The following is a 115,343-nucleotide window of genomic DNA, read 5'->3' as shown; positions in this document are numbered from 1 at the left end:
CACGCCGTTTTTGGTGGGACCGCCGTTGGTGGGGATGCGGTGGACGTTGGCCTTGCCCTCCAGGAGCTTCCGCACAGGGAGGGTGTAGCCGATGGAGATGGAATCTCCAATGAGCAGGACGCGCGGCATGCCGGCGACGTCCTTGATCGGGTCCATCGCCGGATTCGGGGGACGTTTAGCCTTGGCCTTGGCAGGCTCCTGGGCGGAGGTGCCGAGCAGACCGAAAACGAGAAGGAGTGAGAGGGCAGTGGAGAGGCGGTTCATGGAACTGCCTTCACTGCCCTAAAGTGCTCATTCTTTCAGACGATCTCGACGCGGACTTCGGCGCTGGTGTCCATCTCGCCAATGATTTTGGCGTTCTTGCCGCAGGTGAGGGCTTTGTCGGCGTCTGCCGCGGAGACGATGGCGACCCAGCCGAGGCCCATGTTGAAGGTGTCGATGGCGTCCTTTGGGTCGGCATGGCGGAGGACCTTCTGCACGACGTCGTTCTGCCAGAAAGGAATGCGCAGATTGGCACCGAGACCGCGCTTGAGGAACATGCGGCCGAGGTTTTCCGGCAGACCGCCACCGGTGATGTGGGCCATGGCCTTCGGGCGGATGCCTGCGGCCTTGAGGGCGGCGGGCTGCTCATGATAGAGGAGTGTGGGCAGCAGCAGCGTGCGCATTTCGTCCTCGCTGAACTGGAGATTTTCCTTCTCGATGATGCGGCGGACGAGGCTGAAGCCGTTGGCGTGGAAACCGGCGCTGGGCCAGCCAATGAGCACGTCGCCAGCGGCGATGGTGCCGGGGTCGAGCAGGTCTTCTTTTTCGCAGGCACCGATGGCGAAGCCGCTGAGCTCGACCATGCCTTCGGGCACCATGCCGGGCATCTCGGCCGTCTCACCGCCAGCGAGGATGCAATTGCAGGCCTCGAGGTATTCGGTCATGCCGGCGATGATGCGGGTGATCTGCGTCTTCTGGATCTTCGGGATTCCCACGTAGTCGAGGAACATGATGGGATCCGCGCCCGTGGTGAGCACGTCGTTCACGTTCATGGCGACGAGGTCCTTGCCGGCGGCCTCAAGCTGGTCGTGCTTGAGCAGGAGTTCGATCTTGGTGCCGACGCCGTCGCAGCCGGTAAGGATGATGGGGTGCTTGTAGCCGCTGAGGTCGTAGGCGGCGGCGAAAAGGCCGAAGGGATTGGCCAGCTTCCGCTTCTGCTGGGTGCGCTTCACCAGCACGCCGATGTCATCGACCAGCGATGCTGCTTCGTGAATGTCGACGCCGGCTTGTTTGTAGGTATGTGCGGAGGGGCTGCTCATGGAAAAAGGGTGGCATGCTGACTAGCCCGAAAGCGGGTGAGGCTCAAACGGAAACTTGGCGGGTGGGGGCGGCGCGCTCCCCTGCCCTGCGGGAGCGAATTGGGCGGCTGAAGCAAGGCCGGCCATCTGGCGCCGTAGGTTGTTCAGGCTCCTGTCTTTACGCACATGAAATCCCGCCTTCCCACACCCACGAGCATTTCACAGGCTTTCAGCCCGGCCGGGGGCGATTTGCTGCGCATCGGATCGAGCCGGCGCGGCTTTTTGCAGACGGGACTCTCCGGGCTGGCGGGCATTTCACTGCCGGCGCTCTTCCAGCAAAAGGCCTTTGCAGCGGCAGCGGGACAGGCGACACGAAAGACAAATGTGGTGCTTTTCTGGCTCTCCGGCGGGCCAAGCCACATCGACATGTGGGATCCGAAACCCGAGGCACCGAGCGAAATTCGCGGTCCCTTTGGACACATTCCGACGAAGGTGCCGGGCATTCATGTGTGCGAGCATCTGCCGCTGACGGCCAAAATCATGGACCGACTGACGCTGGTGCGCTCGGTGGACTGCAGCGCGAGCGATCATACGCCGATCACCATGCAGGCCTGCAATCCGCTGGCACGGCGCACGAACGATGGGCGCGACGGAGGCGGCTATCCGTCCATGGGTTCGATCGCCGCCAAGTTTCGCGGGGCGAATGCGCCTGGCATTCCGGGGTATGTGGCGCTGGCGGACTCGCTGCCTGCCGACATCTGGGGCGCTGGCCACATGGGCAATGATTTCAATCCGGTGAGCGGCAAGGATTTGTCCGGCAGGCTCAAGCTGGTGGAAGGCCTCAGCATCGAACGCCTCGGCAGCCGCCGTGCCCTGGCCGAGCAAATGGACGAATGGAAACGCGGAATCGGTGCGAATGAATCCATCGCCTCGGCAGACCACTTCACGCAGCAGGCTTACGAGGTGCTGATGGAGGGAAGCGCCCAGCGCGCGCTGAATCTGGAGGAAGAGCCCGCGGTGATGCGGGACAGATACGGGCGCGACAGTCTCGGGGAGAAAGCGCTCCTGGCCCGCAGGCTCGTGGAGGCGGGGTCAACCTTTGTCACCGTCAGCGGCGCCTGGGGCTATTTTGATCATCATGGCGATGAAGTGAAGTGGGGCGGCATCAAAAAAGGCCTCACGCCGTTGCTGCCCAGCGTGGACCGCACGCTGCACGCCATGGTCACCGATCTCGAAGACCGCGGGCTGCTGGACAGCACCCTGATCCTCATGATGGGTGAATTTGGACGCAGCCCGGTGATCAACAAGAACGCGGGGCGCGATCACTGGCCGCGAGTGATGTCCATGGTGATGGCGGGAGGCGGACTGCGCCATGGACAAGTCATCGGCAGCACAGACAAGCATGGCGGAGAAATCGAAACCCGCCGCGTGGCGCCAGGCGATCTCGCGGCGACTGTGTTTCACCATCTGGGCATCGGGCAGAACACGAACTGGATTGATCCCCAAGGCCGCCCGCGACCGATCGTGGCCGAAGGCGGCAGAGTGATGACCGAACTGCTGTGATGCGCAGCCCGCGGAGGGTCAGGAAGTCGGAGTTTGATTTTCGATCGCGGTCACCATCTGGTGGATGTGAGGCTTGATGCCCTCACGAGGTTTCATGATCGCCAGGCTTTGATCGAATGAGCCCCACTTGATCACTTTGATATTCACATTGCGGGCGCCCCACTCATTCATGGAGGACTTGGAGGGACGGTAGAGGTCGATGGTACGGGTGCCGACGAGAGCGGAGCCGTAGTCGTCCACCTGATAGACATAGGGTTCGCCTTCAATTTTGAACTGGGTGCCGACAGGGTAAACGGACCAGTCGGTGGCAGCGCTGCGCACAGCGCCGAACTTGAGGGTGTTGCCCACGGCGCTCTTGGCACCGTAAACGATGTGGTCGCTTTCACTTTGGGTGTAGGCGGTTGTCTTCACATTGCTGATGGTGCTGCCAGAGCGCACGCTCACCAGCTTTCGCGGAGCAACTCTGGAAACACTTTGACAGGAAGCACAACCCGCGCAGAGCGCGGCAAGCAGGAACAAGCGGAGGTTAGTCATTTGGGGGTTGGGCGGCGTCATTTTTGCACGCCCGGGGGTGAAGAATCAGACAGGCAGTTCCGAGCAGTGTTCGATTTTTTGAAGCCGTTTGAGACGGCAACTCCGCACTTGCCATAACAGCTACAGCCCACCCTTCATTTTAGAGCCGCCCTGATGAAGAAATCCTCTCCGCATGCCGTTTTTCCCTGATGAGATTGTTTTTGCTCTTCGGGGTGTGTTTTCAGATGAGCCTGTGTTTCGCGGAAGAGTACGACCTCGTGATTAACAACGGCCGTGTGATGGACCCGGCGACGCAACTGGATGCAATTCGCCACCTTGGCATTCGTGGCGGCAAGATCGCCGCGATCTCGGACACACCGCTTGAAGGTAAAAGAACTCTGGATGTGAAGGGGCATGTCGTCACGCCAGGCTTCATCGACCTTCATGCGCATGGACAGACCACGAGTGACATGCAGATCAAGGCCTGTGATGGCGTGACCACGGTGCTCGACCTGGAAGCAGGAGTGTATCCGGTGGCGGCGTGGTATCGTTCGATGGAAGGAACGGCACCGCTGAACTATGGAGCGACAGTCGGCCACATCGCCGCGCGCTTTGCGGCCTTTCATCCGGGCATGGAGATCGGGCATTGGGCAGTCAACCGCGCGAAGGTCGCGGGACTCGGCGCGAAGCCCGATGGAGCGAACAAGGCGGCGACGGATGCGGAACTCAAGCTCATGGGAGATGCGATCAACCGTGGACTCGATGAGGGCGCGCTGGGCATTGGTTTTGGCATCAACTACACACCCGCCGCCGCACCGAGCGAGATTGCGGCCATATTCCGCATCGCAGCGCAGCGCAAAGTCCCCGCGTATGTGCATACGCGCGCCTTTGGAATTGCCGCGATCGAAGAGGCGATCACCACCGCGAAAGCAACCGGCGCGGCGCTGCACATTGTGCACGTGGGCAGCAGCGCCATCGGCGACATGAGGGAAGTGTTAAAACTCATCGATGCCAGCAAGGCCGCGGGCATGGACATCAGCACCGAAGTGTATCCCTACACCGCCGCATCCACGGTGCTGGAGTCCGCGATGTTCAATCCCGGCTGGCAGGACAATCTCAAGATCGACTACGGCGATCTCGCCTGGGCCGCGACCGGAGAACGGCTCACAAAAGACAGCTTCGAACGCTACCGCAAGGAGGGCGGCTGGGTGATCATCTACATGATGAAGGATGAAAATGTGGAGATGGCCATCGCGCATCCGGGCGTGATGATCGCGAGCGACGGGGTTCCTTTCATCGATGGCAAAGGGCATCCGCGCGGTGCCGGAACTTTTGCGCGCGTGCTGGGGCACTACTCACGTGAGAAAAAGCTGCTGCCGCTGATGGAAGCGCTCGCCAAGATGACGATCCTGCCCGCGCAGCGACTGGAGGGGTACGTTCCGATGATGAAAGGCAAAGGCCGCATCGCCCTCGGAGCGGATGCGGACGTCACCGTTTTCGATCCGGCGACGGTGATTGATCGCGCCACTTTTGAGTCGCCGACAACACCTTCCGCCGGCATTCCGCATGTCATTGTGAACGGGGTGCCCGTCGTGCTGGATGGCAAACTTGTGAAAGAAGCCCGTCCTGGACGCGCTGTAAGGATCACTCCATGAAATCCATTTTTCTAAGCCTCATCTTTGGCACCGCATTGCTCGCAGAAGACGTACCGCAGTGGCGGGATCTCTTTAACGGCAAGGATCTCACCGGCTGGGTGGATGTGAACACGAGCAAAGAGACCTGGAGCGTGAAGGATGGAATGCTGGTGTGCAAGGGACTGCCGATCGGCGTGATGCGGAGCGAGAAGCAGTATGAAAACTTCATGCTGCACATCGAATGGATGCACATGGAGGCGGGTGGAAATTCCGGCGTGTTTGTGTGGAGCGAAGGTGCGGTGCATGAAGGCCGAAATCTGCCCAAGGGCATGGAGGTGCAGATGCTGGAGCTGGAGTGGCCGAAGCTGCACCCCGGGAAGGACGGACAGCCAAACCACCCGGGCTATGTGTCAGGCGAGCTCTTTGGCGCGAACGGGCTGGAGGGTGTGCCGGACAATCCGCGCGGACGACGCAGCATGTCCTGGGAGATGCGCTGCAAGGGCAAGGGCGAGTGGAACACGTATGATGTGGTGTGCGTGGACGGGACGGTGAAACTATCGATCAACGGAAAGTTTGTGAACGGGATCAGCCAGTCCACGGTGCGCAAAGGGTACCTGTGTCTGGAGTCGGAGGGGGCGGAGATTCATTTCAAGAACATCCGGATTCTGGAACTGCCGGGTGGCAGGGTGACGCCGGAGCAGACGGCTCCGGTGGTAAAGTAGCCATCTCGCTCCGTCGAGATGAGCGGAGCGCTGACGATGGCTCATGAGACTTTTGGACGCGCTGTTTGTCTGCGAGAGCTTTTTGTGCTCATCTCGCGGAGCGAGATGGCTACCGTACTTGCTGCATCAACTCTCCAACCTTCGTCGTGATGAGTTCTTCCACGGTCTCCGTGTAGGGAGCACGGTGGCCGTATTCAAACATGCCGGTGATGCCTTCGTAGCCGCCTTCCTTGAGGACGCGGAGGCTGGGGATGTAGCTGGTGAGATCGTTGTTGTAGCCAAAGACCCAGGTGCTGTTCCAGCCGTAGGAGGCTTTGAATTTGAGGGAGTAGTCCACCACCGTTTCGCCAGTGAGGGCGATGAACTGGAAGCCGGTGCCGAAACGCCACACCTGAACAGGATACTTCACACGATCCGGCGGTGAACCAAGCGTCTCATACTGACAAATGAAGTGCTCGAACTCGCGTTTTGGCATGCCGGTGAGATTGGGGAGGCGCTCTTTAAGTTCTGCGAGAGGGATGCCAGGCTGCAGCAGGAGTTCCGTCTCTCCCATGGCGGCACGGATGGGTCCGTTGAGAGGAGTCATTTTGTTGGCGACGACCTGACGCACGCCTTCGGCGAGAATATTTCCATACATGCGCGCCAAATCGGTGGCTTCAGTGTCCTTGTCTTTACCGCGGATGCGAGGAAGCGGATTGGCATCGCCGCCGCAATTTTGCACAAACATGGCGACGGAGCCGGGGAATGATTTTTCGAGTTCGAGCTGCGCGAATCCGGCGTAGTCGCCATTGATGCTGAGGCCGCCGAGAGCAGTGGTGTGGCAGGAGTAGCCGAAGACGATCGCCTTGAGGTCGCTGCCGGATTTCACGGTGATGACGGGCACATCCTGATCCACCTGACCACCGAGAGAGCGGCTCTCCGGGCCGCGGGAGCGACGGCGATTCACCGCCACGCCGGCGAGGCCCTGCTCGAAGGCGAGATCCGCAGGAGCCAGGCTGGTGAGCGCTGCACCGATGACTTCTTCATACTTTGCATAGACACTGGCAGTGTAGCGGTCCTTCACGGCGGCTTCTTCCGGTGTGAATTCGTAGTAGAGCCAGAGCACGTCCTCTGTGACGGGACAGGAATGATTGTGCGAGGTGTTTAGTATCAGGCGCTCTCGTGGGATGCCGTGTTTTTCCAGAGCGGCCTTGGCAATGACGGCGATCATTTTGTCGCTAAGGCCAACGAGGTCTGCGGTGACGAGAACGGAGGTGGCACCTGTGTCATCTTTGAGGGCGAGCGCCTTCAGCCAGATGGGATGCTCGACACGCTGGGACATGCGCGTTTTGCCGCCGTAGCCGGCGAGGGGGACGGGCTCGGCAGGAGTGATGTCCGCCTTAGCGACGCCCGCCTGCCAGGCGGCAGAAAGCGGGAGAGGCAGCAAGAGGAGAGCAAGGCAGAGCAGTTTCATGCGTTACGGTACGCATTGAAGCTGACAAAGCTAACCACCTTCGAGCAGTGCCGAGTGATCCCCACCTCAGCCCGTACTTTGACATCGCGGCGCCTTCGTCCACTCTCACCGCATGGTCATTCCCTATTACTGGGCTGAAGCACGCCTGCAGCACAAGACCCCTTCGCGCCAGATCACGGTGCAGCGCTGGGGATGGTCCGACATCAGTCAGGAGGATGCGCAGATGCTGGCCGACCAGCGGGCGCAGGAAGCGATCACGCGAATCGAGTCGGGAGAGAAGCTGCGGCGGCGCGAACCCAAAGTCGCCTATGACTGCGTGGACCAGGTGCCCATCCGCGAAGAAGTGGTGTCACAACACGGGAATGCAGTGATCACGCGCAACAGTTATGGGTCGCTCTGCCTGAACACGCCTGATGTTTTCTTTGCCGATGTGGATGCGTCTCCGAAGGGAATGCTGCAGATGAGCCTGAAAGGCTGCCTGCTGCTGATCGTTCTCGGCGTGGTGACCGGCATTCTGACGAAATCGGTCATGGCCGGCCTGGGTCTGGTCATCGGACTGCCCTGGCTGGCCTCGGCGATCATGGGTCAGATCAACAAGCAGCGACTTTCCAGGGCGGAGGCCCAGGCCAAAGAGGAGGCGATGACTGCGATTGAGGCTTTTTCCGCCAGCCGTCCGGCATGGTATCTGCGTGTGTATGAAACTCCCGCCGGATACCGCCTGCTGGCCATGCATGATCTCTTCGACGCGGCGGGCGAGACGACCCAGGAAGCGCTGCAGGCGCTGAACGCCGACAAGAGGTTTGTGCGGATGTGCGCGGTTCAGGGATGCTTCAGAGCCCGCGTGAGCCCAAAATACTGGCGCATGAAATACAAGGTGCCGGTGACCCTGCCCAAATCCAAGTGGCCTTTCCCCGAGGAACATGTGCCTCTGCGGCAGCAGTGGATTGAGGCCTATGACCAGCGCTCACCCAAATACGCCTCGTGCCGTTTCATCAAGGATCTAGGCAGCGGCATTGTGCATCCGGAAGCCGAGGCGGTGCGCGCCGTGCATGATGCATACTGTCGTGCGCAATCGGACCTGCCTCTGGCGTGAACGACAAAGCCGGGCTTCATGGCGGCATGGTTTTGAAGGCTTCGTACATGAAGAAGGCGAGACCGGCATAGCCGGGATGAGACCGGTAAGTTTCATCGACCGATTTCAGAGCGGCCATCATCTGCGTTTCGGTCTGGCCATAAAAGCCTTCCATCTTGGGGCCGATGTCCGCCATTTTGGCACCGACGAAGACTTTGGCCTTGGAAGTGTCCGCGTAGGCGATGGTTTTGGCGACGAGGGCTGTGATGCCGTTTTTTCCTTCGGCGGTGTCGCGGTAGCTCATGATGGCGACGTGATCGACGCAATCGAGCAGGTGCTTGGCGGCGTCTTTGGTGGTGCCTTGAAAAGTCACGGGATAGGCGGGCTTCCCTTCTGGGGTTGTCTTGTCGAGCCAGAAGACGATGTCCACGCCGTAGATGAGGGCAGGGTCCGAAGCATGCGCACGGGCAACGGCTTTGTGATGCACCTCGACAAACTGGGTCAGAAGCTCGCACTTCTGCGGTGTGTCGGCTTTTTTCCACTGAGGGAGGCCGTGGGGTTCGATGTCGAGGTGCACTCCGTCGAAATGAGCGTCTGACGGACCTGCCTGGTTGAAAGCGAGAACGCCGTCCACGCTGGCAATGACGATGGCGTGCTTGGCCGTCAAGGCGTGGGAAGGATCGCCGAAGAGGGCGTGGATGCGGAGGGAGCGGGTGTGAGCGCGCTGGATGAAAGCGCGCGTGGGGGCCACGTTTTTCAGTTCACGACCGCCGGTCTCAAGCTTGGTGAAATGCACCTGCCAGAAGAGATCGGTGATGTGGCGCTTTTCACAAAAGTCGAACAGTTGAGTGCTGGCATCGGTGGAGTCGACGATGGCATCAGTCTTGTAAATCCACATGGCACGCATCTCTTCCGCGGGCAGTTGTGCTGCCGTGAGCATGATGAAAAGAAGCAGTGCGAAAGCGTGTGTCATGAAGGTCCAGGGGGGAGCACTTACGCACCAGGCGGCCGACTTTTCAGGGCAAGTTTGCAGTTGCCGTCTCTTGTATGTGAACTCAGCATAAGAGTATATGAAGCGGGCATTCACACTCATGATGATCCTTGCGGCTTGGATGCTCGCTGGCGGCCGGAGCATCGCCAAAGAGCCAAAGCCGAGCGAGGTGATGAAACTGATCCTGGCTTATCACAAATCCACAACGCAAGATCTGGATGTGAAGGGCCTGCCGCAGGACAAGACCATGACCGAGCTGTTTGCCTCAAAGATGCCTGAGTGTGAAGTGCACGAGATCCCCTTCCCTGCGGGAGTCGAGGACGCCTTTTCTTATAAAATCTACCTGCACAGGCCATCAGGCCGCTACTGGATCTTTCGGGAGGGCGGATTTGGAGGAGTGCGCGAATTTTATGGTCCTGGACTGGTGAAGGATCTGCGAAGGTGAGGCGCACATCTCCTGCGCCGCCTGCATTCGAATTTCACTGACAGTGGCCGGAGTGAGAAGCCTCATGCCAAAATCTCTTTCACCACCCGGCCCTTCACATCGGTAAGACGGAAATCTCGGCCGCCGTGGCGGTAGGTGAGGCGTTCGTGATCGAGGCCGAGGAGGTGCAGCATGGTGGCGTGCAGATCGTGGATGTGGACCCGGCCATCGACAGCGGCGTAGCCGAGTTCATCAGTGGCGCCATGGATGTAGCCGGCTTTTACGCCGCCACCGGCCATCCACATGGAGTAGCCTTTGTTGTTGTGGCCGCGGCCATCGAGCGAGGCGTCATCTGGCGAGCGGCCAAACTCGCCGCCCCAGAGTACGAGGGTGTCTGAGAGCAGGCCGCGCTGGTCGAGATCCTGCAGGAGGCCTGCGATGGGCTTGTCGATCTGCGCGCAGTTTCGCGTCATGCCGCTGAAGAGCGAGCCGTGCAGATCCCACTCGGTGTGGCTGATCTCAATGAAGCGCACGCCGGCTTCCGCGAAGCGGCGTGCGAGGAGGCACTGCCTGCCAAAATTTTCGGTGGCAGGTTTGTCCGCGCCGTAGAGCTGCAGCGTGGCCTTGCTCTCGCCGCTGAGGTCCATGACGCGCGGCAGCTCCCCCTGCATGCGGAAGGCGAGCTCGTAGGATTCGATGAGGCCTTCGACACGCGGATCGGCCGTCTTGGCGAAGAGATCGCGGTTCATGGCCTGCAGGAGATCCAGCTGACCGCGCTGGGCCGCCGCGGTGAGGCGGGGATTGCTGATGTCTCCGAGGGTGAGCGGCGCGCCGGGCTGGCTGATGTTTCCCAGCATGGTGGCGGAGCATGCGGCGGGAAGGAAGGCGCTGGAGTAGTAGCGGATGCCGCCGAGAGCCGTCAGAGGATTGATGGAGATGAAGCCGGGCAGGCTGGCATTTTCCGTGCCGAGGCCATGCACGGCCCAGGAGCCCATGGAGGGCCGCACAAACTGAAAGCTGCCGGTGTGAAGCTGCTCCAGGGCCTGGGGGTGATTCTCATTGTCCGTGGCCATGCCGCGCAGCACGCAGAGCTTGTCCGCATGCCGCGCGATTTCCGGCATGAGTTCCACGACATCGATGCCGCTCTGGCCATGCTTCGAAAATTTCCAGCGTGAGCCGAGAAGCTTGGTCTTTGCGACCCGGCCCGCCTGCCCATGCCGTGCGGTGAGCTCGGGCTTCGGATCAAAGGTTTCCATCTGCGAAGGCCCGCCACGCATGCAGAGGAAGATGACGCGCTTTGCCGTGGCGGGAAAATGCGTGGACTTCACCGCGAGCGGGCCGGCGGCATCCCTCGCGGCACTTTCCGCCGCCATGCTGGCGAAAGCGAGCCAGCCGAAGCCCGCGGAGCTGCGGCGGAGTACATCACGACGGGTTAGAAGCGAGGAGTTCATGGGGTGATGCGAAACTCTGCCGAGGACATCACGGTCTGGCAAAGGGTGGTCCAAGTGTCTTCCTTGCCGTCCGCGACAAAAGACTGGATGCGCTGCTTTTCCGCCGGCGTGGGCTGGCGCGCGAAGGCGAGCTCATACAGTCGGACGATCCGCGCACGGTCATCTTTGGCTGCGGTGAGGAGGCGCTGGGCGGCATGACGCGCCTGCACGATCACCCAGGGATTGTTCATGAGATAGAGAGATTGCGCGGGGAGGATGCTCTCATCTCGCTGCGCCACGGGGCGCTCTGGCGCGGCGAAATTGAACAGAGCAAAGGTCTCTGGCAGACTCCCGCGCACCACGGGCAGATAGACGCTGCGATGAGTGTCCACCATGGCTGCCGGAGTGACGAAGGGCTTGAAGGAGGAAAGCTCGGCATTTTTCTGCGGATGGAAGCGCTCCAGGAACTGCTTCTGCGGCGGATAAGGATCAAGCTGGCCGCTGAGAGCCAGGATGGAGTCGCGCAGCACCTCGGCCTCCACGAGGCGCGGGCTCATGCGCCAGAGGTAGATGTTGTCGGGATCGCTCGCCAGATTGGCGGATGAGGCAGCGCTGCTCATGCGGTAGGTTTTGGAGAGAACGATCTCTTTGATGAGCGCCTTCACCGACCAGCCGCTGTCCATGAACCTGATGGCGAGGTAATCAAGCAGCTCAGGATGCGAGGGTTTGGCGCCATTCACGCCGAAGTCATCCACCGTGGTGACGAGCGCACGACCGAAGAGCTTCTGCCAGACGCGGTTCACATACACGCGGGCGGTGAGCGGATTGTCGCGGTGCGTGAGCCATTGCGCGAGCTCCAGGCGGCCGCTTTGTTTCTGCGCGGGAGGCGCTGCGTCTTTGAGTGTGATGACCTGCAGAAATCCGCGGGGCACGGGAGGGCCGAGGTTGGTTGTTTCACCGCGGATGTGAATGCGGCAGTTTTCGACTTTCTCGCGATCGCGTGCGCCCATGGTCCATGCGGGCTGCGGAGGCGCGGCGTCCTGCAGGGCCTCGACGGATTTTTCCAGCGCCGTGACTTTGACGTTCCATTCGGCCACCTTGGCCTCCATGCCGGCGATTTCCTTGGCGAGCTGATCTTTCTCCGCGCCGCTCAGTGTGCCGAGGCGTCGCTTCATCTCCGGGATGCGCTTGGAGATGCCGTAACGGGAGGATCGTGCTTCGTGCATGGTCAGCGTCTCGGCGTCCAGCCTGCGGAAATAATCCAGCGCTGCAGGGGCGAGAGATTCCGCGGATGCGCCGAGCGCATGCCATTCGGTGTGATGATAGGCGGTGGCCTTGATGCCACGCGGGCCGTAGCCGTAGAGCGGCTGCGTGCTGCGCAGGATGCCCGCCAGAGCGTAGTAGTCCGCCGTGGGGATGGGATCGAACTTGTGGTCATGACAACGCGCGCAGGCCACGGAAAGACCCAGCACGCTGCGGCTGATGGTCTCGATCTGCTCATCGATGACATCCATGCGGAATATCTCCGGCTTGGCCTCCTCGTAGGCTTTTGCGCCCAGTGCGAGGAAGGCGGTGGCGGTGAGCTGCTCATCGCGCTGCGCCTGAGTTTTTGCCGGCATCAGGTCCCCGGCGATCTGTTCGCGCAAGAACAGATCGTAGGGTTTGCCGGCATTGAACGAAGCGATGACGTAGTCGCGATAACGCCAGGCGTGGTAGAAAATGATATTGCGGTCGCGGCCGTTGCTGTCGGCGTAGCGAGCGGCGTCCAGCCAGTGGCGGCCCCAGCGCTCGCCGAAATGGGGGGAGGCGAGGAGTTGATCCACGAGCGCAGGGATATCCGTCTGATCTGTGCGGTCAGGTGGCAGGCCGGTGAGGTCCAGATAAAGGCGGCGAACGAGACTCGCAGCGTCGGCTTCACCATTCGGCGTGAGATTTTGCTCCGCGCGTTTGGCCGCAACAAGGCTGTCGATGGTGACCTGGGCTGATGAAAATTGCGGCGGGATGAGTGACCAGAGCTTTTTTCCCTCCTCGATGCTCATGCCTGCGCCGTGGGCAATGCCCATGGCGAGCAGACAGAGCGGAGCGAGAGAACGCATGGCGTGCTATTGCTTGAGCTCCGCCGCCATCTCCAGCAGAGCGTCCATCATTTTCACTGAGGCCTGAGGTTCGAGATTGTTAGTGCCGGGCCAGGTCTCATACCCGCCGAGCTCGAAATGGCGCGGGGTGGGCATGTAGCCGTAGTAGCCATTGGCGAGCTCGACCATGAAGGATTTGGCAAAGGGGCTGCGCTTGCGGAATTCGACGCCGGTTTCGGCGAAGGTTTCCGTGGGTGTGGTGCCGATGCAGATGTCGCCAATGCGGAGGATCTGGACTGCGGCTTTGGTTTCAGGGCTGGCGACTGCCAGGCGCTGGACGCGACCGGCGTAGGCGAGCGGAAGGTCGGCCTTGCCCTGGATGCGCGGGGTGTTGGCTTCAACGTTCTTGGCCCAGGCGATAAGCTCGGGGTCGATCTTACGCCAGGAGATGGGAAGCTCGCGATAACGGGCGGCGAGGGGCGCGCTGCTCTGCCAGGTGACTTTGGCGAGGGCCTCATTCACCTTGGTGGCGACGTCTTCGGCGACATAGCGCATCTGCTCGTACGGCTTCTTGCGCGGCTGGGGGTTGCGGAAGTTGGTGTTGTTGGCGTCGCCGCTGGTACCATTGGCCATGAGGGCCACGAAGGGCGGATCTTCCGTACCGCCCGCCTGCAGGCGCTTGAGTGCTTCGCAGTACATGCCGTAGTAGTCCGCAGAGATGTCCCCGCCACCGACACCGCCGACGTAGTGAAGGGAGTAGGCGGAATAGACGGAGATCATGCGGCCCCCGGGCTCGCGCAGGGCAATGAAGGAGACGATGGGATCGGGCTCGCCAGCGGGCTCAATGAGGGCGGGATTGCCAGCGCCGGGATTCATTTTCACCTTGTCGATTTTGCCGAAGGGATTGGGCGGCATCTTGTCTGGCTGAAGAAACCAGCGGCGGATATTCACATGTTCCGGAATGCTGACGGTGCCGAAGGCGATCTCCGCGGGACGCAGCAGGGTGATGGCACGACGCACGCCATCGGCGATGCGGCGGACGACGAATTTTTGGTAATCGGTGAGCTCCAGGTCTGAGGTGTAGAAGCGCACAGGACCGCCGATGGCATTGGCCGCTGAATGGGTGTGAGTGCCGGAGATGAGGACATTGGCGGCTGGGATGCCGGTTTCTTTTTCGACAAGTTCGCGCGCCGCGACGCAGAGGCTGCGATGCATGCCGAGGAGATCGCAGATGACGAGGGCGAGCTTGGTTTTGCCATCGTCGAGCACGAGGCAGCGGGCGTGCAGCTCATCGTGAATGTGGGTGCAGGGAAACGGCAGGAAACCGCCGACGACCTCGCTGCCAAGCTCGGGTGTGATGTTGCTGGTGGCGGCGCCGGCCATGAGAGAAACCTTTGGGGTGTCTGCAGCGTGAAGGGACGCGGCGGCGAAGAGAGCGAGGAGGAAAAAACGCATGTGAACAATACAGAGGTTCTGCGGGTATTTTGTCACGGCTTCCAATTCGGAGAAAGCGTGAGAGACCAGACTTCACTGGAGAGCGGACGCGCGTGGCCGCCGAGCACCCAGAGCTTGTCCTGAAAGACGAGCGCGGAGTGCTCGTGCCGGGATTTCCAGCAGGTCTTGGTCTCCAGGCGCTGCCAGGTTTTGCCATCGGCGCTGAGCCAGACGTCGCCGTGATTATCCTTCTCTTTGGACCAGCCGCCGAGGACCCAGATGCGGCCGCGATAGACTGCGGCGCTGAACCACAGGCGCGGGGCCCAGGGGGCGGATGGGGTTTCGCAGGTCCAGTTCACGCCGTCGGCTGAGGACCAGACGTCGTTTTTTGAATGGTAGGTGGGGACGTAGTTGCCGCCGCCGAGGACGTAGATCTTGCCGTTCAATACCACGGCCTGGTGGTAGGCGCGCGGGGACCATGCGGCCTGAGAGGTTTCGAGTTTCCACTCCTTGCCATCGGCGGAAGACCAGACGTCGTTTTTCAGGCTGGTGTCATTGCCAAAGTAGTAGTCCTCAATGCCGCCGAGAAGCCACATCCTGCCGCGATGCTCGACCAGACCGGAGGCGAGGCGTGGAGACCATGCGGCGTGCGGGGTGAGCCGATCCCACTGCACACCGTCTGCAGAGGACCAGACTTGATTGCTGGCGGAATGGCCGGGGAGGCGGCCTTTGTACCAGCCGCCCATGATCCACAGGCGATCGCGAAAGGTGAGGCTCATGGCGAGGTCGCTGTGCAGCCAGGGGGCGCTGGAGGTGGCGAGCTTCCAGTCGCGGCCGTTGGGAGAGGACCAGACATCGCGTGGCGGGTCCTCGAAGGACTGGAACCAGCCGCCGGCGATCCAGAGCTGATCTTTGAAAACCCACTCGGCCTGGGAATCGCGGGACTGCCAGGGAGCGGTGGATTCGAGAATCCAGTCGGGCTCTGCAGCGCGGGCATTCAGGCTGACGATTCCGATGAGCGGCAGAAGGAAGTGCTTCATAACTCAGGACATGATCTGCGCCTCGATATCGAGACCGACACGCTGGCTCCATGCGGCGATCATCTTTTTGAAGCACGGGCCGGGTTTGCCATCGGCGATGGGCGTGCCGTTGATCTTGGTGCATGGAGCCACGCAGTAGGGGGTGGTGGTGAGCCAGGCTTCGTCGGCGGTGACGACGTCGTAGGGCTGAAAATCCTTTTCGATGAACTCCATGCCGATCTGAGGCGCGAGCTCCTTCACCGTTTGCAGGCTGATGCCCCAGAGGATGTTGCGGGTGGTGGGTGAAATGATTGTGCGCCCTTTGACGATGACGAAGTTTGAACCGGCGCATTCGGTCACGTTGCCATCGAGGTCGAGCAGGAGCGTGACGGCGCGGGGATCGACGGCCTGGGACTGCTTGTCTGCGAGCCACCAGTGCAGGCGGCTGCGGTTTTTCATTTTGGGCTCGATGCACTGCGGGGGAATGTGGCGGATCGATGGCGTGACGACGTGGGTGCCTTCGGTAAACAGGTGCCGCCACATGCTGAACCGCAGCGGGAAGGAATGGATGCAGATGGTGGGCGTGAGCGGCCCTGCGGCTCCGGCGCTGCCTGCGTAGAGGGTGTTTTCGCCTGGAGTGATAAAATGAACGATGCCGAGGTCCTCCTGCGGGCCGATGAGGCGGCAGTTTGCCTCCGCGAGCTCGTTGGTAAGGGCGAGCATTTCCTCCGGCGAATGCGGCACGGTGATGCCTGAGTATTTTAAAGAGCGGTACAAGCGCGCAACGTGGTCCGCTGCACGGTAGGGCTGGTGGCGGAAGGTGCGCGTCATCTCGGTGAGCGTGGCGCCGAGGACGATGCCGAGATCGTAGATGTTCAGCTTTGCCTGGGAGGCGGGGACGAAGCCGGAATTGAGATAGACGAGAGGTTCGGTCATGGGAGGAGCGCTGACTTCATACGGAGCGAATGCGGTGTTTCTCGACCAAAGCAGGAGGATGGCGGCGTACTGGAGGCTGATGAAACCGACCTTCATTCTTCTTTTGGGAGCGCTGAGCCTGCCGCTGTGGGCGCAAAAACCGGCACCGGCGGCGCCGACCGGGCTCGATGCTTTGCTTCAACATCCCATCCTGCCCAAGGATCTTTTTCTCACGGAGGTGCAGGGCTACTGTGAGCCAAAGGTGCCGCGCATGCCCAAGGTGACGACGCTGGACGAATGGAAGGCGATTGAGAACCAGACGAGGCGTGATGTGCTCGACAAGATTGTGTTTCGTGGCGCGCTGGCGCAGCAGTGGCGCGATGCGAAGACGAAGGTGGAATGGTTTGACACGCTGGAAGGCGGAGAGGGGTACCACATCAAGAAGCTGCGCTATGAAGCGCTGCCGGGGCTGTGGATTCCGGCGCTGCTGTATCAGCCGGACAAGCCTGCGGCGAAGATGCCCGTCTATCTGGCGGTAAACGGACACGATGGCAACGGCAAGGCCGCACCCTACAAGCAGATCCGCTGCATCAACCTGGCGAAGCGCGGGATCGCGAGCCTGAATGTGGAGTGGCTGGGGATGGGACAGCTGCGCACGGATGGTTTTGTGCACACCCGGATGAACCAACTGGATCTGTGCGGTGTGAGCGGGCTGGCGCCGTTTTACCTCGCGATGTCGCGGGCGCTGGATGTGCTGCTGGCACTGCCGGGAGCGGACTCTTCCCGCGTGGCGGTCAGCGGACTTTCGGGCGGAGGATGGCAGACGATCACCATCAGCTCGCTGGATCCACGGGTGACGCTGTGCAACCCCGTGGCGGGCTATTCCAGCTTCCGCACGCGGGCGCAGTTTCCCACGGATCTCGGAGACTCGGAACAGACGCCGAATGATCTGGCCACGGTGGCGGACTACACACACCTCACCGCGATGCTGGGAGGGCGCGCGGCGCTGCTGACCTTCAATGCGAAGGACAACTGCTGCTTTGCCTCGGATCATGCGCTGCAGCCGCTGCTGGATGCGGCCCAGCCCATTTTCAAGCTGCACGGTCACCCCGAGCGGCTGCGCTCCCATGAGAACTTTGATCCGGGCACGCACAATTACGAGATCGATAACCGGCAGGCTTTTTACCGCATGATCGGCGACATATTCTTTGCCAATGACGCGAGCTTCAACCCAACGGAAATCCCCTGCGAGAAGGAGGTGAAGGAGAAGGCTGAACTCGACGTGCCGCTGCCTGCGGACAACCTGGATGTGCATCAACTGGCGGTGGCAGCGGGGAAAGATCTGCCGCGTGATGCTGCGAAGGCGACTCGGGAGAAGCTGGGCGAGATCGTGAAATACAAAACCTTCACTGCAGCCGCAACGAAGGCCGGGGAGGAGACACGTGATGGCACCCAGGCGGTGTTTTGGAAGCTGCGCCTGAGTGACACCTGGACGGTGCCGGTGGTCGAACTCACACGTGGTGATGCCAAGAGCACCACGATCGTCATTGCCGACCAAGGACGCAAAGACGCTGCCAAGGACATTGAGGGCATGCTTGCCTCCGGCCAGCGTGTGCTGGCGATGGATCCGTTTGCCTTTGGTGAACTCACGGCGGGCGGACGCACCTACCTGCATGCGCTGATGGTGGCCACGGTGGGTGACCGAGCGCTCGGCATAGAGGCAGGACAGATTGCCGCGGTCTCACGCTGGAGCGCAGCGCAATTCGGTGCGAAAGCCGCGGTGCAAACCATCGGGCCACGCAGCGGCCTTGTGGCTCTGGTGGCCCAGGCGATGGAGCCAAAGGAGGTGGGCGAGCTGCGGCCCTCCGAACACCTGGAAAGTCTGCACGGCATCCTGCTCAACAACTGGACCGTCGCCGACAAACCGGAGATGTTTTGCTTCGGACTGCTGGAGTCCTTTGATGTGCCGCAGCTCAAGGCGCTGGCTCAAAAGCAGGACTGAGGTCAGATCTCCGACTCCTTGGGCAGCAGGAAGGGCGCGCGGTATTCACGACCGAGCAGTGCATTCGCTGCGGCGTTGTCGAGGAAGGATTCCTTGCCGCCATCGGTGCGGAGATGCTGGCCGAGCGTGAGCTTGGTCTTGTCGAGATCGACGCCGGCATCGCTAAGGTAGTGGCGGGTTCGCTCCAGCGTCTCCTGGACGTCGTCATGGACTTTGATTTCGGCGAGACTTTTTGAGATGTCATTGACCGAGGTCTGCGCGCCGAGGCGGTAGGAGACGTTTGCGATGTGGCAGAGGGCGCTGCTTTGATGGCCCTCCTCGATCTCGGCCTTGAGATCGCCCTGCTTGCGGCTGCGCACGGCGCTGAGGAAATTGGCGAAATGGTTCTCCGACTTGCCTTCAAAGGCGCGGACGAGATTGCCCTGGGGGTCGTAGAGGTTGGTGTCTGCGATGATGCCTTCGCTGCCGTAGAAGAACCACATGGACTTGATGGTGGGATGGAAGGGAGCGGATTTCAGGTCGCGAGTTTCGGAGATGATCGTTTTGTCGCCGAAATCGAAGATGCCCACCTGGGAGTTTGGCGTTTCCGCAACATCGGTATAACCGAGGCGGCCGCCGTAGCTGAGCACACTGCGGCCCAGGCCGGTGACGCCGAGGCCCCAGCGGCAAATGTCGAGCGAGTGGACGTTGTTGTTGCCGATCTCGCCGCTGCCGGTGTTCCAGAACCAGTGCCAGTCGTAGTGGAACTTCGGCCGCGTCAGCTTGGGCATAGCCGCGGGTCCGGCCCAGAGATTGTAGTCGCAGCGAGGTGGCATCGCACACTCGGCAGGTCCGCCGATCGAGCCGCGACCGCCGTAGATGATGCTTTTGGCGAGCTTCACCTCGCCGAGCCTTCCTTCGTGCATGTATTTCACCGCTTCGGCCAGGGGACCGCGCGAGCGGTTCTGCGTTCCGCCCTGGCAGATGCGGTCCAGTTTCCGTGCCGCCTGCACCATGCGGCGGCCTTCGACGACATTGTGGCTCACCGGCTTTTCCACATACACATCCTTGCCTGCCTGCATGGCCCAGATGGCGGAGAGCGAGTGCCAGTGATTCGGCGATGCGATGAAGACGACGTCTACTGATTTGTCCTCCAGCACCTTCCGCAGATCCTGCTCTTTCTGTGGCATCGGACGCTTGGCCTGAACGAGGATGTCTCCCACTTCATCTGCACGGTCGAGATCAGGATCGCAGACATAGGCCACGTCGCAGTCGGCGATCTTCACCAATTCTTTGGCGTGGGCCTTCCCGCGAATACCACAACCGATGATGGCAGCAGTGATTTTGTCATTGGCACTGACCAGCTTTGCATCTGCGGAAAAAAGAGGTGCCGGCAGGCTCACGGCTGCGGCGGCCATGAGGGAGTCTTCGAAAAATCGGCGGCGGGTGAGATTGTGCATCGTGGGAGAAGCATACGCAAAAACTGCCCCCGGCTTGCTGCTTCCCGAAAATGAACCAGCCCCCACACGAAGATGTGATCTCGCTGCGAGTTCCCGTCACAGCCTCCGTATTCACCGGTCATGAATCGGTTCCTCGTCATTGCCATTTTCGTTTTAGCCCTGAACGCCTCCGCCGAAGACTGGCCGCAGTTCATGTTTAACTCGGCGCACTCCGGCAACGCGACTGATCGCGATATCGATGCAGACAAACTCCACCTGCAGGGCGGGCTTTCGATGACGGACGGCATTTATACCTCGCCGGTGGTCGCTGGCGGCAAGGTCTATGTCGTCGATGGCTCGGGCTGCGCCGCGTGTTTCGACGCCGCCACGCTCAATGAAGTATGGAGATTTCAAAGCAAGGGCGGGAAGCAGAACGTGAACAACGTGAGTTCACCGGCCATCGTGGGCAATTATTTGCACTTTGGCACTACGGCGGGCACTTATTATGTGCTGGATCGCAACACCGGCGCGGTGACGAAGGAGATCGACTGCGGCGAGCCGGTTTTCAGCACTCCGGTCATAGGCAAGGACCGTGTTTATTTTGCCACGCTAGGCGCGCAGGTGTATGCGGTCACGAACGAAGGCGAAGTGAAATGGAAATGGGACTTCGTGAAGGAAGTCGTCGGATTCGACGGCAACCGCTGGAGCGGCGAGGAGTGGGCGAAGTTCTGTGAGAAGCGCATGCTGGAAACGCTGAAACCGGGAACCAAGCCCACCTCCAGCGACGGGCGTGTGACGTGGAAAGATCACTTCGTCTGCTCGCGCGACATCTGCCTGATCAAGGGCAACACGATCATCATACCCGCGGGAGGACGCACTCTCTTCATCGAAGACACCGGCACTGCGCCAAAGCTGAAAGCCACGGGTGAGATCCCCGAGTGGTCAGGCAAGGAATTTCCTGCGACCTTTGGCCAGAGCGCGGATGATGACGGCAACGTGTATGTGCAGTGGCACCGCCGCGACAATGCGGGACGCGTGGACATCATGCGGCTGGAGGGTGACACGCTGAAAACCGGCGAGTTTGTGTCCGGCACCGACACCAACATCCGCATGGACGGCCTGCTGAGCTTTGCGCCCGTGGCTGTGCGAGGGAAGGATGTTTACCGAGTGCGCCCGGAAAGTGGACGCGGACTCATGCGGCACCGGCTGGACAACAAAGAGGACAAGGGCGAGGTGCTGACGATGGGAGGCTTTATCGCGCCGCCGGTGATCACCAAGAATCACGTTATTGTCGGCGATCTCGATGGATGGCTGCGAATTGAGCCCATTGCGGAACACCTTTCGCGTGCCAGTTCCAGTTCTGCCTCCTCCGCACCTATCTCCGCCCCGGTAGCCGTGGCCGACGGACGGATCTATGTGCCCAGCGAGGATGGCCGCGTGTATGTCTATGGGCCCGGAGCCGCCGAGTACGGACGGCATGACCGCGATGACATCGCCAAAATTCGCAGTCCGCTTACCGGCAAGCTGGCGGCCACCACGTATGATTGGTACACAAACTACGGCAACTTCGCGGGGCAGAACTCGAACAACCAAGGCATCGCGCCACCGCTGCGGATGCGCTGGGCGCGCCGCCTCGAAGGCACGGTGAAGCATCTGCCTGTGTGCGGAGGGGGGCGCCTCTACACGCACACGGCGGAGGGGCAGATCATCGCGTGCGAACAGGACACCGGGCGGCTGCTGTGGCGGAAATGGTGGCCGGATGTTTACCTGTCGTTCACCTCACCGCTCTACATCGACGGAAAGCTCCTGGTTCCGCAGGCAGGAATGACCAAATCGTTCGTGCGCTGTCTGAATGCAACGACGGGAGAGATGCTATGGGAGGCGCCCTTTACTGGCTCACCCAGCTGGAGCCGGCAGTTTCCGCCGGTCGTGGCAGGCAATGTCGCAATCTATGCCAGTGGCACCGGCGACTATGCGCCCCAAGGCAGTGAAAAGCCTTGGACCTTCGGCGGGCCGCCCGTGAAACCTGCCGATGGGCGTGACGTGATGAGCTTCATTTATTCCAATGACAATCCGTACTACCCCACAAACCATCACCCGCGTATCTGGGCCTGGGATCTCGACACTGGCAAAGTTGTCTGGGAAAAGGATTTTTCCGATCAAGGCCGCGGCGGCAATGACTGCGGCATCTGCATTCTCGACGGCAAGCTCTATTACTCCGTCTTCTTCGGCTACGACGCCGACCAGCGAGCGCGCCGCGGCCAGCCAGTGGGAAACAACGGCCTGACGGTCTGCATCGATCCGAAGTCCGGCAAAATCCTCTGGCAGACGAATGAGTACTACGTCACCGCCAAATGCACGCTCAGCGCGCGTGATGGCAAGCTTTACCTCGGTGGCTACAACAAGGCGAACGCAGGCACGGAAGACCGCTTTGTCTGGTGCCTCGACGCGAATACCGGCAAGCTCGTCTGGAAATCCGACGCGGTCACCTCGGCGCTGAACGTGGTGAGCGTGGGTGAAAAATTCATCTTCTCCAATGCTCTGCGTGGCAAAGGGAACATCTTTGACCGCAACACCGGCAAGGTGACCTACAGCATCCTCACGAACTACGCCTGCTGCCGATTCACGCTGAGCGAACCGTATGTTCTTGGCGCGAACATGGACATGATCGACCTTTCGCAGGAAGGGAAACTCGTCTCCACCGGCCCCGCCATCGATTCACGTGAGTGCCTTGGTGCCGTGGTGAGCAATGGGCGCATTTTTTACACCTCGCAGGCCAGTGGTTTTGTGGTCTCGCAGACGTATGGGCCGGAGTCCAAAGAGCTTCCGCCTGCGTGGGAGGTGCGGCCGTCTGCCACAAAATGAGGTTACTTCACCCAGCGAATGCAGGAAGGCATTGGCATCTCGTGAGGAGCGCCCGTTGCGGTGATTTTCCCGCTGGAAGTGTCTATCCGAAAGACAACGACACTGTTTCCCGGCATGTTCGCGCAGAGGAGCCATTGGCCGTCTGGCGTGACCAGCAGATTTTGCGGTCCTTTGCCAAGACTGGGATCGATGGAGAGGAGTGAGAGCGTGCCGTCCGCACCGATGCGGTAGGATGCGATGCTGTCATGGCCGCGATTGGTACCGTAGAGGAACTTGCCATCGGGTGTGACTTTCAAGTCCGCGGTGTAGCTCTTGCCGGTGAAATCACCAGGAAGCGTGGAAAGGGTCTGGCGCTCGGTGAGGGTGCCGGAGGCTGCGGCGTAATCAAAACAGGTCACCGTGTTTGCCAGTTCGTTGATCACATAAACATGCTTCCCATTCGGATGGAAGGTGATGTGGCGGGGGCCGGATGCGGGCTGCAACTTCACGAAGGGCTGGGTTTCGTTGGGCGTCAGCTTGGATGTGGCGGCATCGAGTTGATAGATCAGAATCTTGTCGATGCCGAGATCAGCGGCGAGGGCGAAGCGATTGTCCGGACTGAAGACGATGCTGTGCGCATTGGGTCCTTTTTGGCGTGCGGGATCGGCGCCTGAACCGCTGTGCTGCACAAACGACACCGCCTCTCCCAGCGAGCCGTCTTCTTTCACCGGCAGCGACGCCACACTGCCCGACGCATAGTTTGCCACCACCACTGTACTGCCAGTGGCATCGACATCGAGATAGCACGAAGCCGTACCGCGGGCCGACTGCTGGTTCAGACGCTTCAACTGACCCGAGTCGCGATCCAAAGCATAAGCCGCCACGAACTCATCGTCCGCACCGCCAAACTTCTCGGCGTTGATCGCATAGAGGAATCGCTGGTCGGGCGAGACCGCGAGGAAGAACGGATTCTGAATGTCCGTGGTGCGATGCAGCGGCTGCAAAGCGCCTGCCTTTGAATCAAAATGAAATGCATGAATGCCGGCCTTCTCTCCCGAAGCAAAGGCGGAGACCAAAACAAGGGGTTCTGCAGCAGGCAGCCCGCTGGAACAAATGCACAGGAATCCTGTGAGGAATGACATGACAAGACGCATAAAAATAGAAGTGCTCAGGCAAGAATGTCGGTGACCACATCACCATAGACGTCGGTCAGGCGGAAATCGCGACCGGCATAGCGATAGGTGAGCTTTTCATGATCGAGACCGAGCTGATGCAGAATGGTGGCGTGCAGATCATGGACATGGACTTTCTTTTCGACGGCGTTCATGCCGAGTTCATCTGAAGCGCCGTAGGCCAGGCCGCCTTTGATCCCGCCACCGGCGAGGAGAGTGCTAAAAGCGGTGTGGTGATGATCGCGACCGCGCTTCATCGGGTCGATCTGCTTGTTCTTGTCCTTGTTATCCTGCGAGTAGGGGGTGCGGCCAAACTCACCAGTCCAGACCACGAGCGTATCATCAAGCAGGCCGCGCTGTTTCAGATCGCTGATGAGCGCAGCAGACGCGCGGTCGCTGTCGGCGCAGAGTTCGGGATGTCGCTTGTAGTGGTCGCTGTGAGTGTCCCAGGGCTGGTTGTTGCTGCTGGTGTAATAGACACTGATGTAGCGAACGCCGGACTCCGCCAGCCGCCGCGCGAGGAGGCAGGAGCGGCCGAAGGGTGTGTCTCCATACAGTTCGCGCATTTTGGCAGGCTCACGGCTGATGTCGAAGGCCTCACTGGCGGCGCTCTGCATGCGGTAGGCGGTTTCCATGGATTTGATCTGCGCATCAAGCGCGGAGTCGTTGTCGCGGCGCGCGGCATGGAGCTGATTGAAGCGCTGGATGAGATCGATCTGCCGGCGCTGCTGCGGGACGCTGAGCAAGGGGTTGCGCACGTTGGCGATGAGCTTGTCCACGTTCATGTCTGACGTGATGACGCCGGTGGCCTGGAATTCGGCAGGCAGGAAGGAATTGCTCCACAGAGCCGGCCCCACGACGATGTTCGGCGTGGGACGCAGCACGACGAAACCGGGCAGATTTTCATTTTCACTGCCCAGGCCGTACAACACCCACGAACCGAGAGAGGGGCGGATGGGCTGGATGTTGCCGGTGTTCATCATGAGCAGGGCTGGCTCATGATTGGGAACATCCGTGTGCATGGAGCGGATGACACAGCAGTCGTCGATGATGCTGCCAAGGCGGGGCAGGCTTTCGCTCACCTCAATGCCGCTCTGGCCGCAGCGGTGGAACTGCAATGGCGACGACATGAAGCCGCTGGTGGCCGGCGCCTTGTAGAGCTTGCCGGACGGCTGCTGGCCTTCGTATTTTTTCAACGCGGGCTTTGGATCAAAGGTGTCGATGTGCGAAGGCGCACCGTTCATGAACAGAAAGATCACCCGTTTGGCTCTGGGGGTGACCTGCTGCTGTACCGCGGCCTTTGCCTGTGAGCCCAGCATGCCGGCGAGACCGATCGCGCCGAAGCCGGCGGAGAGGCGCTGCAGGGCGTCGCGGCGGTTCATCGGGGATGTAGCATCAGTCCACATAAAGCATTTCGTTGGAGGCGAGCAGAGCCTGGGCCAGCTGCTGCCAGCCGGTGAGCGTGCTGTCCGCGGCTGTCTCCCGCAAGAAGGTCTGCGCAAGAGCTGCCTCCTCCGCAAGAGGTTCACGGGCAAACAGAAGAGCGTAGATGTGACGGATGCGTGAGGTGTCGTCCGCCGCGCTTTGCTGGATGAGGGAGGCAAGCGCCTTTGACTGCTCAATCATGAACGAGCTGTTCATCAGAAAGAGCTTTTGTGTGGGCGTGGTGCTGCTGGAGCGACGCGCGGCGTGCACGTTGGCATCGGGGTAATCAAACAGCATGAGAGTCTTGTTCAACTCACGGCGGCTGACCTTTGAGTACAGGGTGCGTTTGTGATGCTTCGCGGCATCCAGCTCCATCGAGGCACCGCCTTCGAGTTCCAGGTTTCCGGACACCGCAAGAACGGCATCGCGATACTGCTCGATGCTCAAACGGCGGCGTTCCATGCGCCAGAACTGTTCATTCGCCTGATCGAGGCGGGCATTTGCCATGCTGCCCTGGCTGCTCTGACGGTAGGTGGCGGAAAGCACCAGCTCGCGCATGAGCTTCTTTACGGACCAGCCGTTTTGCATGAAGCGCACGGCGAGATCGTCGAGAAGTTCTGGGTGAGTGGGCTTGTCGCCGGTGGCGCCGAAATTGCTGGTGGTGCGTGCGAGCGGCTTGCCGAAGAGCATGTCCCAAACGCGGTTCACAATCACCCGGGCGGTGAGCGGGTTGGATGCATCCGCGATCTGAGCCGCCAGTTCGCCACGACCGCTGCCTTGCTGGAAATTCACCGGCTTATCCCGGCTGAGCACCTGAAGGTAGCCACGCGGCACTTTGACTGCGCCGGGAGACTCCATGTCTCCCCGGTCATAAACGGGAAGGTCACGCGAAGAAGAGTCATCCCGCACGATGTGAAGCGTGCCGGCATCCATTTTGTCCGCGTTTAATTTGCCGTCTTCGTCCTTGCCATCGGGACGCCGGTTGACCATCTGCACGCTGGCGAAGACACCGGCGAGCGCATAGTAGTCGCGCATGGTGATGGGGTCGAACTTGTGGTCATGACAGCGGGCGCAGCCGACGGTGAGGCCGAGGAAAGTCTGAGATACAGCATCCACTTTTTCCGCCCACTCCTCCGCCTGCACGTCCAGCCGTCCTCGAGCGTAGAGCTTGTGGCCGAGTCCCAGGAAGCCGAGGGCGGGGAGATCCGCTTCGTTTTGAGGCTCGATCAAATCCACCGCGAGCTGCTTCTTGATGAACTCATCGTAGGGCAAGCCGGAGTTGAATGCTGAGATGACCCAGTCGCGATAGCGCCAGGCGTTCGGGTAGTTGAGCGAGGAATTGCCGCCCACCTGATGCGCCTGATCCTCGGCATAGCGGGCCAGATTGAGCCACAGGCTTGCCATGCGCTCGCCAAAGGCGCGGCGCCCGAGAAGACCATCCACCAAGCGCGTGTAGGCGTCTGGCCGGGTATCGGTCACAAACGCGGCGACCTCGTCGGGAGTCGGCGGGAGGCCGGTAAGATCGAGGGTGACGCGGCGGATCAGCGTGCGTGCATCTGCCGGAGCGGCCGGCGTGAGGGAACGCTTTTCCATCTGCGCGAGAATGAAGCGATCCACGCGTTCGCGCGGCCAAGTGGCGTCTTTCACCACTGGCAGTGGCTGCACTTTGGGCGGGACGAATGACCAATGCTGGCGTGCCACGTTCCAATCGATCACAGCCGGAGCCGCGGCCTGCGCTGTGACACAGAGCAGGAGTGCGAGAGTGAGGAAGTGAGAGGACGCGTTGGGCACCCGTCTATTACGCGGGTGTCCGGGTGTTTTTTCGGCCTCAAATCAGGCGATGAGGCCTTTCACAACTTTAGCGGGATTCACGCCTGTGAGGCGGAAATCGAGACCCTGGAAGCGGTAGCTGAGCTTGTTGTGATCGAGGCCGAAGAGATTGAGGATGGTGGCGTGGAAGTCGTGGATGGAGACGGGATCCCGGGCCACGTGCCAGGCGAAGTCGTCTGTCTCGCCATAGACCTGGCCGCCTTTGATGCCGCCGCCGGCCATCCAGAGGCTGAAGGCGTAGGGATGGTGATCGCGCCCGGTGACTTTTTTGAAGCCCTTGCGGTTTTCGCCCAGCGCGGTGCGGCCAAATTCACTGCCCCAGACAACGAGGGTGGTATCGAGCAGGCCACGCTGTTTCAGATCCTTGAGCAGAGCGGCGATGGGCTGATCGACCATCTGGCAATTGTGCGCGAGCTGGGGATCGAGAGCGCTATGATGATCCCACGAGGCGTGGATGATGTTTACGAAGCGGACACCGCGCTCCACCATGCGGCGCGCATTGAGGCAATGGCGTGAGAAGGTCTGAAAGTTGCCAATTCCGCCGAGGTTGCTCTTGATGGGAGGCTCGATGCGGTTCACGCCGTAGGCATCGAGCGTGGCATGGGATTCGCCTTTGAGATCGACTAACTCAGGCGCGGCGCTCTGCATGCGGAAGGCGAGCTCGTAGCTGCTGATGCGGGCGGCGATTTCGGGGTCGCCAATGTGCTTGTGCTGGAGGCGGTTGAGATCATTGAGCGCACGGATGCTGGCGGACTGCATCTGCGGCGTGATGCCATCGGGGTTGTCCAGATTTAAAACCGGCGAGGCGCCGTTGCGGAACATCACCCCCGAATACGAAGAAGGCAGGAAGCCGCTGGACCAGGTGGAGCTGCCGCCGGGGAGGCCGCGGCCTTTGCTGACCATGACGACGTAGGAAGGCAGGTCCTGCGAGAGATTGCCAAGGCCATAGGTGACCCACGAGCCCACGCTGGGACGCCCAAGGCGGGACTCGCCGCAGTTCAGCATGAGCTGGCCGGGGAGATGATTGAACTGATTGGTGTGCATGGAGCGCACCAGGGCGATGTCATCCGCACAGGTGGCGATGTGGGGGAGGAGATCGCTGATGTCCATGCCGCACTGGCCGTGCTTTTTGAAGACGCGGCTGGTGCCCATGACAGTGGCGCTTTCCTTTTGCAGGAACGCGAACTTGGCATTTCCCACGATGGAGTCTGGCAGCGGCTGGCCGTCGTATTTGTTGAGGAGAGGCTTGGGATCAAAGAGATCCATCTGCGAGGGGCCTCCCTCCAGGAAGATGAAGATGCAGCGCTCCGCCTTGGGCGCGAAGTGGGACATGCGCGTGGCCAGCGGACTGGCTGGAATACTGGACTCGGCCGCAAGGAGGCCGTCCTGCTTCAGCAGCGAAGCAAGGGCGAGAGTGCCGAGGCCGCAGGAACTGGTGGCAAGGAAATCGCGGCGGGTCTGAGTGATGAGTTCCTGAGGAGACATGGGGTCAGGCCAGCTCTTTGATCGACTGAAACTCGTTATCGACGAGGTAATGAGGACGGCCGGAGAAATCCGACACCGTGCTGGTGTGAGGATTGATGCCGAGATTGTTGTAGAGAGTGGCGAAAATCTCCTGGAAATGCACGGGACGATCCGAGGCCTCCGCCCCGAGCCGGTCTGTGGCGCCGATGACCTGACCATTCTGCATGCCGCCTCCGGCGAGGAGAGCACAAGAAACAGCGGGCCAGTGATCGCGGCCGCCCTTGTCATTGACGCGAGGCGTGCGCCCAAACTCGCCCCAGGCGAGCACGGTCACATCCTTGTCCATGCCACGCTCATGCAAGTCCTCCACAAGAGCTGAGATCGCCTGATCAAAGTCGGGAAGGTTTTCCTGGGCGTTTTTGAAATTCTGACCGTGCCAGTCCCAGAAGCTGTAGCTGAGAGTGACCACGCGCACACCGGCCTCGACGAGACGGCGTGCGAGCAGGAACTGCTCATTGAGACGCGGCGCGGCATCTCCCTGAATTTTGGCGGTGCCTTTGCCGTAACGCTCGCGGATTTTGGGGGACTCTTTGGAGAGATCGAGCGCATCCACAAGCTGGGAGGAGGTGAGGATGCCATAGGCCTGCTGGCGGAAGACATCGATTCCAGTCATGGTGCCCGAGGCATCGGTTTCACGGCGGAAATTGTCGAAGGCGGAGAGCAGTCCGCGACGGTCACCCAGGCGCTCCAGCGTGACGCCATTGAGGGACATGTCTTCTTTTCCGCGCTCCAGCGGCATGAAGGGCGCATGCGCCACGCCGAGGAAACTTGGACGCCCCTGATTGTAGGGCGTGTGCTTCATCTGCTGCGAGAGATTTACATAGCCGGGTACGGTGGGAGCGCCGCCTTTGAGCTTTGACACCACGCTGCCGATCTCCGGCCAGCCGCCGGGAGGTGCATTGTTGCTGAGGCGGCCGGTGACGCACTGAAAGCTTTCATGCCGGTCCTTGGCCCCTACCACACTTCGAATGAAGGTGAGCTTGTCGGCCATCTTTGCCATGCGCGGCAGGTGCTCGCTGATCTGGATGCCGGGAACATTGGTGGCGATGGGCTTGAAGGGGCCGCGCACCTCCGAGGGCGCGTCCATTTTCAGGTCGTACATGTCCTGATGCGGCGGACCGCCGGGCAGATACACCAAGATGAGCGCCTTCTGCGATTTTCCGCGTCCGAGCTCCGACTCTGCGCGCAGGAGCCCGGGCAGGCTCAGCCCGCCCAGACCAAGCCCGCCGACTCGAAGAAAGGAGCGTCGGGACAGGCCATCGCAGCAGCGGCTGGAAGACTGGCGGGAGAAGAGAGTGAGCATGGGGTCTATACGGCGGCCGGGCGAAAGGTGTTGCTGTGGCGATGCGAGGATGCGGGACTATTCGCGGTTGATGAACTCATCGAGATTCAAGAGCACACGCGCGACGGTGATGAGGGTGGCGGCTTCGACTGGATCTGGCGCAGTGAGGCCACCGAAAGTCTGAAGAGCTGCAGCGCCGCCTTTTTTAACGGAGGCTTTCTGCTCTGCGTGGAAGGCGGTGAGGCGCTGCAGCTCCTCAGAACGAGGGGCGCGGTTCAGGGTGAGTGTGAAGAGGTGCTTCAAGCGGGAGGCGGTGTCCGGAGGAGACTCAGACAAGGCGCGGAGGGCCAGCGAACGGGCAGCCTCCACAAAGACGCCGTCATTCATCATGGTGAGGGCCTGAAGCGGAGTATTGCTGCGGTCACGGCGAACGCAGGCGTCCGCTGCATCGGGGGAGTCGAAGGTGGTGAGCGTGGGATAGAGGACGCTGCGGAGGGTGATGATGTAGAGGCTGCGGCGGTAGATCTCGTCTCCCGGGCTGGCTTTCCAATTGGAAGAGCGGCCGACATCGAAGACGTCTTCCGGCAGCGGCGGGCGGAAGCTGGGGCCGCCGACGGTGCGCTTGAGCAAACCGCTGACGGCGAGGGCGGAGTCGCGCAGGATTTCAGCGTCGAGGCGGATGCGGTTCTGGCGGGCGAGGAGGCAATTGAGAGGATCGATCTCGGCGATGTCCTCACGATGAGCTGAGGACTGGCGGTAGGTGTGGCTCATGACGATGAGCTTGATGAGCTGCTTGCGGCTCCAGCCTTGACGCATGAACTCGGAGGCGAGCCAGTCGAGGAGTTCCGGATGCGAGGGGGACTCGCCTGCGGTGCCGAAGTCATCGGGGGTGCGGACGAGGCCGAAGCCGAAGAACTTGCTCCAGATGTGATTCACTGCGACGCGGCTAGTGAGCGGATGCTGTGGCGAGACGAGCCAGCGCGCGAGATCGAGACGGCCAGGCTCGGGTGCCGCAGACCTGGCCATGGAAGGAAGGGCGGAAAGGCTGGCGGGAATGACATCCGGACCGCGGCGGGTGTAGTCGCCCGCCATGTGTACGTAGGTCTGGCGGCGGTCTTTGGTGACCTCCGCCAGGGCCTGGGCCTTGGTCTCCGGGGCATCGCGGTCTTCGGTGTTGTTGAAGAAGGCGTAGAAGCTGTAGTAGTCACGGATGGTGATGGGGTCGTACTTGTGCGTGTGGCATTGGGCACAGCCGACCGTGAGGCCCATCCAGACGCGGCCGGTGGTGTTGACGCGATCGACAAGGTTTTGATAGCGAGCCTCCTCCTTGTCCACGCCGGCCTCAGTATTCAGCGCGGCATTGCGATGAAAGCCGGTGGCGGTGAGCTGCTCTCGTGTGCGATCTGGCAGGAGATCGCCGGCGATTTGCTGGATGGTGAACTGATCAAATGGCAGGTCGGAATTGAAGGCGCGAATGACCCAGTCGCGATAGAGGTAGGCATTGGGACGGAGGCCATCGCCGAGGAAGCCGTTCGAGTCGGCGTAGCGGGCCATGTCGAGCCAGTGGCGGGCCCAGCGCTCTCCGAACGCTGGCGAAGCGAGGAGGCGGTCCACGACCTGCTCGTAGGTTTTGTCAGACCAGTAAGAGAGCACTGCGAGGTCTGAAGGAGTGGGAGGCAGCCCGGTGAGATCGAGATAAATGCGGCGCAGCAATGCGATGGGCGCGGCAGCAGGGGCGGGCTGAAGGCCGTGGGTGCTCAGCCGTGCTTCAATGAAAGCGTCGATGGGATGGGTGCCGTTGGATGCAGGAACTGGCGGGCGCTTGATCGGCTCGAAGGCCCAGTGGTTTTGGTATTCGGCGCCTTCGGCAATCCAGCGGCGGAAGAGACTGCGCTCCACCTTGGTGAGCTGCTTGGGTGACGAAGGTGGCGGCATCACGTCCGCGGGATCGGTGTGGGTGATGCGCTTCCACAGCTCGCTTTCCTCGGGTTTGCCAGGGCGGATGGCGGACTTCACGGCCTCGGCACGGACATCGAGGCGGAGATCGGCCTCTCGCTTGTCTTCGTCAGGGCCGTGGCAGGCGTAGCATTTGGCGGCGAGGATGGGGCGGATGTCGCGATTGAACTCCACCCGAGTCTCCGCGGCGAAGACGCCGCAGGAAGCTGCAAACACGAATGGAATCACTAGGCGCATGCGTCAGCTCACTTTGAGTTCCGTGAACGCCAGGGTCTGTGTGATCTTTAGCTCGCTTTCCAAGCCGTAGATTTTTGCTGTGATGGTAGCGGCTGACCAGTCGATGTGAAACTGGCCGACATTGGGAAGGTGGTAAGTCTTGGGCACGCAGCGGAGCTTGTTTGGCGTGGGGGAGCCGCGCGGGTGCTTCTGCGTCATGGAGCTGGAGGTGAAGTCGAACACGCCGTTGTTCGAAAACTCGCACCAGTGGCGGTCGCCGCTCAGAATGACGGCGTGATGGCCGCGCAGAAGATTGAGGAGGCGCTGCTGCTCGTGAGGCATGTTGGCCCAGCATTCGCCGCCGTGCGCCTCCGGAGCAAACTGGATGCTGGAGACGATGAGCCGGAGGTCTGCGGGCTGCTGGAGCACCTGCGCCAGCCAGGCCCACTGCGCGGCGCCGAGCATGGTGGTGGAGGTATCATCCGTAGGCACGCAGGAGCCGCCGAGCATGGCCTTGTCTTTGGACACTCTTTTGAGAGGGCTGCGGAAGTAGCGGGTGTCCAGCATGACGATCTGCACACGCTTTCCATCGGGGCCGAAAGTCTGTGTGTGATACACGCCCTCCTGTCTGCGACGAGGAGAGGCGGCGGGCTCATCGAGCCAGTTCCAGAACTCTACCTGCGCCTCTTTTTTGTGCGGGTAGCTGCCGCCGCCGTCGTTTTCGCCGAAGTCGTGGTCATCCCAGGTGGCGAGGAAGGGCTTGTTCTGCAGGCCTTTGAAAAAGCGGCTGTTTTTGAGCAGCGCGTACTTTTCCTTCATCATGGGAATGCCGCCTTTGTCGGCATAGACGTTGTCTCCCATGAAGATGAAGAGATCACGCGGCAGGGTGAGCGTGCGATCGAGCATGGGATGCTCGTGCGTATCAAGGCAGGAGCCGAAAACGATGTCCTGCAACATTGGCTCTTCCGCAGCGTGAGCCGCGATCAAACCGATGGCGGGAAGGCCCGCCAGGAAGCGGCGTCGGCTGTTGAGGCCGGAGAGCGGAGCGGGAGAGGAATTCATGGCACGAGTTTCGCCGCTTCTTCCTTTGCCTTTGCCAGCACCTCTGCGAGCGCGACGGGTTTGCCGCCTTGGCGCAGGCTTTCATCCGCCGCCTCCATGAAGGTGAAGATTTCGATCGTTTCGGCTTCGCTCACCGGAGGCTCGCCGGTGCGGAAGAATTTGCCAATCTGACGGCACAGCGCCTCATAACTCACGGTCTTACCGCCCTGCTGAATGCTTTTGCTGCCATAGACCGTGGCGCCGAACTCCGCCTTGCCCTTCACGATGCCGCGGTAGGTGCCGACGCGGCCGTCCTTCCAAGTGCCAGTGGCCTGATCGCCGGCCACGCCCTTCGTGCGGGAGACGGTTTCGCAGCCGGTGCCCATGAGCATGAAGAGAGACTCGATGCCATGGATGGCGTAGAAAAAGAGATCCGGCGTGCCGCTCTGGTAGGAGCATGGCCCCCAAGTGGTGACGCCAAGGATGTCGCCGACTTCGGCGTTGCCTTTCAAAGGCACGAGATCGGGACTGAACCGCGAGGATGAGCTCGACCAGGTTTTGACGTTGTGTTTTTTTGCCAGCTCAAAGAGGGCGATGGCCTCCGGGAGTGTGCCGGCGATGGGTTTGTCGATGTAAACGAGCTTGCCGGATTTGAAGACTTCCCGCGCCTCCTTCAGATGGATGCGGCCATCGACGCTCTCAATGAGCACGACGTCCACTTTTTCGAGCAACTTTGGAATGGAGTCCACGATCTCCACTCCCATGCCGCGCACCTGCTCGGTGAACTTGGCCACGCGGTCCTTGCTGGCGGGCATGTCGGTGCCGCCGGGATAACCTGCCACCACTTTGATGCCCGCGAGCTCGCCATCGGCTTTCGGGTTGTTGAAGAGTTTTGTAAATGCAGGCACATGCGAGGTATCGAGGCCGATGATGCCGGCGCGAAGAGGCTTGAGCGTGTCTTGGGAAAAGACCGAGCCTGCGAGACTGAGAAAGAGCGCCGAGGCGAGAGGGAGAATGTGTTTCATCGTGGCTGACAGTTACGCATTGAAGGCTAGCGGTTGATCAGGTGATCAACCCCTGGATATCGATGAGGTGAAGCTGTCGGCCTTGCCCCTCCTGAGGAGCATCGATGCAGACCCAGCGCTCGTCGCGGCTGGAGCGGGGGTGATTGTCCACCCGCCATTCGCCGCTGTATTCGCGGGGAGAGTGGAACTCACCGAGGTCGATGCGCTTGTTCGTAGCGATCTGATACAGATGCGGAGTCTGAATGCGGCGGACCCCTTTGGGGTAGGTGTCGTTGAGGATCCACTCGTTATTGTGGAGGTAAGTGAGGTGGCCACCGCTGTCGAGCACGCCGTGACCGATCTCCGAGACGATGCCGCTGTCCTTGTCTTCGAAGAGGAAGTCTCCCCACTCTTTGTTGCCGAGCCAGTCTTTGGCCTGGGAGAGGATGTGGGTGGAGTCGCGCCAGATGAAGTGGGAGGCATAGCCATTGGGAATGACGATGCGGAGATCGCTGCCATCCATGTTTGCCGTGATGAGACGCGTCAGGTGGCCGTTCTTGGGCTGCGTCCAGCGGTGCAGCATGATGAAGCGTTTGCCATCAGGACTGACGAGAAGGTGGTAGGCGTGGTGTTTGGAGTCGGGGAGGTTCTGCATGATTTCCCCCGTCTTGGACAGGATCTCGTGAGAGACGATGACCTTTGATGCGCCGGTTTCGAGATTCACGTGGGTAACGCCGCTGCCTGCCGGGGCCATTTCGTCGAAGAAGCGATCTTTGATGCCTGCATAGCCGTAGCCGGGGCGGCAGTCCGCCACACGGGCAAAATCGCAGCTCACGGCTTCTTTGCCATTCGGAGCGAGGGCGTAGACGGGGCTGGGGAGGGTGTGCTTCTCGCCGGTTTTGACATCGAGAATGTGGCTGACGAACTGGTCCTTCTCGCGGTCGTTCCAGATCACTTTCGATTCGGTGCCAGGGATCCACTGCAGCATGCAGCCCTGCTGCCAGCACCAGGCGCGGGTCTTGCCGAGAGGAATCCATTTGTCGTTCTCGTGGAGATCGACCATGCCGACCTCGATCTCGTCATCGGCGGTGGGAGAGCGGTGCTCGAAGCTAACCTTGTTGCTGAGCACGAAGCGGTTGTCTGGCGAGAACTGGAGCTTGTCGTAGTAGCCGAACCAGTGGAAGCCGGGGCCCTTGGTGATGACGCGGACGGGCGGAAACTTTGGAGCCTCCTGCCCGCGCGCGGCGAGAGAGCCGAGGGCAAGGGAGGAAAGGAACTGACGGCGGGTGGGAAGGGATGTCATGACTGAAATGCTGATCCTTTATTTTTTGGCGGCTTTGGCATCCAGCTCCGCCAGCTTGAAGCGGACGCTGACGATGTAGGGCGACTCGCCTTCCGTCCAATGGCCGTAGGTGGTGGTGACGATGGTGTCGTCTGGTAGCAGCTCGATTCCGGGATAGGTGCAGTCGGCGCCTTTGGTGTTGTCCATGATGCGGACGCGATACTGGCCTTCGGTGCCATTGACGATGTCCTCGTATTTGCCCACCCAGCCGACCCAGTCGCCTTTGGTGGAGCTGACGTGAGTGGTGTCGCGGAAGCTGATGAAGAGACGGCCATCGTGAGTGTATTTGGCGACGTGGCGGTCTCCGGTGAGGGCGGCGGGGAGTTCCTTGGGCTCGCTCCAGGTCTGGCCTTCGTCGTTCGAGAAGATGACGAAGGAGTTGTACTTGCGGGAGTTTTCGCGGAGAAGAACGGCGATCTGCTTGCCATCGGGCGAACGCAGCGCGCCGGGCTCGCAGAGGTTGGCGTCTGGCAGCATGGCGATGGGCGTGGGCGCGCTCCATGTGAGGCCGCCGTCCTTGGAGAGTGTGGTGTAAACCCAGAAGCGCCAGGCTTTGGCCGGTGCGCCGCGGATGTAGCGGCCGTCATCATGGAAGAAGGCGAGGTAGTGACCCGGGGTTTTGAGATCGATCACGGTGCCCATGGTGACGATGCCGCCAAAATTGCCGATGGGGGCGAGTTCGCTCCAGTTGGCGCCGTCGTCTTCGGTGACGGCCATTCGGATGGGATAAAGGCCGCTGAACATGATGATGCGCTTCTTGCCATTCGCATCGACGACGCGATGCAGAGTGGGCACTTCAAGCGAGGTCTCCCATGATTTGGGAGTCGGGAGGCGGTCGCTCCAGGTAAGGCCGGTGTCCGTGCTGCGCTTGTAAACAATGGGGCCGCGGCCGTGGCCTTTGGGATAGACGATGAGCATCGTCTTGTTGTCCTCAAGAAGGTAAGTCGTCGGGTGGCCAAGGTATTGGCCTTTCTCCTGATCCACGATGACCTGGCGCTCTTTTTCGCCGCTGATATCCACCACGGGAATGGAGTAGCCGGGAGCGAGCTTGGTTTTGAGATTCTTCGGCGGAGTCAGCGTGACGTCGGCTTTTTGCAGACCATTTTGCGCAAGTGCTGAGGTGAGCAGAAGCGGTACGAGAGCGGCGAGGATACGAAGGTGCATGATGGGAGGCAAACGGACGACTCCGCGCAGGCATTGCAAAGGAAACTCGCTGGTCCATTTATCTCACCAGCGGCGTCCGGCGGCTCAGACGCCGAGCAGCTTGGTCATCGGATGGCCTTCGTTTTGGTCGATGCGTTCGGGGCGGCCCTTGTGATTGTACACGAGCTTCGTGTGGTCGATTCCCATCAGGTAGAGGATGGTCGAGTGCAGATCGTGCACATGGAGGCGGTCTTCAACGGCATAGAGGCCGAGTTCGTCGGTGGCGCCGTAGGTCTGGCCGCCTTTCACGCCGCCGCCGGCCATCCACATGGTGAAGCCGGTGGGGTTATGGTCGCGGCCGTCTCCCTGCTCGCTCATCGGGGTGCGGCCAAATTCGCCGCCCCAGATCACGAGTGTTTCGTCGAGCAGCCCGCGGGCTTTGAGATCTGATAGCAGGCCTGCGATGGGACGGTCCACGGCATTGCAAAGCTTGGAGTGGTTCACCTCGATGCCCTTGTGACTGTCCCACTTGCTGCCAGCGCCGCTGTAGAGCTGGATGAAGCGCACGCCGTTTTCGACCAGACGGCGGGCGAGCAGGCAGTTGCGGCCATAGACAGCAGTGGCCTCATTGTCCATGCCGTAGAGTTTTTTGGTGGCCTCGGTCTCCTTGCTGAGATCCACGGCCTGCGGTGCCTCGGCCTGCATTTTGTAGGCGAGCTCATAACCGCGGATGCGGGCGTCCAGCTCGGTATTGCTGGCGCGGGAGGCGCCGTAGTCGCGGTTCAGTTCGCCGAGGAGGTCGAGCTTGTCGCGCTGGCGTTTGCGGTCCACGCCCTTGGGGTTGTCGAGGTATTTGATGGGGACGCCGTCGGAGTTGAACTCGACGCCTTGATACACGGCGGGCATGAAGCCGTTGCCCCAGTTGCGCACGCCATTGACCACGGTGGCCTCGCTGTCCTTGATGACGACGAAGCCGGGGAGATTTTGGTTTTCGGTACCGAGGCCGTAGGAGGCCCAGGCACCGAGAGAGGGCCGGCCGCCGAAGACGGAGCCGGTGTTCATGGAGCAGACACCACCTGCGTGATTGATGCCGCTGGAAGCGCAGGAATGAATGACAGCAAGGTCATCCGCATGCTGCGCCACATTTTGAAACCAGTCGGAGATCCAGAGACCGCTCTGACCGTGCTGCTTCCAGGTGCGCTTGCACTCCAGCAGCGGGGATTTCGTCTCGCCCATGGCGGTGATGGGCGGCTTGAAGCTGGAGGGAAGCTGCTGGCCGGCGAGCTTGTTGAGGAGGGGTTTGTAATCGAAGGTGTCGAGATGGCTGGGACCGCCCTCCATGAAGAGGAAAATCACGCTCTTCGCCTTGGCGATGCGCTGCGGCAGCGGAGAGGCGGCGGAGCTTTGCGCTCCCATCAAACCGGCGAGCGCCACGGAGCCAAAGCCGCAGCCGGCGGTCTGGAGGAACTCGCGGCGCGTGCTGGGGATGTCAAAACGGTTGCAGCTCATGGTTCTGAAGGTTGATACGGTGGATGAAAACTCTCTTCTTCACCCAAAAGGCCGCTGGGCGACCGTTTTGGACAAAAAAAGTGCGGCTCTCTCAAACGAGCTTCCAGCCCATCGCAGCATTGATCTTGTTCACAATCTGACCTCGGCGAACCGGTGAAACACTGCCGCGTTTGCGGGTGAGCTTGGATTTCTCGACCAGCCACAGGGCATCGCAGCGACAAAGGGTTTCCCAATCGAGCCCATCCGAGCCATTCAATCTGACCTCAGTTTCTTTGGGCGGACGGCTGGCCCGCTGCGTGGAGCAAAGCAACACATTCACCCACTCGGCTTTTGCGACACGGTCCGGATGTGAAACAATCACGGCAGGATGCGAGCCCGCCCCTTCAAAATCATAGGTGTAAATATCCCATGCCTTCATACTTCGTCCGGGCGTGGAATGCGTTGCTTGCGGGCGAGAGTGGACTCGGCCCGGTTGGCCTCAGAAGTGTAAAGATGCTTCAGTGTGCCCGGAGGAAATATTTCCCCTTCTGTTTCCTGAAGCTTGCGAAGGCCTGCCCGAACCACCTCGCTGGCGTTGTTATAGCGGCCGGAGGAGATGAGCTGCTTGATGAAGCTCTCAAAATGAGCGGTAAGCGCGACGTTCATGATGACAACTATTGTCATTAGATGGCCAACGTCAATGGAGATAAAAGAACTCGTTCGTGTTCAAAAGGACCTGGCAGAGGTCGTTCATGGCCTGATGGAAGGGGTCGTCCGCTTCGACGGTTTTGGTATCTGAGCCGAACCAGGCGAACTGGGAAGTAAGCGGATCTGCGGAGCGCCAGGTGACGAGGCCCGCGCTCCATTTTTCCGCGTCGTGGCTGAGGGCTTTTTCATCCAAGATGCCAGTGGCGACGCGGAGGGCCTCGATCTGGCCGTCCCACTGGTGGGTGGGGGCGCGCTTGTTCAGGCCGCCGATGACAAGCTGCGAGGTACCGGCACTGAGCTTGGCGCGGATGTCCATGGGAACCACGACAGAATCTGGCGCGGCGTCAGGAGTGTCCAGATCACGCACCGTGAAAGTGACCGTGTGGCCGACGCAGGACACGCGGGCGACGATGTGATAGCGGCGCCCGAGCTCGATGTGGATGTCCGAGGGAACGACCTGGTAGCCGATGTTGGAGTTTTCATCCTCACCGACGACCTGCATGATGACGTTGCGCGGCTTGAAGCGGGACTTCACGCCGGTGACACCGAGGCTCCAGCCAAAGGACTCAAGACTGTCCTTTCCACCATTCCAGCGGGAGGCGATGGTGCGGACGGAGGCGTTTGCATCAATGCTTTTCAGACTGACTATGGCCTCGACGGTGAACTCGTCCCCTTCTTCCTGGCCGCTTTGGACGAGCAGGCGCTCATGTGGGCTGTTTTCTTTGAAGCCGCTGCTGTTTTCATCCGCAGCAGTGGTGGCGGCCACGGGCGGCTCGGCGCTGCCTGCGCGTTTCTTGAGAAAGGACTCGGCGGTGGCACGCTCCTCCTGGGTGGGAAGACGGCCGAGGACGGCGAGCCAGGCCTCATCGATGTTTGCCACGCGTCCGGCCAGCTTGCGAGCACGGGCGAGGAGCCAGTCCCCATTGAGAAGCTGAAGCGCCTGGGTGGGCGTGGTGGTGCTCTGGCGCTCCGCAGTGCTGGCGAAACCCGCGGGGGCATCGAGGGCACGCAGGAGTTCGTTCTGATTGTTGCGCTTCTTCATCGTGTAGATGGAGCGGCGGGTGCCATTGCCATCTTCAGAAGGGCCACCGGCCTTGGCATCGAGCTCACCACTGGCGGCGAGGAGGGCATCGCGCACCTGCTCGGCATCCAGGCGGCGCGGATTGAAGCGCCAGAGATAGTGATTGGAGGGGTCGATCTTGGCGATGTCAGTGGTGGGCTCGCGTCGGGCGGTCTGCCGGTAGGTGGCTGAGAGCATGATCTCACGATGCAGCGGTTTGAAGTGCCAGCCGTTGGCAACAAACTTGGTGGTGAGGAAGTCGAGGAGTTCGGGGTGGGTGGGTTTCTCACCGAGCTTGCCGAAGTCGCTGGCGGTGGCGACGATGCCGCGGCCGAAGTGATACTGCCAGATGCGGTTGACGATGACGCGGGTGGAGAGGCGGTTGTCCGGACGGGTGATCCAATTGGCAAGGACGGTGCGGCGTCCGGTGGAGTTGCCGATGGGTTTGATCTCCGGCTCCTTGGGCTCAAGAAGAGTGAGGAAGCCGGGCGCGATCTCCTGCTCTCCCTTGCGGGTTTTCAGCGAAACTGAGGGCGCTTTGGGACCGGCATCGGTGGCGACAAAGGCGTCCATGAGGGGCTTGGGCTTGAGGCTGTCGAACTTCTTGAGCTCCTCCTCCAGGGCCTTGTATTCAGCTTTCTTCTCCTCGCTTTTGAGGCTCTTCATGGGGTCGAAGGTTTTGCGTTCGCGCTGCAGCTGGCGCTGGCAGAGACCAGAGAGCTGTCTTTCCAGGGCTCCGCGCTCAGCATCGGGCTTGCGCACCATTTCCTGAAGATCGTCTGTGAAGCGCGTGAGGGCGCGCTCCACCTTGGGCTCGACGAGGGGCTTGACGAAGGCGTCCATTTTGGCGCGGACGTCCGCAGTGGCGGTCTCCCACTTGGCCTGCTGCTCGTCGAAGGCTTTCTTTTCGGCGGAGGTGGCGAGCTTGAGGTCATCACGCCAGTGCACCGGAGCGAGGAAGGCGCGCAGGCGGTAGTAGTCCTTTTGCAGGATGGGGTCGAACTTGTGATTGTGACAATGCGCGCAGCCCATGCTAAGGCCGAGGAAGAGCTCGCCGGTGGTGTCCGTCATGTCCGTGAGGATGATGTCCCACTGGCCCTTCACATCGCGCTGATTCCATTCGTAAACCGGGTTGCGCAAGAAGCAGGTGGCAATGAGGACATTCGGATCGTCCGGCGCGATCTCGTCGCCGGCGAGCTGCTCACGAACAAACTGGTCGTAGGGTTTGTCGGAGTTGAAGGACTTGATGACGTAGTCGCGGTAGGGCCAGACGGCGGGGCGGTACTCGTCAGCATTGTAGCCGTCGCTTTCCGCGTAGCGCGCGAGATCAAGCCAGTGCTGCGCCCAGCGCTCGCCGTAGCGGGGGCTGGCGAGGAGCTCGTCCACGAGCTTTTCATAGGCGCGGGGATCCTTGTCGTTCACGAACTTTTCGATCTCATCGCGGGTGGGAGGCAAGCCGTGAAGATCGAAATAGACGCGGCGCACGAGTTCCGTGCGGTCGGCCTCCGGTGCGGGGTCGAGCTTCATTTCCGACTGCTTCGCCGCAATGAAGCGGTCGATATCGTTGCGCACCCACTTGCTCCTGACCGCAGGCGGGGAGACTTTGGCCACGGGCTTGAAAAACCAGTAATTCCGCTGCTCTTCGGTAAAGCCGCCCTCGGTCACGACGACCTTGGCGGTGGCGTCTTCCGGCCATGGCGCGCCGAGCTTGATCCATTTTTCCAGGGTGGCGATTTCGGCATCGGGCATCTTGCCGCCGTTGTTGCGGGGCGGCATCTGGAACTCCTCATCCTTGTAGTGGATGGCCTCGATCATGGCGGACTTTTCGGGATGTCCGGGAACGATGGCCGGGCCGGTGTCGCCACCGGTCTTGAGGTAGCCGATGTTGTCCACGCGCAGGCCGCCCTTCTGCTTGGTCTTGCTGTGGCAGTCGTAGCAGCGCTTGACCAGGATGGGGCGGACGTCGCTTTCGAAAAATTTCAGAGCTGCGCGGGTGGCATCGTCGTCTGCAGCAAAGGACAGGCCCGCGGCGTGGCAGGAGAGCAGAAGGAGGAGGGCTGGTAGGCGTGACCGTGTCATGTCAGTAGCAGAAAGGCGGGAGGAGTACGCTTTTGGACACGAAAATTGGCAAAAACCCGTTCATTTGAGTGCTGAGAAGCCGACTGAGGTTAAAGATGGTGGATGCCACTCTGCCGCTGCTCCATCGTTTTCAGCCTGCCGCTGCTCCTGATGAGCTGTCTCTCTGGGCGGGTGCACGGGGCCGAACTGGCGGCCGAGGAGCGTTTTAACTCCATTCTGGGAACCCAGGCGATCGGCGGCAAATATCAGTTTACCCAGCAGGACCCGCTGGTGGAGTCCGCGGAGGTGATCCGCACCCTGGGGGCGAACTGCATGAAGTTTGACCTTCGGCCCAAACCGAAGTCATACCCGGGCGTGCATTCGCTGGTGGAGCTGGCGCGGGACGAACCGGCGCACCGCAAGGTGCTGGACATGCCGTTTGCGAATTTTCAGCTCTGGGCAGAGCCTTTTGCGAGCACCTCGTGGAAGAAGGGTTTTTCCAAGGCGGATGCGGAGAAGGAATACCAGGAGCTGCACGCGCTGGTGGTGCATCTGCTAAAAACCTACAACGGGACAGGCAAGACTTTTTACCTCGGGCACTGGGAGGGGGACAATCTGCTGAGGGGCAGCATCAGCAAAGCAGCGGACGCGCAGATGACGCCGGAAAAGGTGCAGGGCATGATCGACTGGCTGACGACCCGCCAGCAGGCCGTGGACGATGCGAAACGCGACACGCCGCACCAGGACGTGCAGGTGTGGCACTACACGGAGCTCAACCACCCGACGATCTCCCTGCGTGAAGGCAGGCCTACTTTGGTGAACCAGGTGCTGCCCAAGGTGCCGGTGGATTTTGTCTCTTACTCCGCCTACGACGTGACGAACGAGCCGAAGGCTGAAGAGATCAAAAAGTTGCTGAGCTACATCGAGTCCCAGCTAGCACCGAAACCAGAGATCCCAGGCAAGCGCGTGTTCATCGGGGAGTATGGCTACTCAGTCATTCACGGCGGCAAGGTGCATCACTCGCCGGAGGAGCAGGACCGGCTTTCACGCGTCACCATCCAGGCGGGACTAGAGTGGGGCTGCCCGTTCATTTTGTACTGGGAGCTTTATAACAATGAGCTGGAAGCCGATGGACGGCAGCGGGGTTTCTGGATGATTGATGACAAGGGGGAAAAGCAGCCCATCTATGAGACGCACCGGAGGTACTATGAGTGGGCGCGGACGTTTATGAAGGAGTGCGTGGCGCGGACGGGGAAGGTGCCGGGGGATGCGGAGTTTCGGAGAGCGGCGGTGGAGTATTTCAAAGGAAGGAACTGAGCTTCTTCAACTTTTGGGGAGCGGCGTTGGCAAAATTACCTTTTGGCAGAACTCGTTGCTCGAAGGCTGGCGCAGAAAAGGAGCGACGTGAACTTTGCGAGTTCGTTGCGTACGCAGCGCCCCAGAACCGCACAGGGACTGTGCGGACCACTTCACTCGCGGCCTCTCGACGCGCTGTGAGGATTTCGAGCTTACGGCACAGCCTTGACTAAGGCGGCGGCGATGGCGGCCATGCCTTTGTCGCCGGGGTGGTTGGCGACGCCGGCGTGTTTGTAGGGGCGCTCTGTGCGGGCGTAGTTGGACTCGTCTTTGCTGAGGGCGCCGATGTTCACATAGATGCCGCCGACGGCGGTACAGGCCTGCTGGAGGGCTTCGTCTTTGGCGGCATTGGCCCAGAAGCAACTGCGGACGAGGATGACAGGCTTCTGGCCGGCTTTCAGTGCCGTGAGCAGAGTGGTCACTGCGGCCTGCAGCTTCTGCTTTTCTTCGGGAAGCTTCAGAGCCGGGACGTTTTCGCCGATGGCGAGGATGATGAGATCGGCGTGAAAGTCGATGGCGTCCTTCATCTTGGCGGCGACGTCGTAATCTGCGTAGGCGCGCTCGAAGTCGGCGATGTTTTTCACCATGCCCTCGGGTGCGGCGCCAGTTTTTTCCGTGAGGCCTTTGGTGACGAGGTGCACGTAGTCATTGGACTCGGCACTGGCGGCCATGCCCCAGTTTCCCTTCCAGTCGATGTCCGCCTTGGGACCGTGCTTGGTGATGCTGTTGCCGAGGAAAAGGACCTTTGTTTGGGCGGAGGCCTGTGTGGCAAAAGCGATGAGAGCGGCTGCGAGGAGGATGAGGCGGAAGGATTTCATGAAGAGGATGCGATGAGAGATCAGGCGAGGCCGACGTGCTGCAGGGCCTCGAGCGGCGGGCCTTCGAAGGAGCCGGAGGGCATGTTTCCAACATAGCCGATGGCCTTCATGCCTTCAGGGGTGGTGTAGTAGCCGCCGGCAGTGAGATCGCGGAAGCGTTTGAAGAAGGCCGCGGGCTGCTTCAGGGCAGGCTGGGGCTTGGGAGCGGCGAGATCGGTGCAAAGAGCGGTCTGCTGATCGAGCGAGAGATCTGCGAAAGCTTTGCTGAAGCGCGTGTTGGCCTCGGCATCGATCCATTTCAGACCTTCAAGGATGACGCGGCGGTCGCCGGCCTGGGCGGGATAGGGTGAGCTGATCCATTCGTCGATGAAGTCGGGAACACCGAGGGACGAGGCGCTGGGGGAGGTGTCGTCTGCGGGGATGATGACATCGCACAAAGCGCGGGTGGTGCGGCGCTGGGGCTCGGTGAGGGTGAGAGGCCAGACATCGCCGGGCTTGTACACCTTGACCATCACAGGATCGGGGCCATAGCCCTGCGCTTTGACGGGAGCAGCATCGGCGGCGAAGAGAGAGGGATCGCGCACGGCCATGGTGGCTGTAGCGGTGAGCATCCACTGCAGGGCCTTGCGACGGTCCATACGGGGGAGGTCATCAAGAGGAGTGCTCATGGTCAGATGTTTCCTTTCTTCATTTCATCCATCATGTGGTCCGCCATGCGCCATGCGAAGGCCATGATGGTGAGGGTGGGATTTTTGTCCGCAGTGCTGGCGAAGGGCGCGCCGTCTGCCATGAAGAGATTTTTCACGTCCCAGGTCTGGCTCCACTGATTCGTGACGGAGGTCTCACGGTCCGCGCCCATGATCGCGCCGCCGACTTCGTGAATGACTTCACCACCCTTTTTTATCAGCTTGGCCGGATCTGAGTCGGCCTTTGTGGCGACTCTGCCGCCCATGGCTTCTAGGAGCTCGCGGATGTGCTGCTGCTGATGGCGCACCTGATTGAGCTCAAAGTCCGTCCATTTCCAATGGAAGCGCAGCACAGGGATGCCCCACTGGTCTTTGAGTGTGGGATCGATCTCACAGAAGGAGCCGTCATTCGGCAGCATGGTGCCCTGCGCGCCGAAACCGAGATGGCAGCCGTAGTAGCGCCGGGCCTTCTGCTTGAGCTTCGCGCCAAACAAGACGCCGTCCAGGCCGAGCTTGGTCTCGATGCCATTGAGTGTGGTGAGCGAGGGCATCTGGCGACCGGAGGTGAACTCCAGGTGATAACCACCGGGGAAGCCGAGCTCGCCTTTGGCATTCTGCGCGTGGCGCGTCCAGGGCACGTAGGCATGGGGCCCGCCGGCGCCGTCTTCATTATGAACGGGCATGCCTTCAAACGCGGGGATGTGCGCACTGAGGCTGCTGGAAACGGAGTCGGTGATGTATTTGCCCACCTTGCCGCTGGAGTTGGCGAGGCCCTGGGGAAAGGCGGCGGATTTTGAATTTAGCAGGAGACGCACGGACTCCTGAGAGCTGGCGGCGAGAACGACTACGCGGCCCTTTGCATGACCTTCGCTGCCGGTGGTCTTGTTGATGAAGGAGACGCCGGTGGCCCTGCCCTGTTTGTCCAGCGTGACCTCGCGTGCCATGGCGTTTGGCAGGATGTCGAGATTTCCGGTGGCGAGCGCGGGGCGCAGGTGGACTGTCTGGGAATCGTAGTTCGCACGAATGGCGCAGCCGCGGTGGCAGTCGGTGGCCCAGAAGCAGGGCGCGCGTGTGCCCATGGACTCCTTCAGGATGCCCTGGGCCTTGGTATTGCCGGGGTGAAGCTTGACCGGAATGGTTGCCGTATCCTGTGGCTTGGTCAGCACGGCACGATGGATCGAGACCACATGCGCGCCGACTTTTTTTCCATGCTTCTGCGCGTAGAGCTCGCCCACCCGGAGCTTTGGCGCAGGCTGGAGGACGCCGGGCGATGAGTCGGGTGAATTTTCCAGGCCTTCATTGGTGCCAAACACGCCAATGAGCATCTCCACCTTGTCGTAATAAGGAGCGATGTCGTCGTAGCTGACGGGCCAGTCGAAGCCGAGACCAAAGCGGGTGCGCGGCTTGAAGTCGTAGGGGCCATTGCGCAGGGTGATTCGGCCCCAGTGGTTGGTGCGGCCGCCCATCATGCGCTGGCGCCACCAGCGGAACTGGTCCACGGGCTCGCTGCTGGCATTGGAGTAGGGCTCACCGGGAATGTCCCAGCCGCTGTTGATGGAGCAGTCGTGGAAGCCGTACTGCTTGTCCGGCGTCTTTTCACCGCGCAGCGGGGCCTGGCTGGGAAGCTGCAACATTGCGACCTCTGACTGAACATCGAAAGCACGGCCTGCCTCAAGGATGAGGACTTTCAGGCCCTCCATGGTGAGTGTGTAGGCGGTCTGGCCGCCCCCGGCCCCGGAACCAACGATGACTGCATCATAAGAGTCCTGGAGCTTGTCGGGTGTGATGATGGGCATGGTGGCGAAGCAAAAAGGGAAAACCAAAACGCTGCAATTTCAAACCTCTTCCAGCCTCATTTTGGCATCGCCGAAGGTTTTCGGGCGCTGGTCCATTTTATCCATCATGGACATGAAGAGGCGGCAGAGCTGGCGCTCGGGCTTCTCTTTATAATCAAGCACGCGCCCGCTCTGGAGTCTGCCGCCAGCACCGCCCAGCACGATGACGGGGAGCTGGTCGTTGTCATGCCTGGCACCGGCCATCATGCTGGAGCAATGCATGAGCATGGTGTTGTCCAGCAGGGTGCGCGGACCCTCCTGAATAGCGTCCAGCTTCCGCGCGAGGTAGGCGAGCTGCTCCATGAAGAACTGGTTCACCTTGAGCCAGTCCGCGCCATCGCTGTGGGAGAGGAGGTGATGAATCATGTAGTCGATGCCGTGGCCTGCCTGCTGCACGCTGGGGAGATTGGGGAAACGGAGAGCGCTGTGGTCGTTGTTCAGCTTCAGGGTGGTGATGCGTGTGGTGTCCGTCTGAAACCCGAGCACGAGGAGGTCCATCATGAGACGCATGTGCTCGCCGATGTCCTGCGGGATGCCATCGGCCGGCCGCTGGATGTTCGGTTTTTCGAGCGTGGGACGCCAGCCCTGCAGTTCGCCGCGTTTGCCGGCGTTTTCGATGCGCTTCTCCACATCGCGCACGGAGTCGAGATACTCGTCGAGCTTGCGCTGGTCGCTCCGGCTGATGTCGCGGCGGAGGTCCTGCGCATCGGCCAGGACGGCATCGAGCACGCTCTTATCCGCAGGCGAGGCTTCATCTTTGAAGAGGCGGTCAAAAGCCAGCGCGGGGTACAGCTCCAGCGGCGTGGGGGTGGTGGGCGAGCTCCATGAGATGTGGGAGCTGTAGAGCATGGAGTAGTTTTTATGCACCGAGGGATTCGACTTCTCACACGCGAGCACAAGGCTGGGGACCTTGGTGCTGCGGCCGTAAGTTTGCGCGAGCACCTGGTCAAAGCTGGTGCCGGAGCGGATCTCCCCGCCCGAGGCAATGGGCGCGCCGGAGAGCATGTTGCCCGTCTGAGACGAATGGATGTTTCCCTTTCGAGCCTCCTCATGATAGAGGCCGCGGACGAAGAGAAGTTTTTCGCGGAAGTCATGCAGAGGCTGGAGGACCTGGCCGAGCTCCATCCCCTTCCCCTCGCCTTTCGCCCACCATTCCTTGGAGTGGAAGCCATTGCCGGAGAAGGTGACGCAGAGACGCACCGGGGCCTCGCTGGCGGGTTTGTCGCGCTTGGGTTCGTCTCCCCAGACGTTGAAGGATTCCATCCAAGGCAGAGCCATGGAGACGCCGGTTCCACGCAAAAATGCGCGACGTGAATAGCGGTGAGTGCTCATAAAAAAATCAGTGCTGGGCGAGGGCGTCTTTTCCGCGCACCTCGCGGAATTGCGAGCTGCGGACAATGAGATCGATCAGGGTGCCGATGCGGCGGTCGCTGCGGACCATCGAATCGATCAGCGGACGGTCGGAGAGCTGCACGCTGCGGCCAAGGGAGTAGCCAACCAGCTTGCGGCAGAACTGACGGAGGAAATCATCGCTGCGCTTGTTGAGCAGGTAGTCTCGCAGGTCGTTCAGTCCATCGACGGGCGTGCCATCAGGCAGGACGGTTTGGGTATCGGCCTTGCGAGCGCGTCCGATCGCATCGAATCCTTCAAGTGCGAAGCCGAAAGGATCGATGCGGCGGTGGCAGCCGGAGCAGTTTTCATCGCGGCTGTGGCGCTCGATGAGCTGGCGCTCGGTGAGATTTGCCGGTGCTTCATCAGGCAAGACAGGCACGCCTTTGGGGGGAATGGGCAGCTTGTCTCCCAGGATGACCTCGCTAAGCCAGGTGCCGCGCAGGATGGCGCTGGTGCGTGAGGCGCCAGATTGTTTTGCCAGCGTGGCCGCGAAGCCGAGGATGCCCCCCCTTCCCTGCGCGTGCAGGCCGTCGATGCGCTGCCAGTCGTCTCCTTTCACATTGAGATCGTAGTGCTTCGCCAGACTGGCGTTGATGAAGGAGTGATCGGCATCCAGCAGCGAGAGCACGCTGCGGTCGTTTTGGAACAGGTCGATGAAGAAACGAACCACCTCCTCCTGCATGTCGGCACGAAGAGAGACGAAGGTGGGAAAGTGGCGCTCGCTCTTTTCATCCAGTGTCCCGACATCGCGTACGTGCAGCCACTGGCAGCCAAACTCGGTGGCGAGACGGCGGATTTTTTCGTCCTTCAGCATCCGGCCAGCTTGGGCAGACAGCACCGCGGGATCGCTCAGCTTTCCAGCAATGGCGAGCTCGGCGAGTTCATCATCCGGGCAGGATGACCAGAGAAAGTAGCTGAGGCGCGTGGCGAGTTCATGGTCATTCACGGGCGCTGCCTTAGGTCCAGGCGCGGGTTTCTCTCCGCGGTATAAAAACGCCGGCGCCACAAGCGCGCGGGCGAGCAGCATGCGCACGGCGACCGCGTGGGGCAGATCCTGTGAGCGCAGTTTTTGATACAGGGCACGCAGCTCTTTTTGTTCAGCGGCGCTCAGAGGGTGGCGCCAGGCCCGTGCGGTGAATTCAAGCGCGGCCTGAAGCTGTTTTGGCTCTGCTTCCACACGCTGCTTCTTGAACGCCTCGGCGGCACGCAGGATCGGCTCGCGCATCGGCTCAAAGGCGCTGGGCTTGGCGTCCTGGGTGGCGAACTGGAACAACTGCTCAAACACATCCACCTGCTTCAGCGGCCATTCGCTGACGAAGCGCAGTTCGTCCCACAGGCGGTCGAGTTCGGCGGCCTGCGCCTCATCGAGCATCAGGCGACGCAGGGCCTCGTCTTCACGATGGAAGAGGGTCAGCGTCACCACCTCGTCCACCGGCACGATCTTGGAGTAGCAGAGGGCGATGGGAAACAGCGCGCGGAATTCATCAAACGCAGCCTCAAACCGCCGCTGTGCTGCGCTGCCTTCGCTCACAATGACCGGCACGCTGAAATGGGTGCGCAGATTGTTGTCTGACCATGCGCCCTTCACCTCCGCTGTCTCAGACCTGCCTGCGGCGATGCCCTGCATAGATTCCGGTTTTGCCGTGAGCACCTGCATCTGCACGCTGCCAGCGGGATTCAGCAGCCTGCCAGCCGCCACCAGCTCCGCGCCATCAGCGAGCGATGCAGGCAGTTTCACCTCGATCACGGATGGCGCCTGGACCTGATAGTCTGATGCAGTCGATGTCTTGGGCCCGGGTTCGTTCAACACCGCTGCCAGCAGCGGGCCGTTGAAGGACAGCAACTGGGAATGCAGTGCTCGGTTGGGTGAATCAGCGGCCACGGTGGAAAGACCGTGCTCGAGCAGATTCTGCACCTGCTGCGCCAGACGCCGACGCTCCACGGCGTCACTGGTTTTACGCCACATGGCGAGCAACGATCCGCCCGGAACCGCCGGAGCGACCTCCTGCGTCGCAGGCTGGCTGAGGAAATGCCACACGCCGTGCGGATTGCCGGCGAGAATATTGGGCGAAACATCCTTGGCGAGATCCCACGTGGTCTTGCCATCGCTGAGCGTGAGATTCACGGCGGTGAGATCGCAGGAGTGGTTGCCATCGCGTGGGCCGATCACCAGCGCGACCACATCCCCCTCCGCCATGAGCACGTTTTCAAACGGTCCCATTGGAATGAGCGCGCCCCCCTTGCTGACACCGCTGGCGAGCACTTCGCGTACATGACCGCGCCGCACCTCCACCGCCCAGGTGATGCCGTTGCCACACTCGGGATGCGCGTCCGCCACATCGCCATGGAAGCTCACAGCTCCGCTCACCGGGCTGCGCCATGCGATGACCGAGGCGCGAGTGGGCGAAGGATGCGTGGCAACGCTGTGGGCCTTCATGAGGCCGGGAGTTCGGACTGACTCATCGGATGAATTCGCCAGCACGCCGAGCGCCTGATCTCCCGTCCATCCCTTGATGAAATTGTAGTCGGGCACGCTTTGCAGCTTTTTGGTTAGCAGCGGTTCAAGCTCCACTGCCCCCGAGGAACCCAGGCCGAGATAATCCAGCCAGCCAGCGAGCATCGCGGCGTCCACGCCATGTTTTTGCGCCAGCTTAGTGACATCCGTACGCTCCGCGGAAAACTGGGCCTCGTGCGCGGCGGCAAGGCATTGTGCCGTGCTCGCGATCAGCTTTGACCGTTGCTGCTCCAAACGCCGCACTACCGCAGGCACATCGCGCAGGGGCAGATCGGCCCGGCCTGGAGCCACGAGGCGCGCATTCTCCCAGATGGCCCCATCGTTTTCGGCGCCATCTCCGGCATCGGTGGTCGTCAGGTAGAGTGTCAAATCACCGCCGTTTTTCGGCGGGGTCAGCTTCATGCGGATCTCATGCCGTGGAGTCAGCGGCGTCACCGGCTCCTGCCAGGCCTTGGGGCCGTTCTGCTTGCCAATGTGACCCACGCTGGCAAACCGCCACAGAGACTGCTGCCACGGTGCCACATCCGCCGCAGTGAGCGTCCTGGCGCGAAACTTGGTTCGCAGTGCGTCCAGCAGCAGCGACGACCTGGTGTCTGTGAGGGATTGCTTCAGCAGGGTGAGGTACTTGGGACTGAGTCCGGCGCTGCTGCCGCGCCCCTGCAAGGCATCAAGATACTTCTCCAAAGGAAGCCTGCCGTCGTCTTTGGCAATGATTTTCGCTCCCACCACCTTCAATTCGGACTGGCCCGCCGACTCGGAGTACCGGCCGTAGATGCCACGGATTTTTGCCAGCGTCTCGTCCGTCCAGTCGCGTGGATAGACGGAACTGGAGAAGTGCATGCCCTGTGGTGTCAGAACCGCATGAGAGGCGACCTCCTTGGCCGCATCGAGGTACTTGCTCAGCAGCGCAGGCGACATGACGAGCGCCGCGCCTGCATTGGTGAAACCTTCGCCGGCTGCACCATCCACTGGGAACTCCTCGGCGGGATCGAGCGATTGCTCTCCGGTCAGATCACGCAGCGTGTAGGTATACTCCACGTTCGAAAGCCGGCGCAGCACGACGGGACCAGGATCCCCGGCACTGGCGAGAGCCACTTCCTCCAGCCGGTCCTGCACCCAGCCTGTCAGCAGCGTTTTTTGTTCGGCTGTAAGCTGCGGCTCCTTCTTCGGCGGCATCTCGCCCATGTGAATCTGCTCCAGCACGCCCTCCCAGATCATGGGCTCGCGCTTGATGTCCGCTATGCTGGCGAAACGCTCCAGATCGAGGTCTCCCTTCTGCTTCTCCGTGGAATGGCATGAGTTGCAGCGCTCTTTCAGCAGGGGCAGGATCGATTTCTGGAAATCGTCCGCGCCAAACGCCATACCATGAAGTGCCATCCCAAGGGCGGCGGCATTGATTGAATTGAAAAACCTCATGCCAGAATCTCCTTCACAACATTGCCATAAACATCCGTGAGCCGGAAATCACGGCCGAGGTGGCGCCACGTCAGCTTTTCGTGGTCGAGGCCGAGCTGGTTCAAGATGGTCGCATGCAGGTCATGCAGATGCACTTTGCCCGAAACGGGGCGGAAGCCGAAATCATCAGTCTCGCCGAAGGTGATGCCGGGCCTGATGCCACCGCCGGCCATCCAGGTGCAGAAGCTCTCCGGCTGATGCTCGCGACCGTGTTTTTCGATGGGCGAAGTGCCGCTGAGATCCTGGCTCCAGGGCGTGCGGCCAAACTCGCCGGACCAGACGACGAGCGTGTCCTCCAGCAAGCCGCGTGATTTGAGGTCTTTGATGAGCGCGGCGCAGGGCTGGTCGCTGGCTGCACAGCTTTTCGGCAGCGCATTGCGGATGTCCCCATGGTGGTCCCAGCCACCCATGGTCACCTGTACAAAGCGCACGCCGGCTTCGCTCAGCTTGCGGGCCAGCAGGCAGGCACGGGCGTTTTTGTCCGTGTCCTTGCCGCCGATTCCGTAAAGATTTTTGGTGGCCTCCGATTCGTTGGAAAGGTCCACCAGCTCGGGCGCCGTCATCTGCATGCGAAAGGCGGTCTCCATGCTTTCGATCATCCCCTCCATGCGTGCGTCGGCCCCAGCCTGATCGAGCAGGCGCTTGTTCATGCGCTGGGTGAAGTCGATGCGGGCGCGCTGCACCTTCACATCACCGGAGATGTCGGCGAGGTAGTCGATGGGAGATTGTTTGTCGCTGGCGGGCACGACCACCTTCGTGCCCTGATGCGCGGCGGGCAGAAACGACGATCCATAGAGGCGGGTGTCGCTGTCTGGATGGATGCTGATGAAACTGGGCAAGTTTTGATTTTCCGCGCCAAGACCGTAGCTGATCCAGGAGCCCATGGAGGGGCGCACATCCGCGGTGACGCCGGTGTGGAACTGCAGCGCGGCGGGCTGGTGCTGGTTGTTGTCCGCATGCACCGCGCGCAGCAGGCAGATTTCATCAGCAATGCTGGCTGTGTGCGGCAGCAGATCCGAGATCATCATGCCGGACTGGCCGCGGGGGCGCACCTCGCCCTGGGTGGCCAGGGCGAGAAACTTGTCCGTACCGACGCGGAGTTCGTTGGTGTTGATCGGCGCGGTGATCTTCTGACCGTGCATGCGCTTGATGTAGTCTTTCGGATCAAACAAGTCCGGCTGCGAGGGCCCGCCAGACATGAAGAGAAAGATCACGCGCTTGGCCTTTGCCGGAAAACGCGGCGTCTTCACGGCCAGCGGGCTTTGCGCGGCCTGCAGCAGATCATGCAGGGCCAGTGCGCCAAAGCCGGTGGCGCTGCGCTGAAGCCAGGTGCGGCGGGTGAGTGTGTGGTTTGGGTTCATGGCATTCGAGGCAGACATTATTCAGGCATGTCTTGGAAATGGAGGCTGCTCTTGAGGCCTCTCAGGGACTGAAGGTAATTCAAAGTCGCATTCATGCGTGCGGTTGCCCATGCTGTCTTCGCTCCAGAACCACCCCATGAACCGCCGATAAGCTCCACTTCAGCGTTCATCGCCAGTTTGCGGTTTTCGATGAAGGCTTCGAGGGTTTTTAGCGCCGCTGGCTCGCTGGATCGCAGACGCTCGCGAAAGGCATTTTCAAGCTGCGCACACTTTGCTGCCAGTTCTTCAGCCGCCAGCCTTGCACGAGTGTGCTCCCCTGAATTTGATGAATCTCCTCCAGGTATGTTAATGCCAAACTCTGGCGGAGCTTCCGAAGCCCTGTACGCCTTGTCCGCAGGCGATGCGGCTTCCTCAAGATACCTTTTCCAATCAAACAGACTGCGATCGCCGGGTGATACGTCCGGCAGCATCGTAGGATAAGGAAAACCGCTCTTGTTCGGCACCACCTTGTAAATGGCATTCTCTCCGAGACAGGGGAAGGAGCAGAACACCCAGAGGATGGCGATCAGACCTATGGAATTGCGAGCATTCATAAGCGGAGAAGGAATTCATTGGAAGACAGCAGCGCGTGGCTCAGCTCGATCCACGCCTTGTCGGCGGGTAGGGCTTCAAGAAGCTTCACCGCATCCTCACGTTCAGCACTGGTGATGGGACGGCTGAGAACCCGGAGCCAGAGAGCTTCCAGGCGCGCGCCTGTGTTGGCCTCCGTAGCCGTGAGTTGTTTCGCCAACTCGGTCGCACGGGCGCGGACGGTGTCGCTGTTGAGAAGGAAGAGCGCCTGCGTGGGCACAGCGGTCTCGGCACGCCGGCCGGCGATCTGCGCGGGCTGCGTGAAGTCAAAGACATCTCGCAGCCTCGCCGAACCGGGCTGGGCGGCGGTGCGGATGACGGGGAGATAAATCGTGCGCTCAAAGTCATGCGCCGGGCGCATTTTCTTGAAGGCAAAGGCGGGCGGGTTCACCGCCTTGGGACTGAGGCTGGTGACGTTTTCAGGAAACTCCAGCGGCAGGGCGGGACCACCTTTGGACGCGGTGAGAGTGCCGCTGATGGCCAGCATGGAGTCGCGGATGGCCTCGGCGTCAAGTCGCTGGCGGTTCATGCGCCAGAGCAGGCGGTTGTCCGGATCCTTTGCAGCGGCGGCGACGTTCTGGGCGCTGCTCATGCGATAGGCACGGCTGAGCACGAGTTCACGGATGAGCTGCTTTTGCGACCAGCCGTTTTGCATGAAACGCGTGGCGAGGTAATCGAGCAGTTCAGGGTGCGAAGGCGTTTCACCACGCGCTCCGAAGTAATCGACGCTCCGCACGAGCCCTTCGCCGAAAAGCTTCTGCCAGATGCGGTTCACAGTGACCCGGGCGGTGAGCGGATTGCGTGCATCGGCGATCCAGTCTGCGAGCTGCGCGCGCCCGCTCTGACTGGCGGGGATCGGAGAAAGATCCGCCCAGGATGCCACACGCAAGGCACCACGCTTCACAGGATCTCCCAGCGCATATGGATTACCCCGGATGGTGATGCGCATGTCCGCAGGCTTTTCGCGATCATGCACCGCGAACGCTTTCGGCGCGACGGGAGCGAAGAACTTCGCATGCTCGATCTGGCCGTTGAGCGCCTTGATGCGTGCCGCGAGATCGTCACGCTTCTTTTCGAGTTCAGGCTTCGCTTCCTTGGTTGCGTTGGCGATCGGCTGTTCCAGCGCGGACTTGTCCTTGCTGGCGCTGTCACGCTCTGCCTCCCACTGTCGGATTCTGGCCTCATTCGCGGCGAAGATCTGCTCGCGCGCGGCCTTTTGCTCCGCGGTCTCGGGAAGTTCTGTTTTGTGGACGCTGCTCCAGACGCCGTTGTCGGTCTTGTAGGTGGCATCGGTGCTGCGGAACATCCCGGCGATGGCGTAGTAGTCGGTCTGCGCGATGGGATCGAACTTGTGGTCGTGGCAGCGCACGCAACCCAACGTCATGCCGAGAAAGGCTGTGCCGACCTTGCTGACCTGCTGATCCACGAGGTCGTGCTCCATCTTGAGCTTGTCTACGGCGACGATTTCCACATCTCCCAGCACCAGAAAGCCGGTGGCGGTGATGTTTGCAGCACGCTCCTGGGGTGACGAAGCTGGCAGCAGGTCGCCAGCAATCTGCTCACGAATAAAGCGATCGAAAGGCTTGTCGGAATTGAAGGCCTTTATCACGTAATCGCGGTAGCGCCAGGCATGCTCGGCAAAGACATTATTGGAGGTGCCGATCTGGTCTGCGTAACCGACAAGGTCCAGCCAGTGGCGTGCCCAGCGTTCGCCAAAGGCGCTGGACTGCAGCAGGCGATCCACCGCGGCTGCACGGGACGCGGGCGAGGCATCAAAACGGGCCAGATCCTCCGGTGAGGGAGGGAGACCTGTGAGATCGAGCGAGACACGGCGCAGCCAGGTGTGGGCGTCCGTATCTTGCGCTGGAGCAAGTCCGCTGGACTCAAGCCTGGAGAGAATAAAGCGGTCCACAGGCCCCAGCGGCCAGTCTTTGTTCTTCACAGCGGGAGCCTTTTCATCCTGCACGGGACGGAATGCCCAGAATTTTTTCCCCTCTTCAATGTCGATCACACGCGCAGATTTCGCGGTCGTTTGCTTCACGCGGGAATCCGGAGCACCCATGGCGACCCACTGTTCTAAAATTTCGATCTCACCGGCTGCCAGTCTCCCCTTCGGCGGCATTTCCATTTCAGGAGTGGCGTAGCGCACGGCCTGAATGAGATGGCTGCGGGTGAGATCTCCCGGCACAATGGCCGGGCCATTGTCGCCGCCGGTTTGCCAGCCGGATTTCAAATCGAGCGCGAGGCCGCCTTTGATCTTCTTCTCGTGCGAATGGCACTCATAGCAGCGGCTCTGCAGCAAAGGCAGCACTTTGGCTTCAAAGAATGCCATGCCCTCTTCCGCGCGCACGGATGAAAGCGCGAGCATGACGATGCCGAGACACTGGAAGGAGCGGTTCATGGGAAAAGCGGCAGCCATTCACGCCAGCCGAGGATGTGCTCACGCATGAGACGTTCGCAGGCGGCGGGGCCTTGCGACTGGAAGCTTTCAATGATGGCCTGGTGCGCCTCCACGGTTTCCTGAAGGGTCTCCCGGGTCTGAAGCTGATGTCTGCGGTGCAAACGTCCAAGCCAGAGCTCCAGCTCGCCACGCAGGGAGCGCCACAGCTTCAGCAGACGCGCATTGCCCGAGGCTTCGAGAATGATCTGGTGAAACTCCAGGTCCAGCAGCGTCACCTCCTGCACAGAGCGCGCACGGCGGGTGGCGGCCAGATTCCTTTCCAGCTTTGCACTGTCCTCTTTAAGAGCCGGAGCGGCCAGCCGCGAGGCCAGCGGCTCCAGGGCGAGACGAAGGACGAAGAGCTCTTCAAAGTCCTGCGGCGTCAGGTCTTTGACAAAGGCGCGGCCGGTGGGGCTGAACTCGACGAGCCCTTCTCTCTCCAATTCAAACAGGGCCTCCCGCACAGGCACGCGGCTGACGCCGAGACGCTTTGCCACGGCGGATTCGGCCAGCAGCGCGCCGGGCGCGGAGGTGCCATTGAGAATTTCCGCGCGCAACCGGGTGGCGGTTGAGTCGGAGCGGGAAGCTGGAGAAGTGACGAGATCCATTCGGTATACCGTTTTAATACGGGCCGGATGTGACCGTCTATCTCAGATGAGGATTTTTTTTGCCACGCTGCCTTTCACATCGGTGAGGCGGAAGTCGCGGCCTGCATAGCGGTAGGTGAGGCGTTCATGATCCAGACCGAGCAGATGCAGGATGGTGGCGTGGAAATCGTGCGTGTGCATTTTGTCCTCCACGGCCTCGTAGCCCAGATCATCCGTGCTGCCGTAGCGCATGCCTCCCTTGACGCCACCCCCGGCCATCCACGCGGTGAAGCCTTTGCTGTTATGGTCGCGGCCATCCGCGCCCTGACCGTGCGGAGTGCGGCCAAATTCACCGGACCAGACGACGAGGGTGTCTTTGAGCATGCCGCGTGAGGCCAGGTCTGCCAGCAGTGCGGCAATCGGCTGATCCACCGCTTCACAGGTCGCAGGCAGGTCTTTGGAGATCTTGAAATGGTGATCCCAGTCGCTGTGCGTGACCTCAACGAAACGTACTCCAGCCTCCACCATGCGGCGCGCGAGGAGGCATTTGCGGCCGAAGTCGTCCGTGGCATTCCCCTCGCCAATGCCGTACGCGGTGAGCGTCTGCTGCGTCTCTTTCGAAAGGTCCATCACCTTGGGCATCTCGCTCTGCATCTTGAAAGCGAGCTCGAAGGACTCGATGGCGCCTTCAACCTCGGGATTCACCTGGTCACGCAGCAGTTTTTCGCGATTCAACGCCTGCACGAGTTCGATCTCCTTGCGCTGTGCGGCACCGCCCACCGGCGGGGCGATGTTGCGCATCTGTGCGTTCGCCACCGGCCGGGCATCCACACCCACGCGTGTGCCCTGGTAAATCGCCGGCAGGAAAGCACTGCCGTAGTTCTGCGCGCCGCCGAACAAAGACGGCGGCGCTATCGTCACAAAGCCCGGGAGATTTTCATTCACGGAGCCCAGCCCATAGAGCGCCCAGGCTCCAAGCGAAGGCCGCACAAACTGCGCATTGCCCGTGTGCAGCTTTAAAAACGACTGCGCATGCGCTGGCAGTTCCGTGTGCATGGAGTTGATGAGGCAGAGGTCATCGGCCCGTTTCGAGAGATGTGGAAACAGCTCGCTGATGGGCAGCCCACTTTTCCCCTGCGGCGAAAACTTCCACTGCGATCCCTGCAGCTTCGTACCAGGAGCGCGGCCATCCTTGCCAGACGCAGCGGTCAGCTTCGGTTTGTAGTCAAAGGTGTCCACGTGCGAGGGAGCGCCGCGCATGCAGAGAAAGATCACACGCTTTGCCGTGGCGCTAAAATGCGGCTGCTTGACCGCCAGCGGTGCGGAAGCCTCCGCCTGGGCCAGGGCCTGGAAAGCGAGCCAGCCAAAGCCGACGCCGCAGGTTTGCAAAAAATCACGTCTTGTGTTCATGGCGTCAGTCAATGGAGCGAAATTCAGCGCTGCCCAGCAGCGCACGACAGAAGCTCGTGAGCGAATCGCTCTCGGTCCTCGGGTAATCGGCGAAAAAGCGCTGCGCAGCCTTGGTCTCGCCTGCCGTGGGCATCCGCGCGAAGGCGAGCTTGAAGGCGGCGGTGATGCGCATGTTCTCGGGCAGCGCGCCGAGTTTTTCCGCGAGCCGACCGGCCTGCTTCGCCACGAAGTCGTTGTTCAAAAGATACAGGGCCTGTGAGGGCACCGTCGTCACGTCGCGGCTGCCGTTCACAGAGCTTGGCTCGGCGAAGTCAAACACGCTGAGGGCGTCCGGCACCGCATTGCGCGGCACAGGCAGGTAGACGCTGCGCATATCGCCGCTGGCCGAGAGAAACGGCTCATCACTGAGCGGCGCGCGCAGGCTTTTGATGGGAAAGCCGCCGATCGCGCCATCACCATACCGGGCTACGGCAGAGCCAACTGGCGCCTCGACATTCAATCCGCCGCTGACGGCCAGCATGGCATCACGAATGCATTCGGCGTCCAGACGGCGCGGACTCATGCGCCACACGAGGGTGTTTTCTGGATCGGCCTCGAAGTTCTTCGCATCGTGGGTGGCGGCCAGTTGATACGCATGGCTCATGACGATCTCCTTGATCAACGACTTCACCGACCATGAGCCGCTCTTCAGCCGCAGCGCCAGATGATCCAGCAGCGCAGGATCTGACGGCGGCTGGCCCATGGTGCCAAAATTATCAACGGTGGAAACGATGCCCCGGCCAAACAGCCAGTACCAGACACGATTGGCAAACACCCGCGCGGTCAGCGGGTTGGTCTCAGCCACGAGCCAGTCAGCCATTTCACGGCGACCACTTTCTCGCGAGGGCATGGCAGGCGCCTTGGCAGCAAGCACATTCACAAAACCACGCGGCACTTTGGCGCCGGCTTTGTCCACATCACCCCGAGCAAAGAGAGGACTGTCGCTGATCGAACTGAACTGCGCAGGCCTTCCCGCGATCAGTTTAAAGATCTCCTCCACGGATTTTGGCTTCGTGGGCGAGCCGCTGGAAGGAGTGGCGGGATAATCGCGAACCCCCATGGCCAGCAGTTTCTGACGGCCTTCGCTGTCATAGGAGGCCAGCTCCGTTTTGCACTCGCCGATCTTCGCATTGATGCCGACAAACATCACCAGCTTCTGTGGGTCGTTGTTCACATTGAATCCTTTACCGGTGAACAAGCCTTTGGCGGCGGTGGTATAAAATTGCAGTGTGCCGTAGCGCTCGGTTTTCGTGAGGTCCTTCTCGATCTCCGCACGCCGCTCCGGGCTGAGAACCATGGGCATGCGCGGCAGTCCGCAGTCCGTGGGCAGTTCGATGAGCGGTGTGGACTTGAGGTTTTGAAAATTGGGCGCGGTGCCGTACAAGGTCTCCGTGCTCAGGAAGATGCCCGCAAGTGCATAATAGTCCTTCTGCTGAATGGGGTCGAACTTGTGGTCGTGACATCGCGCACAGGCGACGGTGAGACCCAGCACCGCCTGCGACATGGCGTCGATCTGTTCATCGGCGGTGTCGAGCGCATACTGCTTCGGGTTGCGCTCATTGAGACTGCGCGCACCGATGGCGAGGAAACCCGTGGCGATCTGCTTCATAGCACGGTCCCGGCTGTCCTTCGCCTGCAGCAGGTCTCCCGCCATCTGCTCGCGGATGAAATCATTGAAGGGCTTGTCCTGGTTAAAGGACTCGATGACGTAGTCGCGGTAGCGCCACGCGTGAGGCAGCAGGCAGTTCACATCCTTGCCGGTGGACTCGGCGTAGCGCGCCACATCCAGCCAGTGGCGCCCCCAGCGCTCGCCAAAGCGTGGCGATTTGAGCAGCGCATCCACGATCTTCTCAAAGGACCGGGCATCGGGATTCGCTACAAAGAATTCCACCTGCTCCGGCGTGGGCGGCAGGCCGGTCAGATCGAAGCAGACACGACGCAGCAGCACCTCCGGCCGCGCATCTCCCACGGGCTTGATACCCTTCGCCTCCTGTCCCGCGAGAATGAAGCGGTCGATATCACTCCTTGCCCAGGTCTCGTCCTTCACGGCAGGCACCGTCGGCTTTTTCACCGGCTGATACGCCCAGTGACTCTTCGCCTTCTCGGTGTCCCATTCGGATTTTACCACGCTCGCGGCGCCGTCGCGTGGATCAGGCGCGCCCATGCGCACCCACTGCTCAAAATCAGCGATCACGGAGTCCGGCAGTTTCCCTCCGCTCTTTTCCGGCGGCATCTGCATGTCCTTGTTCGTGTAGTGCAGAGATTCGATAACGAGGCTCTTCGCGAGATCGCCGGGCACAACGCCAGGACCGCTGTCTCCACCACGACGGATGCCCTCGCGCGTGTCGAGCACGAAGCCGCCTTTGATTTTTTCGGAATTCTCCGCGTGGCACTTGTAGCATTTCTCCGCGAGAACTGGACGGATCTTCTTCTCGAAAAACGCGATCTGCTCCGCGTTGGAGGGCACTTCCGTGATCGCCGGCTTGTCGGGTGAGGGTTTTGCCCCGCCGCTGATGGCGACGATGTTCATATACTCGTCATGCGAGAGCTTCCCGTCACGATTGGCATCGAGCGAGTGAAACAGGTAATCCACCACCTGAGGTTTGCCCTTCAGCTTGGGAGAGTATTCGCTGAGCGCATTGAATTCGTCGGCGCTCAGTGCCGCATCATGGTTCTGGTCGAAGGTGGTGAATCCTTGTTCGAGCTTTTGCTGCATTCCGGCATCCTGAGCCGATGCCGAGACAAGAAGGACCGAGAGAAGGAGGAAGGGGCATTTTTTCATGGCTTCATGAATTTTTCAAATTTCACCCGGCGCTCGTCACCGAGCTTTTTGAACTCTTCGATCTGCTCGGGCGTGAGCAGCCCGGCCAGCTCCGTGGACTGCCGGATCGAAGCCTGGGCGATGGATGTGAGCGTGTCGTTTTTGATCTTCGCCAGATCCTGCCTGAGCTGATCATAGATCGGTTTCGATTTCTCCACCTGCTCCGGCGTGAGCTTGAGCCGCTTGGCCTCCTCCTTCATGCGCTGCTGCACGAAGTGGTGCTCGCTGATGAGCTTTTTCGCGAAAGGCAGTGCGAGCCCGATGCCAAACAGAGCACCGAGAATGAACAGCCCGAAAAGCGAGCAGATGATGTAGAATTTCTTTTTCATGGAAAGAGCGGGGTTTGAATGAAGACTTGCGCCAGGTCCTGGGCGTCGGGACTCATGGCGCCCGACGACCACCAGAGGCAAGCCGCAGTCGCCACCGTGGCCACAGGCAGCGCGGTCAGCGAAAGTCGCGCCCACAGCGCGGAAGTATCCGAGCCTGCGCGTGCCGAGGCGATGATGCGGGCGGCAAATCCGAAGGGCACCTCCTCAGGCGGAGGCTCGGCCGCGTTTCGCGCGCGGACGGCAAGTTGTTCCAAACGTAAGTCACTAGAGTTCATGAGTGCGATGCTTCAAGTTTTTCAAAGGCCGCCCGCAATTTGCGGCGGGCACGGAAGGCGCGCACTTTCACCAGCGTGCGGCTCCAGCCGGTGAGCGTGGCGATTTCGTCGGTCGATTTGTCTTCCAGGTGCAGCAGGCTGAGCACCATGCGGTCGTCCGCGTTCAGCGTATCCAGCAGGCGCAGCATGAGGGAGCGCGATTCGTCGTTCAGCGCCTCCGGCTTCGGCTCCGCCGCGGCAAGGGTGGCCTGCATGGCCTCCTGCTCCCCCTCGGTGAGATCGCTCCAGCGCAGCTCGGGCCGGACGCGCCGTGCACGGTAGTGATCGCGGCACTGATTGATGGCGATGCGCGCCAGCCAGGGCTCCAGCGGCTTCGATGCGTCCCACTGTGCGGCCTTGGCAAAACAGCGCGCAAAGGTCTGCTGCGCCAGATCCTCCACGCAGCCCGCATCCGCCACGTGCCGGCGGATCATAGCGGCCACGAAGGGATAGAACGACTCCACGAGCGCCCGCGCCGAGCCCTCGTCGCTGCATCGCAGCCACGCCGCCATGCAGGCACGGGATTCGCTGTCGGTCAAAATCATGGAAGCTGGGAATCACGATGACACATCCTTTCCCGGCTTCTACGGGCAGGATGCGCAGCGGTTACAGCTTCCGAAGAATTTATTTTCCGGGCATTACTTCGCGTTCTTCTCGATGAATTCGACAATGGGTGTCGAATCGTCCAGTCCGTGGGGATGATGCCCCACGCCGGGCTTGCGGATCAGGGTGATGCTGCCGCCCAGCGCCTTGTAGCGCGTCTCGATCAGGCCGGTGTTTTCATCCCATGGCACCACATCATCGGCATCGCCAAAGACGTGAAGGAGCGGCACCTCGTTCTTTGCGAGCGGCTCAAGATTGTCCACAGGGTTGCCCTTGTAGGCGAGCGCTTCCGCCTCGTCTTTGAAGCCCCACAGCTTGGGCACCAGCGCCCAGTTCTTCGCGTCGCCCTTGCCCTTCCCCTTGCCTCCAGGCCAGCTTTTGAAATCGCACACCGGGGCGTCAGCATAAATGCAGGAGACCTTGTCCGGGTTGGCGATGGCCCAGTTGTAGCAGTACAAACCGCCCCGGCTGAGGCCCACGAGTGAGGGCTTGGCGCTGAGCGCGTAGTGGCTGGTCAGCTCGGCGTAGCACTGGTTCCACAGCTTCACGGCATCCGGGCAGCCGAGCATGTCATTGATCTTCATATAGACGATGTGGAAGCCTTTGCCGAGCAGCGCGATGTCCGGCGCCGGCTTGTGCCCAAAGAATTCCCCATGCCAGACCCACGGGCGGCCAGCGGCGGCGGTTTTGGGCGCGACGACGGTCACCGGCTTCCCCGCGATGGTGAGCTCGTGCTTGGCATAGCCGTTCCATTCGCCGGTTTGATTGGGAAACACGATTTCTTTGCTGCTGGCAAGCTTGCGCGCCTCGGCATCGAGCTCCGCCGCCTTCGCCTTGGCTTCTTCAATCGGCAGGCCGGGAGCATTCCCAGGGCGCTTATGCCCCACATAGCTCAGCCAGGCGGGACGCAGGATGGCATGCTTCTTTTTGACCACTGCCAGAATGGCGGCGCCATTGGGATGATCCGGCGTGCCATCCGGCTTCACCTTGAGCCCCCACGCATCGAGCACGGCATGGGCCATGACCAGGTGGCCTTCGGGGCCGGGATGCACGCCGTCTTTGGAAAAGGTGAATTCGGGATTCGTCTTCCGCTTCTCCGCGATGGCCTCATTCATCGGCCCGTGGATGTTCAGCACCTCCCAGCCCTTCTGGCGCATGTCCAGCAACCAGTCGCTGTAGAAATCGAGCACCTCATTGTAGCCCTGGTAGAACTGCCCCGGCTTCACCTGATCGCCAGGAACCACGCGCGCCTTGATCGGCACGGGATCAAACACCGGCGGGGTGAGGTGCACGATGCGCGCCCCGGTGGCGGTGACTTTATCATGCAGCTTCTTCATGCCATCCTGAAACGCCTTGGTGCGCACCGCCCCCAGCGGCAGGTAGATGCCGTCATTCATTCCATAGCAGGCAAAGACCAGCTCCGGCTTCGCTTTTTCCAAAACGCGGTCGAGCCGTTCATGAAGATCCGGTCGCGGAAACTTCCCGCCGGCATGTCCCTCTTCACTCAGCCCGCTCACGGTTTCACTGCTAAGTCCCAGCGGAATGATTTCCTTCGTCACCTCCGGATGCTGGGCAATCAACGCCGCATCGATGAACTCAATGTAGGCCCCGCCCTGCGTGATGCTGTCGCCAAGAAAGACGATGCGCTGTTCTTTGGGAAGTTCCGCCGCAAAAGCCGCGGTGGCGGTGAGAAGGAGGGAGAGGAGGATATGACGCATGAGAAGGATATTAGACACCGACGAGTTCACGTAATGGCACGCCGCCGTCTGTGACAGTGCGCGGGCGCTGCACCGCGTCCATAAATTCGTGATTGGGATGAATGCCCAGCAGGTGAAAAATCGTCGCGGCAAGGTCCGGCGGCCGCACGGGCCGATCTGTCGGAGAACCGCCAATCTTGTCGCTCGCTCCGATGATCTGGCCGCCCGCGATGCCAGCCCCAGCCATCGCCACGGAGAAAACATTGCCCCAGTGGTCACGGCCACCGTTTTTATTGATGACGGGCGAACGACCAAACTCGCCCATGACGACCACAAGCGTTTCATCCAGCAAACCACGCGAATGCAGATCTTGAATGAGGGTGGAGTAGGCAGTGTCAAACTGCGGACACAAAACCTCGCGCACACGCGGACCGTTGCGCTGATGGGTGTCCCACAACGGGCTGCCCGCAGACTCATCGCCAGGCTCGCGCGGCCAGTTTACCTGCACCAGCCGCACTCCGGCTTCCACCAGGCGACGCGCCAGAAGCACGCTCTGGCCAAATCGATGTCTGCCATAGCGATCACGCGTCGCCACCGGCTCCCGCTCGATTTCCAGTGCGGCGCGACTGTTCTCTGAGTGAATCAAATCAAAGGCGCGCTGCTGCATCGCAACAGTCTCTTCCATGAGGGGATTTTCCAGCGAGCGACGGAATTGCACATCCATCTGCCGCAGCAGGCTGCCGCGCTCGGAAAAACGCAGATCCGTCATGCCCTCAGCCAAGCTCATGCCTTCGATGCGCAAACGTTCGTCACTGGGGTTGCACTTGATGAGCTGCGGATGCCACGGCGCCCCCATAAATCCGCCGTTCTGGCCGGGCCACACGATGCCGCCGTTGTTTTCCAGGCGTTCAGGCAGCACGACTGATGACAAGGGCGACAGTTCACTAGGTCTCAACGCGCCGACAGCAGCCGCGATGCTTGGCCAGTCATTCGCACTCGCCGGCACGTTCTCAGCTTTTGACTGCGGCGCATAACCCGTGAGCATAAAGCTGCCGCTGGTCGAATGCGAGTTGATCCCCGTGGTCATGGATCGGATCACCGCCAGGTGCTGCATCACTTTCGCCGTTCGCGGAAGCGTCTCGGAGAAATGAATCCCCGGCACCGAGGTGGGGATGGATTTAAAATCACCGCGAATCTCCAGCGGCGCATCCGGCTTCGGATCAAACGTCTCATGCTGCGGCGGCCCGCCGCTGAGAAACAGCATGATGCAGCTCTTTGCCCGGCCGAATGATGCCTCCTTGCTGGCTGTCCTCGCGTGCAGCAAGGATGGCAGCGACACCCCCAGACAGCCCAGCCCGCCGACGCGCAGCCATTCGCGGCGCTTGAAGCCAGGGGTTGGAGGAAGAGGCTGCATGGACCCCATCAACTACGCCCAGTCCTCGGGGCTCTATCACACCCGGTGCAGCTTATAAGGATAGACTTGGTCCGCATTCCACTGGCAGCCGTACAAATCACCCGCGTCATCCACGCATACATCGTGCACATTCCGAAACACAGGCTGGTCCTGCAGCAAAAGAGTGAGCTGATCTCCTTCATATTTCGGCTGCTGCCCACCGGGTGCTGAGACGACACGATTGTTCTTGTCCAGAATGATGATGAAGCCACGCTCGCGCCACATGCGGTAGTCATTCGGCTTCATGCCAAAGCACACGCCGGACAGCAGCAGATCCCCCGCAATCACCGGCCGGCTCATGCAGGCTCCGGGGAGATACACGGAATGCGAATAGGTGCCATCCAGCTGATACCAGTGGAATTCATTGCGGATGCGCTCCGTGCACAGCACCATTGGCACACCTCCGCGGGAGTCGATCGTCACACCATGCGCCTGCATGAACTTGCCCGCGTTCATCGCCTGGGTGCTGTTGCCGCCAAATTTGCGGATGAATTTCCCCATGGAATCAAACTGCAGGATGAACTGCGAGCCGTAGCCATCCGCCACATAAATGTCCCCATTGGGTCCAGCCACCGCCTCGGTGGGGGCGTATTTCGTCACGGCGTCGTAGGCACCGCATTCCTTGGCATGCGGCAGCTCCAGCAGCACCTCCCCGGAGAGCGTGGTCTTGACCACACGACCACCACTGGGATCACAAAGCAGGAGCGACTCCCTGCCATCGCGCACATCCAGGCTCAGCCCGTGGCCTCCGCGCAGTTTCAGCGTCCACGCATCCAGCACCTTCCCTTCCTTGTCGAAAATGAGGATGTTGTTCTTCGCCTCATCCGTGATCATGATCAGGCGCTTCTGCGCATCCATGACCATCTCATGGCAGTTTTTCACGGGATGAGTCTCCCGCTTTGCCTTGCACCATTCCAGATCCACCCGGTAGCGATGTTCGCCATGACCAATGACTGTCCCATTGAGCGAGGTCTTGCTCTGCGCTCGCACAAAAGGTGCGGCAATGACGGTGGCGGCTGTTGAAGTGATGAAATGGCGTCGATTCATGCCTTCTGAAACAGACCCTGCATGCCTTGCCTATCGGGAATCCTGCGTCCGCGTCCAAAACGTCGGCAGTCGCAGCTTCCAGCGCATCGCGGCCAGTCGCAGGGTCAATATGACGGCCATGCCGATGTAGCGGTCGCTATCCGCAGCGGGAAACCACTGCCGCAGCAGCACAAACACCAGTGCTCCCACCGATACCGCCGTCGCATACAGATCTACCTCCGCCTGAAACACCCAGGGCACCTCGCTGCGCAGCACATCCCGCATGATGCCGCCGGCCACTCCGGTGACCACGCCCAGCAGCACCGCCACCACGCCCGGCGTCCCAAAAGCCAGCGCCTTCTCTGTTCCCGCGATGCCAAACAACGCCAGACCAAACGCATCCGCCAGGGCCAGCGCCCTGTTTGGCATGTGGGTGAAGCGCACGAGCACAAACGTCACCACTGCTGCAATGAGCGCCGTCCAGACATGCAGCGGCTGCTTGATCCAAAACACAGGCTGCGCGCCGAGGCAGAGATCACGGATCGTTCCGCCTCCCACGGCCGTCACCAGCGCCAGCACCACCACGCCAAAAAGGTCCATCTTCTTCCCCTCAGCCGCCAGCACGCCCGAGATGGCGCACACAGCGACGGCGAAATATTCGATCCACGGCGGCATTACTTTGCTGGGGCTGGTGCTGACTTTTCTGCCACAGGCGGAGGAGCAGGTGTCCACTCAGGCCGGCTCTGGATTCCAAGATGCTCATAGATCATCGGCACCAGGGCAGTCTGCGGTGTGGGCTGGTTCTGCAACTTCTCGCGCGCCAGTCGGGCACCGTTGGCAGCCAGCCAGATATTGCGCTCTTCATCGCTGTCGCCGCCATGACTGTTGCCCCTGCCACCATGATCAGTCGTGATGAGAACAAGCCAGTTTTCCTCTTTAAATTTCGGCCGCGCACGCATCGCGCGCAGCAGTTCACCGATGTGCGAGTCCACATGGCTGATGGCGTTCAGGTACAGTGTGCTGTCAGGCGAAAAGCTGGCGCGTGAATCAATGGCTCCATGCCCGACTTCATCCACCTGGCCAAAATAGACAAACATCACATCCGGATTGCCGCCCTTCAATGTTTCGATGGCGGCGTCACGCACCTCGATGTCCTTCTCCGGATTGTCCACAAAGTGGCGCGCGGCATCCGGTGCCCGGGTGAATTTCACGTCGAGAAACTCCACATCGCCCAGGCGAGACCCGTCCGCAATAAAGTCATGGATGGGCGGCCAGTCCGCAAACGATGCGCAGAAGGCGTGTGGCTGCACTTCTTTGATGCGCCTCATGAAATGGGCATAAGTCTGAAATCTGGCGCCGATGAACCGGTTGTTCGTCACGCCATGCTGGTTGGCCCACACACCGGTAAGCAGGCTGCTCCATCCCGGACCGCTGACCGTGGGCTGATGAGTGGGCGCCCCCAGTTCGCCACCCGCGTAAAGCTTGCGCGTGAACAGCCCCGCCTCGCTTTCGCACATCATCTTCAGCTGGGGTGCCAGCCCTCGCTCCATGGCGGCCTGCAGCGCGTCCGCACGGCAGCCGTCCACTCCGATGAACAACACTCTCCTGCCTGCAAAGTCACTGTCCTTTCCAGGTCCGTGCGCTGCAAGCCGGCAGGTGAGGCCAAAACATAGGACAAGGAAAACAGCGGTGCCATTCATGAAGAGTTAAGCGTGTCAGCGTTTCAGGTAAAACTCAATACCGTTGAGCAGCATCTGCACGGCCACCATGACGAGCAGCATTCCCATCAGGCGCTCGACGGCCATCGATCCTTTTTCCTTCAGCACCCGTGCGATCGCAGGTGCGCTCAGCAGGACCGCAGCCGTGATGCCCCATGCGATGAGCAGCGCGGTCAGCCAGCGCCAGATTTGCTCCGGCTGCGTGCTCACGAGCACCAGCAACGTGGCCAGCACCGAGGGACCCGCGATCATCGGAGTGGCCAGTGGCACGATGAATGGCTCAAGCACCGCCTCCTCGGCATCGCGGCGCGATGGCGGGAAGATCATCTTCAGCGCAATAAGAAAGAGCACGATCCCCCCGCTGATGAACAGCGCCTCCTGCTTCAGATGCAGCAGTCCCAGCAGCCAGGGCCCAAGAAAGAGAAAGAGCACGAGGATCGCCAGCGCGATGACCAGTTCGCGCGCGATTACGCGCAGCCGCCGCTCTGGAGGCACCGGGCGCAGGCCGGACACAAACGTCGCCACGTTCCCCAGGGGGTCCATGATCGTCAGCAGCAGCAGTGTGGCAGACAGCGTGTCCATGATTGCCAGTTAAAATGTTCTCGCAAACTCAGCCCAAAGCTCATCCACGGTCTTCCCGGTGATCTCCGACCACAATTCCTCCCGATACTCCCCTTTTCGCAGAGCGGCATTCATTTTGACCACCAGTCCCGGCGCGTGTTGCTTCTCAATCCACTCGAGAAACATGGCAGTGGTTTTGTAGGCGTCCTTGTAGCTCGCCAGCCGTGTCAGCTTTGGCCTTGGAGCCTGCGGCTCGAAATGCACGATCCGGATGTAGTCTGCTATTCCCTCCACCAGCCAGCCCGGTCCGCCGTTCGGATACGCCTGCACCACATGCGTCAGTTCATGGATCACCATGCCCCAGTCATCCGTATGCGACCGCACAAACCCGGCGGATATCGTGATCTTCCCGCCAAGCGCATGCGCCACGCCCTTCATCTTCGGGTCAAAGTAGAGCGTGACATCCTTTGGCGCCACAAACCCTTCGCTCGGCAGCAGCGCGGCAATCTTGCCAAACCACTCGACGCACAGTGTCCCCGCCTTGTTTCCCCATTCTTTTAAATCAGCTGCGTCATTTGTGTCCACCAGAGCAGTGGCATCTTTGGTGCTGATTTTCACCACGCTACGCGGTTCCGCATAAGCTGCGGGAATGAGCATCAGAAAGAGGAGGGCAAGCTTTTTCATCGTTCAGAAGCTTTGATCAGTTTTGGCTGCGGCAGCTTTTTCCACGCACTCACGTCCTGCTTCAGCACCTCGACCGCCTTGTCGAGCTGGCGGTCGTTTTTGTCACCGGGCTGCGGCCAGACGACGTGATCAGGCTTCGCTCCATTGAGTTCCATGTCCTGCCCGCTTTCGAGCACATACCAGCCACGGAATGGCAGACGCAGCGTGCCGACATCCATGATGGATGCCGCCCCGGTGCTGATCACGCCGCCCGCTGTCTGCACGCCCACGAGCTTGCCGCGCTTCAGGGTTTTGATCGCATGGCTGAAGACTTCCGCATTGCTGTAGCTGTTCTGATTGCACAGCACCACAATCGGCTTCTGCCATGTGGCGTAAATCATGCGGTCCTGCGGATAGCCCGGCGTATGGCTGCCCCGTGGCATGGCGATGGCGTGGCGCGGCTGCTGCAGCGCGGTGAGCAGATGATCCGTCGTGGAGCCCCCGCCATTTTCACGCACATCAATTATCAGCCCGTCCTTGCCTGCGCCCGCATGGTACAGCTCCTCCTGGAACTTCTGAAAGCTGGAGTCATCCATGGCGCTGATGTGCAGGTACCCGAGCGTGTTGCCGGACATTTTGTCCACGGCATGCCGGTTTTCATGAATCCACGCATCATAAAGCAGCTTTCGCGCGGCGATGTAGCTGATCGGTCGCAGCGTTACCTCGCGTGTCTTGTCGCCGTTCTTAACCGTCAGCGTGATGTCACGCTCCATCACCCCGTTCAGCACGCTGCTCACATCCGTGTCCGGCATCACATCCTTGCCATCCACCTTCATGATGATTTCGCCCGCCTCGATGCGGCTCTCCCTGCGGCTGGCCGGTGATTTCGCTATCACATCACGCACTTTCCATCCGGGACCTGCGTAGCCCATATCAAAGCGCAGGCCCAGATGCGCTGTCTCCTCACGCCACGCGTTCGTTGGCGGACTGCCGGAGTTCCAGGTGAACCCAAGGTGCGATCCGTTCAATTCACCGAGCATGAGCCAAACGCACTCACCGGCGCCCTGCATGTCAGGGGCGGCCCCCGCCATGTCGCGATACTTCGCACGTACGGCATCCCAGTCGCGATTGCCGTGCCGTTCGTCATAAAAGTCGTCACGCATGACCTTCCAGCATTGGTCAAACACCGCACGCTGCTTTTCCGCACGGGAGTAGCTCTGCTGCGCATGGAATGAGATCAGCTTCGGATCTCCGCCCTTGCCTGAAACGATCGCCGGTTTGCCATCGAGCAGGCCCACAATCTGGTCATCCATTCTCAACCATTCCGCATTCGTCAGCGCGGCTGTGCTGAAAGGCTTGGGCATCAGGTCATCGGGAAACTCCACGCTCCGGGTCGATTTCCGTTCCTCCATCTGAGACTGGAACACCAATTTCTTTGAATCCGGCGACCACAGGAGCGAATGCTCCACCGTATTCGCAATCTTAATGCGGTGGATCCGCTCGTGGATGTCATCAAAGTCGATCTTCAGCGGCTCCGGCTTTTTGATTTCCGGTTTCTTTTCCTCGGCCTTCTTCTCTTCCGGCTTGCCATCATCAGCCTTCGTCCCTTCAGGCTTGGGCGCGTCTGGTTTGTCGGTCTCCGGCTTCTTTGCCGGCTCTGCAGGCACATCGCTCTTTTTGGGCTCCTCTCTCCTGAATTCAGGTTTCACCGTCCTTTTGAACTTGTCCCGCGCTTTGGTCAGAATGCGCTCACGTTTCGTCTTCTCGTCATCCGCCGCCGCCAGATTGACATAAAAGATGTCCGTCTCGTCCAGCTCACGTTTGCCAACCCACGCGATCATTTTGCCGTCAGGAGACCAGCTTGGCCGAGTGTCATTGTCTGGATGCCGAGAGAGGTTGTAGGGCGGCTTGGAGCCGTCCGTCGGCATCAGCCAGATGTCTGCGTTGAACCACTCGTCCAGCTGTGAATACGCAAGCCACGCGCCATCCGGTGAAAACTCATAGCTCGGCGCATTCCAGGACTCGATGAGCCTCTTTGCATTCTGCGCGTCAGCATCGGCCAGCCAGAGATCTCCGTGGTCGCTCACCCACGCGAGCTTTTTGCCATCGCGCGTAAACTTCGGCCGTGACTCGGCCACCGGGTCATTCGTTAGCTTCTTCAAGGTGAAGCTGCTGTTTTCCCACCACATCCTCTTTTCGTTGCCGGGCGAGGCCTGCCAAACGTCTGTCTGACCGCCAGCATCGCTGATATACACCAGTCTCTTGCCATCTGGCGCAAAGGTCACCTCGCGCTCCTCCTCGCCGGAATGCGTCACGCGACGCGGCTCCTTCAGCTCCGTATCCATCACCCACACATCGCCGCCGGAGATGAAGGCCATCTGCAGGCCGTCCCGGGTGAAAGTGATGTCCGTGGCTTTTTCAAGCACCACTCGTGTGACGTCCGTCGCGGAGTCGTGTGCGGCCTCGATCTCAATCTTCACCGGTTCTTTGTCTCCCGGGTGCCAGCGATACAGATCAAACCGCATGCGGAAGACCAGCGTCTGCCCGTCACGTGAGATGCACGGAAACACCACCAGATCGTCTTTGTAGTGGGTGATCGCGCTGCCTTTGCCAGCAGCCAGGTCATGCTGCCACAGGTTGCCATTTTTCACAAAATAGAAGCCTTTGCCGTCCGGCTTCCACAGCGGCCACCGGTTCTCACCCTCATCGCTGATGATCTGCTTGAAGCCGCCGTCCTTGCGATTGAACAGCCAGATCTGCCCCCCGCGGGATCCTTTGTATCCCTGCCGCCACCACGCCTCCGAACCTTCGCGCATGAACAGCACCTGCTGGCCGTCCGGCGAGATCACTCCATCGAAGCCATAGTCGTCAAACAGCACTCTTTCTGCTTTTCGCTCACCCGCATTGATGATCGCCATGCGTGCGGCTCGTGACTCGCGCATCCAGGAAAAATCACGTCCCAGACCCACCAGAAGGCCCTGGCCGTCTGGCGTCCACTCGCGCAAATCGCACCCGTCCGTATGAAACGTGAGCTGCTTCGGCACACCGCCGGTTGCAGGCATGGCATACAAGAGTTTGCTGCCTTCGCGCTCGCTGTTAAAGGCAATTTGAGTGCCATCCGGAGAAAACGCCGCTCCTGAATCCAGCGCCGCGTGCGTCGTCAATCGCACCGCGCGTCCTCCGCTGGTGGGAGCCGTCCAAATGTCCCCCTGCCAGCCAAACGCGATCGTTTTCCCATCGGGTGACAGCGCGGGTTCGTGAACGAGTCGCACAGGATCGGCACTCGCAATGCAGGAATAAAAAAGCAGCGGGATGAGGATGCGGGGTGTCATGGATTTGCTCTTAACGGTCTTGGCATTCCGGAACGTTCACCGCGCGGCAGCCGCGGGAGTTTTCCGTAGATTTCTCGGCCGAACATTTCATGCGCGGAGGAAGCGATCAAACTCCCAGTTCCTGTTTCACTTCCACAAACGCTTTCACTGCCATCTCCAGATCCGCCCGCATGTGCGCCGCGCTGATCTGCGTCCGGATGCGAGCCTTGCCTTGCGGCACGACGGGATAGCTGAAACCGACGACGTACACGCCCCGCTCTAGCATCGCTTCTGCAAACCTGGCTGCCAGCGCCGCATCCCCCAGCATCACCGGCACGATCGGATGCTCGCCCGGCACGATGTTAAATCCTGCCTCGGTCATCTTCTCCCGGAAGAAGCGCGTGTTTGCCTCCAGCGTGTCGCGCAGTTGCGTGGACTGCTTCAGCAAATTCAGAGCCGCAATCGAAGCCCCTGCGATGCTTGGGCAAAGCGTGTTGGAAAACAGGTAAGGCCGCGAGCGCTGCCGCAGCAGCTCGATGATTTCCTTTCTTCCACTGGTGTAGCCACCGCTCGCACCGCCCAGCGCTTTGCCCAGCGTGCCAGTCAGGATGTCGATGCGACCCATCACCTCGCAATGCTCATGCGTTCCGCGGCCCGTCTTCCCCATAAAGCCCACGGCATGGGAGTCGTCCACCATTACCAGCGCCTCGTATTTGTCTGCCAGATCACAGATCGCCTTCAGCGGCGCGATGAAGCCATCCATCGAGAACACGCCGTCTGTGGCAATGAGCTTAAACCGCGCGCCCTTCTCTTCAGCCGCGATGAGCTGCGCCTCCAGATCGGCCATGTCGCAGTTTTTGTAGCGGTACCGCTGCGCCTTGCACAGCCGCACGCCGTCGATGATCGAAGCATGATTCAGTTCGTCACTGATGATCGCATCCTCCGGCCCTAGGATCGTCTCAAACAATCCCCCGTTTGCATCAAAACAAGAGCCGTAGAGGATCGTGTCCTCCGTGCCGAGAAATTCAGTCAATGACGCCTCCAGCTCCTTGTGCACCCCTTGAGTGCCGCAGATGAAGCGCACGCTGGCCAGCCCATAGCCCCAGTGCTCCAGCGCCTCATGCGCCGCCTGCCTCACCTTCGGATGCTGCGCCAGACCGAGATAATTGTTCGCGCACAGGTTCAGCACCGCCTTGCCACCGTTCGCCCGCACCAGCGTGCCCTGCGGCGTCGAGAGCACACGCTCGCGCTTGTAGGTTCCTGCCTTGCGGATCGCATCGAGCTGCGCCGTGAGATGTGTCGAAAAAGTTGAGTTCATGTCTGCCGATATACTGGACGCATGTCCTGTATTTTGGCAACAAGTCTTTTTACTTCCCCGCCGCCAGCACGGCCTCCACCAGCGGTGTCACCGGGTCCAGCCCATGCGGATGATGCCCCGCCTCCGGCTTTTCCCACCGCATGACAGTCCCGCCCAAGGCTTTGTAGCGCGCCTCCAGTGCATCCGCATGCAGCCTGGGAGGGACCACATCGTCCTTCATTCCCAGCACGAAGAACACTGGCACCTTCGCCGCCGCGAGACCTTCCAGCCCGTCCACCGGGCTGCCTTTGAAGTCTGGCAGCTGCTCTTCGGTGATGCCATAGCTTTCGAGACACTGCTTTCTCATTGCCCTCGCTTCAGGCGTGTTGTTCGGAAACATCCGCAGGTCCAGCAGCGGATTGTCGGCATAGATGGCGCTGACCTTGGTGGGGTTGGCCTTCGCCCAGTTGAAGATGTAAGTCCCTCCGCGGCTCATGCCCTCCAGCACCGGCTTGGGCCCCAGCCCAACCTTCTGTGCGAGCGCATAAAATTGATTCCAGCGCTCCACCGCCTTAGGCGCCCCCCAAAACTCAACCACGTCACAGTAAACAACATGGTAGCCATGCTCCAGCATCGCGATGTCGAACGCGGGCTCGTGTCCCCAAAAACGCGCACGCCACACCCAAGGACTTCCCACTGCAGCCTTCTTCGGTGCCACGATCTTGCACTTAGCCCCATCTGCAGGGAGACCAAAATCCAGTTCAGCGAAATCGTGAAACTTCTCCGCCTTGGTTTCGGAGACTCCCGCAGCCGTCAGCCGCGAATTCAAATCGTCCGCGTGAGCTGCCACGCAGCACATCCAGGCCATACCAACAGTCAGTGAAAGTTTCATCATGCCGGAACATGAAGACATTCACCGAGGTTGAAAAGCCTCATTCAATTTTTTGGCAGATTGAGCTGAGGAGGGGCGCCGGAGGCAGGACGGGTGAACTTTTCGCCAAACGGTGTGACCCCCTCCACAAAGCCCCCTTGCGAAAGGAAGAACCTCCCGTTCTCCACTCCCATGAACCGGTCAAGCCGGTTGGCCTTGCCGGTGCCGTCGTGGCTGAAAGTCGCAGTCGTCAGTTCCGTCCATTGGCCGTCGGCCGTGGCGATCCATTGCGGCCCATAGAGCGCCTTGCGACGCAGGTGACCGTTCTGCCCTCCAAAGTTTTCACTGAACGAATACAGCCCGCGCAGATACTTGCCGTCCTTGGGTGCACGAAAGCTGGCAATAAGCATCCATTCTTTCTTCTCGGGATGAAACCAGAAGCCGCTGTAGGTCGTGTGTTCCCCTTCAGGATTCACACGAACCACAAATTTCTGCGCTTCACCCGTCTTCCATGGATAGACGAGATGCGAGTGGCCGCCCGTTCCCTCATTGCCAAAGACGCTGGCTTCCACACCCTCTCCTTTGGCGACCAGATGCGTTTGATTCTCGGCGGAGACGCTGCTGCGATCCTTGGCATTCTGGCCAGTCCCCGCGTCCCAGATGGAGAAGATGATGCGCCGCTCCTTCAGCGAGTTGACCTGCATGCCAAAATAGCCGCGCGTAAATCCACAGGCCATGTAGTACGTCGCAACCGGATCTTCCACCGCCGTGACCTCATTGTAAAACATCGCGATCTTCTCATCCTTTGGCGTTGGATAAAACAGGTGTACCGAGGCCGCATTGCGACGCGGATCGAGATTGAAATGCGCATCCTTGATCGCCACGCCATCGAGCACCAGTGCCTGTATCGATCCTCTCCCATCGGCGCTGCCCACCGTGGAAAGATCAAACCGGACATAACCCGCCTGGGCGATTTCAAACTCGCCAAACGCCGCCTCACCCTTTTTGATGGTGGCCTCGCTGCTCTGCTTCCCAATCGTGAGCCGCAGTTTTCTCCCATCCTCGTCCTTTGCTTTGATGACAGCACTGAGCTTGCCCGGAGTTTTGATCTCTCCAAACCACAGGACGTGCTGGTTCCTGTTTGTCCATTGGGAAGCGCCCTTCTCTTTGGAAATCGTCACTCCGCCAGAGTCCGTTTCCGCATAGGCCGTGAAAGCCGGAACGCTCAATTCCGCGTGAGCGCTGGCCAGCAGCAGAAATGTGGTGATGAAATAGAGGCTCCGTATCATAGGCTTGAGGTTCATGATTTTAATCCCTTGAGTTCAGGTTTTGCGACGATTGCATCGCGGATGAATTCGTCCCACGTCACGGCGTGTCCCGCCTTCGCGGCATGCTCACCGAAAAGCGTCAGCAGCGTGGTCTCCACCGCTCCCTCGATGGTCGGATTTCCTCCCGGGTCTTTGGCGGCAATGGCCGCGCGGAAGGACTCGACATTATTGACCGAACCCGCGCGATACAAATTCTTGGTCTCCCCGCCGCCCCAGAAGTTTTCTTTGCCTCCACGAATCATCACCCTTCCTCCAAACTTGCTGGTAAAGGCTCCCTTGGTTCCGACAAAACGATTGTCGCACAGAAAGGGCGAGCCCCATGCCGTGTATTGACGCGAGGCAAAGGTGACCACGCCTTTGGTAAACTCAAACAGGATTGCGAAATGATCCGACACATCGCCCACATTGTCCGGGCGTCCGCCGCGGCCGCAGGTGCCGCTGATACGCGTGGGCCGCCCGAAGGCCCAGCTCACAATGTCCAGCGCATGAATGTTCTGCTCGGTAATGATGTCCCCGGCCAGATCGCGATGCCGGATCCAGTTCTTCAGCCGTCCCTCCGGCGTGTCATCCGCCTCACTTTGCAGCGGGATCAAATCCGCCTCGTAATGGCATTCGCCAAATTGGAGATCACCTATCGCTCCGGCATGGATGCGCTTCATTCCTTCCCGGAAGAATTCATCGCCGCGGCACTGCACATCAGCTAGCACCACAATGCCCATGGCCGCTGCATCTTTGGCCAGCTTGCGAATCACCTCGCACCCGGCCACGTCGATCGCCACCGGCTTCGCGATCAGCACATGCTTGCCCGCTGCGACAGCATCAATGGCCTGCTGCACATGGAAATAAGGGGGACTGTGAATCGCCACCGCATCCACATGCTCCAGCATCTTCTTGTAGCCATCCAGCCCCGTAAATTGCTGATCCGCGGCGATGCTGAACTTTTCCCCAAAGCTCTTCACCTTGTCTTCGAAATAGTCACACGCAGCGCTAAGCTTGAAGCCGGGGTTTTCAGCCAGGATGCCCGAGACAAACGTCCCACGTCCGCCGCAGCCGATGTTGCCAATCTTGAAGACCGGCCCGCTATAGGGAGCCTTTGCTGGCGTTTCGGAAGTTTGCGCAGCCAGCCGGCTGGCGAAGGTCGCAAGACCTGTGGCGTGAAAGAAAGAACGGCGGTTCATAAAGTGTGCGGAGTTGAGATTTTGAAGGCCAGACACCAACGCTTTCCCGCCGCAAAGGCTTTGGCCTGATGTCGCTAAATGTTGAATCTGTTTTATATTCATTCGTTTGCGCCTAATGCCCTTTCTCGTCCTGCATTCACGATTCAGGGCGGAAGGCTTTGATCACCAGCTCCCGAAACGCACGTACGTGGTCGGGCTCGAAGCGGCCTTTGCGCTGCACCAGAAAGACTTCCTCATGACCAAAGAGATCGGAGGCGTCACGAAATACGATCTCCGTCTCGCCAGCGGCACGCTTCGGCAGCCTGACTCCCGCGGCCGTGGTTCCGAGCGCGATGCCGAAGCCGATGGCCACGTAATTCAGCAGCAGCGCGCGGTTCGTGGCCGTCATGGTCACATTCATGCGTTCCGCCATCCCCGCACGCGCGAACACTCTCCGAATCTGCCGGTGGGAGCTGCTCTCCTCTGGCGCAAGCACCAGCGGTTCATTCACGATGCCCGTCAGCGTAAGCTGCCGGGTCTGGAGCAGCGCGTGGTTGGCCGGACAAATCAGATGGAATGCAAACCTCGTGAGCGGCAGGCATTGAAACTGCGGCATCGGCTCGTCGCCCTCGGCCATGCCCATCACCGCCAGGTCCGCCCCGTCCTGCTCGATCACCTGACGCGCGAGGTACGAAGACCTGTCCAGCAGCACCAGCTTCACCGTCGGATGATGCTGCCGGTAGGCGATGATCGGCCGCCGCAGTGCACCTGCGATCATCGTCGGCGGCGCGACGACCGTCAACGTGCGCGCAGCCGTGCTGCGCCGTTCCTCAAACATCGCCCGCAGACCATCAAAGGACTCGACCAGCGGCGCCGCCAGATCCACCAGCGCCCGGCCATCCTCTGTGAGGGAAACCTTGGCGCCTTCCGCCACCACAAACTGCACGCCGTATTCATCCTCCAGAGATCTGATCTGCTGCCATACCGATGGCACCGCAAGGCCCATCGCCGCCGCCGTCGCCGCAAAGCTGCCATGCCGTGACAGCTCCACCAGTGCGCGAATCTGCCGGAAGCGCACTTCTTTGAAGTAGCGGCGCACGGGTGAATCACTGCCGGTTCCGATCCTGCGGGCTGGGTTGGGTTTTGCTTTCATCGTTAGCCTAGTCCTAATGGATCTACGAATGATCGCAAGCGTCTAAGCCGCCCAGTCCAGCACCACCTTGCCACAGTTCCCGGATTCCATCGCGGCAAAGCCCTTTTCGAATTCGGTAAAATGAAACCGGTGGGTGATGACCGGCTTGATGTTCACACCGCTCTCCAGCAGCACGCTCATATAGTACCACGTTTCATACATCTGGCGGCCGTAGATGCCCTTGATGGTCAGCATGTTAAAGATCACCTTGTTCCAGTCGATGGCGATCTGCTCACTCGGGATGCCCAGCATCGCGATCTTGCCGCCATGGCACATGTTGTCGATCATGCTGCGGAAGGCGGCGGCATTTCCGCTCATTTCGAGCCCCACATCAAAGCCCTCCCTCATGCCGAGCTGCTTCTGCACATCCTCGATCTTCTCGGTTGTCACGTTGACCGCTCGCGTCGCCCCCATCTGCCGCGCCAGATTCAGCCGGTATTCATTCACGTCCGTGATGACCACATGCCGCGCGCCTGCATGCTTCACCACCGGAATCGCCATGATGCCGATGGGACCCGCGCCTGTGATCAGCACATCCTCCCCGAGGCATTCAAAAGCCAGCGCCGTATGCACCGCATTGCCAAAAGGATCAAAAATGCTCGCCACCTCTTCATCCACCCCTTCACGATGGTGCCACACGTTGGTCATCGGCACACTGATGTACTCGGCAAAGGCTCCGGTGCGGTTCACACCAATGCCCACGGTGTCCTTGCAAAGATGCCGCCTGCCCGCAAGGCAGTTCCGGCAGCGCCCGCACACCACATGCCCCTCGGCGCTCACGATTTCCCCGGGGTGAAAGTCATTCACGTTCGAGCCGACCGCGACCACCTCCCCCACAAACTCATGTCCCACCACCATGGGCACCGGAATCGTCTTCTGCGCCCAGGCGTCCCATTTATAGATGTGCAAATCCGTGCCGCAGATGCCGGTCTTGTGAACCTTGATCAGGACATCATTGATGCCAACCTGCGGCTCCGGGACATCCTGGAGCCAGAGACCGCGTTCCGACCGTGCTTTGACGAGTGCTTTCATATTGGATGATTATGCCGATATATTGGACACCCGTCCATTAAATCGGCAACAGGAATTTTCTGCGCTAAGCGAGAATCTGCCGAATCACCTGCCCAAAATCCCGCTCGAGCCTCTTGCGTCCCGGAATTTCAAGCTGATGCGGATCCAGCCCCAGCAGATGCAGGATCGTTGCATGCACATCAGTCACATAATGCGGATCCTCCTCCGCATGAAAGCCGAGCTCGTCAGTGCTGCCATGAATCGTACCGCCTCTGACGCCACCACCGGCCATCCACACGCTGAAGCCAAACGGATGATGATCCCGGCCATCGCTTCCCTGGCTTCCGGGCGTGCGGCCAAACTCCGTCGCGAAAACCACCAGCGTATCATCCAGCATTCCCCGCTGTTTCAGGTCCTTGAGCAGTCCGGCGATGGGTTTGTCCACCTGCTGCGCGAGCATCGAATGATTCTTCTTCAGCCCCGAATGCGAATCCCATGCACCGGCCGCCCCATCGCCATGCTGAAGCTGGATGAAACGCACCCCACGTTCGGCAAGCCGACGTGCAACAAGCAGCTGCCGCGCAAACGGCTCGGTGGTCTTGTCGTCCAGGCCGTAGAGCTTTTTGGTTTCCTCGCTCTCCGCGTCCAGGTTCATCGTCTCGGGCACCGCAGCCTGCATGTTGTAGGCCAGCTGGTAGCTTTTCATGCGGGCGGCGAGGGTTTTGTCCCCAGGATAAGCCTTTGCGTTCAGCGTGTTAAGCTTGTGAATCAGGTCAAACTGCGCAGCCTGCTCCGCCTTGGGCACAGCGATCTCAGGCGTGGCAAATGGCAGCGGGTTTTTGGGATCCACCTTTAAATTCACCGCGTCATACGCCGGGCCCAGATAGTGGCCGTCCCGAATGTCAAAAAACCGCGGCCCCATGTTGATGAACGAGGGCAGGTTGTCCGTCATCGCGCCAAGACCATAGCTGATCCATGCGCCGATAGTCGGCACACGTGGCTCCAGCATGTGGCGTCCGCTGTGAAACTGCACCTGCGCGCCATGGTTGTCGTCCGTGGTCCACATGCTGCGGATGAAGGCGATCTCATCTGCGCAGGAGCCAAGGTGCGGAAACCAGTCGCTGATTTCCACGCCGCACTGGCCATAGCGTTTGTACCCCACCTGCAGCGGATAGATCACGTTGCGCTGCTGGCCATTGGCATCATTCACCACCACCACGCGCACCTTCTTGAGCTTTGCAGGATCCTGCACGCTCTTGAATGGCGTCTCTCCAATGCTCTTGCCAGCATACTTTGTCAGCATCGGCTTGGGATCAAAGCTCTCCATGTGGCTGACCCCACCCCGCATGAAAAGCCAGATGACTCGCTTCGCCTTCTGGGGAATCACCGGCAGTCCGCTCGGCGGCCGCCAGGCCTCCTCCGCCTTCAGCATGGATGCAACCGCAATGCTGCCCAGTCCGCCGAGGATGTCACGACGGAGAAAGGGGGTCGGTCTTGGAAAAGGGTTCATCGCAGGGTCACAAAGTCATTATGGTTGAGGAGAGCCTGCACAAAAAGGCTGCGGTTCTGCTTCAGCTGCGCCAGGCCTCCCAGACTCACCTCACGCTCCGCAGCCGTCGCTGGCCGGCCAAGGACTGCCATGAAGGCCTGCTCAACAAACGCCTTCTCATCGAGTTTACTGAGCTTGGCCGCCAGGGCATCGGCGCTTTCTCGGCTGAGCCTGCTGTTGGTGAGCGCCAGCGCCTGCTGCGGCACCACGCTTTCATTCCGACGGTAGCACTCGAGGACATTGGCGTTGTCAAAGGTGGCCAGGAAACGCTCCTCCACATCGGCATTCTGAATGAAGTAAAGCGAGCGTCGCGGGCTGGTGTCCGCCGCCGCCGGAGGAAGGCTGGGGCCACCGAGTGTGAGATCGAGTTTGCCAGACAGACGCAGCAGACTGTCCCGCACCACCTGGCTCTCCATGCGGCGCGGATTCATGCGCCAGAAAAACGCGTTGTCGGGATCTGCCGCCAAAGTTTTGGCATCCGCATCCGCATCCGCGTTCGACGAGCTGCGACGGTACAGTTCTGAAAGAACCATGCTGCGGTGCAGATGCTTCAGGCTCCAGCCGCTGTTCATAAAATCCACGGTGAGAGTATCGAGGATGTCCTGGTGCAAAGGAGAAGGAGAGCGACGGCCAAAGTCATCCATGTTGGCCACGAGCGGAGCCCCGAAGTGCCGCATCCAGACCTGGTTCACCAGCACGCGGGCGGTGAGCGGATTCCGTTTGTCAGCCACCCATTGAGCAAACGCGAGCCTGCGCCCCGTGCTGGTCTCGGGATAAGATTGCACAGAGGCGTTGGTGCTTTCCGTCGGACCTTCCTGTGCCTTCAGGCTTGCTGGCAGAGGCGTGTAGGCTGTGCCCGGAGCTGCCTCTTTCTTCCGCGCTTTTTCGAGAGCCTCACGCGCGGCCTTGATCTTCTTTTCTGCGTCTTTGGTCTGCGGATCACGCTCAGCTTTCGCGAGATCGACCTCCGCTTTGGCAACCGCATAGCGTGCCTCGGCCAGTGCGGCTGCCGTGGCGATGTTCTTATCATTCTTGGCAAGGTCCGCTGCATAAGCGGCCTGGATCATGGCCGTGCGCATGCTGGCGGCTTTCATGGCGGCAGGATCATTGGCCTTCTGCGCCGCCTCGATCTGCAGGTCAGCCGCATGCAGATGATCCTCAAGCACAAACGGCAGCAGCACAGGACGTGCGGAGGCGGGTGGCAGCTTCAGCGCGGCCGGCTTGAACGAAGTGAATGCCAGCACCTGGGGAATTCCCGGCACCATCGGCTTCGACTTGTCTTCGTTCTTCTCATCGCCTCTCACGTGGCGGAAGGTTTGCTGGTCCAGATGCAGGTCAAACACACGTGGCAGGCCGTTTTTCTCGAAGTCCGGTTCTCCCTGCCATGGATCCAGCCGCACGTGCATGGGCTCAAAAATGGCGCGCATGCGGTAGTAGTCTGCCTGCTCGATCGGGTCGTACTTATGATCATGGCACTTCACACACTGCATCGTCACGCCAAGAAAGGCGCGGCAGGTGTGTTCGATGGTTTCATCCAGCCAGGTTGTGCGGTTGAAAAGATAATAGCTGCGCGCCAGAAAACCCGTGGCACGAAGAGTTTCGCGATCTCCAGGCGCCAGTTCATCGCCCGCCAGCTGCTCCACAATCATGCGGTCATAGCCCTTGTCCGCGTTCAGAGACTCGACAATCCAGTCACGCCAGTGCCAGATATGCTTCTGACTGTGGCGGAGCTGCGCGCCCAGGCCATACCAGTCGCAATAGCGCCAGAGATCCATGAAGTGCCGCGCCCAGCGTTCGCCGTATTGCGGAGACGCGAGCAGTTCATCCACCACACGCTGGCGCGCCGGCAAAGAGGAGTCCTTCAAAAACGCGGCGACCTCTTCTGCTGACGGTGGCAGTCCGATGAGATCCAGATACACTCGGCGCAGCCAGATCTCCGGCGCCGCCTCGGCCTGCGGCCTGAGGTTTTGCGCGGCAAGCCGTGCAGTCAGCAGCGCATCCACCGGTTGGCCGGAAGACTTCGGAGGCTGGTACGCCCAGTGGGCCCTTGGATCTTCTTCAGGCTTTTCCTGCGCAGGAGCCGGTGCGCCCGCGGCGAGCCATGCCTGCAGTTTGGCCACTTGCTCAGGGGTGAGCCGCGCGCCTTCACCATCCGGCGGCATGCGGTCCTCCTTGTCGGTGGTGGTCACCCGCTGCAGCAGCAGGGATTGGGCTCCCGCCAGAATGTCCCCATTGTCACCGCCCTTGCGCATCGCTGCAGCGGTGTCGAGGCGGAGGTCCCCTTTTTGTTTCAAGGCACCGTGGCACGCATAGCAGCGCTCCTTCAGCAGCGGCTTGATTTCGTGTTCATAATCGACCGCCGCTTCGGCTCTTGAAACCATTGACGCAAAAGCAGTCACAGCCATGCCCCGCAGCAGTGCTGCATGGAGGAGCTTCTGAAACGTATTGTGCTGCATGGACGGAGTGATCAACAGATTACGCACTTCGATGCACCACTCTTTTGCTCACAGGTGAACACGTGTACACCTTTCAGCCGCTTACTCGCCGGACTTCACGCCGATCGCGTTGGGTATCGGCAGTATTCCTTGCCGTCATTCTCCACTACTCCTATCGTCCTTCAGCCGTTGGTGACAACGGTTGCGGATTTTCGAACGCCCACGCTTCTCATCGATGAACCTCATTCTCACGATCCACTTCGCAGCCACCTGGGCTCTCGTAGGCCTCATCTGGGTCGTGCAGGTGATCATCTATCCTCAGTTTCATCGGGTCCATGGCGAAGGATTCACTCCTTATCACTTCGCCCATTGTTTTCGCATCGGCCTGGTCGTGGCCCCCTTGCTGTTTGTGGAAGCCGTCACCGCCGCGTGGATCGTCTACCACGGCTGCGATTTGAGTTTTCTCCTGAGTGTCTGCCTCATTCCTCTCATCTGGTTGTCCACCGCCCTCTTGCAGGCGCCGCTGCACCTCAAGCTCATGCGGGGTTTCGATGCCGCCCGCTGCCACCGTTTAAATAGGACCAACTGGGTCCGCACCATCGCATGGACGGCACGCGGCGTCCTGGTCAGCCTGTCAGTGCTTCAAACTCCCTCAGCTTAACCACCCATGAAAATCTATCTGGCAATCGCCCTCCAACTTTGCGGCATCCTCCATGCCGCCCCCACGCTCCAGCTCGAAGCACCCGCCATCAAGCGCGATGACAAGGGTGTGGTCACGCTAACCACACCCGCGCCAGACACCACGATTCTCTACACCCTCGACGGCGCCGACCCCATCGCGAAATCAAATCCCTATCTCGCTCCCATTGCTCTCTCATCCGGCGGCACCCTGAAAACCCGCACCTTCGCCAAAGATCGCAAAACGATGAGTGATGCTGCGGAGGCCACTTTCGAGCCGCTCGCCGGCCAACCTCCCCAGCCCAGCACCGTCGTACCCGTCACGCAGGATCGCAGCTGGCCCCAATACGACTGGGCCAAACGCCATGCCCTCACCAGCGCCGCCGTAAAAAAGGCCAAGCCGCAGATCCTCTTCATCGGCGACTCCATCACGCACTTTTTCGGCGGAGAGCAGTTCGATGGCTATGCACTGCGCGGCCAGCAGACCTGGGGCGAATTCTACACCCCGCGCAATCCCGGCAACCTCGGCTTCGGCTGGGACAAAACCGAAAACGTCCTCTGGCGTTTGCAGCACGGCGCCATCGACGACATCGCCCCCAAACTGATCGTCATGATGATCGGCACCAACAACACCGGCAACTGCTCCGCGCCGGACATCGCCGCAGGCATCGACGCCATCGTACAGGAGCTTAATAAGCGCCTGCCCAAGTCTAAAATTCTCCTCCTCGGCGTGTTCCCACGTGGCGAGAAACCCAACCCGCAGCGCGAGAAAATCACCGAGATCAACCGCATCATCTCTAAGCTCGACGGCACCCACAGCGTCACCTTCCTCGACATCGGCCCCAAGTTCCTCACTCCCGAAGGCCTGATCACCAAGGACATCATGCCCGACTACCTCCATCCCAACGAAAAAGGCTACCGCATCTGGGCCGAAGCCATCGAGCCGACCGTGAGGAAACTCATGGGCGAAACCAAATAACTCGCAGGCACAAAAAAGCCGGGGAAGGAAAATCCCCGGCTTTTTTAAACAATCAGATTACTTCGCCGCTGGCTTCCAGTTCCGCACGAAGGTGAGGCACTCTGTGATCTCTGGCACGCTGGTCTCCCAGTGGTACTCATACTCGCAGTGCAGCGGTCCCGGATAACCCTGCGCAGTGTATTCCGCGAGGATGGCAGGAATGTCGCTCTTGCCCGTGCCAAACGGAAGGTCATGGGCCTTCACATCGCCAAACTCATTGAGGTCCTTCATATGGCTGTCAAAGATGCGCCCCTTGAGGATCTTGATGCAGTCCACCGGATTCAGTCCGCTGCGCACCCAGTGGCCCACGTCAGCGCAGGCGCCCATGCGCGGATCACGGTCCTTCACCAGGCCGAGCACGTAGTTCGGGTCCCAGAACATATAGGCGCGATCCAGCGGGCGCTTCGGATGGTTGTGAATGGCCATCTTGATGTCGAACTCCTTCACCAGCGCCTCGATCTTATCCAGCGCGGTCACATCCGGTTCGGTCACCACCACGCCAATGCCCATCGTTTTGCAAAACTCAAAGATCTTGCGGTTCTCGGCATCATCCTGCCCCAGCCTCACCACGCCATAAGCCACGGCGGTCAGCCCCTTGGCCTCCAGATGCTTCTTCACCTGCGCAATCATTTCCGGCGTGGCTTTGTGATCCCACTTGGCTTTGTCATCAAACTTCTGCCCGGGATAAAACTCGATGGTCTTGCCACCACACTCGGCGGTCTTGTCCATCGCTTCAAACACGTTGTACTTGTTAAAGCTGTATGCCTGGCAGCCCGCAAAGAACTGGCCGACCTTGGCGGTTTCAGGAATCGTGGCCGCCACAGAGGCGGTCGCGAAGAGGAGTGAGAGAAGGAGATGCTTCATGATTGGAGGGCCAAGTCTGGCAAGTTCTTCGTGAAATGGAAGCAGCAAACAGCGTTTGGGATGCATGATGAAATGCCCGCTCCTGCTACTGCTCTCCGCCACCGCCGCCCTGGCGCAACTGCCCACGGCCAAACCCATCCCGCGTCTGCAGGCCATTCCACTTCCGCATCACATCACCTCCTTCCAGCTCGATGGCCGCGAACTCACCGCCATGCATTTCGATCCCCTGGACATGCGCCCGTTTTGCTACCCCATCCGGGCTTCCAAAGACGTGAGCCTCACCCGCATGGGCCACCCGCACGATCCGCTCACGCATTCCCACCACAACAGCGTCTGGGTCACTCACAACATGGTCAACGATCTCGACTTCTGGGGCGACTACGCAAAAAAACAGGGCCGCATCATCAACGTGGAAGTCTCGCGCGACGGCTATGAAGACACCGACGAGTTCACCTCCATGCGCATGGTCAACCGCTGGATCAGCGAGGCGGACAAATCCATCCAGCTCACCGAAGTCCGCCGCACCGAGATCCGCCCCATCGACGGCGCCAAAAGCTGGTTCATGATCATCGACCTCGAATTCACTCCACCGAAGGGCAAAACCACCACATTCGGCGCCACCGGATTCGGCCTCGTCGCTGTCCGCATGGCCAAAAGCATCGGCGTGCATGACGGCGGCGGGCGCATCCTCAATTCCGAAGGCCAGCTCAATGAAGAAGCCATCTTCCGCAAACCTGCCCGCTGGTGCGATTATAGCGGCCGTATCACCAATGACGCCGACGGCTTCGGTGGCATCACTTTGATGAACCACCCTATGAATCCGCACAATCCCACCGCCTTCCACGTACGCAATGACGGCTGGATGGGCTGCTGCCTCAGCCTGGACACACCCGTGGAAGTCACCGAAGAGAAAAAGCTGCGCGTTCGCTACGCCCTCTGGGTCCACGACGGCGTGGCCACCCAGGCCGAAAGCGAGGCCCACTGGCAGAAATTCATCGCCATGCCCGTGGTGGATTTGGCGCCGAAACCGGCCAAGAAGTAACCATGCCCGAATACCCCGCCGCCTTGGGCGAACTCATCTCCTTTTTCGAATCCTTGCCCGAAGGCGAACGCCGGGAGAACTTGATCGATCTCGCCGCGGCATCCGCAGCCCACGCTCCCAAACCAGGCGAAACTTTCGATCTGGAAGATGTCCGCCACGATGCCGAGTGCACCGACACCGTCGGCATCCACCTGCGGCTCGAAGAGGGAAACCACGTCCACTTTGCCATCAGCCTCGGCCCCAGGGTTCAGACCCTGACCAGAGCCCTGACCACCGTTTTGTGCCGCGGCCTCAATGGCTGCACCCCCTTTGAAGTCCTGGCGCTTCCGCAGGATTTTGTACCTCGCATCGTCGGAGCGGAACTGGTCCGGCTGCGCAGCCAGACCGTCTATTATGTACTTGGCCGCATGAAGCAGGCCGTCCAGTCACTGCGGGCTCGCTAATTAGCTGAGCCTTGTGGTCTGTCCCGTGCGCAGAGCGTCCGGAATCTGGCCGACAAACCGGGGCTGGAGGTCGATCGCCTCAAAAATCTGGTGGATTTCCATCTGGCTGATGTCCCCGGGCTTGTCGATCTCGAAATAGACCAGGTCATGGCGCGCGTCCACCTTGTAGCGGACCTTGGGAAAGTGGTCCATCTGGTTGCGGAGTTGCATGACATTGGATTCCGAGCGGAGGCCGGGCGCGTAAATTTCGACTTCGATCATGATTGGTATGAAAAGCGTTCTATCGGAATTGCTCGGCCTAGCCAAGCAAAACCTGCCGGGTTGTTCACAGGTACATTCCAGTTTGACAGACCGGGTCAGTCGTCCTATCCTCGCCGCCCTTTCCCCCCGCCCCTTTTATGGCCAACATCCGCTCCGCAGAAAAAGACATCCGCAAAACGACGGCTCGCACCGCTCACAATCAGACGGTGAAAAGCCGCATCCGCACCCTGCGCAAGAAGGTGATCGCCGCCATCGAAAAGAAGGACGCCGCTGCCGCTGCCGCCAGCCTGAGCGAGTTCGCCTCCGCCACCGACAAGGCTGCCAAGACCAACGTCCTCAAGAAGAACACCTCCTCCCGTCTCAAGAGCCGTCTCGCCGTCAAGGTGAGCGCCCTGACGAAGTAATTCGGTCTTTTTCAGTTTCATTTCTTAAACGGCATCTCGCAAGGGATGCCGTTTTTTGTTTGTCGGAAGCCGCAAGGCCAGCAAAGATCGGCCACCACCCATGATCACCCGCCACAAAATCGCTCCCAACGGCCCTGAGTTCTCCCGTCTTGTCTATGGCACCTGGCGCATTCTGGATGAAACCGATCCCGCCAACCGCTCCCCGCAGGCGCTCCTGAGCCGTTTCAAGGCCTGTGCGGACATGGGCATCACCACCCTCGACACCGCCGAAATCTATGGTGTTTACAAGGTTGAGGAAGCCATTGGCGGTGCCCTGAAGCTCGACCCCTCTTTCCGCAGCAAGATCGAGATCGTCACCAAGTGCGGCATCTACATCCCCTGCGAGTTCCACCCCGACCGCAAAGTCGCCCACTACAACGTCACCGCCGCCCGCATCATCAAAAGCGCCGAGAAATCCCTCCGCTTCATGGGCATCGATGAAATCGACCTCCTCCTCGTTCATCGTCCCGACTGGCTGACCAGCGCCGACGAAACCGCCGAAGGCCTCAACAAGCTGCTCAAAGACGGCAAAATCCGCAGCGCCGGCGTCTCCAACTACAACGTGCATCAGTTCGACCTGCTGAACTCCCGCATGGACCAGCCTCTCGTGACCAACCAGATCGAGTTCAGCCTGCTGCACATGAGCCCCATCTACGATGGCACGGCCGACCAGTGCCAGCGCCAGCGCATCCTCCCCATGGCCTGGTCCCCTCTGGCCAAAGGAGCCCTCATGGAGAAGACCACCCCGGAGGCGATGCGTCTTCATGCCAAAGCCGAAGAGCTCTCAGCCAAATATGGCGGCGCCACGCTCGACCAACTCGCCTACGCCTGGATCATGGCCCACCCCTCCTGCCCGCTGCCCATCATCGGCACCAACAAGCTTGAGCGCATCCAGGCCGTGGCCAAAGCCGCTGACATCAAGCTCGAACGCGAAGACTGGTACGGCCTTTGGGAAGCCGCCAAAGGTCACGGCGTGCCGTAAGAGGCTGCCGCAGCTGCCGCCCCGCGCAACTGGTCGTTGTGGATCAGGTTCACCTGCCACTCCCACGGCCAGCTACCGGGGTTGTTCCAGTGAAATTCCCACGGCTGCTCCAGTCCGTTCACATAGCCGAGGATCGCCTGGCTGGCGCCCACGCCGTTTCCTTCCATGCGGATCACCGTGCGCACCATCCCCTGCCCTTTCACCGCCTTGATCGCAGTCTTGTCCGTCTTCAGGCTCAGCGTGAAAAAGCCGCTCAGATACTTCCGCCCGTCTGCGATCGCCGAGTCGCGGTTGTGTCCCAGCGCATCCGTGTAGTCCGGCCCCAGCAGCTTCTCCAGCGCCTTCCAGTCTCGCTCTTCCACGGCCTCGATCAGCTTTTCCTGCGCGGCGCGCACCTGCGCCTCCGGAGACCGCCCAAAAACCCACCAGGCCAGGTACAATCCCTCAATAAGCGACAGCACCAGAAGGATGCGCAGAATGATCCGTTTCATATTTAAAAGAGAGCCAGCTGCCCGGTTGCATCGGCTGAAGAAGCCACGCAAAAGCTCACCGTAGCACTGCTCCGCCGCCGCACCACCTCGATGGTTGCCGTGGGCTTGTGCCGCTCCGCACACATGACCCGCGCCTCCGTGGCTCCCGCGGCATCCAGCGCCTGGCGGACGTAGCGGCACGCCGTGGCAGGGTCATTGCAGTCATCGCTCAGATGCCCCAGCACCACATGGCTCAGTGCGGGGTGAGCCACCTCCCGCACCAGCTCCGCCGCCTGTTCATTGGAAAGGTGGCCGTGCCGTGAACTGATGCGCTGCTTGGTGGACCACGGCCGCTTCGTGTCATTTTCCAGCAGCTGGGTGTCGTAATTCGCCTCGATGAACAGGCTGTCGGAATTCCTCAGCCGGTCCTTGATCAGATTGGTCACAAAACCCACATCGCTCAGCACCCCCAGCCGGGATTCCTCATCCGCGATCACAAAACCCACCGGATCCACCGCATCATGCGGCACCGGAAAAGACTCGATCCGCAGGTCCTGAAACTCAAACGCCGCCCCGGTGGTCATCAGCCTCCATGTGGGCGGCTTGCGGAACCCCAGGCTGCCGATCAGCGTCTCCTGCGTCAGCGCGGTGCAAAAAAGAGGCACCTGCCGCTTGCGGCTCAGCACCTCGATTCCACCCGTATGGTCCTGGTGCTCATGGGTCAGCAAAATGCCGTCCAGCATGTCCAGCGAGAAGCCGCAGGCATCCAGGCGCAGGCAAATCTGCTTGGCGCTCAGGCCGGCGTCCAGCAGCAGCGTCGTGCGTTCCGTCGAGATGACGGCACAATTTCCCGAACTACCGCTGCCCAGAATCGTGAGACGAACCATGGCCTGTTTTTAACGGCTCGACCCCGCGGATGCAAGGCGGATGACTGCCCGCCCGCCCCGAATGTTTCGGGCGCGCCAAAATAAGCTCCATCTTGGCCGATGGAATGCTAGTTGATTTCGTCCCCTGCATGGCCTAAATGCCGCCCCCCTTTTGACGCAAAAATGAGAAACCACGGACTCCCCTCGAAACAAGGCCTCTACGATCCGCAATTTGAGCACGACGCCTGCGGCGTCGGCTTCATTTGTCAGATGAAGGGCAAACGTTCTCACGACATTGTGCAGCAGGGTTTGACCATCCTGATCAATCTGGACCACCGCGGCGCGGTGGGCAGCGAAAAAAATACCGGAGACGGCGCCGGCATCCTCATGCAGGTGCCTGACAAGTTCCTCCGCAAGGTCACAGCCCCCCTGGGCATCACCCTGCCCGCGGAAGGTCACTACGGCGTGGCCATGGCCTATTGCTCGCCGGACAAAGCCCAGCGCGAAGCAGCAGCACGTGCCTTTGAGAAAGTGGCCGAAGAAGAAGGTCAGAAGGTCCTCGGCTGGCGCGACGTGCCGGTGGACAATTCCATGATCGGCCTCTCGGCCAAGGCCAGCGAGCCCTTCATGCGCATGGGCTTCATCCAGCGCGGTGAAAACTGCCCCGATCAGCAGACTTTTGAGCGCAAGCTCTACATCATCCGCAAGCGCGCCGTCACCGCCATCCGCACGGCGGACGCGGACAGCTTCTGGTACTGCTCCAGCCTTTCCTCCCGCACGCTGGTGTACAAGGGCATGCTCATGCCCGAGCAGGTGGGCCAGTATTTCCTGGACCTCAACGACCCGGACATGGAGTCCGCCCTCGCCTTGGTGCACTCCCGTTTCTCCACCAACACCTTCCCAAGCTGGGAGCGTTCCCATCCCTATCGCTACATCGCCCACAACGGCGAAATCAACACGCTGCGTGGCAACATCAGCTGGATGAAGGCCCGCCAGTCCCTGCTGGCCAGCCCGCTGTTCCCAGACGTCAAGAAACTCTTCCCCATCGTCAACGAAAGCGGCTCCGACTCCGCCATGTTTGACAACGTGCTCGAACTCCTCGTCATGGGCGGCCGCTCCCTGCCGCATGCCATGATGATGATGATTCCTGAGCCCTGGAGCGGCCATGAATCCATGGATGACCAGCGCAAGGCCTTCTACGAGTTCCATTCCTGCCTCATGGAGCCCTGGGACGGCCCGGCCTCCGTGGCCTTCACCGACGGCACCATGATGGGCGCCACCCTGGACCGCAACGGCCTGCGTCCTTCACGCTACTACGTCACCAAGGACGACCTCGTCATCATGGCTTCCGAAGCCGGTGTCCTACCGGTTGCTCCTGAAAATGTGAAGCTCAAAGGCCGCCTCCAGCCCGGCAAGATGTTCATCGTGAACATGGAGGAGGGCCGCATCGTCCCTGATGATGAAATCAAGGCGAAGATCGCCGCTGAAAAGCCCTACCGCGAGTGGCTGGACAAGCACCTCGTGCATCTGGCTGACATCAAGGACGGCGAGCCCGTGGCTCCGCCTGACCACGAAACCATGCTGCAGCGTCAGCAGGCCTTCGGTTACAGCTTTGAAGACCTCCGCAAACTCATGGTCCCCATGGGCCGCGAAGGCGTGGAGGCCATCGGCTCCATGGGCACAGACATTCCCCTGGCCGTCCTCTCCAACAAGTCCAAGCTGCTCTACGACTACTTCAAGCAGCTCTTCGCCCAGGTCACCAATCCTCCGATCGACTGTATCCGCGAAGAAATCGTCACCTCGCCAATCACCACCATCGGCGCGGAAGGCAATCTCCTCGATCCTAAACCCGAAAGCTGCCACCTCATCGAGCTCAAGACACCGATCCTCAGCAACGAAGATCTGGCCAAGCTCAAGAACGTGGCACAGGGCCAGTTCAAAGCCGCCACCATCAACATTCTGTTTGACCCCAAGCAGGGTTCCGTCGGCCTCGAAAAAGCCATGGCCCAGATCTGCGCCAAGGCGGACGAACTCATCACCCAGGGCTGGAATATTCTTATTCTTTCTGACCGTGGCGTCTGCGCGGACAAGGCGGCCATCCCGGCGCTCCTCGCCGTCGGCGGCCTGCACCATCACCTCATCCGCAAAGGCACCCGCACCCAGTGCGATCTCGTGCTGGAATCCGGCGAGCCGCGCGAAGTTCATCACTTCTGCACCCTCATCGGTTACGGCTGCGGCGCCATCAATCCTTACCTCGCCTTCGAAACGCTCGATGACATGATCCGCCAGGGTCTCCTCGTCAAGGTGGACCACAAGACCGCGGTGTACAATTTCATCAAGGCCGCCACCAAGGGCGTCATCAAAGTCGCCTCGAAGATCGGCATCTCCACGATGCAGAGCTATCGCGGCGCGCAGATCTTTGAAGCCGTAGGTCTCAGCCAGAGCGTGGTGGACAAATACTTCACCTGGACCGCCACCCGCATCGAAGGCAGCGACATCAAGGTCATCGCTGAAGAAGCCATCCAGCGCCATCTGCGCGGCTTCCCAGAACGTGATTCCCAGGTCCACGCCCTCGACGTCGGCGGCGACTACCAGTGGCGCAAGGAAGGTGAGGCTCATCTCTTCAATCCGCTCACCATCCACACGCTGCAGAAAGCCGTCCGCACTGGAAACTACGAAACCTTCCAGCAGTACACCGCCTTGGTGAACACGCAGATCAAGCAGTTCTACACCCTGCGTGGCCTGCTGGACTTCAAGGCGCGCAAAGCCGTGCCAATTGAGGAAGTCGAATCCGTCGACTCCATCATGAAGCGCTTCAAGACGGGCGCCATGAGCTACGGCTCCATTTCCAAGGAAGCGCACGAGTCGCTCGCCATTGCCATGAACCGCATCGGCGGCAAGTCGAACACCGGTGAAGGTGGCGAAGACCCCGAGCGCTACACCTGGACCAATGAGAAAGGCGACTCCAAAAACAGCGCCATCAAGCAGGTCGCTTCCGGTCGTTTCGGCGTCACCAGCCTCTATCTTTCCCAGGCCCGCGAAATTCAGATCAAGATGGCCCAGGGCGCCAAGCCCGGTGAAGGCGGCCAGCTTCCTGGCACGAAGGTCTATCCCTGGATCGCCAAGGTGCGTGGTTCCACACCCGGTGTGGGCCTCATCTCCCCGCCTCCGCATCACGACATCTACTCCATCGAGGACCTTGCCCAGCTCATCCACGACCTGAAGAACGCGAACCGCGAAGCCCGCGTCAGCGTCAAGCTCGTCTCCGAAGTCGGCGTCGGTACCATCGCCGCCGGTGTGGCCAAAGCCCACTCCGACGTCGTGCTGATTTCCGGTTTCGACGGCGGCACTGGCGCCTCTCCGCAGACCTCCGTGAAGCACGCCGGCCTGCCATGGGAACTCGGCCTCGCTGAAACTCATCAGACCCTCGTCCTCAACAATCTCCGCAGCCGCATCGTCGTCGAAGCGGACGGCCAGATGAAGACCGGTCGTGACGTCGTCATCGCCGCCCTCCTCGGTGCGGAAGAGTTCGGTTTCGCCACCGCTCCCCTCGTCACCTTGGGCTGCATCATGATGCGCGTCTGCCATCTGAACACCTGCCCCGTCGGTGTCGCCACCCAGGATCCTCAGCTTCGCGCCAAGTTCAGCGGCGATCCTGAGCATGCCGCCAATTTCATGCGCTTCATCGCCATGGAAGTGCGCGAGCTCATGGCCAAGCTCGGCTTCCGCACCATCCAGGAAATGGTCGGACGCACCGAGGTGCTCGAATCCCGCGCTGCCATCGATCACTGGAAAGCTCGCGGCATTGACCTTTCCAACCTGCTTTACCAGCCGGACGTGGGCCCCGAAGTCGGACGCTTCTGCACCGAGGTGCAGGATCACGGCATCGACCGCTCGCTCGACATCACCACGCTCCTGGACCTGTGCAAACCGGCCATCGAGAAGGGCGAAAAAGTCACCGCCAACGTCAAGATCCGCAACGTCAACCGCACGGTCGGCACGATCCTCGGCAACGAGATCACCAAACGCCACTGGCACGGTCTGCCGGACGACACGGTACACATCAAGTTCAACGGCACCGCTGGTCAGAGCTTCGGTGCCTTTGTTCCCAAAGGCGTCACTCTCGAACTCGAAGGCGACGGCAATGACTACATTGGCAAGGGCCTCAGCGGCGGCCGCATCATCATCTACCCGCCGGATGGTTCCGACTTCGCCGCCGAAGACAACATCATCGCCGGCAACACCGCGCTCTATGGCGCGACGAGCGGCGAGCTCTTCCTGCGTGGCAGAGCAGGTGAACGCTTCGCAGTGCGCAACTCGGGTGTCGATACGGTTGTCGAAGGCGTGGGTGACCACGGCTGCGAATACATGACCGGCGGCCGCGTGGTCGTGCTCGGCACCACCGGACGCAACTTCGCCGCAGGCATGAGCGGTGGCGAGGCCTACGTTCTGGATGAAGAGGGCGATTTCGCCACCCGCTGCAACACGCAGATGGCCGGCCTCGAAAAACTCGAGGACAAGGAGGAAATCGACAGCCTCTACGAACTCATCAAAAAGCACGCCGACCTCACCAAGAGCCAGAAAGCCTTCAAGGTTCTCGCCCTCTGGGAGCAGATGGTGCCCAAGTTTGTCAAAGTGATGCCCAAGGACTACAAGCGTGTGCTCCAGGCCATCAAGAAGGCCAAGGACGACGGCCTCACCGGCGACGACGCCCTCAATGCCGCCTTTGAAGCCAACGCCCGCGACGTCGCCCGTATCGGCGGCAGCTAGCATCGACATCACGCGCCACAAACCAACAGACATCACCTTTTCACAGACAAGAGACCATGGGAAAACCAACCGGCTTCATCGAATTCGAACGCGAAATCCCCGCCGACCGCGATCCGCTTGAGCGTATCAAAGATTGGAAGGAGTTTCATCTTCACCTGCCTGAGGACCGCCTCAAAAACCAAGGCGCTCGCTGCATGGACTGCGGCATTCCGTTCTGCCACAGCGGCACCCTCATCAGCGGCATGGCCAGCGGCTGCCCGATCAACAACATCATCCCCGAGTGGAATGATCTCGTTTTCCGCGGCCTGTGGAAAGAGGCTCTCGACCGCCTGCACAAGACCAACAACTTCCCCGAGTTCACCGGCCGCGTCTGCCCCGCTCCCTGCGAAGGCTCCTGCGTGCTCGGCATCCATGAACCGCCGGTAACGATCAAGAACATCGAAGTCAGCATCATCGACAAAGGCTGGGAAGAAGGCTGGGTGAAGCCCGACCTCCCCGACCAGCGCACCGGCAAGAAGGTCGCCGTCATCGGCTCCGGCCCTGCTGGACTCAGCGCCGCCGCCCAGCTCAACAAGGCCGGCCACACCGTCACCGTTTTCGAACGCGCGGACCGCCCCGGCGGCCTGCTCATGTATGGCATCCCCAACATGAAGCTCGACAAGAACGAGGTCGTCCTCCGCCGCGTGAAGCTGCTCGAAGACAGCGGCGTCATCTTCAAGTGCAACGTCAACGTGGGTGCAGACATCACCGCCGAGCAGCTCCTCAAGGACTTCGACGCCGTCGTCATCTGCACCGGTGCCACCAAACCACGCGACCTCCCGATTCCTGGCCGCGAACTGAAGGGCATCCACTTTGCCATGGACTTCCTCACGGCAAACACCAAGGCCGTGCTCGATCCCTCCGGCAAATACATCACCGCAGACGGCAAAGATGTCGTCATCATCGGTGGTGGTGACACCGGCACCGACTGCGTGGGCACCAGCGTCCGCCATGGCTGCACCAGCGTTACCCAGCTTGAAATCATGGCCAAGCCGCCGCTCAAGCGCGCCGCGAACAATCCATGGCCCGAATGGCCCAAGACCTACAAGATGGACTACGGCCAGGAAGAAGCCGCCGCCAAGTTCGGCGACGACCCCCGCGTCTATCTCACCACCGCCACCCACTTCGAAGGCGATGCCGAGGGCAACGTCAAAGCTGTTCATGTCGTGGACGTCGAGTGGAAAAAAGATGAAAAAGGCAACTTCGGGCCGCAGAAGGTCGCCGGAACGGAGAAAGTTCTGCCTGCGCAGCTCGTCCTCCTCGCCATGGGCTTCCTTGGGCCAGAGCAGCCCCTCCTCGACGCTCTGAAAATCGAGCGCGACGCCCGCACGAACGTCAAAGCCGAGCACGAGAAATACACCACCAGCATCCCCGGCGTCTTCGCCGCCGGCGACTGCCGCCGTGGCCAGTCCCTCGTCGTCTGGGCCTTCAACGAAGGCCGCGGCGCCGCCCGCGAATGCGACCGCTTCCTCATGGGCGAGACGGCGCTGCCGTAACCATCACTTCAGAGTCTGATTTAGAAGCCCAAGATTCGCGGGAGTCTTGGGCTTCTTTGCCGTTAGCCCGAATTTCTCCCGTAAGCAGCGAATTTGCGAACAGCGTGTGGCTCGTCTGGCTGTGGCTCGGTATTCCGATACCGAGTCGGCACCGTCGCGGAATCGGAATTCCGCGCTACATCGCCGCCTGTCGATTTTCGGAGTCGCGATACAAGTTTAGAAGCTCAACTCCGCTGCGCCGTAAAACACGCAGGCCTGCCCGCCCATGAGCAGACATTGCACCTGGTGAGCTGCCATCGAAGAAAGGACTTTGAGTATCGGGTTCGGGATCAAGGCTGCCTCCCAGGGTGAGATAGGTCTGCCAGAGCTTGGCGCTTTCCTCCCAGCGCTGCAAGGGAGTAAGCCGATACCAGGAGGCCCATTCCTCACCCACGAGTTCCTCGGGAGAAATGGGTGAAGGCCTCTGCTTGGCTGACTTTCCGCTAGGATAGCCCGGCCGTCTTCCTTGTCACCACGGACGTTGCTAGAAAATGTTTTTCGGCAAAGTGTGAAACACTTTCCTTCTCACTGCACATGCTCAGGCAGCCATGAATCCCATCACCTGCCAGAACTGCGGCAAACCTTTGCCTGACGACGCACCTCAGGGCATCTGCCCGGCCTGTCTCCTCGAACGCACCCTGCAGGATCACGAAGCAGCGCCACAGCCGCCGGAGCTTGAATTGCAGCGGCTTGCCACGCTTTTCCCTCAGCTGGTCATTGAGGAGTTGATTGGCCAGGGTGGCATGGGGCGGGTGTATCGGGCACAGCAGCCGCATTTGAACCGTGTGGTTGCGCTCAAGGTGCTCTCGGCAGAGCGGGCGGGGGATCCTGAATGGTTGGAGCGCTTCAGCCGCGAGGCGCGGGCGCTCGCGCGGCTGAGCCATCCTCACATCGTGCAGGTCTATGACTTTGGCGAAACTCCCCTGCCCTACCTGATCATGGAGCATGTGGAGGGCGTGAACCTGCGGCAGGCGATGCAGAATGGAGGGCTGACTTCCCGCGAAGCCCTGGCCATCGTGCCCAAGCTTTGCGATGCGCTGCAATATGCTCATGAGCACGGTGTCCTGCATCGGGACATCAAACCTGAAAACATTCTGATCGACACCGAAGGGCGGGTGAAGCTGGTGGATTTTGGGCTGGCAAAGCTGAGGGATGAAGGCGTCCTCCACTTCACCCTCACGCAAAGCGGCTCCAAACTCGGCACCCTCGCCTACATGGCTCCCGAGCAGGTGGAAAAGCCCGCCGAAGTGGACCATCGCGCCGACATCTACAGCCTCGGTGTGGTCCTCTATGAAATGCTCACCGGCGAGCTGCCCCTGGGCCGCTTCCCCACTCCCAGCGAGGCCAATGGAGTGGATGCGAGGCTGGACGGCGTGGTCATGCGCACGCTGGAGAAGCAGAAAGGCAAACGCTTTCAAAGCGCCGAGGAGATGAAGTCCGGGTTGGAAGATGCAGCCAATGGCAAAGCCTTGCCTCCTGCTGCAAAACCACGCAGGAAATGGACGCGTTATGCGCTGGCTGCGGTCATCGTGGCCATGATCGCCGTGCCATGGTATGTGGTCACGAGCCACTGGCTCGCTGCGTCGGCACAGGAACGTGAGGTCCGGAAGAGGCAGGAGCTGATGGCCGCGCAAAGACTCAAATGGGCCGAGAACGATGCGATTTTTAACAAGAGTTCTGACTGGGTGGCACGGGCTTCACAGGCGGACTCAAAGCTGAATCAGGAGGTGGTCATCCTCGAGGTCGAGCAGGCTTTGAAGTCTGCTGAGGCGGTGACGATTCGTGCCGCATTGACGGCTGTCAGGGGCATGCATCAGCTCGAATTTGACCGCTCCAAGTTTCGCGACCTGACGCGTCTGCATCTGAAGTCGAAAGTTCCGCTGGTGCGTGCCGCGGCTCTCGGTGCCTTGATGACCTGCAAACCTGAAGTGTCGGACCATCAGCGAGTTCTCGACCTGATCCCGGTCTGTGAAGAAGACGAACTTTCAACGATCGCCTTTGCCTTGCAGAAGGTTTCGAATGGCGACTTCACCGGAGAATACTCCAAACCCATGCTCGCTGTTCTGGAACGAGGAATCGCGGCCGCACACCGGCCTGGTTCGCAAAGGAGCGGCAGCCCCTTTGACAGCCGCGGAGTGCTCGGAGCCATTTGGGGCAGCAAAGTTTCGGCGGAAATCGAAGCCCGGCTGATCGCGTGGTCTTATCCAGACAAAGAGTCCGACGGCGTCTTGCATGCGAGCAATTCCAACATCAGCTACAATACTTTTTATCATGCTCTGAGCGTGCAGTCGAACAAATCCCGTGCTGCAGTGAAGCGCATTTTGGAACTGGCCTACCACCCGGACGTGACCAACATCGCAGGACGCTGCCTTTGGGGATTAAATGGCACTGTCCCCGATAAAAACGATCAGGCTTATGTGGCCGCCGAGGTGACCAAACTGCTGGGCTTGCGCAGCGACGACACTCTCTGGCGCCGTGGTCTGGCTTTGATCGAGCAGTATGCCAGCAAGGAGCAATTGCAGGCGCTGGAAGCTCTCGCCGCCCGGGAAGCCCTGACGCCGGAGCGTAAAAGCGCACTGAACAAGATCATCACGCAAATCCGCGCCAAATCATGAGCACCCTCACCCACACACGCTGGTCGTTGGTGCAGGCCGCCAAAGGAGACACACCGCAGGCGCGCGCGGCGCTGGCGGAATTGTGCGAGACGTACTACGCGCCCGTCTTCGGCCAGATGCGTCGCTGGCTGGCACAGGAGGATGAGGCGAGGGAGATGACTCAGGCTTTCTTTGCCCATGTTCTGGCCGGGAGCCGGCTGAACGGGGCGGAAGAATCCAAGGGGCGGTTCCGCACCTACTTTTATGCGGCGGCCAGAAATTTCGTCACCGCGCGTCGCCGTGCGGAGACAGCGCAGAAACGGGGTGGAAATGCAGAGAAGGCGGAAACTGAATGCGGTGAGATTCCAGATGGTTCCCAGCTTTCACCGGACGCCGAGTTTGACCGTGCATGGGCCTGCGCCGTGCTGAAACGCAGCCTGGATGTGCTGGAGGCTGAAATGAACGCCGCAGGCCGGCTTCCCATTTTTTCCACGCTCAAGCCATGGCTGGCGGGAGATGCCACGCACGGCGAGACCACACGGGCGTCTCAGGCGCTGGGCATTTCGGAAACCGCCGTGCGCGTTCATCTCTCCCGGCTGCGGAAACGCATGCGTGGCATTCTGGAGCAATCCCTGGCAGACACCCTGGCTCCGGGTGCCGACTTGCAGCAGGAAATGCTGGCGCTCAAAGCCGCGCTCCAGTGACCGAGGCTGGTCACAATGCTGCAAATCTGCGTTTTAGGTGGTAATCTGGCCAACTTCTGAGCATCTTTTGCGCCCGATTGTCTCCTTTCCGATGCGCCTTCCCATCGCCCTTGCCATCCTCTTTTTCAGCAGCTCGCTGCTGGGGCAGATTGTGGTTGGGGGGAAGAAGTTTGAGCGCTCCCTGACCGAGGCAGGTACGAAGGGGGAATGGGTGATGTATGAGAAAGGTGCGCCGCAGAATGAGGGCACCCGGCGCTGGCTGACCAAGCGGGTGTTGGTGGAACTGGCTCCGGGCACGCAGGCGGCGGCGCTGGCCCAGGTGGCCGGGGTGGCGCGGACCACTCCGAGAGGGAAATACGCTGTGGTGGAATTTGCGGGAAAGGCAGACGCTGCCATCGCGGGAGCGGCCAGCCTGCGCACGGTGCCCGGCGTGCGTTCAGCGGAGCCGATGCTGGCGCATCAGCTGTTCCACCGCTTTGTGCCAAACGATCCCCTGTTCGCCTATTCCACCACGAATGCTGGCTACCAGTGGCACCTGAGCAATACGGGGCAGAACGGCGCAACCGCAGGCTCGGATGTGAATGTGGTGCCTGTTTGGGACAGCTACAAGGGCACGGGTGTGGTTCTTGCCATCGTGGATGACGGCCTGGAGGTCTCTCATCCGGACCTGGCACCGAATGTGGATCTCGCCCACAGTTTCGATTTCAATGACAACGACGCGGATCCCTCGCCTGGAGCGGACGATTTCCACGGCACCTCTTGCGCGGGGGTGGCGGCGGCTCGCGGGAACAATGGCATCGGCGTTTCCGGTGTGGCTCCCGAGGCGACGCTGGTGGGCCTGCGCCTCATCGCCGCACCGACCACTGACCAGCAGGAGGCGGATGCCTTTGGCTACCAGAAGGACCTCATTGCGGTAAAGAGCAACAGCTGGGGGCCTTACGACAGTGCTTTTGGCTCCGGCGGCCCCGATGTTTTGAGCCAGGCTGCGCTGGAGGACGCCGCCACGACAGGGCGTGGTGGCAAAGGTACGATTTTCCTCTGGGCCGCAGGCAATGGCAACGGCAACGGCGATGACTCCAACTACGACGGCTGGGCCAACTCCATCCACGCCATCGCGGTGTCCGCCATGAATGACAAAGGCAGGTCCGCCTATTACAGCGAACCCGGCGCGAACATCCTCGTCTGCGCTCCTTCCAATGGTGGCAAGGAGGGCATCACCACCACGGACCGTTCGGGCACCAGCGGCTACAACACGGGCGATATCGACCCCGATTTCCCCGACTTTGCCGACACGAACTACACCAACACCTTTGGCGGCACCTCCTCGGCCACGCCGGCGGCAGCGGGCGTGGTGGCGCTGATGCTGCAGGCGAATCCAAACCTGACCACCCGTGATGTGCAGGAGATCCTGGTGCGCAGCGCCACGCAAAATGATCGGTATGACGGCGACTGGGTCACCAACGGCGCGGGCTTCCACTTCAACATCAAATACGGCGCGGGGCTGGTAAATGCACAGACGGCCACCACGCTGGCCAAAACGTGGACGAATGTCCTCCCCCGTCAGTCGCACGCCTACTCCGCCACGGCGATGAATCTTGCCATCCCTGACTTCGATGCGACGGGCGTTTCCAAAACCTTCACAGTGCCGATGGCGGACAACCTGCGGCTGGAACACGTGACCGTGCACGTCAAAGCCAGGCACACCTACCGTGGCAACCTGGAGTGGCGTCTGGTGTCTCCGAGCGGCGTTTCGGTGCGTCTCGCACGTGCCCGATTCAATGACACCGGCGCGGATCTCGACTGGACCTTTTCGGCGACGCACTTCTGGGGAGAACGCTCCGTAGGGGATTGGAAGCTGCAGGCAATCGACGGCACCGTGGGAGATGTCGGCACTCTGGATGACGCCACCATCACGTTTTATGGCACGCCAATGAGCCCGGATCTGCCCCTGCCGGTGATCACTTCCAACTGGATCATGGTGGGCCGCGAAGGGTGGGCGATGAACTACCAGATGACGGCCTCCAATTTCACCACTTCATTCGCCACGGGCAGGTACTTCTACGACGGGCTGCCCGCTGGATTGACATTCAACTCCACGACCGGCCTGATCACCGGCACACCGACGGAAACCGGAGTGTTTGATGCCTACCAGGAAGCAACGAACGCCACGGGAACCACCGACTCGTATGCCCTCTTCTACATTCTTGCCGCGACTCCGTCTCTCTCGACCGCCGTGGAGCAGCCGACCAGCCTCAAGATCGTGCCCTTTGGCTTTGGCGATCCTTTCCTGCAAACCACCACCACCCATGACCACGTGGATGCCGTTCAAACCGCCACGGTTGATGACGAAGAGTATTCCGGCATTGAGTTCACGGTGAATGGTCCGGCAAAGATCGACTTTCAGTGGAAAGTCTCGTCAGAAAAGAACTACGACTACCTCGTGATGACGGTGGACGGCTATGTGCGCGATTACATCACCGGAGACGTCGATTGGAAACCTTCCTCCACCTATGTCGGCACCGGGCCGCATAACATCGACATTTACTACATTAAGGACCAAGGCGTCGCAAAAGGTCAGGACACAGGGTGGGTGGACGAACTGGTCATCACTCCGACCACGGATGCGCCAGTGGTTAATGCCGAGACCATTCATGCCTATCAGGGGGTGTACTTCCGCCACGCGCTCACGGCGACGAATGCGCCGGACACGTTCACGGCTGATGATCTGCCAGCGGGGCTGACGCTGCATCCTGGCACCGGCTTGATCTACGGCAGCGTGCCCACCCTGGGCACCTATCCCATCACGGTGCATGCCACGAACTCGTTTGGATCCAGTGTGCAAACCGTGACCCTGGTGGTGGATACGGTGGCCACGGGCCTGGCGGAGGCGCTTGACGCTCCGGGCCAGGCCATGGCCTCTTCCGGGGACCTGACCTGGGTGCCCAACTGGCTGTACAGCCACGACGGCGAGGACGCGGCGCGCAGCGGGGCCATCACGGACCTGCAGCAGAGCCTCATGACCACCACAGTGACCGGGCCGTGCAAAGTGGCCTTTTATTGGGGGGTCTCTTCCGAGCAGGACTATGATTTTCTGCGTTTTTCCATCGATGACGTCGAAAAGGAGGCCATCAGCGGAGAGGTAGGGTGGACTCGAAAGGGATATGTCCTTGGCGCAGGCGTGCACACTTTGAAATGGTCTTTCAGCAAGGACGAATTCACGGCGGGAGGACTGGACTCCGGGTTTGTGGATCAGTTTGGGATTTATTCCGACAATGATGGCGACGGCTTCTACTCCGACTTGGAAACCTGGTTTGGCACGAGCGACAGTGATCGGAACAGTTATCCGCAGACAGTTCTGTCACGCTCCCTTTCAGGCACTTCGCTGACGTTTCCTTCCATTTCAGGCAATGACTACCGCATCGAGTACAGCGATGATCTGCAGAAATGGACGCCGCTCATTTACACGGCCACGGGAAATCCGACGACATGGACAGACCCGAATGCAGCTAACAAGCAGCGGCGGTTCTACCGTGTGGTGATTCCTTAATCTGCAAGGCTGCGCAGGAATTTGCTGAAGAATGCCACGCCAGCCTCGAGATCGCTCACGGCAATGAACTCGTCCTTGGTGTGGGCTTGAGCGATGGAGCCGGGGCCGATGGCGATGGCGGGGGTGCCGGCGGCGGCGAGGAAGGCGGCGTCGCAGAACCAAGGGGCTCCAGTCAAAGTGGCACCTGAAGCGACCAGTTTCTGCACGAAGGGGTTTGAGGGGTCGGTATCGAGATGAAAGGCTTCGCTGGCGACGGTGACGCTGGCGGTTTCATCGATGCTCCGAACGAAGTCGGTGAGCAAGGCGAGGGCGCCGCCGGCTTTCTGCAGGCCGGGGGTGGTGCGGATGTCCACGCGCAGTTTGCAGGAATCTGCGACGATATTACTCCGCGTGCCGCCCTGGATCATGCCGAGGTTGATGGTGCTGACGCCGAGAAACTCATCGGTGCCGCTGGCTTCCGACAAAAGTGCCCTGAAGCGTGTATCGAGGGCGCTGATGAGCTTGGACATTTTGACGATGGCATTCACGCCACGCTCGGGGGTGGCACCGTGGACGGCGATGCCGGTGGTGTGGACGTCCGCCCAGAGGCAGCCTTTGTGGCGGAAGACGGTCTTGAGGCTGGTGGGCTCGCCGATGATGGCGAGGTCGTAGTGGCCGTGATGCTTCGCAAAGTGTTGAGAACCAAGCTGTGCGCTCTCCTCGGACATGAAACCGACGAAGTGGACCTCGACGGGGAGGGAGGGAATTTCGTGGCGCATTTCATGGAGGGCCCAGAGCATGGAGGCCATGGGGCCTTTGGTGTCGGAGGCTCCCCTGCCCCAGATTTTGCCGTCGCGGAGTTCTCCGCCGAAGGGGGGGATGGTCATGCCGCCGACGCTGACGGTGTCGGTGTGGGGGGCGAAGATGATGCGAGGTTTTGCACCGGGTTGCGTGGGGTAGCGCCCAATGACATTGGGGCGGCCGGGCTCGACTTCTTCAAGGGTGGCTTCGGCGCCGGAGGCGCGGAGGAAGTCGGCGACGTAGCGAGCGCAGGCTTCTTCGCCGATGCCGTCAGTGCCGGGGTCGCCGTCGGGATTGACGGAGGGAATGCGGACGAGGGCCTGGGTGAGTTCGACGACGTTCGCGGGGAGGGGGTCCATGGAGCAGAAAGGCACAGGCCGGAGAGGCGTGCAAGCGTGCACCTAATTTGTCGAGTTGTGTGTCGGATTTGGCAAAGAACCGGGGTACGGTGGCATTGTTGTAAACGGGGTGCAACTTACGGCGTTTTTCGAGTCATGAACACCTGCAAGAGCCTCCTCGCTTTCGTGATGACCGCCATCATCGGCGGAACTGTGATGCATGGCGCTGATCCGGTGGCGGCCGTTCCGCCGGTGATTGCAGCGACCAAGGCCACGGATGGCAGGGTGATCTTTGAGACGGTGTGTGCGCAATGCCATGGGACGGCTGGCGAGGGCAAGCCGGAGCTGAAGTCGCCTTCGATTGCGGGGATGCCTTCATGGTATGTGAACACGCAGTTCGCGAATCTACGAGAGGGGCGGCGCGGGCATGATGCGGCGGACCCGCAGTCATTCATGATGGCGGCGATCGCGAAGGCGCTGGAGCCGGAGCAGATCAAGGCGGTGGTGGCGCATGTGGAGCAGATGCCGATGAAGGTGCCGGTGGGGAAGGACCGGGAGATGGCGAACACGAATCCGCAGGAGGGCATGCGGCTGTTTCAGGAACGGTGCATGGAGTGCCATCGGTACAACGCGAGCGGGGAGATGGCCTTTGGGAGCCCGCCGCTGATCGGGCGTCAGGGGTGGTACCTGGAGGAGCAGCTGAAGAAGTTTAAGTCAGGAAAGCGTGGAGCCGTGAAGAATGATGTGAACGGGGCGAAGATGGTGCAGATGACGACGCTGTTCATTGAGGACGAGCAGATGCTGCGGGATGTGGTGGCGTATATTATGACGCTGAATCCGGAGTCGAAGGAGAGTCCGTTTGAGAGTGCGGGACAAGGGGCACATTGAGAATCTCTGATTTAGCACCGCGAGAGTTTAGAAGACCGCAGAGAATACTTTCAGACTCCGATCTTGCGGTGTTCTCGTTTCGATTCGCGGCCACGCCGTCACGTCTTGCGCGTTGACATCTGTCGACGGCTCAGCTTCATCGTTTACCATCTTTGGAGCGCTCTTTTCCAGTCAGGTGTTACTTCCGCGTGGTATGAATGAAGACCCAAGCAATCCAATCGAGATGCTTCACAAGCATGGCGCACATCTCAACGCTATCCGCACGCGGCGTTGCTTCGCGCGTCCTTTTTATGAGATTATGTCAGACGCGCTTGTGTGGCCAGACGAGACAACGGATACCACACCAGTACGGCTAATCTGGTCGCTAAGACTTCTGTTCCACCATCGCACCGGGCTTATTCTCGGAGAGAGCTGGCGTTTTGCTGACGAGTGGCAGCTTGGCCTTCGGCTGTTTCCGCATTGGGTTGGTTTTCATCCGAGCCGTTGTTCCGTTTCACCGCGACTGGCCCGGATTTATCGAACGGGCAAAACCAAGTCCAACAAGGAAATCGATGAACTCTTCAATGAGGGCAACGCCTGACCATGCGCTGCAGCGGACAGCTCTGGCTGTCGCTGAGCTTGGGCGCGTTAATCGACTCAACCTATCTCTCATGAAACGGACTCTATTACTTCTTCTCGCTCTTTGTTCGGCGGTTTGCGCTGCGGACAACCCCGGATGGGAAACCATCTCTTCCGAACCGGCGAGGATTGCCGTTCCGAAAGGATGGCGGAGCTTTGACGGGATTAAACGTACGATGCCGCTTTTCCGGCAGGGCGATGGCATTGATCTTCCCATGGTCGATGAAACGGGAGACGCCCTTCAAATTGGCATTTCGGTCGAACGGTTTCCAGCCGCCAAGGAATCGACTGAGACCATCGCGAAAGAGCTGGCCAAGGGCTCGACGAAGGATCCACGATTGCAAATGGCCGGGACGGAAGCCGTGGAGTCAGTCACGTTGTCCGACCAGACTGAGGCCACGCTCCTGACGATGGAGTTGATCAAGTCAGGCAGCCGCCGGAGCCTGTATATGAAGCTCATTGGGAAGGATGCCACCGGGCGGATTTGGATTGTGAGCGGTTTCATCGTCGGCGGCAAGGAGAGCAAGTGGCCCAAGCCAAACAGCATGCTCTGCGCGTGGCTGCGAGCGCATGTGGTTTCGCTTACCCTGACGAGCAAGGAGGTGGATCCAAAGGGCCTCGAAGCGGCCTACAAAGCGCGGGATGCAGGCGCATGAAGCCGAAGGTCGAGGCTGCTTCGCCGGCTTGTCGTGGGATGAGGGCAAGTTTGCGCTTGTCTTGCTCAGAGCAGTCGCGGAGCTTGGTGCCCTCGGGTTAGAATCACACCACGTTCACACGTCCATGCGCGGAGACATTGTTTACAGGATTTATGGGGGGCATGCCGGGCGTGCGGAGGACTGCTACTTCGGCACTTTCCGCACGATTGACGAAGCCAAGAAAGGGATCGAAGGGCTTCGATCATCGCGCGGGAGAGAGTGGGAGGATCGATATCACAATCTTGGTTTTGCGATACGAGAGGTGGTGGTTGATGTGGATTTTCAAATTCCAGACCAGCCTAAGCCACGGGATAAGTATGTGGTTTCGGCCTCTTTGAAGCCGAACCGACCTGGCACATGGGATTCAACTCTCGTTCGGGTTTTTAAACGACGTCCCCATGAAACCGAGAGGGACTTTGTTTGCGAGTTAGAACGCAACTACTCTCTGCTTCAAACCTTTGAGCCGTTCAGGAAAGGAGGCCGCGAGTACGCTTTGATTTCCCGCAACTACACGCAAACGGCCGTCCTGGACCTGGCTTCGGGGATGGTGATCGCTGAGGAGTCTGAGGACGCGCCGGGTGGTGGATTTTGTCCGGTGGGATTCTATGTTCCAGACTGGTGGGATGTGAACGACGGATCGGTCATTCCCGGCAGTCCGTATTGGGATCAAGATTATGAATGGCCGAATGGAGAGTTTGGATTCGTCTGGGGGTGCCAGTGGGGTGATGACAGTTCATGGAAGATTCAATACCTTGATCTCACACGCATTGAGGAAGGAATCATCCGGCGCGATGATCGGTTTGGATATGTTGAGGTGGCGACTGAGGGATATCGAAGTGCCAGTATCGATGCTCAGAGGAGTCCAGAGGACGAGCGGTCGAAGCCTCCTTCATTCATTTCCATTTTTCGCAATGATGGGAAGACGAACGTGACCTTTGCGGTCGAAATGGCGTTCGACCTTGAAAGCGGGAAGAGCAAAGGGTGGAAACGAATTGAAAGGGATGATTGCTGACGCAGTTAATGGCGTGGGTCGCAAGCAAAGTTTTGGATCGCGGGACACGCTGGCAGCAGCGGTGGTGCGGTGAAGACGCTGCTAGAAGACGCGGTATGTGGAGAGGGTGATGGGTTTGCTTCTCGGTCGTGTGGTGAAAAACCCCTGGGAACCTCGCCGAGGCTCGGCACCCCGGGGCTATATTCCGCAGCCCTTTCAGGGCTGGTGTGGGGCGGGATGAGGTGGCGAAAGAGTGTGCCAGGACACCACGAAAGCGGTGAGGAAAAGCCTCAAAGACCGTCTTTACCGAGTGCCTGGCATGCGAAGTGGTTGCTCTGCACTATTGTGCAATATGATGTAGAGTCAGCATGCTATGACTTTGTCTCAATTATTGGAGTGCGCGTCAAACGAACTGAGTCTCTTCGAACCGATTGGCGATGTGCTGGTCGACAGGGAGGCACCACTGAATGTCCATGAGAAGATTCTATTGACCCTGTGGATCTATGTTGCGACGAATCCAGGGTGGAGTCCGCCACCCGTCGAGCGTAGTGACGTAGAACTTTCATTGCGTGCGGTTGGCAAAGACGAACTGGCCGCCCAGCTGCCTGAAATTATCACCCCTCCAGACTTCAATACTGCGAGCCAGGTGGTCAACGCATGCGCCCGCTACGTTCGGACTCACGAATCAGAGCTCGAATTAGGAGAGGATCTCAGGATGCGTGCGCCCGATGAAGGCACTCCCATGCCCATGGAGCGAATGGCATCGATTTTCCGGAGGGAACAGGATAGATGACGCTGCGGCGCGACACCGGATCGGTCGTTAGGATGGTGTTTCGTTCCTTTTCGAAGTCCGGGCGATGGGCTGAGGTGGAAGCACATTTTTCACACCGCGAAAGCGGTGGCTTCGATGCAGGCTTGCGCCGTGCATCTGCGCGACCGCACTCCAAGACGCTCCGCGTGGCTTGAGAGTCAGGGGCTTCGGCGGCGGCGGGCTGGGGACAGCCCGCCCTACCTGCGATATAGCTCCTAGGTGATTCATTCGATGTTTTCCCTGCAATCGGCTAGCAGACCTCACATGGAATGTTCGGACCACTTCACGCTGGATTGGCGGTGGTTGTAGGAGCGTAAGGGAGCGCTCGCGGGCGGGCGGGCTTTCGCCACACCCATCCTACGGAGGAGGCGGGGCCTGATCAGGCGTGGGATTGGAGTTCTTTGACGGGTTCGCCTTTGCTGAGGGCCATGGGGCGGCCGACGGGGGTCATGACTTCTTTGGAGTAGTCGATGCCGAGGAGGTTTTGGACGGTGGCGTGGAGGTCTTCGACGAGGACGGGTTTTTCGGGGGCTTGCTTTTCGCCCTGGGGATCGGTGGAGCCGATGACGCGGCCGCCGGCGAAGCCGCCGCCGGCGACAAGCATGCTGAAGCCGTGGGGCCAATGGTCGCGGCCGCCGACGTTGTTGATCTTGGGGGTGCGGCCGAACTCGCCGCCGCAGATGACGATGGTGCTTTCGAGGAGGCCGAGTTTTTTGAGATCGCGGATAAGGGAGGCGTAGGCGGCGTCGAGGATTTTGACCTGGGTGGCCTGGCCTTCGAGGTTGTTGGCGTGGGTGTCCCAGCCGTTGAGGGTGACCTCCACACAGCGGACGCCGGCCTGAATGAGGCGGGTGGCGGCGAAGCAGCCGCGGCCGAAGGGGGTGTCTCCATAGGCGGCGAGTTCGGCGGCGGGGGCGTCTTTGACGTTGAAGGCTTTGAGCTGGTCTGAGGACATCATGTTCCGTGCGCGCTGCATGGAGATCTGGTGGAGGGTTTTGTCCTGGTCGAGGTTGGGCTCGCGGCCACGGGCGAAGGTTTGCTCGACGATGGAGAGGCCCTGCATGCGCTGGTCGAGGCGTTTGTCATCGACGCGGGCTTTGACGTCGGGGACGGGGAACTTGGGGTCGTACATCTGAAAGGCGTCGTACTGGGCGCCGAAGAAGCCGCCGCGGGCGGGCCACTGATTGGGGAGGATGGAGACGTGGGTGGGGATTTCGATCCTGGCTTCTGGTAGTTCGTGGCAGACAATGGCACCGATGCTGGGGTGAATGAGGGTGGGATCGGGGCGGTAGCCGGTTTTGATGTTGTAGAAGGCGCGCTCGTGGTCGCCTTCCTTGCTGACCATGGAGCGGATGAGGGAGACGTCGGACATGACGCTGGCGGTTTGCTCGAGGCCGGCGGCGAAGCTGACGCCTTTGATGGCGGTGGGGATGGCTTTGACGCCGCCGCCGATTTTGGTTTCGGGGTGGGGATCGAAGGTATCGAGCTGGGAGGCGGCGCCGCCGAGCCAGAGGAGGATGAGGGAACGGGCGGGCTTGCCGGAGGGTGATTTTTCGGCTTCGGCGGCGAGGATGTCGGCGAGGGGGGTGAGCCAGGAGAGGCCTGCGGCGGTGGTGCCGATGCCGACGCCGACGCCGCGGAGGAGGGAGCGGCGGGTGAGGTGATCGAGCCCTTTGCAAGGTGAGGTGTTCATGGCGGGGAGAATGACGAAACCAGAATGAGGAATGACGAAGGATGCCGGATGACGAGGAGCGGGAGGGATTTACACCGCGAAGATTTGGAGAACGCTGAGAGAGATGTGTGGATCCGGAGGGAGGGTAAAATGATTGAAGGTAAAATGATTTTTCCGGAGGGTAGGCGTATGGAGGTGAGGTAGAAAGATTAGGGGTAGAAAAATTTCAGAGGCTGAGTGTGGGAACGGGGAGCGATGGCGGAGGCTGGGTGGAAAAAGCGGACGCTGTTTTTTGGCAAAGGAATGAAGGAGCAAGGGAATGGCCGGAGTTTTGGAGGGCGGCCGTGATTCGGAAGGGACACGGTGGGAGAGATCCGGAGGAAGGGTAGAAAGATTGGGGGTAAAAAGATTTCTCCAGAGGGGAGGCGAGTGGGTGGAACGGGGAGTTATCTGGAGATTTTTTATTTGGGAGCCTTTGGCATGAAGATGAGGTTCCAGATTCCGGCTGAAGCCGGTACTACAAACCGGGGGCTGGGTGGGTTTCAGGTTTTGGGTGATGCGGGAATTCCGGAGCGGGCTTCCTCCTTCGCTCTTCGAGCTACGTCCTCAGAAGGGGTGCTGGGGTGATGCGGGGCTTCCAGAGCGGGCTGCTGCGAAGCCGCGTAGCGAACCCAGAACTACGTACTCAGAAGGGCTGCTGCGCTGAGGTGAAGGTTATTCGGGTGGTGTGGCGGGGGGTATCTCGGGGAGTGAGATGGGGACTTTGCGTAGCGATTAGTGGTTCCAGGAGAACTCGGTGGCGTTCATGAGGGTCCAGTAGAGGTCTGACATGGCGTTGCTACGGGAATTGCGGCTTTTGGCGGAGGCGAGGAGGGTGGTGAAGTGGGTGCTTTCGGCGGGGGTGGGGCGGCGGGTAAAGATGGAGAGGTAGGCGGCCTCGACGGCGGTGGCGTTGTCCGGGGCGAGCATGCTGATGCGGGTGCTGGCGTTGACGAGGGGATTGTTGCCGGTGTTGTCGCTGATCATGTTTCCGTTCATGAGGAGGAGGCGCTGGGGGATGGTGCCGCCAGTGTCTTCGAAGGTGTCTTCTCCGGAGTCGCCGTAGCGTTTGACGAAGTTGGCGACGTCGATGTTGCGCTTGATGCGGAAGAGGACGTGGGTCTCGGCATCGATGGTGCTGAGTGAGGCGGCCTGGATGACGCTGCCGGCCATCTGCTCAGGACGCAGACGAGTGACGGGAAAGGCGGCCCAGGCGTTTTCGGCGGCGGTAGTGACGGGATGCCCAGCATCGGTGGACTGGCTGGACATCTGGAAGGCGCGGGTGGTGACGATGACGCGGATGAGGCGCTGGAGGTCGTAGCCATGCGCGGTGAAGTCATCGGCGAGGAGTTCGAGGCCGGGAGGGAAAGGGCCTTCGAGGGGGACTTCGTCCACGGGGGAAACGAGGGGGCGATTGAAAAGGAGGGCCCACATGCGGTTTACCATGGCACGGGAGAAGGCTTTGTTTTCTTTGGCGGTGACCCAGGTGGCGAGCTTGGTGCGTGGGGTGCCTTTGGCGGGGAGGAGCTCGGGCTTCCAAGGGACTTGGGCGGGGACTTTTTCTTCTTCTGTCTGGCCGAGGTAGCGGACTTTGTAGGAGCGCTTGGGGTCATCGCGAAGGCCATTGAGGGCGAAGTCTGCCTGGCCGAAGAAGGCGGCGAGCTGATGGAAGTCGGTCTGCTTCCAGGTGCTGCCGAGCTTGCCGTCATGGCACTGGACGCAGTCGATGCGGACGCCGAGGAAGGCGCGGCTGACTTTGGCGGCGAGTTTGACTTCGTCGGGGCCTTTGTTGTTTTCGTTGGTGACGGTGACGAAGTTGACTTCGGGGTTGGTGGTCCAGACGCCATGGGAGTCGATGAGGGAGCGGGCGATCTGGTCGTAGGGACGGTTTTGCTGAAGGGAGTCGCTGAGCCAGTCCACGAGGCGGCGGCGGTACATGAGGAAGGGGCCGTTTTCGATGCCGACGTAAACGCGGGCGAGGCGCTCGGCGAGGTAGTCGCTGGAGCGGCGGTCTGCGAGAAGCTGGGAGAGCCACCACTGGGGGATGTCTGCGCCGCCTTTGAGAGATTCGAGGGTGCGAAGCTCCTGGAGTGAGGGAATGCTGCCAGTGAGGGCGAGGGAGAGGCGACGGACGAGGGTGAGATCGTCGGCTTTTGCGACGGGCTGAAGCTGCTGCTGGGCCCAGGCTTTGGCGAAGTCGGCATCGACAGACTGGGCAGTGCGCTGGATGTCTGCGAGATCTCCTGTGGCGAGAGTGACTGTACTGCGAGGGGACTCAACGGGGGGAGTGAGGAGCTCTGCGACGCCCCAGAAGGCGGCGGCAGCGAGCGCACCGAGGATGAGGGCATTGCGCAGCCAGAGCAGCCAGCTGGCGGATGTGGGGGAGGGAGCGGTGGCGGAGTTCATGACGAGATGCTGCGGTGGGACCGGTCTCTAACTAACACGCGGGGGGACAATCGGTTTCCAGAGGAAGTTTGCAATGGGGAGGTGGAGGGGGAACGGTAGTTTGCGATTGGTGGCGGTGGTTGGCGAAAGGACTTCAAGGACGGGTGCTTTGAGGGGATGTTTTGGCGGCTGCGGAGTGGGTAAAAGCTGGTCCCCCGAGTGGTGTGTCGCGAATGGGAGGAGGATTTGCCGATGTTTCTGTGGAAATGTGCAACTATCGTTTCATGGCTGGCTTTTATAGGGCCTTCCGAATGTCTGAACCGCCGCCACTGCCTACCCTGATGCCACCGCCTCTGCCGGAGGGGGGAGGACATGGGATGATGATGGACGATGAACGGATCCGGAGCGGACCGGAGCGGCTGAAGCCGGTAGTACAAAACGTGCGGGGGGTGGCAGATGGAGCTGGGACGATGGTGCCTCCAGAGCTGCCGGTGGCTGAGAGCTTGGGAGAAAAGAAAGGTTTCTTTGCGAAGGTGGGCTCGGGGCTGGACTGGGTGTTTGGCTTTGTGGCGCTGCTGGTGCTGGTGGCGGGGTGCTCGGTGGTGCCGGTGCTGAATTTTCTGAGCCTGGGGTACCTGCTGCATGTGAGCGGGACGATCGCACGGACGGGGCGGTTTCGGGATGGGTTCATCGGGGTGAGGAAGGCGAGCGTGCTGGGAAGCATCGCGGCAGGTGTGTGGCTGGTGGTGTGGCCTGCGAGGCTGATCTCGAAGATGTGGAAGGATGCGGAACTGATCGCGCCAGGAAGCGGGATAGCGAAGGCGTGGCATGCGGGGCTGGTGGTGATGATCGTGATCACGCTGGTGCATGTGCTGTGGGCGTGCGCGCGGGGCGGAAAGCTGCGGCATTTTTTGTGGCCGCAGCCGCTGCGCTTTGTGCGCTGGCTGCGGGCGCCGCAGAAGTTTGGGCTGATGCAGAGCCGGGTGACGGACTACATCGTGGGACTGCGGCTGCCGTTTTATTTCTGGCTGGGACTGCGTGGCTTTGTGGGTGCGCTGGCGTGGCTGATCGTGCCGGTGGGGATTTTGCTGGCGGCGACGCGGCTGCCGGTGGGGGGATCTGTGCTGATGTCTATGTTTGGCGGACTGCTGCTGCTGGTGGTGGCGATTCATCTGCCGTTTCTGCAGGCGCGCTTTGCGCAGACGGACCGGTTTGGGGCGATGTTTGAGCTGTGGGAGGTGCGGCGGCTGTTTGTGCGGGCGCCGCTGGCATTTTGGTTCTCGCTGCTGATCACGCTGCTGTTTGCGGTGCCGCTGTATCTGCTGAAGATCGAGCTGACACCGCGTGAGCTGGCGTGGCTGCCAAGCCTGCTGTTTGTGTTGTTTATCTTTCCTGCGCGGGTGCTGACGGGATGGGCGATGAGCCGGGCGGCACGGAGAGAAGCGCCGAGGCACTGGTTTCCGAGATGGGTGGCGAGGCTGGGGATCGTGCCGGTGGCGCTGGCGTACACGCTTTTTGTGTACTTTACGCCGTACCTGTCATGGAACGGTGCGTGGAGCCTGCTGGAGCAGCATGCGTTTCTGGTGCCGGCGCCGCTGATGGCGCTGTAGGGGGGCGGGGGGAGTTGACTGTGGTTTACGGTTGTTGACGATGGTTGACGGTTGTTGGTGGTGGGTGGTTGAGGGGTGTGGGGTGGGTGGTGGGAACCGCACTCGGAGAGTGCGGGCTACTTCGCGCCGGGCTGCGCTTCTGCCATGTGTCTTCGGAGGCTGGGCGGGAAGGCGCGTGGAAAACATGCTTGCTTCAAACTTATTGTGGTATCTGATGGTATTATCCCGGATACCGAAGTTAAAAGAAGCATCGTTTGGAGCTGAGAGCGTGGTTACTTGGAGTTGCGACACAAAAAGCACCCGACGACCATGCACCAAACGATGCAGGGGACATTGCACCCCGTTTTCAACTCCCGCCAGCT

Annotated in this window: 87 protein-coding genes (1 of these 87 running past the window's edge); 25 read left to right on the top strand and 62 right to left on the bottom strand. The window is 60.6% G+C overall.

Annotation, left to right across the window (positions count from 1 at the left end):
• Together ACILSR_RS26260 and purM are read right to left on the bottom strand one after the other, a co-directional pair.
• Nucleotides 1-264, bottom strand: partial view of an SGNH/GDSL hydrolase family protein gene (locus ACILSR_RS26260; protein ID WP_395752786.1) — the 5' portion only. 426 nt of this gene lie to the left of the window's left edge; only the first 264 of its 690 coding nucleotides appear in the window; its start codon is at nt 262-264; its stop codon lies beyond the left edge, outside the window.
• 35 nt (nt 265-299) lie between these two features.
• Nucleotides 300-1,301: a phosphoribosylformylglycinamidine cyclo-ligase gene (gene purM, locus ACILSR_RS26255; protein WP_395752785.1), complete on the bottom strand. Its 1,002-nt coding sequence runs from the start codon at nt 1,299-1,301 to the stop codon at nt 300-302.
• Nucleotides 1,302-1,466: 165 nt separating this feature from the next.
• Here purM and ACILSR_RS26250 point away from each other — a divergent pair, with 165 nt between their 5' ends.
• Nucleotides 1,467-2,843, top strand: a complete 1,377-nt coding sequence (locus ACILSR_RS26250) for a DUF1501 domain-containing protein (protein WP_395752784.1) — start codon at nt 1,467-1,469, stop codon at nt 2,841-2,843.
• Between the two features lie 18 nt (nt 2,844-2,861).
• On the opposite strand, the gene ACILSR_RS26245 is transcribed toward ACILSR_RS26250, so the two are convergent.
• Nucleotides 2,862-3,287 carry a 3D domain-containing protein gene (locus ACILSR_RS26245; protein WP_395752783.1) on the bottom strand — a complete coding sequence of 142 codons (426 nt, stop codon included), beginning with the start codon at nt 3,285-3,287 and terminating at the stop codon, nt 2,862-2,864.
• A 314-nt stretch (nt 3,288-3,601) separates the two neighbouring features.
• Between ACILSR_RS26245 and ACILSR_RS26240 the strand changes: the two genes are divergently transcribed.
• Complete coding sequence (locus tag ACILSR_RS26240) at nt 3,602-5,011, top strand: amidohydrolase family protein (protein ID WP_395752782.1); 1,410 nt, start codon at nt 3,602-3,604, stop codon at nt 5,009-5,011.
• Nucleotides 5,008-5,712 (top strand): DUF1080 domain-containing protein, encoded by a 705-nt coding sequence (locus ACILSR_RS26235; RefSeq protein WP_395752781.1) that lies wholly within the window; start codon nt 5,008-5,010, stop codon nt 5,710-5,712. Before ACILSR_RS26240 ends, ACILSR_RS26235 begins: the two co-directional genes overlap by 4 nt.
• Nucleotides 5,713-5,821: 109 nt before the next feature.
• Here the strand turns inward: ACILSR_RS26235 and ACILSR_RS26230 are convergent, their stop codons facing one another.
• Nucleotides 5,822-7,165 (bottom strand): hypothetical protein, encoded by a 1,344-nt coding sequence (locus tag ACILSR_RS26230; protein ID WP_395752780.1) that lies wholly within the window; start codon nt 7,163-7,165, stop codon nt 5,822-5,824.
• Between the two features lie 112 nt (nt 7,166-7,277).
• Here ACILSR_RS26230 and ACILSR_RS26225 point away from each other — a divergent pair, with 112 nt between their 5' ends.
• The gene (locus ACILSR_RS26225; RefSeq protein ID WP_395752779.1) at nt 7,278-8,258 is read left to right on the top strand and encodes a hypothetical protein; all 981 of its coding nucleotides are present in this window, start codon (nt 7,278-7,280) and stop codon (nt 8,256-8,258) included.
• Between the two features lie 16 nt (nt 8,259-8,274).
• Here ACILSR_RS26225 and ACILSR_RS26220 read toward each other — a convergent pair whose 3' ends face one another.
• Nucleotides 8,275-9,210: a hypothetical protein gene (locus tag ACILSR_RS26220; protein ID WP_395752778.1), complete on the bottom strand. Its 936-nt coding sequence runs from the start codon at nt 9,208-9,210 to the stop codon at nt 8,275-8,277.
• Nucleotides 9,211-9,328: 118 nt separating this feature from the next.
• Here ACILSR_RS26220 and ACILSR_RS26215 point away from each other — a divergent pair, with 118 nt between their 5' ends.
• Nucleotides 9,329-9,673 carry a hypothetical protein gene (locus ACILSR_RS26215; protein ID WP_395752777.1) on the top strand — a complete coding sequence of 115 codons (345 nt, stop codon included), beginning with the start codon at nt 9,329-9,331 and terminating at the stop codon, nt 9,671-9,673.
• A gap of 62 nt (nt 9,674-9,735) precedes the next feature.
• Here ACILSR_RS26215 and ACILSR_RS26210 read toward each other — a convergent pair whose 3' ends face one another.
• The 5 genes from ACILSR_RS26210 to ACILSR_RS26190 are packed head-to-tail and all read right to left on the bottom strand — an operon-like array spanning nt 9,736 to nt 16,546.
• On the bottom strand, nt 9,736-11,103 hold the full coding sequence (locus ACILSR_RS26210; protein ID WP_395752776.1) for a DUF1501 domain-containing protein: 1,368 nt from the start codon (nt 11,101-11,103) through the stop codon (nt 9,736-9,738).
• On the bottom strand, nt 11,100-13,178 hold the full coding sequence (locus ACILSR_RS26205; protein ID WP_395752775.1) for a DUF1549 and DUF1553 domain-containing protein: 2,079 nt from the start codon (nt 13,176-13,178) through the stop codon (nt 11,100-11,102). The genes ACILSR_RS26210 and ACILSR_RS26205 overlap by 4 nt, the downstream gene beginning before the upstream one ends.
• A gap of 6 nt (nt 13,179-13,184) precedes the next feature.
• Entirely contained in the window at nt 13,185-14,612 is a 1,428-nt protein-coding gene (locus ACILSR_RS26200) for a hypothetical protein (protein WP_395752774.1), read from the bottom strand.
• Nucleotides 14,613-14,644: 32 nt separating this feature from the next.
• A complete protein-coding gene (locus tag ACILSR_RS26195) occupies nt 14,645-15,631 on the bottom strand; it encodes a galactose oxidase (protein ID WP_395752773.1) in 987 nt (328 codons plus the stop codon).
• Between the two features lie 3 nt (nt 15,632-15,634).
• Nucleotides 15,635-16,546, bottom strand: coding sequence for an aminotransferase class IV (locus tag ACILSR_RS26190; RefSeq protein WP_395752772.1), 912 nt, complete (start codon nt 16,544-16,546; stop codon nt 15,635-15,637).
• Between the two features lie 79 nt (nt 16,547-16,625).
• Here ACILSR_RS26190 and ACILSR_RS26185 point away from each other — a divergent pair, with 79 nt between their 5' ends.
• Complete coding sequence (locus tag ACILSR_RS26185) at nt 16,626-18,527, top strand: alpha/beta hydrolase family protein (protein ID WP_395752771.1); 1,902 nt, start codon at nt 16,626-16,628, stop codon at nt 18,525-18,527.
• Nucleotides 18,528-18,529: 2 nt separating this feature from the next.
• Here ACILSR_RS26185 and ACILSR_RS26180 read toward each other — a convergent pair whose 3' ends face one another.
• Complete coding sequence (locus ACILSR_RS26180; RefSeq protein WP_395752770.1) at nt 18,530-19,966, bottom strand: Gfo/Idh/MocA family protein; 1,437 nt, start codon at nt 19,964-19,966, stop codon at nt 18,530-18,532.
• Between the two features lie 120 nt (nt 19,967-20,086).
• On the opposite strand from ACILSR_RS26180, the gene ACILSR_RS26175 reads away from it, so the two are divergent.
• Nucleotides 20,087-22,810, top strand: coding sequence for a PQQ-binding-like beta-propeller repeat protein (locus tag ACILSR_RS26175; RefSeq protein ID WP_395752769.1), 2,724 nt, complete (start codon nt 20,087-20,089; stop codon nt 22,808-22,810).
• A 2-nt stretch (nt 22,811-22,812) separates the two neighbouring features.
• On the opposite strand, the gene ACILSR_RS26170 is transcribed toward ACILSR_RS26175, so the two are convergent.
• From ACILSR_RS26170 to ACILSR_RS26105, 14 genes are all read right to left on the bottom strand, one after another.
• A complete protein-coding gene (locus ACILSR_RS26170; RefSeq protein ID WP_395752768.1) occupies nt 22,813-23,931 on the bottom strand; it encodes a lactonase family protein in 1,119 nt (372 codons plus the stop codon).
• A 26-nt stretch (nt 23,932-23,957) separates the two neighbouring features.
• Nucleotides 23,958-25,343: a DUF1501 domain-containing protein gene (locus tag ACILSR_RS26165; RefSeq protein ID WP_395752767.1), complete on the bottom strand. Its 1,386-nt coding sequence runs from the start codon at nt 25,341-25,343 to the stop codon at nt 23,958-23,960.
• A 13-nt stretch (nt 25,344-25,356) separates the two neighbouring features.
• Nucleotides 25,357-27,177 carry a DUF1549 and DUF1553 domain-containing protein gene (locus ACILSR_RS26160; RefSeq protein ID WP_395752766.1) on the bottom strand — a complete coding sequence of 607 codons (1,821 nt, stop codon included), beginning with the start codon at nt 27,175-27,177 and terminating at the stop codon, nt 25,357-25,359.
• A gap of 42 nt (nt 27,178-27,219) precedes the next feature.
• Nucleotides 27,220-28,701, bottom strand: a complete 1,482-nt coding sequence (locus ACILSR_RS26155) for a DUF1501 domain-containing protein (RefSeq protein ID WP_395752765.1) — start codon at nt 28,699-28,701, stop codon at nt 27,220-27,222.
• A 4-nt stretch (nt 28,702-28,705) separates the two neighbouring features.
• Nucleotides 28,706-30,043, bottom strand: coding sequence for a DUF1501 domain-containing protein (locus ACILSR_RS26150; RefSeq protein WP_395752764.1), 1,338 nt, complete (start codon nt 30,041-30,043; stop codon nt 28,706-28,708).
• 57 nt (nt 30,044-30,100) lie between these two features.
• Nucleotides 30,101-32,215: a PSD1 and planctomycete cytochrome C domain-containing protein gene (locus ACILSR_RS26145; protein WP_395752763.1), complete on the bottom strand. Its 2,115-nt coding sequence runs from the start codon at nt 32,213-32,215 to the stop codon at nt 30,101-30,103.
• 3 nt (nt 32,216-32,218) lie between these two features.
• Complete coding sequence (locus ACILSR_RS26140; protein ID WP_395752762.1) at nt 32,219-33,256, bottom strand: alkaline phosphatase D family protein; 1,038 nt, start codon at nt 33,254-33,256, stop codon at nt 32,219-32,221.
• Complete coding sequence (locus tag ACILSR_RS26135; protein ID WP_395752761.1) at nt 33,253-34,260, bottom strand: Gfo/Idh/MocA family protein; 1,008 nt, start codon at nt 34,258-34,260, stop codon at nt 33,253-33,255. Before ACILSR_RS26135 ends, ACILSR_RS26140 begins: the two co-directional genes overlap by 4 nt.
• A 37-nt stretch (nt 34,261-34,297) precedes the next feature.
• On the bottom strand, nt 34,298-35,542 hold the full coding sequence (locus ACILSR_RS26130) for a hypothetical protein (protein ID WP_395752760.1): 1,245 nt from the start codon (nt 35,540-35,542) through the stop codon (nt 34,298-34,300).
• Nucleotides 35,543-35,560: 18 nt separating this feature from the next.
• Nucleotides 35,561-36,745 carry a sialidase family protein gene (locus tag ACILSR_RS26125; RefSeq protein ID WP_395752759.1) on the bottom strand — a complete coding sequence of 395 codons (1,185 nt, stop codon included), beginning with the start codon at nt 36,743-36,745 and terminating at the stop codon, nt 35,561-35,563.
• Nucleotides 36,746-36,829: 84 nt separating this feature from the next.
• Entirely contained in the window at nt 36,830-38,233 is a 1,404-nt protein-coding gene (locus ACILSR_RS26120) for a DUF1501 domain-containing protein (protein ID WP_395752758.1), read from the bottom strand.
• A gap of 91 nt (nt 38,234-38,324) precedes the next feature.
• Nucleotides 38,325-38,651, bottom strand: coding sequence for a type II toxin-antitoxin system PemK/MazF family toxin (locus ACILSR_RS26115; protein WP_395752757.1), 327 nt, complete (start codon nt 38,649-38,651; stop codon nt 38,325-38,327).
• A complete protein-coding gene (locus tag ACILSR_RS26110) occupies nt 38,648-38,878 on the bottom strand; it encodes a type II toxin-antitoxin system ParD family antitoxin (protein WP_395752756.1) in 231 nt (76 codons plus the stop codon). The genes ACILSR_RS26115 and ACILSR_RS26110 overlap by 4 nt, the downstream gene beginning before the upstream one ends.
• Before the next feature lie 31 nt (nt 38,879-38,909).
• The gene (locus tag ACILSR_RS26105; RefSeq protein WP_395752755.1) at nt 38,910-42,059 is read right to left on the bottom strand and encodes a PSD1 and planctomycete cytochrome C domain-containing protein; all 3,150 of its coding nucleotides are present in this window, start codon (nt 42,057-42,059) and stop codon (nt 38,910-38,912) included.
• A 102-nt stretch (nt 42,060-42,161) separates the two neighbouring features.
• Between ACILSR_RS26105 and ACILSR_RS26100 the strand changes: the two genes are divergently transcribed.
• Nucleotides 42,162-43,355, top strand: coding sequence for a hypothetical protein (locus tag ACILSR_RS26100; RefSeq protein ID WP_395752754.1), 1,194 nt, complete (start codon nt 42,162-42,164; stop codon nt 43,353-43,355).
• A gap of 191 nt (nt 43,356-43,546) precedes the next feature.
• On the opposite strand, the gene ACILSR_RS26095 is transcribed toward ACILSR_RS26100, so the two are convergent.
• From ACILSR_RS26095 to ACILSR_RS25950, 30 genes are all read right to left on the bottom strand, one after another.
• A complete protein-coding gene (locus ACILSR_RS26095) occupies nt 43,547-44,212 on the bottom strand; it encodes an SGNH/GDSL hydrolase family protein (RefSeq protein WP_395752753.1) in 666 nt (221 codons plus the stop codon).
• A gap of 20 nt (nt 44,213-44,232) precedes the next feature.
• The gene (locus ACILSR_RS26090) at nt 44,233-44,880 is read right to left on the bottom strand and encodes a gluconate 2-dehydrogenase subunit 3 family protein (RefSeq protein ID WP_395752752.1); all 648 of its coding nucleotides are present in this window, start codon (nt 44,878-44,880) and stop codon (nt 44,233-44,235) included.
• Nucleotides 44,881-44,882: 2 nt separating this feature from the next.
• Nucleotides 44,883-46,694 carry a GMC oxidoreductase gene (locus ACILSR_RS26085; RefSeq protein ID WP_395752751.1) on the bottom strand — a complete coding sequence of 604 codons (1,812 nt, stop codon included), beginning with the start codon at nt 46,692-46,694 and terminating at the stop codon, nt 44,883-44,885.
• 39 nt (nt 46,695-46,733) lie between these two features.
• Complete coding sequence (locus tag ACILSR_RS26080) at nt 46,734-48,065, bottom strand: DUF1552 domain-containing protein (RefSeq protein ID WP_395752750.1); 1,332 nt, start codon at nt 48,063-48,065, stop codon at nt 46,734-46,736.
• 7 nt (nt 48,066-48,072) lie between these two features.
• Nucleotides 48,073-52,017, bottom strand: coding sequence for a DUF1592 domain-containing protein (locus tag ACILSR_RS26075; protein WP_395752749.1), 3,945 nt, complete (start codon nt 52,015-52,017; stop codon nt 48,073-48,075).
• Nucleotides 52,018-52,052: 35 nt separating this feature from the next.
• Nucleotides 52,053-53,456, bottom strand: coding sequence for a DUF1501 domain-containing protein (locus ACILSR_RS26070; protein ID WP_395752748.1), 1,404 nt, complete (start codon nt 53,454-53,456; stop codon nt 52,053-52,055).
• Nucleotides 53,457-53,473: 17 nt separating this feature from the next.
• Nucleotides 53,474-53,926, bottom strand: a complete 453-nt coding sequence (locus tag ACILSR_RS26065) for a hypothetical protein (protein WP_395752747.1) — start codon at nt 53,924-53,926, stop codon at nt 53,474-53,476.
• Between the two features lie 119 nt (nt 53,927-54,045).
• Nucleotides 54,046-56,487 carry a PSD1 and planctomycete cytochrome C domain-containing protein gene (locus ACILSR_RS26060; RefSeq protein WP_395752746.1) on the bottom strand — a complete coding sequence of 814 codons (2,442 nt, stop codon included), beginning with the start codon at nt 56,485-56,487 and terminating at the stop codon, nt 54,046-54,048.
• A complete protein-coding gene (locus ACILSR_RS26055; protein WP_395752745.1) occupies nt 56,484-57,134 on the bottom strand; it encodes a GntR family transcriptional regulator in 651 nt (216 codons plus the stop codon). The genes ACILSR_RS26060 and ACILSR_RS26055 overlap by 4 nt, the downstream gene beginning before the upstream one ends.
• Nucleotides 57,135-57,176: 42 nt before the next feature.
• Entirely contained in the window at nt 57,177-58,523 is a 1,347-nt protein-coding gene (locus ACILSR_RS26050) for a DUF1501 domain-containing protein (RefSeq protein WP_395752744.1), read from the bottom strand.
• 4 nt (nt 58,524-58,527) lie between these two features.
• Nucleotides 58,528-61,344, bottom strand: coding sequence for a DUF1549 domain-containing protein (locus tag ACILSR_RS26045; RefSeq protein WP_395752743.1), 2,817 nt, complete (start codon nt 61,342-61,344; stop codon nt 58,528-58,530).
• The gene (locus ACILSR_RS26040; protein WP_395752742.1) at nt 61,341-61,712 is read right to left on the bottom strand and encodes a hypothetical protein; all 372 of its coding nucleotides are present in this window, start codon (nt 61,710-61,712) and stop codon (nt 61,341-61,343) included. The genes ACILSR_RS26045 and ACILSR_RS26040 overlap by 4 nt, the downstream gene beginning before the upstream one ends.
• Nucleotides 61,709-61,987 (bottom strand): hypothetical protein, encoded by a 279-nt coding sequence (locus tag ACILSR_RS26035; protein WP_395752741.1) that lies wholly within the window; start codon nt 61,985-61,987, stop codon nt 61,709-61,711. Before ACILSR_RS26035 ends, ACILSR_RS26040 begins: the two co-directional genes overlap by 4 nt.
• Nucleotides 61,984-62,571, bottom strand: coding sequence for an RNA polymerase sigma factor (locus ACILSR_RS26030; protein ID WP_395752740.1), 588 nt, complete (start codon nt 62,569-62,571; stop codon nt 61,984-61,986). Before ACILSR_RS26030 ends, ACILSR_RS26035 begins: the two co-directional genes overlap by 4 nt.
• A 93-nt stretch (nt 62,572-62,664) precedes the next feature.
• Nucleotides 62,665-64,347 carry a GDSL-type esterase/lipase family protein gene (locus tag ACILSR_RS26025; RefSeq protein WP_395752739.1) on the bottom strand — a complete coding sequence of 561 codons (1,683 nt, stop codon included), beginning with the start codon at nt 64,345-64,347 and terminating at the stop codon, nt 62,665-62,667.
• A gap of 10 nt (nt 64,348-64,357) precedes the next feature.
• A complete protein-coding gene (locus ACILSR_RS26020) occupies nt 64,358-65,740 on the bottom strand; it encodes a DUF1501 domain-containing protein (RefSeq protein WP_395752738.1) in 1,383 nt (460 codons plus the stop codon).
• Nucleotides 65,741-65,776: 36 nt separating this feature from the next.
• Nucleotides 65,777-66,826, bottom strand: coding sequence for a 6-bladed beta-propeller (locus ACILSR_RS26015; RefSeq protein WP_395752737.1), 1,050 nt, complete (start codon nt 66,824-66,826; stop codon nt 65,777-65,779).
• Between the two features lie 30 nt (nt 66,827-66,856).
• A complete protein-coding gene (locus tag ACILSR_RS26010) occupies nt 66,857-67,480 on the bottom strand; it encodes a trimeric intracellular cation channel family protein (protein WP_395752736.1) in 624 nt (207 codons plus the stop codon).
• The gene (locus tag ACILSR_RS26005; protein ID WP_395752735.1) at nt 67,480-68,505 is read right to left on the bottom strand and encodes an alkaline phosphatase family protein; all 1,026 of its coding nucleotides are present in this window, start codon (nt 68,503-68,505) and stop codon (nt 67,480-67,482) included. Before ACILSR_RS26005 ends, ACILSR_RS26010 begins: the two co-directional genes overlap by 1 nt.
• A 15-nt stretch (nt 68,506-68,520) precedes the next feature.
• Nucleotides 68,521-69,105, bottom strand: a complete 585-nt coding sequence (locus ACILSR_RS26000; protein WP_395752734.1) for a MarC family protein — start codon at nt 69,103-69,105, stop codon at nt 68,521-68,523.
• Between the two features lie 9 nt (nt 69,106-69,114).
• The gene (locus tag ACILSR_RS25995) at nt 69,115-69,768 is read right to left on the bottom strand and encodes a basic secretory protein-like protein (RefSeq protein WP_395752733.1); all 654 of its coding nucleotides are present in this window, start codon (nt 69,766-69,768) and stop codon (nt 69,115-69,117) included.
• A complete protein-coding gene (locus tag ACILSR_RS25990; RefSeq protein WP_395752732.1) occupies nt 69,765-73,079 on the bottom strand; it encodes a S41 family peptidase in 3,315 nt (1,104 codons plus the stop codon). The genes ACILSR_RS25995 and ACILSR_RS25990 overlap by 4 nt, the downstream gene beginning before the upstream one ends.
• 106 nt (nt 73,080-73,185) lie before the next feature.
• On the bottom strand, nt 73,186-74,376 hold the full coding sequence (locus ACILSR_RS25985; RefSeq protein WP_395752731.1) for a glycine C-acetyltransferase: 1,191 nt from the start codon (nt 74,374-74,376) through the stop codon (nt 73,186-73,188).
• A 49-nt stretch (nt 74,377-74,425) separates the two neighbouring features.
• Nucleotides 74,426-75,250, bottom strand: coding sequence for an alpha/beta fold hydrolase (locus ACILSR_RS25980; RefSeq protein WP_395752730.1), 825 nt, complete (start codon nt 75,248-75,250; stop codon nt 74,426-74,428).
• 41 nt (nt 75,251-75,291) lie between these two features.
• Entirely contained in the window at nt 75,292-76,530 is a 1,239-nt protein-coding gene (locus ACILSR_RS25975; protein ID WP_395752729.1) for a DUF3472 domain-containing protein, read from the bottom strand.
• Entirely contained in the window at nt 76,527-77,732 is a 1,206-nt protein-coding gene (locus tag ACILSR_RS25970; RefSeq protein ID WP_395752728.1) for a Gfo/Idh/MocA family protein, read from the bottom strand. Before ACILSR_RS25970 ends, ACILSR_RS25975 begins: the two co-directional genes overlap by 4 nt.
• Nucleotides 77,733-77,868: 136 nt before the next feature.
• Nucleotides 77,869-78,864, bottom strand: coding sequence for a LysR family transcriptional regulator (locus ACILSR_RS25965; protein WP_395752727.1), 996 nt, complete (start codon nt 78,862-78,864; stop codon nt 77,869-77,871).
• 42 nt (nt 78,865-78,906) lie between these two features.
• Nucleotides 78,907-79,935 carry an L-threonine 3-dehydrogenase gene (gene tdh, locus ACILSR_RS25960; RefSeq protein ID WP_395752726.1) on the bottom strand — a complete coding sequence of 343 codons (1,029 nt, stop codon included), beginning with the start codon at nt 79,933-79,935 and terminating at the stop codon, nt 78,907-78,909.
• A gap of 64 nt (nt 79,936-79,999) precedes the next feature.
• On the bottom strand, nt 80,000-81,424 hold the full coding sequence (locus ACILSR_RS25955; RefSeq protein ID WP_395752725.1) for a DUF1501 domain-containing protein: 1,425 nt from the start codon (nt 81,422-81,424) through the stop codon (nt 80,000-80,002).
• Nucleotides 81,421-83,919, bottom strand: coding sequence for a DUF1553 domain-containing protein (locus ACILSR_RS25950; protein WP_395752724.1), 2,499 nt, complete (start codon nt 83,917-83,919; stop codon nt 81,421-81,423). The genes ACILSR_RS25955 and ACILSR_RS25950 overlap by 4 nt, the downstream gene beginning before the upstream one ends.
• A 214-nt stretch (nt 83,920-84,133) precedes the next feature.
• Between ACILSR_RS25950 and ACILSR_RS25945 the strand changes: the two genes are divergently transcribed.
• Nucleotides 84,134-84,559 (top strand): hypothetical protein, encoded by a 426-nt coding sequence (locus ACILSR_RS25945; protein WP_395752723.1) that lies wholly within the window; start codon nt 84,134-84,136, stop codon nt 84,557-84,559.
• Nucleotides 84,560-84,565: 6 nt separating this feature from the next.
• Nucleotides 84,566-85,555 (top strand): GDSL-type esterase/lipase family protein, encoded by a 990-nt coding sequence (locus ACILSR_RS25940; protein WP_395752722.1) that lies wholly within the window; start codon nt 84,566-84,568, stop codon nt 85,553-85,555.
• A gap of 57 nt (nt 85,556-85,612) precedes the next feature.
• On the opposite strand, the gene ACILSR_RS25935 is transcribed toward ACILSR_RS25940, so the two are convergent.
• On the bottom strand, nt 85,613-86,458 hold the full coding sequence (locus tag ACILSR_RS25935) for a sugar phosphate isomerase/epimerase family protein (protein ID WP_395752721.1): 846 nt from the start codon (nt 86,456-86,458) through the stop codon (nt 85,613-85,615).
• A gap of 64 nt (nt 86,459-86,522) precedes the next feature.
• Here ACILSR_RS25935 and ACILSR_RS25930 point away from each other — a divergent pair, with 64 nt between their 5' ends.
• Together ACILSR_RS25930 and ACILSR_RS25925 are read left to right on the top strand one after the other, a co-directional pair.
• Entirely contained in the window at nt 86,523-87,500 is a 978-nt protein-coding gene (locus ACILSR_RS25930) for a PmoA family protein (protein ID WP_395752720.1), read from the top strand.
• Between the two features lie 2 nt (nt 87,501-87,502).
• Nucleotides 87,503-87,943, top strand: coding sequence for a SufE family protein (locus ACILSR_RS25925; RefSeq protein WP_395752719.1), 441 nt, complete (start codon nt 87,503-87,505; stop codon nt 87,941-87,943).
• On the opposite strand, the gene ACILSR_RS25920 is transcribed toward ACILSR_RS25925, so the two are convergent.
• Nucleotides 87,944-88,204, bottom strand: coding sequence for a hypothetical protein (locus ACILSR_RS25920; RefSeq protein WP_395752718.1), 261 nt, complete (start codon nt 88,202-88,204; stop codon nt 87,944-87,946). It abuts the gene before it with no gap.
• Between the two features lie 137 nt (nt 88,205-88,341).
• Between ACILSR_RS25920 and rpsT the strand changes: the two genes are divergently transcribed.
• Nucleotides 88,342-88,608, top strand: coding sequence for a 30S ribosomal protein S20 (gene rpsT, locus ACILSR_RS25915; protein ID WP_395752717.1), 267 nt, complete (start codon nt 88,342-88,344; stop codon nt 88,606-88,608).
• Between the two features lie 100 nt (nt 88,609-88,708).
• Entirely contained in the window at nt 88,709-89,629 is a 921-nt protein-coding gene (locus ACILSR_RS25910; protein WP_395752716.1) for an aldo/keto reductase family oxidoreductase, read from the top strand.
• On the opposite strand, the gene ACILSR_RS25905 is transcribed toward ACILSR_RS25910, so the two are convergent.
• Both ACILSR_RS25905 and ACILSR_RS25900 read right to left on the bottom strand, forming a co-directional pair.
• Nucleotides 89,614-90,120, bottom strand: a complete 507-nt coding sequence (locus ACILSR_RS25905) for a hypothetical protein (protein WP_395752715.1) — start codon at nt 90,118-90,120, stop codon at nt 89,614-89,616. The two genes, ACILSR_RS25910 and ACILSR_RS25905, sit on opposite strands and share 16 nt — an antisense overlap.
• Before the next feature lie 2 nt (nt 90,121-90,122).
• Nucleotides 90,123-90,986, bottom strand: coding sequence for an MBL fold metallo-hydrolase (locus tag ACILSR_RS25900; RefSeq protein WP_395752714.1), 864 nt, complete (start codon nt 90,984-90,986; stop codon nt 90,123-90,125).
• 162 nt (nt 90,987-91,148) lie between these two features.
• Between ACILSR_RS25900 and gltB the strand changes: the two genes are divergently transcribed.
• The 5 genes from gltB (at nt 91,149) to ACILSR_RS25875 (ending at nt 104,154) form a co-directional block, all read left to right on the top strand.
• On the top strand, nt 91,149-95,735 hold the full coding sequence (gene gltB / locus ACILSR_RS25895; RefSeq protein WP_395752713.1) for a glutamate synthase large subunit: 4,587 nt from the start codon (nt 91,149-91,151) through the stop codon (nt 95,733-95,735).
• Nucleotides 95,736-95,791: 56 nt separating this feature from the next.
• On the top strand, nt 95,792-97,270 hold the full coding sequence (locus ACILSR_RS25890; RefSeq protein WP_395752712.1) for a glutamate synthase subunit beta: 1,479 nt from the start codon (nt 95,792-95,794) through the stop codon (nt 97,268-97,270).
• Nucleotides 97,271-97,857: 587 nt separating this feature from the next.
• Nucleotides 97,858-99,924, top strand: a complete 2,067-nt coding sequence (locus tag ACILSR_RS25885; RefSeq protein WP_395752711.1) for a serine/threonine-protein kinase — start codon at nt 97,858-97,860, stop codon at nt 99,922-99,924.
• Entirely contained in the window at nt 99,921-100,607 is a 687-nt protein-coding gene (locus tag ACILSR_RS25880; RefSeq protein WP_395752710.1) for an RNA polymerase sigma factor, read from the top strand. The genes ACILSR_RS25885 and ACILSR_RS25880 overlap by 4 nt, the downstream gene beginning before the upstream one ends.
• Nucleotides 100,608-100,698: 91 nt before the next feature.
• Nucleotides 100,699-104,154: a S8 family serine peptidase gene (locus ACILSR_RS25875; protein WP_395752709.1), complete on the top strand. Its 3,456-nt coding sequence runs from the start codon at nt 100,699-100,701 to the stop codon at nt 104,152-104,154.
• Here the strand turns inward: ACILSR_RS25875 and ACILSR_RS25870 are convergent.
• The gene (locus tag ACILSR_RS25870) at nt 104,151-105,293 is read right to left on the bottom strand and encodes a M20 family metallopeptidase (protein ID WP_395752708.1); all 1,143 of its coding nucleotides are present in this window, start codon (nt 105,291-105,293) and stop codon (nt 104,151-104,153) included. The genes ACILSR_RS25875 and ACILSR_RS25870 overlap by 4 nt on opposite strands.
• Before the next feature lie 135 nt (nt 105,294-105,428).
• On the opposite strand from ACILSR_RS25870, the gene ACILSR_RS25865 reads away from it, so the two are divergent.
• The 5 genes from ACILSR_RS25865 (at nt 105,429) to ACILSR_RS25845 (ending at nt 109,257) form a co-directional block, all read left to right on the top strand.
• Nucleotides 105,429-106,160, top strand: coding sequence for a cytochrome c4 (locus ACILSR_RS25865; protein WP_395752707.1), 732 nt, complete (start codon nt 105,429-105,431; stop codon nt 106,158-106,160).
• Nucleotides 106,161-106,353: 193 nt separating this feature from the next.
• Nucleotides 106,354-106,740 (top strand): hypothetical protein, encoded by a 387-nt coding sequence (locus ACILSR_RS25860; protein WP_395752706.1) that lies wholly within the window; start codon nt 106,354-106,356, stop codon nt 106,738-106,740.
• Nucleotides 106,741-106,954: 214 nt separating this feature from the next.
• A complete protein-coding gene (locus tag ACILSR_RS25855) occupies nt 106,955-107,434 on the top strand; it encodes a hypothetical protein (RefSeq protein ID WP_395752705.1) in 480 nt (159 codons plus the stop codon).
• A 124-nt stretch (nt 107,435-107,558) separates the two neighbouring features.
• Nucleotides 107,559-108,485 (top strand): hypothetical protein, encoded by a 927-nt coding sequence (locus ACILSR_RS25850; RefSeq protein WP_395752704.1) that lies wholly within the window; start codon nt 107,559-107,561, stop codon nt 108,483-108,485.
• 352 nt (nt 108,486-108,837) lie between these two features.
• Nucleotides 108,838-109,257, top strand: coding sequence for a hypothetical protein (locus tag ACILSR_RS25845; RefSeq protein WP_395752703.1), 420 nt, complete (start codon nt 108,838-108,840; stop codon nt 109,255-109,257).
• 397 nt (nt 109,258-109,654) lie between these two features.
• On the opposite strand, the gene ACILSR_RS25840 is transcribed toward ACILSR_RS25845, so the two are convergent.
• Nucleotides 109,655-110,968 (bottom strand): DUF1501 domain-containing protein, encoded by a 1,314-nt coding sequence (locus ACILSR_RS25840; RefSeq protein WP_395752702.1) that lies wholly within the window; start codon nt 110,966-110,968, stop codon nt 109,655-109,657.
• 753 nt (nt 110,969-111,721) lie between these two features.
• Nucleotides 111,722-113,392 (bottom strand): DUF1553 domain-containing protein, encoded by a 1,671-nt coding sequence (locus ACILSR_RS25835; RefSeq protein ID WP_395752701.1) that lies wholly within the window; start codon nt 113,390-113,392, stop codon nt 111,722-111,724.
• Between the two features lie 320 nt (nt 113,393-113,712).
• Here ACILSR_RS25835 and ACILSR_RS25830 point away from each other — a divergent pair, with 320 nt between their 5' ends.
• On the top strand, nt 113,713-114,981 hold the full coding sequence (locus ACILSR_RS25830) for a hypothetical protein (RefSeq protein WP_395752700.1): 1,269 nt from the start codon (nt 113,713-113,715) through the stop codon (nt 114,979-114,981).
• Nucleotides 114,982-115,343 lie beyond the last annotated feature (362 nt).

The organism is Prosthecobacter sp., assembly GCF_044222565.1.
GTDB lineage: Bacteria > Verrucomicrobiota > Verrucomicrobiia > Verrucomicrobiales > Verrucomicrobiaceae > Prosthecobacter.
This window is presented reverse-complemented; position numbering and strand designations above follow the sequence as displayed.

Excerpts from the sequence above, each read along its gene's own strand:
- ACILSR_RS26240 (WP_395752782.1), top strand. The coding sequence starts at position 3,602 with ATGAGCCTGTGTTTCGCGGAAGAGTACGACCTCGTGATTAACAACGGC.
- ACILSR_RS26080 (WP_395752750.1), bottom strand. The coding sequence starts at position 48,065 with ATGAGCACTCACCGCTATTCACGTCGCGCATTTTTGCGTGGAACCGGC.
- ACILSR_RS26065 (WP_395752747.1), bottom strand. The coding sequence starts at position 53,926 with ATGCTGCCGGACGTATCACCCGGCGATCGCAGTCTGTTTGATTGGAAA.
- ACILSR_RS25865 (WP_395752707.1), top strand. The coding sequence starts at position 105,429 with ATGAACACCTGCAAGAGCCTCCTCGCTTTCGTGATGACCGCCATCATC.
- ACILSR_RS25885 (WP_395752711.1), top strand. The coding sequence starts at position 97,858 with ATGAATCCCATCACCTGCCAGAACTGCGGCAAACCTTTGCCTGACGAC.
- ACILSR_RS25890 (WP_395752712.1), top strand. The coding sequence starts at position 95,792 with ATGGGAAAACCAACCGGCTTCATCGAATTCGAACGCGAAATCCCCGCC.
- ACILSR_RS25845 (WP_395752703.1), top strand. The coding sequence starts at position 108,838 with ATGACTTTGTCTCAATTATTGGAGTGCGCGTCAAACGAACTGAGTCTC.
- ACILSR_RS25975 (WP_395752729.1), bottom strand. The coding sequence starts at position 76,530 with ATGAACCTCAAGCCTATGATACGGAGCCTCTATTTCATCACCACATTT.
- gltB (WP_395752713.1), top strand. The coding sequence starts at position 91,149 with ATGAGAAACCACGGACTCCCCTCGAAACAAGGCCTCTACGATCCGCAA.
- tdh (WP_395752726.1), bottom strand. The coding sequence starts at position 79,935 with ATGAAAGCACTCGTCAAAGCACGGTCGGAACGCGGTCTCTGGCTCCAG.
- ACILSR_RS26015 (WP_395752737.1), bottom strand. The coding sequence starts at position 66,826 with ATGAATCGACGCCATTTCATCACTTCAACAGCCGCCACCGTCATTGCC.
- ACILSR_RS25940 (WP_395752722.1), top strand. The coding sequence starts at position 84,566 with ATGAAAATCTATCTGGCAATCGCCCTCCAACTTTGCGGCATCCTCCAT.
- ACILSR_RS25930 (WP_395752720.1), top strand. The coding sequence starts at position 86,523 with ATGATGAAATGCCCGCTCCTGCTACTGCTCTCCGCCACCGCCGCCCTG.
- ACILSR_RS26170 (WP_395752768.1), bottom strand. The coding sequence starts at position 23,931 with ATGTCATTCCTCACAGGATTCCTGTGCATTTGTTCCAGCGGGCTGCCT.
- ACILSR_RS25920 (WP_395752718.1), bottom strand. The coding sequence starts at position 88,204 with ATGATCGAAGTCGAAATTTACGCGCCCGGCCTCCGCTCGGAATCCAAT.
- ACILSR_RS25910 (WP_395752716.1), top strand. The coding sequence starts at position 88,709 with ATGATCACCCGCCACAAAATCGCTCCCAACGGCCCTGAGTTCTCCCGT.
- ACILSR_RS26110 (WP_395752756.1), bottom strand. The coding sequence starts at position 38,878 with ATGAACGTCGCGCTTACCGCTCATTTTGAGAGCTTCATCAAGCAGCTC.
- ACILSR_RS26185 (WP_395752771.1), top strand. The coding sequence starts at position 16,626 with ATGAAACCGACCTTCATTCTTCTTTTGGGAGCGCTGAGCCTGCCGCTG.
- ACILSR_RS26120 (WP_395752758.1), bottom strand. The coding sequence starts at position 38,233 with ATGAGCTGCAACCGTTTTGACATCCCCAGCACGCGCCGCGAGTTCCTC.
- ACILSR_RS26125 (WP_395752759.1), bottom strand. The coding sequence starts at position 36,745 with ATGCACCTTCGTATCCTCGCCGCTCTCGTACCGCTTCTGCTCACCTCA.
- ACILSR_RS25955 (WP_395752725.1), bottom strand. The coding sequence starts at position 81,424 with ATGAACCCTTTTCCAAGACCGACCCCCTTTCTCCGTCGTGACATCCTC.
- ACILSR_RS26135 (WP_395752761.1), bottom strand. The coding sequence starts at position 34,260 with ATGAAACACATTCTCCCTCTCGCCTCGGCGCTCTTTCTCAGTCTCGCA.
- ACILSR_RS26055 (WP_395752745.1), bottom strand. The coding sequence starts at position 57,134 with ATGGATCTCGTCACTTCTCCAGCTTCCCGCTCCGACTCAACCGCCACC.
- ACILSR_RS26190 (WP_395752772.1), bottom strand. The coding sequence starts at position 16,546 with ATGACCGAACCTCTCGTCTATCTCAATTCCGGCTTCGTCCCCGCCTCC.
- ACILSR_RS26100 (WP_395752754.1), top strand. The coding sequence starts at position 42,162 with ATGCCACTCTGCCGCTGCTCCATCGTTTTCAGCCTGCCGCTGCTCCTG.
- ACILSR_RS25850 (WP_395752704.1), top strand. The coding sequence starts at position 107,559 with ATGCGCGGAGACATTGTTTACAGGATTTATGGGGGGCATGCCGGGCGT.
- ACILSR_RS26165 (WP_395752767.1), bottom strand. The coding sequence starts at position 25,343 with ATGAACCGCCGCGACGCCCTGCAGCGCCTCTCCGCCGGCTTCGGCGCG.
- ACILSR_RS26095 (WP_395752753.1), bottom strand. The coding sequence starts at position 44,212 with ATGAAATCCTTCCGCCTCATCCTCCTCGCAGCCGCTCTCATCGCTTTT.
- ACILSR_RS26230 (WP_395752780.1), bottom strand. The coding sequence starts at position 7,165 with ATGAAACTGCTCTGCCTTGCTCTCCTCTTGCTGCCTCTCCCGCTTTCT.
- ACILSR_RS26000 (WP_395752734.1), bottom strand. The coding sequence starts at position 69,105 with ATGGACACGCTGTCTGCCACACTGCTGCTGCTGACGATCATGGACCCC.
- ACILSR_RS26225 (WP_395752779.1), top strand. The coding sequence starts at position 7,278 with ATGGTCATTCCCTATTACTGGGCTGAAGCACGCCTGCAGCACAAGACC.
- ACILSR_RS26105 (WP_395752755.1), bottom strand. The coding sequence starts at position 42,059 with ATGACACGGTCACGCCTACCAGCCCTCCTCCTTCTGCTCTCCTGCCAC.
- ACILSR_RS26050 (WP_395752744.1), bottom strand. The coding sequence starts at position 58,523 with ATGAACACAAGACGTGATTTTTTGCAAACCTGCGGCGTCGGCTTTGGC.
- ACILSR_RS25905 (WP_395752715.1), bottom strand. The coding sequence starts at position 90,120 with ATGAAACGGATCATTCTGCGCATCCTTCTGGTGCTGTCGCTTATTGAG.
- ACILSR_RS26200 (WP_395752774.1), bottom strand. The coding sequence starts at position 14,612 with ATGCGTTTTTTCCTCCTCGCTCTCTTCGCCGCCGCGTCCCTTCACGCT.
- ACILSR_RS26020 (WP_395752738.1), bottom strand. The coding sequence starts at position 65,740 with ATGCAGCCTCTTCCTCCAACCCCTGGCTTCAAGCGCCGCGAATGGCTG.
- ACILSR_RS25970 (WP_395752728.1), bottom strand. The coding sequence starts at position 77,732 with ATGAACCGCCGTTCTTTCTTTCACGCCACAGGTCTTGCGACCTTCGCC.
- ACILSR_RS26035 (WP_395752741.1), bottom strand. The coding sequence starts at position 61,987 with ATGAACTCTAGTGACTTACGTTTGGAACAACTTGCCGTCCGCGCGCGA.
- ACILSR_RS25860 (WP_395752706.1), top strand. The coding sequence starts at position 106,354 with ATGAATGAAGACCCAAGCAATCCAATCGAGATGCTTCACAAGCATGGC.
- ACILSR_RS26040 (WP_395752742.1), bottom strand. The coding sequence starts at position 61,712 with ATGAAAAAGAAATTCTACATCATCTGCTCGCTTTTCGGGCTGTTCATT.
- ACILSR_RS26030 (WP_395752740.1), bottom strand. The coding sequence starts at position 62,571 with ATGATTTTGACCGACAGCGAATCCCGTGCCTGCATGGCGGCGTGGCTG.
- ACILSR_RS25880 (WP_395752710.1), top strand. The coding sequence starts at position 99,921 with ATGAGCACCCTCACCCACACACGCTGGTCGTTGGTGCAGGCCGCCAAA.
- ACILSR_RS26145 (WP_395752763.1), bottom strand. The coding sequence starts at position 32,215 with ATGCGCCTAGTGATTCCATTCGTGTTTGCAGCTTCCTGCGGCGTCTTC.
- ACILSR_RS25900 (WP_395752714.1), bottom strand. The coding sequence starts at position 90,986 with ATGGTTCGTCTCACGATTCTGGGCAGCGGTAGTTCGGGAAATTGTGCC.
- ACILSR_RS26150 (WP_395752764.1), bottom strand. The coding sequence starts at position 30,043 with ATGCTCACTCTCTTCTCCCGCCAGTCTTCCAGCCGCTGCTGCGATGGC.
- ACILSR_RS26220 (WP_395752778.1), bottom strand. The coding sequence starts at position 9,210 with ATGACACACGCTTTCGCACTGCTTCTTTTCATCATGCTCACGGCAGCA.
- ACILSR_RS25875 (WP_395752709.1), top strand. The coding sequence starts at position 100,699 with ATGCGCCTTCCCATCGCCCTTGCCATCCTCTTTTTCAGCAGCTCGCTG.
- ACILSR_RS26070 (WP_395752748.1), bottom strand. The coding sequence starts at position 53,456 with ATGAACCCAAACCACACACTCACCCGCCGCACCTGGCTTCAGCGCAGC.
- ACILSR_RS26205 (WP_395752775.1), bottom strand. The coding sequence starts at position 13,178 with ATGCGTTCTCTCGCTCCGCTCTGTCTGCTCGCCATGGGCATTGCCCAC.
- ACILSR_RS26250 (WP_395752784.1), top strand. The coding sequence starts at position 1,467 with ATGAAATCCCGCCTTCCCACACCCACGAGCATTTCACAGGCTTTCAGC.
- ACILSR_RS25830 (WP_395752700.1), top strand. The coding sequence starts at position 113,713 with ATGCCACCGCCTCTGCCGGAGGGGGGAGGACATGGGATGATGATGGAC.
- ACILSR_RS26215 (WP_395752777.1), top strand. The coding sequence starts at position 9,329 with ATGATGATCCTTGCGGCTTGGATGCTCGCTGGCGGCCGGAGCATCGCC.
- ACILSR_RS25965 (WP_395752727.1), bottom strand. The coding sequence starts at position 78,864 with ATGAAAGCAAAACCCAACCCAGCCCGCAGGATCGGAACCGGCAGTGAT.
- rpsT (WP_395752717.1), top strand. The coding sequence starts at position 88,342 with ATGGCCAACATCCGCTCCGCAGAAAAAGACATCCGCAAAACGACGGCT.
- ACILSR_RS25980 (WP_395752730.1), bottom strand. The coding sequence starts at position 75,250 with ATGATGAAACTTTCACTGACTGTTGGTATGGCCTGGATGTGCTGCGTG.
- ACILSR_RS26235 (WP_395752781.1), top strand. The coding sequence starts at position 5,008 with ATGAAATCCATTTTTCTAAGCCTCATCTTTGGCACCGCATTGCTCGCA.
- ACILSR_RS25935 (WP_395752721.1), bottom strand. The coding sequence starts at position 86,458 with ATGAAGCATCTCCTTCTCTCACTCCTCTTCGCGACCGCCTCTGTGGCG.
- ACILSR_RS26115 (WP_395752757.1), bottom strand. The coding sequence starts at position 38,651 with ATGAAGGCATGGGATATTTACACCTATGATTTTGAAGGGGCGGGCTCG.
- ACILSR_RS26010 (WP_395752736.1), bottom strand. The coding sequence starts at position 67,480 with ATGCCGCCGTGGATCGAATATTTCGCCGTCGCTGTGTGCGCCATCTCG.
- ACILSR_RS26140 (WP_395752762.1), bottom strand. The coding sequence starts at position 33,256 with ATGAATTCCTCTCCCGCTCCGCTCTCCGGCCTCAACAGCCGACGCCGC.
- ACILSR_RS26210 (WP_395752776.1), bottom strand. The coding sequence starts at position 11,103 with ATGAACTCCTCGCTTCTAACCCGTCGTGATGTACTCCGCCGCAGCTCC.
- purM (WP_395752785.1), bottom strand. The coding sequence starts at position 1,301 with ATGAGCAGCCCCTCCGCACATACCTACAAACAAGCCGGCGTCGACATT.
- ACILSR_RS26075 (WP_395752749.1), bottom strand. The coding sequence starts at position 52,017 with ATGGCACTTCATGGTATGGCGTTTGGCGCGGACGATTTCCAGAAATCG.
- ACILSR_RS26060 (WP_395752746.1), bottom strand. The coding sequence starts at position 56,487 with ATGAACCGCTCCTTCCAGTGTCTCGGCATCGTCATGCTCGCGCTTTCA.
- ACILSR_RS26155 (WP_395752765.1), bottom strand. The coding sequence starts at position 28,701 with ATGTCTCCTCAGGAACTCATCACTCAGACCCGCCGCGATTTCCTTGCC.
- ACILSR_RS26090 (WP_395752752.1), bottom strand. The coding sequence starts at position 44,880 with ATGAGCACTCCTCTTGATGACCTCCCCCGTATGGACCGTCGCAAGGCC.
- ACILSR_RS26085 (WP_395752751.1), bottom strand. The coding sequence starts at position 46,694 with ATGCCCATCATCACACCCGACAAGCTCCAGGACTCTTATGATGCAGTC.
- ACILSR_RS25925 (WP_395752719.1), top strand. The coding sequence starts at position 87,503 with ATGCCCGAATACCCCGCCGCCTTGGGCGAACTCATCTCCTTTTTCGAA.
- ACILSR_RS26025 (WP_395752739.1), bottom strand. The coding sequence starts at position 64,347 with ATGCGTCATATCCTCCTCTCCCTCCTTCTCACCGCCACCGCGGCTTTT.
- ACILSR_RS25945 (WP_395752723.1), top strand. The coding sequence starts at position 84,134 with ATGAACCTCATTCTCACGATCCACTTCGCAGCCACCTGGGCTCTCGTA.
- ACILSR_RS26005 (WP_395752735.1), bottom strand. The coding sequence starts at position 68,505 with ATGAATGGCACCGCTGTTTTCCTTGTCCTATGTTTTGGCCTCACCTGC.
- ACILSR_RS25835 (WP_395752701.1), bottom strand. The coding sequence starts at position 113,392 with ATGAACTCCGCCACCGCTCCCTCCCCCACATCCGCCAGCTGGCTGCTC.
- ACILSR_RS26195 (WP_395752773.1), bottom strand. The coding sequence starts at position 15,631 with ATGAAGCACTTCCTTCTGCCGCTCATCGGAATCGTCAGCCTGAATGCC.
- ACILSR_RS26175 (WP_395752769.1), top strand. The coding sequence starts at position 20,087 with ATGAATCGGTTCCTCGTCATTGCCATTTTCGTTTTAGCCCTGAACGCC.
- ACILSR_RS25950 (WP_395752724.1), bottom strand. The coding sequence starts at position 83,919 with ATGCAGCACAATACGTTTCAGAAGCTCCTCCATGCAGCACTGCTGCGG.
- ACILSR_RS26180 (WP_395752770.1), bottom strand. The coding sequence starts at position 19,966 with ATGCACAATCTCACCCGCCGCCGATTTTTCGAAGACTCCCTCATGGCC.
- ACILSR_RS25855 (WP_395752705.1), top strand. The coding sequence starts at position 106,955 with ATGCCGCTTTTCCGGCAGGGCGATGGCATTGATCTTCCCATGGTCGAT.
- ACILSR_RS25990 (WP_395752732.1), bottom strand. The coding sequence starts at position 73,079 with ATGACACCCCGCATCCTCATCCCGCTGCTTTTTTATTCCTGCATTGCG.
- ACILSR_RS25995 (WP_395752733.1), bottom strand. The coding sequence starts at position 69,768 with ATGAAAAAGCTTGCCCTCCTCTTTCTGATGCTCATTCCCGCAGCTTAT.
- ACILSR_RS26045 (WP_395752743.1), bottom strand. The coding sequence starts at position 61,344 with ATGAAAAAATGCCCCTTCCTCCTTCTCTCGGTCCTTCTTGTCTCGGCA.
- ACILSR_RS25870 (WP_395752708.1), bottom strand. The coding sequence starts at position 105,293 with ATGGACCCCCTCCCCGCGAACGTCGTCGAACTCACCCAGGCCCTCGTC.
- ACILSR_RS25985 (WP_395752731.1), bottom strand. The coding sequence starts at position 74,376 with ATGAACTCAACTTTTTCGACACATCTCACGGCGCAGCTCGATGCGATC.
- ACILSR_RS25840 (WP_395752702.1), bottom strand. The coding sequence starts at position 110,968 with ATGAACACCTCACCTTGCAAAGGGCTCGATCACCTCACCCGCCGCTCC.
- ACILSR_RS26130 (WP_395752760.1), bottom strand. The coding sequence starts at position 35,542 with ATGACATCCCTTCCCACCCGCCGTCAGTTCCTTTCCTCCCTTGCCCTC.